Consider the following 109,680-nt stretch of genomic DNA (forward strand, 5'->3'; position numbering starts at 1 on the left):
CGGGCAGTCCCTAGGAACCTATTCATATTTTCCTTGACGGAGGACTTTAATCAGTACATAACGTGAACATGTGTTCGCCAGCCGCGCGCACCGCGGCCCATCCGGCGCTCCGCCCGAGAGCGAAGCTGCGCCCGCGAACGCATTAGCTGCAATTCCGAGGGAGACCCGCGCATGGTCCAACGCCGCAACACGTCCATGGTCCTGTCCGACGCCGTCGGGGAACCATTCGTCAGCGCGGAGGAAGCGTGGTTCTGGTCGGTCCAGGCGCAGGACGCCAAGGCCGCCGGCGCCCGCATCGCCGCCGGGCGGGGGCTGGTCCAGCGCCCGTGCGAGCCCGGCGACGTGCTGTGCGCGGTGGACCGGCTGTACCGCCGTCGCCTGCTGATCCGCGACCATCTGCATGTGCTGGTCCATTACGGGCGCCGGCTGATGGCGCCGGACCCGGCGCGCTACCGCGAGCAGCGCGCCCACACGCTGTGGCGGGAGGCGTTCGACCGGCTCCGTCCCGTGCTGCGCGAGAAGGGGATCGTCCAATGAGCACGCCGATGCCGCAGCCCTGCCGGATGGTCCCCGGCCGGCCGGGAGCGGACGCGCCGCGCGCCTGGGTGGTCTTCCGGGGCGAGGCGGAGCTGTGGTGGCTGCGCCTGCTGAAGCCGGGATTCCGCCACTGCTTCGCGCTGCTCCACGACGGGCGCCGCTGGGTGATCGTCGATCCGCTCTCGCCCTTCACCGACGTGTCGGTCCTCGACCTGCCCGCGGCCTTCGACCTGCCGGGCTGGTACCGCGGGTTGGGGATGGCGGTGACCCCGGCGCCGCTGCGGCGCGGCCTGACCCGGGCGGCCCCCTGGGGACCCTTCACCTGCGTGGAGGCGGTCAAGCGCCTGCTGGGGCTCCACGCGCCGGGGGTCCTGACGCCCTGGCAGCTCTACCGGCGGCTGACGCGGCCCGCCGCCGCATCCTGATCCGTGCCGCCGCGTCCCATCACGAACGAGGAATCCCTGTCCATGGCGAACCTGTTCAAAGCGCCGCGGCCGACGGCGCCACCCGCGCCCGCCCCGGAGCCCGCCTCGGTCCCCGTCCCCCAACCCGTGCCGACGCCCGCCCCGGAGCCCATCCCCGTGCCGCCCCCGGCACCGCCGCCCGCGGAGGCACCGGCGCCGGCGCCCGTCACGACGCCCTGGTGGAACACGGTCCCGGACCCGCTTCCCGAACCCGCCGCCCCGGTGGTGGAGGCGCCCGCCGCCACGCCGCCGCCCGCCGCCGCTCCGGCCACCCCGGCCACCGAGGAGGAGAAGGACCCGGCCAAGGCCGCCGAGGCGCTGATCCAGCGGCGCAACCGCGGACGGGCGGGGACGGTCCAGACCTCCTGGCGGGGAGCGCTCGACGTCGGTCCGCTGGTGCCGCTGCGCAAGCGCCTGCTGGGGGAGTGAGACCATGCCCGAGATCACGCCCGACACCGCTCGGGAGCGCCGCAAAGCCGGCGGCCCCCCGTCGCCGAACGCGCCGGAGCGGCTGCTCGAACGCTACCGGGCGGCGCGGGAGCGCCGGTCGGTCTGGGAAAGCCACTGGCAGGACTGCTACGACCACGCCCTTCCCAACGGCCAGCCCTTCCGCGGCGGCGGCACGCCCGGCGAGCGGCGGGTGGACCGGCTGTTCGACGGAACCGCGCCGGACGCGGTGGAGCAGCTCGCCGCCAGCCTGCTGGCCGAGCTGACCCCGCCCTGGTCGCGCTGGTTCGGGCTGCAGCCCGGCCCGTCGCTGCCGGACGGCGAGCGCGACCGCGTGGCCCCGATGCTCGACCGCGCCGCCGGCATCCTGCAGGCGCATGTCGACCGCTCCAACTTCGCCGTGGAGATCCATCAGGCCTTCCTCGACCTCGTGACGGTGGGCACCGCCTGCCTGCTGATGGAGGAAGCCCCGCCCGGCGGCGCCTCCAGCCTGCGCTTCGCCGCGGTGCCGCTGGCCGAGGCGGTGCTGGAGGAGGGGGCGGACGGGCGGCTGGACGGCACCTTCCGGCGCAGCGAGGCGACGCTGGCCCAGATCGAGCGGCGCTTTTCCGGCGTGACCATCCCGGACGCGGTGCGGGAACGCGGCGCCGCGGAGCCGGACAGCCGCTTTCCGCTGGTCGAGGCGGTGCTGCCGGACGGGCTGGCCTACCGCTGGACGGTGGTCCTGGACAGCGGGCTGGCCGATCCGGCCACGCTGGCCGAGGGGCGCTTCGCGCAATCGCCCTTCATCAACTTCCGCTGGCTGAAGGCCCCGGGGGAAACCTATGGCCGGTCGCCGGTCATGAAGGCGCTGCCCGACATCAAGACCGCCAACAAGGTGGTCGAGCTGGTGCTGAAGAACGCCTCCGTCGCCGTCACCGGCATCTGGCAGGCCGACGACGACGGGGTGCTGAACCCCGCCACCATCCGGCTGGTGCCGGGGACGATCATCCCCAAGGCGGTGGGGTCGGCCGGGCTGACGCCGCTCGCCAATCCCGGGCGGTTCGACGTGTCGCAGCTCGTGCTCGACGATCTGCGGGCGCGCATCCGCCACGCGCTGCTCGCCGACCGGCTGGGGCCGCTGGACCAGCCGCGCATGACCGCGACCGAGGTCGTCGAACGCTCCGCCGAGATGGCGCGGCTGCTCGGCGCGACCTACGGGCGTCTGCAGGCGGAGCTGCTGACCCCGCTGGTGCTGCGCGCCGTCGGCATCCTGCGCCGCCGCGGCGAGATCCCCGACATCGCGGTCGACGGGCGCACGGTCGCTCTGCAGCACCGCTCCCCGCTGGCCCAGGCGCAGGCGCAGCGGGACGTGCAGGCGACGCTGCGCTGGCTGGACACCGCCCGCCAGCTCGGCCCGGAGGCGCTGTCCGCGGTGGACGTCGCGGCGACCGCGCGCTGGCTGGGCGAGGCCTTCGGAGTGCCCGCCAAGCTGGTGCGGGCGGAGGCGCCCCATGGCTGATCCGGCCGGCCGGACCCGCAGCGGCTGGGACTGGCTGGAGGGTGTGCCGCCCGCCGAGGCCGTTCCGGCCGGCGACCCGGCGCCCAGCTTCGCCCGCTGCTTCGCCGGGCCGGATGGCACCCGGGTGCTGGCGACGCTGAGGGCGATGACCGTGGACCGCACGCTCGGCCCCGACGCCTCCGACGCCGCGCTGCGCGATCTGGAGGGCCAGCGCCGTCTCGTCGCCCTGATCCTCGCCCTGACCGCCCGCGGGCAGGGCGCCTGAGTCGTTCATCGATCCTGTGTCTTTCATCGATAAGGAGCAAGCCATGGCCGACAACCTGCTGACCTCGCCCGTTCCCGGCGCCCCGCCCGCGGTGCCCGAAAAGTTCCGCGACCCGGAGACCGGGGCGGTGCGCGTGGAGGCGCTTCTGAAGTCCTATCTGGAGCTGGAGCGCAAGCTGTCCGCCCCCGCCTCGCCTCCCGGCGGCGGCGAGGGGGCGGGCCTGCTGAAGGCGCCGGGCGTGCCGGACGGGCCGGAGGGCTATTGCATCGCCTGCGACCACGGCCTGTTCGAGCCGGACCCGGCGGTCAACGGCCGCCTGCACGGCGCCGGCTTCACGGCGGAGCAGGCGCAGCTCGTCTACGACCTTGCCGCCGAGCGGCTGGTCCCGCTGATCCAGGAGCTGGCCGCCGAGTTCCAGGCGGAGCGCGAGGTCGAACGGCTGTCCGCCCAGTTCGGCGGAGCCGAGCGCTGGCGGGAGGTCTCGCGCCAGCTCCACGCCTGGGCGGTGAAGAACCTGCCGCCCGCCGCGGTGGAGGGCCTGTCGACGACCTATGAGGGTGTGATGGCGCTTCACCGGATGATGACCGGCGGCGAGCCCGCCGCCCTGTCCATGCCGGCCGGCGCGCCGTCCGCCGGCGGGGAGGCGGAACTGCAGGCGCTGATGCGTGATCCCCGCTATTGGCGGGACCGCGATCCGACGGTGGTGTCGCGGGTGACCGACGGGTTCCAGCGCCTCTATCCGACCGGCTGACCGGCCGCCGGACCGCCGGCGCGGCCTTGCGGAAGGACCCGCGAAGCCGCGCCGGCTGGGCGAAATGTCGCAGCCGGTTTGAAAAGGACGACGGGGGACCAATGCGGTCAACTTGGACGTTGCGTGTTTGAAATAAAAAAGCGACGCTTTCGCGCAGAATGACAACCGCCCGGAAGCAGCCGGGCGTGACGATTGCCGCCGGGACCGTGATGACGCTGCGCCGCAAGATCCGCTGGCTGACCTGGGTCGGCCTGATCGGCTGCCTGATGGCGGCCATACCGGCGCTTTACCTGCTGCGCAGCGGATTGATCTCGGAACGGGAACGGCTGACCCACGCGCTGGTCGGGTCGGCGCACGCCATGCTTGGCGAGATCAACGCGTCCATCGAGGCGGGCGCCCTGGCGCGGGACGAGGGGCAGGGACAGGCGCGGCTGGCGCTGCGGGCGCTGGGGCGCGATCCCTTCCATGTCAGCGTCTTCACCGACGGGCGCGTGCCGGAGGGGTGGATGGACGAGGGCCATGCGGTCCGCGCCAGCCAGACCTTCGAGCCCTGGGGCTGGGCCATCGCGGCGGCCAGCGGGACCGACGACCTCGACCGCGAATTCGCCATGGAGGCCCTGGCCTTCGTCCTGTTCATCGCCGTTCTTCTGGTGCTGAGCTGGCCGCTGTCGGTGTTCCTGTCGCAGCATGTGCTGGGTCCCATCGAGGCGCTGTCGGAGCGGATGGAGCGGCTGACCGAAGGGCAGACCGGCATCGACATCCCCGGCCGCGACCGCAAGGACGAATTCGGCGCCATGGCCCGCGCCATGGAGTACTTCCGGCAGGCCGCCGAGGCGCTGATCGTGCGCGACGAGCGGCTGTACGGCATCATGAGCAACATCGGCGAAGCCATCGTGCTGGTGGGCGAGGACGGGCTGGTCGAAGAGCACAACCCGGCGGCCGTCGCGCTGTTCGGGGTGCCCGCGGAGCGGCTCGACGGCCATCGCTTCGCCGACCTGTTCGCGGAGGAGGACCGCGAGCGCGTCGCCCGGCTGCTCGGTCCGGGTGCGCCGGCCGGCGATGCCGCGGCGGGGGTGGGGACCGGCGGCCGCACCGAGCGCGCCGAGGAGCTGGTGATCGAGCGGGCGGACGGGCGGATCGACGCCTCGCTCTCCCTGTCCTGCCTGGACGTGCAGGGGCGGCGCAGCTACGTCTGCGCGCTGGCCGACATGACCGAGCGGCTGCGCCACGAGCGGGAGCTGCTGCGGCTGGCCACGCGCGACCGGCTGACCGGCCTGCCGAACCGCGCCCTCATCGAATCGCTGCTCGACACCTCGATCGAGCGGGCGCGGCGTCACGGCCGCCGCTTCGCGGTGCTGTGCCTGGACCTGTCGCGCTTCAAGCTGATCACCGACACGCTGGGCCACCACGCCGGGGACCTGCTGCTGCAGGAGGTCGCCTCGCGGATCGTCGTCACGGTGCGGGCCAGCGACACGGTGGGGCGCATCGGCACCGACGATTTCGCGGTGATCCTCGACGAGGTGGGCGAGGCGAAGGAGGCGGAGATCGCCGCCCAGCGCATCCTGGCCGCCTTCGACGAGCCGGTGCTGCTGATGGGGACGGAGCATTACGTCCGCCCGTCGATCGGCATCGCCCTGTTCCCCGACCACGCCGACAGCGCGCAGGAGCTGATCCGCTCCGCCGACACGGCGCTCTACGCGGCCAAGCGGGCCGGCGGCAGGCGCCACGCCTTCTTCCGCAAGGAGCTGGCCGACCAGGCGCACCGCCATCTGGCACTGGACCGCGACCTGCGGGCGGCGCTGGCGCGCGGGGAGTTCCAGCTCCACTACCAGCCCAAGGTGTCGCTGGTCGACCAGTCGCTGGAGGGGTTCGAGGCGCTTCTGCGCTGGGACAAGCCCGGCTTCGGCATGATCCCGCCCGGCGAATTCATCCCGGTCGCCGAGGACACCGGCTTCATCGTGCCGCTCGGCGACTGGGTGCTGGACGAGGCCTGCCGCCAGCTGCGCGACTGGATCGACCGCGGCCTGGAGCCGGTTCCGGTGGCCGTCAACATCTCGCCGCGCCACCTGCGCCAGCGCTCCGCCGAGGATTTCCGCCGCATCATCGACCGCCACCGCCTGTCGCCCGATCTGGTCGAGCTGGAGATCACCGAGGGCGCGGTGATGCAGGACATGGACCACGCCCTGTCGGTGCTGGCGGCGCTGAAGGCGATGGGCATCCGCGTGGCGGTGGACGATTTCGGCACCGGCCATTCCTCGCTGAGCTATCTGAAGCGGCTGCCGGTGACGACGCTGAAGATCGACCGCTCCTTCGTGAACGGCGTGCCGAGCGCGCGGGAGGACAACGGCATCGTCTCCACCATCATCGCCATGGCCGACATGCTGGGGCTCGACGTGGTGGCGGAGGGCGTGGAGAAGCAGGAGCAGGCCAATTTCCTGCGCCACCACAACTGCACCCTGGTCCAGGGCTGGCTGACGGGTCGCCCGGTCCCCGCCGGGCAGGCCGCCGATCTGCTGGCCATGCGCCTGCGCCGGACGGCGTGACGACGGGAAGGGCCGGGGGCCGTCGCCCCCGGACCGTCCCGTCCTGCTCCAGACGTCAGCGCAGCGCGCCCTTGACGTCCTCGTACTTGTCCTTCTGCCAGGACTCCAGGCCCTTGAGCTCGCTCTCCGTCATGTTGACGGTCAGGCGCTTGCCCTTCATGTGCAGCCGCTCCAGCGGCAGGACGACGTCCTTGTCGCTGATGTCGGCGACGTGGTCGACGTCGATCACCGCGTAGGTCTGGCCGCCCTTGCGGACGATGCCCTCGATCTCGGCGATGTCCTTGCCGTCGCTGCCGTAGACGTCCTTGCCCTTGAGCTGGGCCGCGGTCATCTTCGCGACCGCCGGGTCGAGCGAGCCGTGGGTGGCCGCGACCTGCCCGGTCGCCTTGTTGTTCGGAACCTCCTTGGCGGTGGTGCCGGACATGCTTTCGGCCAGGGCCGGCGTGGCCAGCAGAAGCGCCGCGACGCCGCAGGCGGTGATGATCGTCTTCATGAAGCGTATTCCTTTTTTATGCCGTGTTTTCGGGCCGTTGAGGCCAACCATTCAACAGCGTGGCTCCGGGGGATATTCCGCGCTCCAAGGGGGTAACGCGGCAAGCGAGGAGCGCTTGAATAAGGAAAATATTCTTGACATGAAAGGGCGAATGTCCTAGAAACGGTCTTGCCAACGCCCCTCGTGCGTCCCCTCACACGACGGGCCGCAGCATCCCGAACCTCCCCTCCACGCCTGTCCTGAAAAAGGCTGGCCGGACAACCGAAAGGCCCGGCCAGCCTCTTTCTTTTTTCGCGCTTCGCCCGCGGCCGGGCGCGCGTCCCCTCATCCTGTTCCGGGATCGGGCGCGCCTGACAACCGGGTGGCGGAATGCTTCCCGCCGGACGGGACCCCGCAGAACGCGAAAGGAATACAATCCAATGTCCACCTCGGTCGCTCAGGCTTTCGTCAAGCAGTTCGAACGCGAAGTGCACGACGCCTACCAGCGCATGGGCTCCAAGCTGCGCAACACGGTGCGCACCAAGAACAACGTCCAGGGCGCCTCCACCGTCTTCCAGAAGGTCGGCAAGGGCACCGCGTCGACCAAGGCGCGCCACGGCGCCGTCCCGGTGATGAACCTGGACCACACGCCGGTCGAATGCACCCTCTACGACTTCTACGCCGGCGACTGGGTCGACCGGCTGGACGAGCTGAAGACCAACATCGACGAGCGGCAGATCATCGCCAGCGCCGGCGCCTACGCGCTGGGCCGCAAGACCGACGAACTCATCCTCGGCGAGTTGAACCGGTCCACCAACTTCGCGGGCGGCGCCGGGGACGGCATGACCAAGGCGAAGGTGCTGACGGCCTTCGAGAAGCTGGGCGAGTCCGACGTGCCGGACGACGGGCAGCGCTACGCCGTCGTCGGCTGGAAGCAGTGGAGCCAGCTTCTGGGCATCGACGAGTTCGCCAGCACCGAATATGTCGGCGCCGACGAGTTGCCCTGGCGCGGCACGCAGGCCAAGCGCTGGCTGGGCACGCTGTGGATGCCCCATTCCGGCCTGAAGGCCGAGGGCGGGGTGCGGCTGTGCCACTGGTACCACAAGACGGCCGTCGGCCACGCCTCCGGCGCCGACGTGAAGACGGACATCTCGTGGCACGGGGATAGGGCCGCGCACTTCGTCAACAACATGATGTCGCAGGGCGCCGGCCTGATCGACGCGGCGGGCGTCGTGACCATGCGCTGTCTGGAAGCCTGACCCCGGACACCTGACGCTCCCCGCCGACGACCGATCTGGAGTTTTCCCCATGCCCTATCTTCCGAAGGACCTGAGCGTCCTCGCCTACGCCAACGGCTTCACCCTGTGGCACTACACGACGCCGGACGCCGCCACGCTGGTGGACAACAGCGGCTATTTCAACGGCGCGTCCGACCTGCTGCGCAGCGGCGACATGATCCTGGCCAACACCGGCACCGGCGGGACGCCCGCTGCCGGCGTCTTCGTCGTCGCCGCCAACGCGGCGGGGGTGGTGGACGTCGCCAATCTGTCGCCCTTCGGCGCGTCCAACACCGACTGACGACCCCCTTCCCACCCACATTCTGGAGGCAGCATCATGACCGTTTCGTCCGGTTGTTCCTGGCTGGTTCCCACCGGCGCCGTTTTCGCGTTCGGCGGCGCCAGCGCCCCCGACGGCTATCTGTTCTGCGACGGCAGCCTGCTCGACGAGGCCAGCCACCCCGCCCTTGCGGCGATCCTGGGCCGGGCGTTCAGCGGCGCCTCCGACGCCGCCGGCACCTTTCGTGTCCCGGACCTGCGCGGCCGCGTGCCCGCCGGCCTGGACGGCATGGGCGGCACCGCGGCCAACCGCGTGACCTCCGCCGGAGCCGGCATCGACGGCACGACCCTCGGTGCGGCGGGCGGCGAGCAGGTCCACACCCTGACCATCGAGGAGATGCCGAACCACAGCCACGAGGTGTGGTGGTTCAAGATGGGAAACAACTTCGCGGGCGGCAACGGCGCCATTCCCCAGCGTCAGCAATCCTCGGGCGTCGGCGGCGGCCAGCCGCACAACACCATGCAGCCGACCCTGATCCTGAATTACGTCATCAAGGCCTGATCACGGCTCACGCCAAGCCGGGGCGTTCAAGCGCCCCGGCATCCTTCCTCTGTTTCGAAGGATCGAACCCATGGCATTGACGGCCATCGGGCTGTGCAGCCGCGCGCTCCTCAAGATCGGGGCGACGGCGATCACCGCCTTCGACGAGGGCACCGCCGAGGCGGAGGTCGCGGCGGGCCTCTACGAACCGGCGCGCGACGCGCTGCTTTCCGCCAACGCCTGGAGCTTCGCCACCCGGCAGGCCCGGCTGGCGCGGCTGGCCGACGACCCGGTCGCCGATTACGGCGCGGCCTTCCAGCTTCCCGCCGATTTCCTGCGCGCGCTCGGCGCCGGGGCGGGCGGGCGGGGCCGCGGGCTGGACTACCGCATCGCCGGGCGCGCGCTGCACGCGGCGTCCGACGCGGTGGTGCTGACCTATGTCGGGCGCCCGGCGGAAGAGGACTTCCCCGCCTTCTTCGACCAGGCGCTGATCGCCCGGCTGGCCGCGGAATTCTGCATTCCGCTGACCGAGAGCACGAGCCGGGCGGAGCTGCTGCAGCGGCTGGCCGAGAGCGAGTTCCGCCGCGCCCGCCAGATCGACGCCCTGCAGGACAGCCAGCCGGGCTTCGAGGATTTCACCCTGATCGACGCGAGGGGCTGATGGCGCGGATCCGTCAGGTGAAGACCAATTTCACGGCGGGGGAGATCTCCCGCCGGCTGCTCGGGCGCGGCGACCTGCGCGCCTACGACAATGGGGCGCTGGCCCTGCGCAACCTGTTCATCCACCCGACCGGCGGGGTGACGCGCCGCTCCGGCCTCGCCTTCGTCGATCCCGCCCGCGGCGACGGGCGGCTGGTCGCCTTCGAGTTCAACACGGAGCAGACCTATCTGCTGGTCTTTTCCGACGGCCGGATCGACGTCTACGGCAACGACGCGCCCATCGCCAGCGTCGCGGCTCCCTGGACCGCCGCCCAGCTTCCCCAGATCACCTGGACGCAGAGCGCCGACACGCTGCTGGTCTGCCACCCGGACGTGCCGCCGCGCAAGCTGACCCGGAGCGGCGCCGACGCCTGGGCGCTGACTGGCTGGAGCTACGTCGCGGAGGGGGAGCGGGTGGCGATGCCCTTCTACCGCTTCGCCGATCCCGCCGTGACGCTGACCCCGTCGGGCACCGACGGGCTGGTGACGGTGACCGCCTCCGCCCCGGTCTTCGATCCGAAGCAGGAGGGCACGCGCCTGCGCATTCAGGGCAAACAGCTCCGCGTCGAAGGGGTGGTGTCGGCGACGCAGGTCACCGCGACGGCGCTGGAGACGCTGGCCGGAACCGCCGCGACGACGGCCTGGGACGAGCAGTCCTTCTCGCCGCTGCGCGGCTGGCCGGTGTCGGCGGCCTTCCATCAGGACCGGCTGGTCATCGGCGGGTCGCGCGACCTGCCCAACCGGCTGTGGCTGTCGCGCTCCGCCGACCTGTGGAACTTCGACCTCGGCTCCGGGCAGGACGACGAGGCCATCGAGTTCGGCATCCTGTCCGATCAGGTCAACGCGGTGCGCGCCGTCTTCTCCGGGCGGCATCTCCAGGTCTTCACCTCCGGTGCCGAATACATGGTGTCGGGCGACCCGCTGACGCCGCAGAACATCCAGGTCCACCGGCAGACGCGCATCGGCTCGCCCGTCGACCGCTCCGTGCCGCCGCGCGACGTGGACGGGGCCACCCTGTTCGTGTCGCGCAACGGGCGGGAGATCCGCGAATTCCTCTACACCGACACCGAGGCCGCCTATCAGGCCAACGATCTGGCGCTGCTCGCCCGGCATCTGGTGGTGAAGCCGTGCGACCAGGATTATGACCAGGGCCGCCGCCTGATGTTCGTGGTGATGGAGGACGGCGCGCTGTGCGCCCTGACCGTCTACCGGCTGGAACAGGTGACCGCCTGGACCCGGCTGGAGACCGACGGGGCGGTGCGCTCCGTCGCGGTGGTCGGGGACGAGGTCTACGCGCTGGTCGACCGCGCCGGGCGGTGGAGCGTGGAGCGCTTCGACGACGCCCTGAACCTCGACGCCGCCCTGGTCGGCGACCACGACTCCCCGACCGCGGTGTGGAGCGGGCTGGACCATCTGGAGGGGCGGACCGTCGCGGTGGTCGCCGACGGGACGGTGCGCGCCTCCGCCGCCGTCGCCGCCGGCAAAATCGTGCTCGACCCGCCGGCACGCCATGTCGAGGCCGGGCTGCCCTACAGCCACCGCATCGACCCGCTGCCGGTCAGTCTGATCGGGCAGGCGGGCGGGACGGACGCGGTGCGGCTGGTCTCCGTCGGCTTCCGGCTGGAGGAGACGGCGGCGCTCCACGCCGATCTGGGGCGCGGGCTGCAGGAGCTGCCGCTGCACCGGACGGGGCCGCAGCCGGCGGGCGGCGTTCCGGCGCTGGTCTCCGGCGACCGCAAGCTGCGGGCGCTGGGCTGGCGGCGCGACAGCGACCGGCCGCTGTGGAGCATCCGGCAGGACGCGCCGCTGCCCTTCACGCTTTTGTCCGTAACCATGGAACTGAGGGTGAACGACTGATGGGCGGAATCACGACCCTGGCCACGACGGCGCTGCCGCTGGCCAACGCCGTCGCCGACACGGTGGACCGCGTTTCCGGCACCTCGGACAGCGCGCGCCGGCAGCAGGCCGCCGACGAGCGCCGCTACGCCCAGCAGGCGGAGCAGCAGCGCCTGCAATGGCAGCGCGAGGACGAACTGCGCCGCCAGGACCAGGAGCTTCAGCGCCGGAAGGAGGAGCAGGCCCGCGCCGAGGCGGAACGGCAGCGCGCCCGCGAGATGGACTGGTTGGCGCAGAGCCAGAATCTGGCCGCCGGGCAGCTCCGCGCCGGGCAGGCCGCCACGCTGGCCGACAAGGAGGGGGACGCCCGCACGCGGCTGGCCCAGATCTCCGCCGCCGCGCAGTCCGACGAGCGGCGGCGGGTGGACGCCCTGCGCCGCACCGTGGCGCGCACCCGCGCGACGCTCGGCTCCAACGGGGTCAGCGCGGCGGATGGGTCCGGCGAGGCGATCCTGCTCGGCGTCGTCAAGGACAGCGCCGCGGAGCGCGGGGAGGCCGAAGGCGCCGACCGGCTGAAGCGCGAGGCCATCCAGCAGGAGGTGGACAGCGTGCGCCGCCGCAACCTGCTGGAACAGGCGCAGCTCGCCGAGCGCCAGCGGCTGGAGTTCATGAGCCGCTTTTATTGATACCTCCCGGTCCATCCACGCAGCAGGAGGGGCGCCCCCATGCCCAGCGCATTCGACGTTCCGCGCGGCAACCCGCGCGTCCAGTATCTTGCCGACGGCGTGCAGACCGACTTCGTCTTTCCATTTCCGATTTTCGAGGATGGCGACCTCCAGGTCTTCCTGGGCGCGGCGCGGCAGACCACCGGCTACGCGGTGAGCGGCGCCGGGGAAACGGCGGGCGGCACGGTGGCCTTCGCAACACCGCCGGAAGCGGGGACGCCCGTTCTGCTGCGCCGCCGCCTGCCCATCGAGCGGATCAGCGACTTCCTGGAGAGCGGGCCGCTTCCGGCCGCCAGCCTGAACCGCGAGTTCGACCAGCTCACCGCGGCGCTCCAGCAGGTGGCCGGCGACCAGGAGCTGATGCTGCGCTACACCGACACCGATCTGCCGGCCTCCAACCGGCTGCCGGAGCGGGCGGTGCGGGCCGGCCAGCTCCTCGCCTTCGACTCCGCGGGCAACCCAACCGCCCGCAAGCCGGTGGACGAGGAGGCGCTGTCCACCTTCGTCGCTCCCGGCGCCGGCGCGGTGCGCCGTCCCGTGCGGGAGAAGCTGGCCGACGCCCTGTCGGTGAAGGATTTCGGCGCGGTCGGCGACGGAATCGTGGACGACACGCGGGCGATCCAGGCCGCGCTGACCAGCGCGGACGCCGTCCATGTGCCGCCGGGCACCTACCGGATCACCGACACGCTGACGGTGGGCTACGGCCAGACCCTGCACGGGGCGGGGCAGAGGTCGGTCATCGCCGGAGCCTCGGCGGGGTTCGACCTGATCCATCTGCCGGACGGCTACGCCACGGTGAGCGGCCTGCGGCTGGAGCGGGGCGACGCCGCGGTGAAGCTGTTCGGGCGGGACGGCCCCTGCGTGCACAACACACTGAGCGACCTGACCATCTGGGACCCGCGGGTCGGGCTGCTGTTCGACGGTTACACCGACCCCAATTGGCCCTGCTACTGGAACATGGTGTCGCGCGTGCTGGTGGCCCGCCCGTCGCTGCACGGGGTGTGGCTGACCCGGACGGGGGAGGGCGACACGCCCAACGCCAACCGCTTCTCCATGGTGCGCGTCTATTCCCTGTCGGCGCCCATCGCCGGCTGCGGCTTCTTCGTGGAGCAGGGCAAGTACAACAACAGCTTCCAGGACTGCGAGGCCAACCTGTCGACCATGGCGCTGGCCTGCTTCCGCGTCGGCGCCAACACCGACAAGACGCTGATCCTGAACTTCTACGCGGAATCCCTGGGCGGCGTGCCCAACGTGCAGCTCGACGCCGGGTCGGTCGAGACGGCCATCGTCAATCTGCTGTCGATGTCCGCCGGGCCGGCGATTTATGACAAATCCGGCGGTCGCTACACGGCGGTGAACGCCGGCTATCCGGAAAAGAACCGGCTGGCGCGCAGCCGCGTTTCCGAACTGGTCGTCGAGGCCCTGCGCTACGACACCGAATATGTGGAGCCGCCGGCCGGCGGGGTGATCGCGCTGGATCTCACCAGCTCCGTCTATCTGGCCAGCGCCTACAGCGGCGACGTGGAGCTTCGGTTGCCGGCGGCCGGGGCGGCCAACGGCCATGCCGTGACGGTGAAGCGGACCGACGCCTCCACCCACCGCCTGATCCTCACCGAGGAGGGCGGGCCGGGGCCGGACGGGCGGACGGCGGCGCTGGGCAACCGCTACGACTTCGTGACCGTGGTGTCGAACGGGGCGGGCTGGTGGGTGGTGGCCGGCAACAACCGGCCGGGCAACGCCCATTTCCACGACCAGCCGGGCCTGTTCGAGCCGGACCTGACCCAGGCGCTGTATCTGGTCAGCGCCTTCAACGGCGCGGTCACGGTGCGGCTGCCGCCGCCGGGGGCGCTGCACGCGGTCGGGCGCACGGTGACGGTCAAGAAGGCCGACGTGTCGGGCAACCCGGTCACCGTCACCGTGCTGGGCGGCGGCGGGCCGGACAACGCCCCGGTGACCCTGGGCGCCACCGGCAGCGCGGTCACGGCCATGTCCAACGGCGCCGGCTGGCACATTCTGGGACGGGTGGCGTGATGGAGGCGGCGGAAACGCGCAAGAAGGGCTTCTTCGCCTTCGTCCAGGACTGGAACCGGCAATCGGAGCTGACCACCCCCCGCCACCATCTGCAGATCGCGGCGTGGCTGGAGCGGCAGTCGGCCGGCGTCGAAGCGCTTGGCGTCGCAACGCTTGGCGTCGGGCCGCGCCTGCTGCTGATGGCCTTCCGCGGGGCGGGCAAGTCGTCCATCGTCGGGCTGTTCGCCGCCTGGATGCTCTACCAGGACCCCAACCGGCGGCTGCTCGTCCTGGCGGCGGACCTCAAGCTGGCCAAGAAGATGGTGCGCAACGTCAAGCGCATCATCGAGCGCCACCCCGACACCCGCGGCCTGAAGCCGCCGGCGAAGGAGCGCGACCAGTGGGCCGCCGACCAGTTCACCGTCATGCGGGCGCTGGAGCTGCGCGACCCCTCCATGATGGCGGCGGGTGTGGACGGCAACATCACGGGCAGCCGCGCCGACGTGGTGATCTGCGACGACGTCGAGGTGCCGCGCACCTCCGGCAGTCCGGGCAAGCGCGCCGACCTGCGCGAAAAGCTGGCGGAGATCGACTATCTGCTGGTGCCGGGCGGGGTGCAGCTCTATGTCGGGACGCCGCACAGCTACTACTCCATCTACGCGGAGGAGCCGCGGACGGAGGCGGGGGAGACGCGCCCCTTCCTGGACGGCTTCGCCCGGCTGGTCCTGCCGGTCTACACCGACGGCCCGGACGGACGGCGCCGCTACGCCTGGCCCCAGCGCTTCGGCGAGGCCCACGTCAACCGCATCCGCAAGTCGACAGGCCCCAACAAGTTCACCAGCCAGATGCTGCTGCAGCCGGTCAACGAGGCAGAGGGCTTCCTCGACCCCGACCGGCTGGGCCGCTACGACGGCGAACTGGAGTACCGGGAGTCGGCGGGGCGGGCGGTGCTGACGCTGAACGGCCTGCGTATGGCCTCGGCCTCCTGCTGGTGGGACCCGGCCTTCGCGCGCCCGGCGGCGGAGGGCGGCAAGCCGGGCGATTCCAGCGTCGTCGCCGCCGTGTTCGGCGGGTCGGACGGGCGTTTCTACCTGCACCGCCTGCTCTACCTGTCGGTGGACCCCGGCGATCCGGACACCGAGGCGGAGCAGCAATGCCTCCAGGTCGCCCGCTTCCTGGAGCGGCACCATCTGCCGGCGGTGCATGTGGAGATCAACGGCATCGGGCGCTTCCTGCCCGGCCTGCTGCGCAAGGCGCTGCGCGCGGAGAAGGTCGGCGCCGCCGTGGTCGAGGAGGCGAGCCGCCGCGCCAAGGCGCTGCGCATCCGCGAGGCGTTCGACGCCCTGCTGGCCGACCGCCGGCTGCTCGCCCACGCCACGGTGTGGGAGACGCCCTTCATCCGCGAGATGCGCGAATGGTCGCCGGACGGACGCTACGCGGGCCGCGACGACGGGCTGGACGCGGTGTCCGGGGCGCTGTCCTGCGAGCCCTTCCGCTTCGACCGCCAGCCGTCGCCGGGCCGCAAGCCGGACTGGCGCGCCGCTGCGGCGGCGCCCCCGGTGGAGGCGTGGGACGTGTGACCGTTCCCGCGGCGTCCCCTGGCTCGACGGGCCGCCTTCCCTGACCGGAGGGCGGCCCTTTCTTTTTGCCTTTTTCCTTTGGAGAACGGAGATGCAGGAGTCCATCGACCTGTCCTGGTGGATCACGGCGGTCGAACTGCCGGTGATGGGCGGGCTGTTCTGGCTGATCGCCCGGCTGCGCCGCGACGCCGAATCCGCGCTGGAGACGGTGCGGGCGCGCGCCGAGACCGCCCAGGCGCAGGTGCGCGAGAGTCTGGCCGCCTACAAGCTGGAGGTCGCCAAGACCTACGTCTCGGTCGCGATGCTGAAGGATGTGGAGCGGCGGCTGACCGACCATCTGCTGCGCATCGAGACCAAGCTGGAGAACGGCTGCGCGCCGTTCGCCCCGCCCTACGGCGACGGAGGCCGCCGATGAGGGCGCGTATCCTCAAGCCGGAACCCGGCCCGGCCGTCCCGCCGCCGGAAACGCCCGCCGGCGCCTCCGGCCAGGCCGTCGACACACTCGCCCGCACCCTGTGGGGGGAGGCGCGCGGCGACTCCGTGCGGGCCATGGAGGCGGTGGCGGCGGTGGTGATGAACCGCGTCGGCCGTGCGCGCGACCATGGCGGCTGGTGGTGGGGCAACGACGTGGCCGGCGTCTGCCGGTTGCCGGGACAATTCGCCTGCTGGGACCCCGACGCGCCGGGGCGGCTGGGGCTGCTGTCGGTGAGCGCGTCGGACCCGGTCTTCGCCGCCGCCCAGCGGATCGCCCGCCGCGCCGTGGCCGGCCTGCTCGACGACCCAACCGGCGGTGCGACCCATCTGCACCGGGCGGGCGGAAACCCGCAATGGGCGCAAGGGCGCAGCGTCTGTGCCGAGATCGGCGGCTTCCAGTTCTACAACGACGTCGAATGACGCCCCGGTGACGCGCCGGCGTTTCCCCGCCGCGTCCCGGCGGGCCGGACATCCGGGTCCGGACCGCCGCCGCGGAAGGAGACTGTGGAACGGACCGGTCAGGCGGCTTCCTTGATCATCGCCAGATAGATCTTCCAGGCCGTCTCGACCGAGACGCCGCCGGCGCGCGACCCGGCGGCCAGCATCGCCGCCGAGGGCTTCAGCGGAACGGGCGTGCTGCTGGGCTCGACGGCGGCGGCCAGGGGGGCGTTGTCCACGCTGGACACGATCACCCCATGGATGTGCGAATCGAGCGCGTGTTCCACCGGGTGCCGTTCCTTCACAACATTCATCGCAATCGCGTTCATGGGGCATCTCCTTGCTTGCCCATCTCTCAGCAAACCCGATGCCAACTCCGATAAGTTGCCGCCGGAGCGGCGGACGCCCTGGAGAATCCTTGATTCTGCGGCTTTTCCGTGTGGTCGGCGGGGTGCGATGCGGCGAAACGGCGAATTTTCCTTCTGCAAAATGCCGGGGGATTCCCGAGGCCGCGTTTGCAAATTGCGAAGCAAACAGCGCAACGACCGATTCTGAAGTTATCAACGCGCCGCCGGCCGTCCCGAATTTGCCACGGCTGGCTTTGGCGGGCGGCTTTGCGGTAAGGTCGCCGTGCCATGACTGAACGGATCATTTTTCATATGTGCCGCGCCGCGGAGTGGGAGCGGGCGCTCGCCGCCGGGGCCTACCACGGCTCGTCGCAGGATGCGGCGGACGGCTTCATCCACTTCTCCACCGGCGCCCAGGTCGAGGAAAGTGCCGCCAAGCACCGCGCCGGGCAGGATGGCCTCGTCCTGCTGACCGTGGACGGCGCCGCGCTGGGCGACGCGCTCCGCTGGGAACCGTCGCGCGGCGGCCAGCTCTTCCCCCATCTCTACGGCCCGCTGCCGCCCGCGGCGGTGCTGCGCGCCGACCCGCTGCCGCTGGGGCCGGACGGCCGCCACGTCTTTCCGGCGGCCTTCAAGGACACCGCACCGTGATCGACCTCTTTCCCATCGTCGGCCCCGTCCTGCGCAGCTTCGATCCGGAGACGGCGCACGGGCTGACCATCAAGGCCCTGTCGAGCGGGCTGATGCCGCCGGTGCGGGAAAAGGACGATCCCATCCTGCGGACCACGGTGATGGGGCTGGAATTCGCCAACCCGGTCGGCCTCGCCGCCGGCTTCGACAAGAACGCCGAAGTGGTGGACGCCATGCTCCGGCTGGGCTTCGGCTTCGTCGAGGCGGGCAGCGTCACCCCCCGCCCGCAGCCCGGCAACCCGAAGCCGCGCCTGTTCCGCGCGCCGGAGCAGGGGGCCGTCATCAACCGCATGGGCTTCAACAACGAGGGGCTGGAGCCCTTCGCCCAAAGGCTGGAGCGACGCCTGTCCGGCGGGCGCAAGGCGCCGGGCCTCGTCGGCGCCAACCTCGGCAAGAACAAGGACACGGTGGAGGCGGCGGACGACTACGTCCTCGGCGTGACCCGGGTGGCGGCTCTGGCCGACTATCTGGTCGTCAACGTGTCCTCCCCCAACACGCCGGGCCTGCGCGCGCTCCAGGGGCGCGACCCGCTGCGCACCCTGCTGGGCCGCGTTCTGGACGCCCGGTCGGCCTGCCGGCTGGCCAAGGCGCCGCCCGTCCTGCTGAAGATCGCCCCGGACCTGACCGACGAGGACAAGGCGGACATCGCCGCGGTCGCGCTCGAGTCGGGCATCGACGGGCTGATCGTGTCCAACACCACCATCGCCCGGCCGGCGGACATCCCCGAGCCGCTGCGCGCGGAGGCCGGCGGCCTGTCCGGCAAGCCGCTGTTCGCGCCCTCGACCGCCGTCCTGCGCGAGATGTACGGGCTGACCGGCGGCAAGCTGCCGCTGGTCGGGGTGGGCGGCATCGCGTCGGGCGCCGACGCCTACGCCAAGATCCGCGCCGGCGCCTCGCTGGTGCAGCTCTATTCCGCGCTGGTCTATGCCGGGCCGGCGCTGGTGCTGGCGATCCGGCGCGACCTCGCCGCCCTGCTGCGCCGCGACGGCTTCGCCTCGTTGAGCGACGCGGTGGGGGCGGATCACCGCTGAGCGGGCGCATGGCGGCCCTGGCGGCCTTCCTGCACGGGCTGGCCGTCGCCGCGGCGGCGGTCTCGGTCGCGGTCTCGGTCGCGCTCGGTCTGCCGGAACTGCAGCCCGGCACCGACCCGGCGATGGGCTGGATCGGCGGCGGGCTGGTGCTTCTGGCGGGTGGCGCACTGGACCTGCACCGCCGGCTGGCCCGCCGGCAGCGCGACACCCTGCACCGCCTGGACCGCCTCCAGAAGAGCGTGGACGCGCTGGCCGAACGGCTGGAGCGGCGGATCGCGCCCGTTGCGGAAACCGGCGACGCCGGTCCCTCCGCCGCCGCCCACGAGGCCGTCCTCCAGGAGGTCAGGCTCCTGCACGCGCTGGTCGCCCGGCTCGGCGACTCCCGGCCGTCGGCAGGGCGCGAGCCGCCGCCGGCATCCCGCCTGGCCCGGCCGGCGCCGCGCGACGGCGTGCCGGCATCCCAGGCGCCGCCGATGGACGAGGCCGCGGTTCTGGAAGCGGTGCGCGAGGCGCTGGCCGCCGACCGGATCGACATCCACCTCCAGCCCATCGTCAGCCTGCCCCAGCGCAAGCACCGCTTCTTCGAGGTGTTCTCGCGCGTGCGGGCCGCCGACGGGGCGCTGATCCTGCCCGACCGGTATCTGGAGATCGCCGAGCGCGCGGGGCTCATGGCCACCATCGACAACCTGCTGCTGGTCCGCTGCATCCAGCTGATCCGCGAGACGGAGCGGCGCCAGCACGCCATCGGCTTCTTCTGCAACATGTCCGCCGCCACGCTCAGCGACGCGGCCTTCATGCGGCAGTTCCTGGATCTGATGCAGCGCAACCAGACGCTGGTGCCCAAGCTGGCCTTCGAGTTGAGCCAGCAGGACCTGCGGGCGGGCGGGGCGGTCACGATGGGCATCCTGTCGCAGCTCGCCCGCATCGGCTTCCGCTTTTCCATGGACCGGGTGACCGACCTGGACATCGACGTGGACACGCTGCTGCGCCACGAGATCCGCTGTGTGAAGCTGGATTGCGGTCTGCTGCTCGACCCCGTCCTGGCGCCGCGCATCGAGGAGTTGCGCCGCCGCCTGGACGGCACGGGAATCGACCTCATCGCCGAGAGGATCGAGACGGAGGCGCAGCTCGACGCGATCCTGAGCCGCGGCATCGATTTCGGCCAGGGCTACCTGTTCGGCGAGCCGCGCCCGGCGCGCAAACCGCCGTGAAATAATTTTGCAAGGAAATTCGCCGTTCGGGTGGCGAATTCAGGCCGGAAATGCCCCCGGCGCCCTTGACAGAAAGCCCGCCCGCATTAGAGATTTCGCCTCCCGGCATCCGCCGGGTGCGATGCAAACAGTCAAATGGTGACTTCGGTGACGTCCAACATCGCCATCACGCTGCCCGACGGCAGCGTGCGGGAGTTCGACCGGCCGGTGACGGGGCTTGAGATTGCCCAGTCCATCGGGCCGCGCCTTGCCAAGGATGCGCTTGCCGTCAAGCTCGACGGCGAGGTGAAGGACCTCACCACCACCGTCACCACCAACGCCAAGATCGAGATCGTCACGCGCAGTCATCCCGACGCGCTGGAGGTCATCCGTCACGACGCCGCCCACGTCCTCGCCGACGCCGTGCAGAAGCTCTATCCGGGCACGCAGGTGACCATCGGTCCGGCGATCGCCAACGGCTTCTATTACGACTTCGCGCGCGAGGAGCCCTTCACGCCCGACGATCTGCAGAAGATCGAGGCGAAGATGCGCGAGATCGTCGCCAAGGACGTTCCCATCGTGCGCGAGGTCTGGACCCGCGACGATGCGGTCGCCTACTTCAAGAAGCTCGGCGAGCATTACAAGGCCGAGCTGATCGAAGCGATCCCGGCGGACCAGGACATCAGCATCTACCGCCAGGACGACTGGCTGGACCTGTGCCGCGGCCCGCACGCCCCGACCACCGGCAAGGTCGGCAACGGCTTCAAGCTGATGAAGGTGGCCGGCGCCTACTGGCGCGGCGACAGCCGCAACCCGATGCTCCAGCGCATCTACGGCACCGCCTGGCGCGACGAGAAGGAGCTGAAGGCCTACCTGCACCAGCTCGAGGAGGCGGAGAAGCGCGACCACCGCCGGCTGGGCAAGGAGCTGGACCTGTTCCACGTGCAGGAGGAGGCCGTCGGCTCGGTCTTCTGGCATCCGAAGGGCTGGACGCTGTTCCGCACGCTGGAGACCTACATCCGCACCAAGCTGAGCCAGGCGGACTACGTCGAGGTCAAGACGCCGCAGCTCATCGACAGCTCGCTGTTCAAGGCGTCGGGCCACTGGGACATGTATGGCGACAACATGTTCAAGGTCTCGGCCGACGACGGCGAGAAGATGCTCGGCATCAAGCCGATGAACTGCCCGGGCCACGTGCAGATCTTCAAGCACGGTCTGCGCTCCTACCGTGATCTGCCGATCCGCATGGCGGAGTTCGGGTCCTGTCACCGCAACGAGCCGTCGGGCGCGCTGCACGGCATCCTGCGCGTGCGCGCCTTCACCCAGGACGACGCCCACATCTTCTGCACGGAAGATCAGGTGGCGAGCGAGGCGGCGGAGTATTTCAAGCTGCAGCTCGGCGTCTACCGCGATCTGGGCTTCGACAAGATCGCCGTGAAGCTGGCGCTGCGCCCCGACGTGCGCACCGGTTCCGACGACCTGTGGGACCGCGCGGAGGGCGCGCTGCGCCAGGCGCTCGACGCCGCCGGGCTGGAGTATGAGGACCTGCCGGGCGAGGGCGCCTTCTACGGCCCGAAGGTGGAGTTCCACCTGACCGACGCCATCGGGCGCACCTGGCAGTGCGGCACGCTCCAGTACGATCCGAACCTTCCCGAGCGGCTGGACGCCTCCTACATCGGCGAGGACGGCGCCCGCCACCGTCCGGTCATGCTGCACCGGGCCATCCTGGGCTCGCTGGAGCGCTTCATCGGCATGCTGATCGAGCATTACGCCGGCAAGTTCCCGATGTGGCTCGCCCCGGTGCAGGCGGTGGTCTGCACCATCACCAACGAGGCCGACGGTTACGGGCAGGAGGTCCTCAGCCTGCTCAAGCGCCGTGGCATCCGCGCCGAACTCGACACCCGGAACGAGAAGATCAACCTGAAGGTCCGCGAACACAGCCTTCAGAAGGTTCCCGTCCTGGTGGTTGTGGGCAAGCGCGAGGCGGAGGAGCGGACGGTCGCTCTCCGTACCCTCGGTGGTAAGGATCAGGAAGTTCTTGCCCTCGACGCCGCGCTCAATAAACTGGTTGAGGAGGCGAGGTCCCCCGCGGGTGCCGCCGCCTTCGATTCGCCGTTCTAACCGACCGCACCGTTCGGGCGGGCCTTCCTCCGGGAGGTCGCGCCCCGGTGGGTTTCCAGTCATGGAGAAGCGTCCATAGCCAGGATACCGTCAGAAGCCGCTCCGACCCGCGATGGACCGCGGGTGAACCGGGAGATCACGGCTCGCTCCATCCGTCTCGTCGGCGCCGATGGCGAGATGGTGGGCGTCGTTTCGCTGCGCGATGCGCTGCTGGCCGCTGAGGATGCGGGTCTCGACCTTGTCGAGATCGCCCCCCAGGCGGAGCCTCCTGTCTGCAAGATCCTCGACTATGGCAAGTACAAGTACGAGGCGCAGAAGAAGGCCGCCGAGGCGCGCAAGAAGCAGAAGATCATCGAGGTGAAGGAGATCAAGCTCCGACCCAACATCGATGACAACGACTACGACGTGAAGATGCGCTCGGCCCGCCGTTTCCTTGAGGAAGGCGACAAGGTCAAGGTGACCATGCGCTTCCGCGGGCGTGAGATGGCGCACCAGGATCTTGGCATGAACGTGCTGGTCCGCGTGCGCGACGAGTTGGACGAACTGGCGAAGGTCGAGCAGATGCCGAAGCTCGAAGGCCGCCAGATGGTCATGGTCCTGGCGCCGAGATAGGGCGCCGAGGTGACCCTTCGGCGCGACGGCCCGGTTGCCGTCCGCAGAGCACACGCGTCCCCAAAAAGGCCCGCCGGTTCCGGCGGGCTTTTTTGTTGCCGGCCGTTCCGGCGGCGCGGCGGCGTTGCAGCCGGGGGCCGCAATTACGGGGTAGCGGCATTGTGCAAGCGGGGCGGCGCGCCGACGTGAGGCTCGTTCCGCCTCCAACATCCGGCCGATGCCCCGACCCTCCCTGTTCCGCCGCGCCGCCCTGGCTCTGACGCTCGCGCTGCCGCTGCTGTCCGGCCTGTCCGCGCCGCCCTCCGCCCAGGCGATGGAGCTGTTCGGGGACGAGTTCCGCACCGTCGACGACGTGCTGGCCTACAACCGCGGCCACGGCGTGCGCTTCCTCGACCGGCAGGGCCGCTTCATCGGCTCCATCGGCGAGACGTACGGCGACACGCTGACCCTGGAGAAGATGCCGAAGCACCTGATCCAGGCGCTGATCGCCAAGGAGGACCGGCGTTACCTGGAGCATGACGGCATCGACTTCCAGGGTCTGGCCCGCGCGCTGGCCGTGGCGGTGACCTCCGGCCGCTTCAGCCAGGGCGGCAGCACGCTGACCCAGCAGACGATGAAGCTGATCTTCCTCAACCGCTACAACCGCTGGTCCCGCAAGGCGTACGAGCTGTACAGCGCCAGCGACTTCGAGGAACAGCTCGGCAAGAAGAACGTCCTGTACCTGTACCTCAACCGCGCCTATTTCGGCTTCGGCGCGTACGGGGTGGACGCCGCGGCCCGCGTCTTCTTCGGCAAGCCGGCGGGCAAGCTGTCGCTGAAGGAATCGGCGATGCTCATCGGCGCGCTGCCCGCCCCGTCCCGCCTGAATCCCTTCGCCGACCTGGAGAAGGCGGAGGCCAAGGCCGCGCTGGTGCTCGACGCCATGGCCGACGCCGGCTTCATCACCGAGCGCACGGCGGAGCAGACCAAGCGCCAGCGTCCCATGCTGGCCGCAGCCAACAAGGCGGCGGTGCTGTCCACCGGCCATTTCCGCGAGACGGCCAAGGCCCGCTTCGACCGCTTCGCCGCCGACCGCTACGGCGGCGACCTGCCGGGACCGACCTTCACCGCGCGCACCACGCTCGACCGCGATCTCCAGGCCGCCGCCCTGCGCAGCGTGGAGACCACCCTGAAACGCCACGCCAAGAGCCTGGGCGACGCCGAGGTCGCCCTGGTCGCGCTGGACGGCGACGGGGCGATCCTGGCGATGATCGGCGGGCGCGACGCGGCGGCGCGGCGCGACCATTTCAACCGCGCGCTCCAGGCCCGCCGGCAGCCCGGATCGGCCTTCAAGCTGTTCGTCTTCCTGGCGGCTCTGGAGCGCGGCCTGACCCCGGACTCGCGCGTCGACGGCTCGCGCATGGAGTTCACGGACGGGCGGGCCATCCGCAACTTCGACAACCGCTACCCGTCCTCGCTGACGCTGGCCGACGCCTTCGCCTATTCCACCAACACGGCCTCGGCCCGGCTGACCCGCGGCCATGCCGAGGAGGTCGCCGCCGCCGCCCGCCGTCTCGGCGTCGAGTCGCCGCTGGAGCCGGATCTCGGCCTCGCGCTGGGAGTCAGCGAGGTGTCGTTGCTGGAGATCACCCAGGCCTACGCGGCGGTCGCCAACGGCGGCAGCAAGGTCAACGGCCATCTGTTCCAGCGCATCGGCGACCCCGCCGGGCGCACGATCTACAGCTACACCCCGCCGAGTGCGGACCGGGTGATCGACCCGCAGACCGCCGCCACCCTGAAATCCATGCTGTCCGCGGTCACGCGGGACGGCACCGGCAAGACGGCCCGTTTGCCGGCGGCCCTCGCCAAGCGGGGGGCGGGGGGCAAGACCGGCACCACCAACGATTACCGGGACGCCTGGTTCATCGGCTTCGCCGACGGCGTGGCCGGGCGCGGGCTGACCGTCGGAGTGTGGGTCGGCAACGACGGCAACACGCCGATGAAGGGGGTGACCGGCGGCTCCGTCCCGGCGGAGATCTGGCGCCGTTTCATGGTCGAGGCGGCGCGGGTGAAAGGCTAGCGGCCCTTTGCCCCGGCGAGCAGGGACGCGCCGACGAAGCCCAGCGCCCGCCCGTTCCGTCCGACCTCGTACCAAGACCCGAAGGCGGCCATCACGGTGACCGTTTCCCCCTTCTCCAGGACGTCCGCCACCTTGGCGTCGCAGAAGGGGGCGACGCGCAAATTCGCGGCGGCGCGGACGCGCACCCGTGTCCCCGCGGCGATGGCCGGGCGGCGCGCGTCGGCGCCGCGCTCCTCGGCGATGGAGCCGGGCAGGGCGCAGCCGCGGTCCTCCTTCGACGCCTTGGCGTAGCCGCCCTTGAAGCGGTTGGTCGGCAAGCGGTTGGTCGGCAAGCGGTTGGTCGGCAAGCGGTTCGTCGGCGCGCTTTCCGCGACCGTCGCGGGGGCCGGGCCGGCTGGTTTGCGGGCGGGCAGGGGGACGGCACGCATGTCGGCGGAGGTCGGCGCCAGGGGCTCCGCCGCCGGAGCAGAGGCGGTGGCGTCCGGCTCCGCTGCGGTCGCCGGCGGTGGTGGTGCGGGGGCGGTCAGCACCGGCACCGGACGCAACGGCGCCAAGCCCTGCGGCGCGGCCGTCCCCGCCGCTCCCAGCGGAGTCAGCCTCGGCAGCGCGGCGGTCGGCGGCGGGCGCGGCGTGAAAACCGGTTCGGCCTCGTCGGCCTGCGCCGGAGGGCCGTCGAACAAAGCCAGCAGACCGAGAAGGGGAAGGACGAACCGGCGCATCCGCCGCCTCAATCCACGGCGACGCGGGCGATGAGCGCCGGCAGGGTCTGGCAGCGGAACAGCCCGTCCAGGGTCTGCTGCTCGGTCAGGCGCAGCGACAGGGCGCAGCCGTAGGCGTTCACCGTCAGGGTGGTCTGCGCCAGCGCGCCGACGGCGGCGGAGGGCTTGGCGATGCTGTAGCCGGGAGCGCCGAGCCGTCCGGCGAGCGCGCCGCTGACCGGGTTGAAGGAATCGATCTCCAGCGTCAGCGGACCCAGGTTGTTCAGCACCGTTTCGGAATGCGGGTCCTCCTTCGTCGCGTAGAGCTGCACCGGCACCGCCTTGCGGCGGGCGATCCAGTCCTTCAGCGCCAGATTGCCCAGCACGGGGTCGCGGCTCTGCAGCGCCGCCTCCAGGACGATCTGGCGCAGCGCCGGGTCGTTGCCGCCCAGCGCCGCCTCGCAGGCGGCGATCCGCGCCGGGCGGTCGGCACCCACGATCCGGGCGCGCAGGTCGGCGATCCGCGCCGCCCGGGCCTCCTCCTGCCGCCGTTCGGCGGCGGCGCGCTCCTCCTCCGCCTTGGTCGCGGCGGCCTGCCGGGCGAGCAGATCCTCCTCGCGGCGCCGCCGAGCGTCCGCCTCGGCGCCACGGGCCTCGGCGTCGCGGGCGATCTGGTCGCGCAAACGGTTGGCCTCGGCGGAACCGGCCAGCACCGGGCGGCCGGGAAGCTCCTCCAGAGGCTGGCCGATGTCCTCCAGCACCTCCGGATTGCGCAGCTCGATGCGCGCGCTCCAGCCGTTGGGGCCGAGCGTGGCGAGCGCCGTGGCGGCGAGCGTCTTTTCAAGCCCGGCCTCGGCGACGGGGCGGATGAAGGTCACGGCCCCGTCGCGGCTTTCCACCGCGTAGGTCGGCTTGGCGAGGCGCAGCTTGGCCGCGATCCGGACGGCGGCGCGCGAGTCGGCGGGTTTCGCGGCGCCCTTGCCGTCGGGGGCGGGGGCGGCGATCGGCTCCGCCGTCATCTCCTCGACGGTCCAGAGGGGCGGGACGAGCCGCGACACCTCGGCGCGGATGCGGTCGATCGGCGGGTCGGACGCGCGGGCGGCCGGAACGGGAGCCAACACGGGCGCCAGCCCGGCCATCAGCGTCACCGCGATCCCCCATGCCGCCGGTCGCACCATCGCTCGTTCTCCACCGGAAATGACCACTACAGCTTGTGCCGGTTCGTCCAGGCACTGGTACAGCGAAGCCGCCGGCGAAGGGAAGCGGCTTTTGCCCGGGCCGGCGCCGCGCGGGGGCTGGAACGGTGAAACGCCGTCCGGGATCGCGACCCTCGGTCGAAATTGGCTTTGTGCCCACACGCTGCTTGCAATATCATCATACAAGTGAATGTATATTCGCCGGAAACGCGAGCGCCTTTCCGCAACGGCAGGGGACCAAGGGCACGATATGGCGGGCAGACAGGGGAACAAGGAAGGGCCGGTCCTGGTCTGTCGCAATGTCAAGGTTTCCGGCCGACGCACCAGTCTTCGGATGGAGCCCTATATTTGGGACTCCTTGAAGGAGATCTGCGAGCGTGAAGGTCTGACGCTCAACGACATCTGCACCCAGATCGATCAGCGGCGCGGCGAAGCGAATCTGACCGCCTCCATCCGCGTCTTCATCGTCAGCTATTTCCGCAACGCCATCGGAAACCGCGGCTTTTCCGAAGACGGGCCGTCGAGCATCCTGCGCAAGGCCATGGACGACGCCATCCCGCCCTTCGACTGAGAGGCGGGACGGCGGTCGCCCCCGCTCACCAGCGCAGGCTGGGGAGGGCGTAGGTCGGCTGGTGGCCGGACGCCGCGGCGGCGGCGGCCAGCTTGGCCGGATCGACGGCGTCGCCCCAGGCGCCGCCCAGTTCTTCCCGATGAATGCCGAAGGTGACCAGCGCCACGTCGATCCCGGCGGCGTTGGCCCCGGCCACGTCGGTGCGCAGGCTGTCGCCCACCGCCAGGATGCGCCGCTTGTCCTCGATCCCCATCAGCGACAGGCAACGGTCGTAGACCGGGGCGTGCGGCTTGCCGTGCCAGAACACGTCGCCGCCCAGTTCCTCGTAACGCAGGGCCAGCGTGCCGGCGCAGATGACCATCTCCTCGCCGACCATCACGATCAGGTCGGGGTTGGCGCAGACCATCGGCAGGTTGCGGCGGCGGCAGGCCTGCAGCGCCGGTTCGTAGACCGACAGCGCTTCCCCGAAGTCGACGATGCCGGTGTTCACCACGAAATCAGCCTCGTCCGGCGACGCGACCAGCGTGTAGTCCAGCCCCTCATACACGTCCATGTCGCGGTCCGGGCCGATGTGGTAGAGGCGCCGGCCCAGAGCGGCGTGCCACGGGTCGTCGCGGTCGCGCAGCGCATCGTAGGCGGCCTCGCCCGAGGTCATGACATGGTGGTAGCGCTCGCGCCCGATGCCCATGCCGTCCAGCTTGGCGATGACGCCGCCGGTGCGGCGCGGCGCGTTGGACAGCAGGCAGATCACCTTGCCGGCCGCGCGCAGCCGGTCCAGGCATTCCGGCACGCCGGGATAGGGCCGCTCGCCGTCGTGCAGGACGCCCCAAAGGTCGAGGATGACCCCGTCGTAACGGTCGATGACGGGGGCGATGCCGGAAAGCTGGACGATGTCGGTCATGAGGTCCGGTGGTGTGTCGGGCGGGAGGAGTGGGTGGCGGCTCAGCGGCCTTGCGGGGCGCGTTTGGGCTCGTCGAGAAGCTCCGCATAGACGGCCAGCGTGTCGGCGCACATGCGCTGCTTGGTGTAGCGCTCGGCGACGAAGGCGCGGGCGCGGGCGCCGATGGCGTCGCGCTGCTCCATCGTCAGCGACAGCGCCTCGTCCAGCGCCTTGGCCAGCGCCTCGGGGTCGGCGGGCGGCACCACCCAGGCGGTCTCGCCGGGAATCACGGTCTCCTGGTAGGCGCCGATGGCGGAGACGATCACCGGGCGGCCCATGGCCTGGGCCTCGACGATCACCCGCCCGAAGGCTTCCGGCTCCTGCGAGGCGGAGACGACGACGGTGGACAGCCGGTAGGCGGCGGCCATGTCGTTGCAATGGTCGGTCATCTTCACCACGCCCTCCAGCCCGGCGCGGCGCACCTGCTCCTCCAGCTCCTGCCGATATCCGGTGCGGCCCTGGTCGGAGCCGACGAGCAGGGCGCAGACGTCCTTGCGCCCCAGCTTGGCCAGCGCGTCGATCAGCACCGTCTGGCCTTTCCAGCGGGTCAGGCGGCCGGGCAGCAGGATCACCGGCTTGTCGTCGGGCAGCCGCCACTTCTGGGCGAGCTGGACCATGCGGGCGGAGCTGACCCGCTCCGGCGCGAAGGACAGCGGGTCGATGCCGCGGTGGATGGTGCGGATGACCGCCGGATCGACCGCGTAATTCTCCAGGATGTGGCGGCGGATGAAGCCGGAGATGGCGATGATCCGCTCGCCCCGCGCCATCACCGAATTGTACCAGCGCTTCAGCCCGTTCTTGTAATTGTACGGGGCGTGGAAGGTGGTCATGTAGCGCGCACCGGTCCTCTGGCAGGCCAGCCAGGCGCTCCAGGCCGGGGCGCGGGAGCGGGCGTGGACGATGTCCACGCCGTTCTCCCGGATGATGGCCTCCAGCGTGCGCGCGTTGCGGCGGATGACCAGCGGGTTCTTGGAGGCCAGCGGCAGGGTGATGTGACGGATGCCGGCGCGGTCCAGCTCCGCCGCCATCGGCCCGCCTTCGGACGCCACCAGCGGCAGCGCCCCGGCCTGGGCCAACGCCATCGCCACGTCGATGCAGCCGCGCTCGGCCCCGCCGGTGACCAGCGCCGGCAGCACCTGGAGAACCACGGGCCGGCGGCCGGCGGACGCGAAGGCACCCTTCGCGAAGGCGTCGGCCGGGTTGCGCGGGTCCTCGCCGGTGCTAAGCTGGGATTCGACGTCCATAGTCACAGATTCCTAAAGTCCTGGCCCACAGAGGTGTCCGATATGACCGAACCCGCAGCCGGCCCCGTCCCGTCGCCGGGCGGCGCGCACCATAGCCTGAAGCGCGGCGCCGCGACCATAGCCTATCGTCACACCCCCGGGCGCGACCCGGAAGGGCTGGCCCCCGGCGTGATGTTCCTCGGCGGTTTCATGTCGGACATGACCGGCACCAAGGCGCTGGCCCTGGAGGCCTGGGCGGCGGGCGAGGGGCTGTCCTTCACCCGCTTCGACTACCAGGGGCACGGCGCCTCCAGCGGGCGGTTCGACGAGGGGACCATCGGGCTGTGGGCCGACGACGCGCTGGCCGTCCTGGACCGCGTCACGGTGGGGCCGCAGATCCTCGTCGGCTCCTCGATGGGCGGCTGGATGATGCTGCTGACCGCGCTGCGCCGTCCGGAGCGGGTGGCCGGTCTGGTCGGCATCGCCGCCGCCCCCGACTTTACCGAGGACCTGATGTGGGACCTCTTCGACGAGTCCGTCCGCCGCGAGATCCTGGAGACGGGCCGCTGGCTGCGCCCGTCCGACTATGGCCCGGAACCGCAGCCGATCACCCGCGCGCTGATCGAGGACGGGCGCAACCACCTGCTGCTGCGCCAGCCGATCGCCTTCGACAAGCCGGTGCGCCTGCTGCACGGCATGGCCGACCCGGATGTGCCCTGGCAGGTCAGCCTGACCCTGGCCGATCGCCTGGCCAGCGCGGACGTGCGGGTGACGCTTGTGAAGGACGGCGACCACCGGCTGTCGCGTGACCAGGACATCGACCTGCTGTGCCGCACGGTGGCCGATCTGGTTCACAGCCTGGGCTGAGGGGCGAGAGGCGTCGATCCGTCAGGCGGATCATCCGGAAGACGGTGCAAGATTTTTCCAAAAAAGTGATTTCAGGGGCTTGCGCGCCGCCTTCGGGCTGGATATAAACGCGGCCTCTGCGGAGGGGTGGCCGAGTGGTCGAAGGCGCACGCCTGGAAAGTGTGTATACCCCAAAAGGGTATCGAGGGTTCGAATCCCTCTCCCTCCGCCAGTTTTTCTCTACCTGTCTAAGTGTTTGATTTTCCTGGGAAGTTGTCCCAGGGAAATAGGCGGGTAGGGTACACGGATAGGGTACACGTTTGCCCCTCCTTCAAGCCGTCAGCGGCTGTCTAAACAGCTTCCAAATTCGCCTCCATAGCGACTCGCTGAGAGGCTTCTGCGCTTCCCGGCTACATGGGTAGCTCCCCAATCCTCAGACCGAACCCAGCGACTCTACAACGGGCTTCCTGAGGCCCTTGCCAGGGCTGAAAGGCGAACCCCTCGCCTCGCCCCCCATCGGAAGCTGAGGCAACCGCAGATGCAAAGTGGCACGATTGCCGCAGGAGTCCCTAACTTCCCTACATGGAACCAAAGCCCTCCCGCCCTTTCTGAATGGTCACTTCAAGAATACCGACTTTTGGGCCGTGTTGTGGTTTGATGGTCCGGCCCTTCCAAACGGAGAGGCCCCCTAAGTTTTTCTATAACGTCCCTGACGGGGGCGGGGGTTCAGTGTCACGCTTATTGAAGGTCCCCGTACCTTGTTCCAAAAGGTATACCGGAGGTACTGGGGGAGTGGCGCGTATAGGCTCTGAGGGCTTCTGAGGGAGCGCCTAGGCCCCTTCTTTTATTGCGCATTCATCGCCCATATAGCAATAATCCCTCTGGGCATCGCTAATTGAAGAGGGTCGCCCATAGCGCCCTCCACAGGCCCGCAAGGCGCGTTTGCGGCCTTCAGCTACCGACCGTAGCGTAAACACCCAAGAGGCCATTCAAGGCGCGGGAAATAGGCCCCAGCGTTGACGTTCGGCCCCATCGCCACCTTTTAGTATCGTCGCCGCGGTCCAATGTATAGGCCAGTATCAATATGGTTGTGAATGCTGCCGCTTTGATACAACCATAGAATACCACCACCCTGAGAGAAGCGAGGCGGCCGAAGGAACAGAGGGAACCAATAGACCGGAGATCGGACAACCATCCACCCTAATACCACCACCCTGAGAGAAGGGGGAAAGGGGGTCTATAGAGTACTATGGATACATTAGGATAGCCAACCACATATAATAATATTATAACTGTAGATGATCCTTAGAGCCTTGGGTCCTTTAGTATCTACAGAAGCTACATTCCAGACAATACCTATCATCCAGCTTCAGCTTCAAAGAGCGAGACTATGGGATGGTTTCTATAAATGTGTTCGAATATAATTTTTACGTAGAGCAATCGGAAATATGGATATGAAAAATACTAAAGCATATGGGAAGGGAGGAAAGCCAATCTTCCTTCGCCTAGGAGGCTGTGAGCGCGAAGCCTGGAATAAGGCTCTCAAGATAGCAGAGGAGGCAGCAGGTAAGCGCCTCAGCTACAGTGTGTTCGCCTATACTCTTGCTGAGAGTTTCCTTAGGAATGCCGAAGGCATAGGCTACCACCACCATGTTTGACTCGTTTCCTCTTCCCCCAGAGCCGTCCGAGGACAAGCTGCGGACCCTCTCCAACGTTGATTGGCTCAGACAGGCGGGGGCGGCGCTGATGAACGCTCCTGATATGCCGCTCATGCAGGCCCCAATGCCCCAGCGGGTTCCATGGAATAACTCGACAGGTTGGAAGCCCGGCCCACCGATAGGGGCCGATACCCTTCAGTGGCTACAGGCACGCTACCCCGGCTTCCCGGCCCTTGCGTTATCTGGGGGTGCCCAAGCGCCTTATCGGTTCTAACCACCGTCCGCCTTGTGGAAATCGACGGTGCCCCGTGGTTCGTGGCCGCGGACGTGTGCCGCGTTCTGGGGCTTCAGGTTGCCAACGTCTCCGCTCATCTGAAGCGCCTTGGCGACGATGAAAAGCGCGTCATTCCCAACCCCGAACTGTCCCTTACCGGAATTAAGGGACAACGGGCCGCCCGGCTTTGTGCCGTCTCTGAGTCTGGCCTTTACAAGCTGACCATGCGTTCCGACAAGCCGGAAGCCAAGCGGTTCCAAGATTGGGTGTCGCGGGACGTGCTGCCCGCGATCCGAAAGGACGGTGGGTACATCGCGGGGCAGGAAATGGTTGAAGCCCCTTATTGCGATGCCTGACACACCGACCATGAATGCTCTGATTACCGTTTCCGCCGTTGAAGGTGAGCCCCGCGTTCTGGATACCGATCTTGCGGCGGCCCTGGGCCTTGAGCGGCACCGTGATATCCGCGCTGTGATCCACGACAATCGGGCCGAACTGGAAGGCTTTGGGAGTTTGCGGGTGGTAACCGCAAACCCCGGTCCCCTTGGCGGACGCCCCGGCAAAGCCTTCTATCTGAACGAAGAACAAGCCTTGTTGGTCGCCATGTTCTCCCGCACCGAGCGGGCCAAAGAGGTTCGGGCCGCCTTGGTCCGTGTGTTCGCCGCTTGGCGGAAGGGTGAGCTTGTGGCCGCCAACCCGGCCCCGGCCCTCCCGAACTTCGCCAATCCCGCCGAGGCCGCCCGAGCATGGGCTGCTGAGTACGAACAGAAGCAGCTTGCCCAGGCCCAGCTTATCGAGGTGCAGGCCGAAAGCGCCGCGAAGAGTGCGGTTATCGGGAAATGCAGCCATGTATTAATCGACATGTAGGGATAGTTGCCAACTGTAGAGTGATTAATTTACATTAACTTTATATTCAATTTGACCTATGAGTTGTCACCTTGATACGTAGGGTCGTGCCGTATCCTCTGAGGTTTTGTAATGACTATGAAGGTTGAATGCTCAATTAGTAGCCGTGGCGCTCTCCTTTCCCTGCCGATGGTTGAGGTCGACTGGCGGCGTTTGTCTGAGGGCAATTGGCTGTATCTACGCTTTTGGCGGTGGGCGCGGGTATGGGATAGCCGCGAGGGCGGTTGGCTTTCCCGTTGGGAGCGTCTTTCTTCGGCTGAGATCGCTTAACCTATTACGACCGTGAGGCAGCCAACTGCCAGCCCTGCACCCCTCTATTGATTAGGAGTGGCGTAGGCGCTGGCTGTAAGCGTTTGAGGCGGCGCCACGATTGCTATGCTTACCTGTGATAATGCTTCCCATTGCTCTCAGAACAGGCTTAGAACGCCTTGACAGAGCAAGCTAGCGTTGCTGATCTGTCGGAAGCAGACGGAGGTTATTATGTTGGGTTTCCTCTACCGCCTTGGGGCGGCCTTGATAGGACTCGCCGGGTTAGGTATAGCCGCCATGGCTTGGAGCGATCTCAGCCGAGAGCCCGATAACCTTGATAAGTTTTTAAAGATCGTAGGCGGTGATTTCGTCGCCGCTGTCTTTCTAATATTGCTTTGGCGTTGGGTATGTTTGGGTGGAAAGTCTCGCCAGTCCGTGCAAGACGTGGCGCAAGAGCGAAAAGAGCCTTCGTTCTAAGTCACTAACCCGCCTAGGCAATTGATTTAAATTCACAAATGGTTGGTCTGGGTCAGTCAAACGTGTGCTGGTGGGTGGGGGTGCCTGTGTATGGTAGGCATATACAGAGACTTAACGCTGGTGACCCAGGCGCTAGTTATGGCTGACTCTCGCGTGCCATGTTATTGAAGCGTCCAATAGCATTGTTGATCTGGTTTAGTTTTTGTTCGATCTGCTCAAGATGCTTTGGAATGCGCTGAATGCTAACGGCGGCATTGCGAGTGTCATCACTATCAATAGTGGTTCCGAAGAAGTCTTCGACGCAAATGGAAAAAGCGTTGCGGTGTTTGCTGCCTGTTGCGTCGCGGAAAGATACATGGCCTTGGTAAATCTTGTCGCCGTGCCTGCCAACGCTGTGGTGTGCTGAGTCAATCACCTTGGCAAAGCTTTGCCCTGGGCGAAGGGCGGTGATTGTGGTTCTATCGTTATTCTCCCCAAAGCCAATGATTTTTCCGTCATCGTCGGTCATGGGATCACTCCAAGTGAGTTGAGCATCATAGGCGATGCCTCCGCCTTGGTTTTCCATCCGAAATATCACCAATCCCTGACGGCTCGTGAAGTCAAGGTAGCAGGTGACATCTGGCCTTCTCTTGTCTCGCTCGATTTCTAGAACAGACATTGCTGTCCATGCTGAAATTATAGAGGTAATTACAGCGAAGCTTGCCGCTAGCACTGCCCAAGTGTCGGGGGTTTGATAGCCAAGGACAACGAAAGCCCCGATTACCGCTATCAGCGCACCGGTACCAGCGAGGACCATCAATACTCGTGACGCAATACCGCCGGGGGTTGCCATGTGGTTGCTCCCTTATCCCAGTTCGTTGGTGTATTCACTTTACTCATTATGTTTTGGCTGTAAAGAAGGACTCCTATTGCTAGTGAGCGCGGTGTGGATGGGCGTGGGGGTGCATATGGCTGTGCGGCGGTGTGGCGTCCCGTTTCGGTATACCCAAGCGAGTCGCCTCAGTGAGACAGCCACGCCCAGGCTTTCCGTGTCTTATTTGGGTTGCTTTCTATTCCGATACACCGTATCAAGAGAGGGTCTAGAGGCAAACGAGACACTGAGGGGGCATCGTGGCGGTCTACGGTTATGCGCGGGTCAGCACCTCCGATCAGGATTTGACCGTTCAGGAAGAGGCCCTTCGGAGCGCGGGCTGCGATGTGATCCGTACGGAGAAGGTCAGCGGCACGAGCCGGAACGGACGGGCCGAACTGGAAACCCTTCTTCAGTTCCTCCGCGCTGGCGATACGCTCATGGTCACCCGCATAGACCGGCTTGCCCGCTCCATTGGCGATCTTCAGGACATCGTGCGGGAACTGAGGGCCAAGGGCGTTTCGCTGAAGGCTACCGAACAGCCCATTGATACCAGTACCGCAGCCGGGAAAGCCTTCCTCGATATGCTGGGCGTGTTTGCCGAGTTCGAAACCAACATCCGCCGCGAACGTCAGTTGGAGGGCATCGCCAAGGCTAAGGCTGAAGGTGTCTACAAGGGCCGCAAGCCGTCCATCAATACGGAAGAGGTGCTGTCCCTGAAGGCCCAGGGGGTCGGAGCGTCGGAGATAGCCAAGCGACTCGGGATCGGTCGAGCCAGCGTCTACCGCATCCTTGGCGCGGATGCCTGAACCGGGGAGGAAGAGGGCGGTAGGAGTCCCAGGGATGTTAGAGACTCCGCCCACCCTCCGGTCCCTCAGGAAAAGGCGCTCCACGAATTACCGCTAAACAGCCGTTGACTGGTTGATGATCCAATCCTGTGAGGCGTGAATAGCCAGTGGAATTTACGCTGATTATGTCCTGCCGCCCAGGATTTCACCGCTTCACGCTCGTTAAAATCCCCTCGCCCAATACCACCACCCTGAGAGAACAACAACTCTGAGGGTTTACCCACTATGAAAACCAAAGTTTGCAGGGATTGCGGTGAAACGCTCCCGATCAGTGATTTCTATTTCCGTCAGGCTAATGATCGACACGAAGCCCGGTGTAAAAGCTGCTACAGGATCAAAATGAGAACATGGAGAAGGAGCAATTCTCCTAGCATAGCCAACGACAACACGCCGCGAATAGCCAACGACAATATTTTGCTCTCTCGTCGGGTTGCGAGAATACCGATGATTGGACTGTCATATGGAAAGGTGACTGTTATTGCGGAGGCCGGTTCTGACAAGTGCGGAAATCGGCTTGTCGAGGCCCGTTGTGAGTGCGGTGCCACGGAGATAAGACAAGCGGCATCCATACGCCAGCCTGGATATACGTGTTTCAATCCATGCCCTGAGAAACCGGAGGTTTTGTCGAGCCACCCTTTGTACCCGACCTATAGCGGAATGCTTCAGAGGTGCGAAAATCCGAAGAACACGAGTTGGGAATATTATGGGGGACGGGGAATAACCGTCTGTGAGCGGTGGCGCAATTCGTTCCAGGCGTTTCGAGAAGACATGGGCGAGCGTCCCGAAGGCTTCACGATTGACCGTATCGACGTAGACGGCAACTATTCTCCTGAGAATTGCCGTTGGGCTGACTGGCCTACACAGATGAAGAACCGCCGCCCAAGGGCTGTACGAGGATAGTCGGTTTCCCCTGGTCACCTTCCTCCGCCTGTCATGAGCGATCTACGGGCGGGGAAGGTGTGGGGCTTACGCTACATCGACTCCATGATCCCAGGAGGGAACACAGCGCGTTCAATGGCCGACTTCAGGTCCACGTAGGTTCCCTTGGAGTATCCGCCGAAAGCAATGTCCCCACGTTCATGACCGACTATCAGCTTTGCCGTTGATAGAGGCACCTCGCCCGCTTCCAACGCTTCCAAAAGGTTCTTGCGTGTGGAGTGGAATACTGTCTGTGGCGTGTCCACTCCCAACTTTCGCCGCTCTCTGGTGAATTTCTTCGATACGTTCCATGACCGCTTGTTGTCTGGTCCGCCCGGTGTGATGTCCGGGAAAAGCCAACCGTCAGCATTGCCCTTGGCGCTGGCGGCTTCCTGCTTCAGCGTGACCACAAGAGGTTCGATAGCGGAATGGACAGGGATCATACGGACGGCGTTTTCGGTCTTCCCCTCCGTAATGGAAAGCCACCAACTTCCTTCCCGCTCCACCACATCCCCAGCCTGAAGAGAACAGAGTTCATCCAGGCGGGCACCCGTGAACAGGCCCAGGCGGAACAGGGCATCCAAGGGCCGCTTCTTCAGGCCGGAAAGGAGGGTCTTGATCTCATCGGCATTGTAAGCCCGCCGATTATCTTCCCTGTTCGCCCGTTTTCCCCTGACCCGCAGAACCTGTCCCTGCCATGGGTTTGCGTCTGTCATGCCCTTCTGTTCGAGCCAGCGCCACCACATAGACAAGGATGATATGTGCCGGTTGGCTGTCTTAGCCGCCACATCGGGGAATGCCTCGCTCACGTAGCTACCAGCAAGGCGCTTGGTCACGTCCGACACCAATAGGACGCGCTTCTTTGTTGCCCATTCAAGGAAGCGGCTTGTGTCGGAGTCGTATTGTCGGGCCGTCTGCTTGGTAATGGTGCGGCTAGCTTCAGGAAGCCACAAGTCTCTTGTTTCGGACAGAAGCGGCGAATTGCTTGTGGCAATCTTATAGAAATCCTTAGCCGCCTCGATCCCCTGGGCCTTCTCTATCTTCTCAGCATGGCTTTCGATGGCGATTTCTATGCCCTGCTGTTCGGTGTGTCCATGGTCATTGTCCTGGGCGCTGGCATCGGAGTTGATCCACACGTCACGCCAGATGAGGGCGGCGGCAACGGCGCTTCCATCCTCCCCCTTACCGATGGCGTCAAGCTCCGCCTTGATCTGGGCAACAGCGACAAGGCGTAGGCGTTGGGCTTCAGCCAAGTCCCGTGTCTTCAGCGACCGTACGACATGGGTGTTCCCTACAGCCTCCCTCAGCCGTGGTGGGACCGTAACGCGCACATACCAAGTCTGTCTCCGCTGCACCAAATACCGAGTGTCCAACGCCCGCTCCCAAGCTCATAGGGTACACGTATGGGGTACACGTTGGACCTTAAGAAGCCATGAATATCAAGGGTTTCATAGGCTTAGAGGGTGAATGGTGGAGTGTCCCTCTCCCTCCGCCAGTTTTTCTCAGCACGCTGCTGAGTGGAGCCGGTCTCTAGACCAAGCCGGCCCGGCCGATTTCATCGGATGTCATCCACGCCATTCCCGCTGCGTCGGCCTTCCTTGCGGAAGGCCCCGGCGGGTCTTGCGTGGACTATTGCCGTTTGTTCGTCCGTTGCCGTGAGGCCAGGATCTCATCGACGGTGACCGGGCGGAAATTCCACACATCCACACCGACGTCGAATTGCCGGGGCATGCCCTTCAGCTGGCCGTGGCTGTGGCCGTGCAGGTTCAGGGCGCCCTTGTACATGCCGTTCCAGGTGCGGAAGGCGTAATGGCAGAGCACCAGCCGCCGCTCGCCCAGCAGGAGTTCCGCGTAGGGCTGCACGCTTGCCCAGCCGGGCAGAGCCAGGGTGGCGGGGCCGTCGTTGTTGCCGGTGATCAGGTGCTTGGTGCCGTGCAGGCGTTCCAGGAGCGCCGCCATGACGTCCGGTTTGCGGTGCAGGGCGAAGTCGCCGAGGTGCCAGACGGTGTCGTCCGGGCCGACCGTGGCGTTCCAGTTGGCCGCCATGGCCTCGTCCATCGCCGCGACCGAGGCGAAGGGACGGCGGAAGCGGCTGATCGCGCCGGCGTGGCCGAAATGCGTGTCGCTGGTGAAGAAGACCGCCATCGGGAGGCCTCAACACAGCGGCGGCGCGGAGGGTTCCCCGCGCCGTCGTCCGCCGCCGTCCGTCAACCGTGCTTGTGCCCGTCCGCCGACGGATCGAGCAGCCGGTGCAGATGCACGATGAAGTAGCGGGTGTGGGCGTCGTCGATGGTCATCCCGGTCGCGCCGCGCCACGCCTTGTACGCCTCGTCGTAGTTGGGGAAGATGCCGACGATGTGGACCTTCGTCGGGTCGACGAACTGGTCGGAATCGGGGCGGACGAGTTCGCCGCCGAAGACGAGGTGGAGAAGCTGTTTGTCGGGCATGACGCGGGCATCCTTTTTGGGATGGGGTTGGGATGGGGCTGGGACGTGATCGGACCGGATTTTAGAGTACGTCATATCCGTCGTCCGCCCGCTTCTTCAAGTGCAATGACAGTGCTGTGACGTTCGGTTACCCCCCGATTGTCGCTTTTTTCCCGAAAGCTGGGCAAAAGGCGCCGCCTTGGGGCATAGTCTAAGGAAGAACAGAAGAAGCGAGGGGCGATTCATGGTTGTTGGTAATACCACAAATCGGACGAAGGCCCGGCGCGAGGTGGCGGTCTGGGACTTGCCGACCCGCCTGTTTCATTGGAGCCTGGTCCTTCTGGTGACGGTCGCGGTGGTCTCCGCCAAGACCGACCGCATGACCATCCACATGCTGGCGGGGGAGGCGATCCTGGCGCTCCTGCTGTTCCGGCTGGTCTGGGGGCTGATCGGCAGCCAGACCGCGCGCTTCAGCCACTTCGTGAAGGGGCCGCGCGCCGTCCTCGCCTACGCCTGCGGGATGGTCCGCGCCGGGCGCGGCGGCCGGGAGCCGGCGCCGGTCGTCGGGCACAACCCCATGGGCGGGCTGATGGTGCTGGCGCTGCTGGGCGCTTTGACGCTCCAGGCGGTGGCCGGTCTCTTCACCACCGACGACATCCTGGTGGACGGGCCGCTGGTGGCGCAGGCGTCGGGGAGCGTGGTGGCGGGCTTCAGCACGCTGCACCGCATCCTGGCCGACGGAATCCTGATCCTGATCGGCGTGCATGTGCTGGCCGTGCTGGCCTATCTGGTCGTGAAGCGGGACAATCTGATCCGCCCGATGGTCACGGGGCGGAAGGCGATCCCGGCGGATGCGCCGGTCGAATCGCCCAAGCGCCGCCCGGCCGCTCTGGCCCTGGCGGTTCTGGCCGCGGCGGCCGGCCTGGTGGCGGCGGTGGTGCAGGCGGGCTGAAGTCTCGTCGCAAGGCTCCTTCCCCGCGACCGGCGGGGAAGGGGCTGTCTGCGAACCGGCCGGATCAGTCGGCGCGGTAGCGCTCGTGGCAGGCCTTGCAGGCGCCGCCCACCGCGGCGAACTGCTTGGCGGTGGCGGCCTTGTCGCCGGAGGCGGCGGCGGCTTCCAGCCCCTTGGCGGCCGCCTCGTAGGCCTGGGCCTTGGCGGTGAAGTCGGCGTTGTTCGCCCAAATGTCGGCCTTGGCCTTGGTGTCGCCCTTGTCGCTGCCCGCCGGGAACAGGGTGGGGATCTGGGCGGCGAAGGCGCTCATGCGCTGGGCGGCCGGGCCGACCTGGGCGACCTTGTCGCTCCCCAGAAGGTCCTTGATCTCGGCCATCGCGTTCTTGCTGGTCTGGAAACCGTCCTTGCGCGCCTTGATCGAATCCTGGGCCATCGCCGTGCCGCCGACGAGAAGCAGGGCGGCCGTGGCGGCCAGCGTGACGCGGGTGAGCATTCAGATCCTCCGGATGATGGGTTTGATGAGAAAGAGGTACGATACCCCGTCCGCGGCGCGGGCTGTCAAGCCGGGCCTGTGCGGTGCAGCGGACGGGTTTCGCGCCGCACGGCGCGTCCGCCTGCCGGGAATCCGCCCCGCTCGGGGAGTGATCGGCTTGCAAGAGCAATAAGGCGGAAGTAAGGTCCCGCGTCGCGTTCGCGCGGTCATACCAAGTTCTCACCCCAACCTTCCGCCACCTTCGTCATAGGGGCCAGTACGCCATGTCGATCATCGCGTCCCGTCTGTCGCGCATCAAGCCCTCGCCGACCATCGCCGTCACCCAGAAAGCCCGCGAGCTTGCGGCGGCCGGTCGCGACGTCATCGGCCTCGGCGCCGGCGAGCCGGACTTCGACACCCCCGACAACATCAAGGACGCCGCCATCAAGGCCATCCAGGCCGGCGACACCAAGTACACCGCCGTGGACGGCACGCCCGCGCTGAAGAAGGCGATCTGCGCCAAGTTCGAGCGCGAGAACGGCCTGACCTACGCCCCCGACCAGATCACGGTCGGTGTCGGCGGCAAGCAGGTGCTGTACAACGCCCTGATGGCGACGCTGAACCCCGGCGACGAGGTCATCATCCCGGCCCCCTACTGGGTGTCCTACCCGGACATGGTGGAGCTGGCCGAAGGCACGCCGGTCTTCGTCTCCTGCCCGGCCGAGCAGGGCTTCAAGCTGCAGCCCGCCGACCTGGAGAAGGCGATCACGCCGAAGACCAAGTGGCTGATCCTGAACTCCCCGTCCAACCCGTCGGGCGCCGCCTACACGCGCGCCGAGATGAAGGCCCTGACCGACGTGCTGGTGAAGCACCCGCAGGTCTGGGTGATGACCGACGACATGTATGAGCACCTGCTCTACGACGGCATCGAGTTCGTGACCCCGGCCCAGGTCGAGCCGGCGCTGTACGACCGCACGCTGACCGTCAACGGCGTGTCGAAGTCCTACGCCATGACCGGCTGGCGCATCGGCTACGCCGGCGGCCCGAAGGCGCTGATCAAGGCGATGGGCGTGATCCAGAGCCAGTCGACCTCCAACCCGACCTCGATCGCCCAGGCCGCCGCCGTCGAGGCGCTGAACGGTCCGCAGGACTTCATCAAGGAGCGCGCGGCCGTGTTCGCCCAGCGCCGCGATCTGGTGGTGTCGATGCTGAACCAGGCCAAGGGCATCTCCTGCCCGAAGCCGGAAGGCGCCTTCTACGTCTACCCGTCCTGCGCCGGCACCATCGGCAAGACGACGCCGGACGGCAAGGTGATCGAGACCGACGAGGACTTCGTCACCTACCTGCTGGAGTCGGAAGGCGTCGCGGTCGTCCAGGGTTCGGCCTTCGGCCTCGCCCCGCATTTCCGCATCTCCTACGCGACCAGCACCGAGGCCCTGGAAGAGGCCTGCAAGCGCATCCAGCGCGCCTGCGGCAATCTGAAGGACTGATCTCCGGCATCTGCGACCGGTGAAAAAGGAAGAGGGGGCCGGAAGGCCCCCTCTTTTCGTTTGTGCGCTTTTGCTTTACGCGCCGCGGTCGACGCCCGCGGCCTGCAGGGCCGGCGCGGCGTCCTTGGCCGACACCAGCCGCAGGACCACGGCGCCCGCCGTCGCCGACAGGATCGAGCCGGCGAAGACACCCACCTTCACCGCGTCGCCCAGCTCCGGCGAGGTCGGGAAGGCCAGCGCGCCGATGAACAGGCTCATGGTGAAGCCGATGCCGCACAGCAGGGCGACGCCGTAGAGCTGCGCGGTGTTGGCCCCCGCCGGCATGTTCGCGAAGCCCAGCCGGATGGTCAGCCAGGCGGTGCCGAAGACCCCCACCATCTTGCCGAGGAACAGGCCGAGCGCGATGCCCAGCGGCAGCGAACCGGTGAGGATCGAGGCGTCCATCCCGGCGAAGGACACGCCCGCGTTGGCGAAGCCGAAGACCGGAACGATCAGGAAGGCGACCCAGGGGTGGACGCCGTGCTCCAGCCGCAGCAGCGGCGCGTGCGGGTCCGCCGCCGCTCCGGCGGCGGGACGCAGCGGGATGGTCAGGGCCAGGGTCACGCCGGCCAGCGTCGCGTGCACGCCCGACAGCAGGACCGCGCCCCACAGGCCCGCGCCCAGGACCAGATAGGGCAGGAGGCTGCGCACGCCGAAGCGGTTCAGCCCGATCAGCCCGGCCAGGAGCAGAGCCGCCACGCCGAGCGCCGGCAGGGACAGGTCGGCGGTGTAGAACAGGGCGATGATGATGACGGCGCCCAGGTCGTCGATGATCGCCAGGGCGGTCAGGAAGATCTTGAGCGAGACCGGAACGCGCGGCCCGAGCAGAGACAGCACGCCGAGCGCGAAGGCGATGTCGGTCGCCGCCGGGATCGCCCAGCCGTTGACCGTGGCCGGGTTGCCGGCGTTGAAGGCCAGATAGACCAGCGCCGGCACCAGCATGCCGCCCGCCGCGGCGACGCCCGGCAGGATGCGGCAGGACCAGGTGGAGAGCTGGCCGTCGAGCATCTCCCGCTTGATCTCCAGCCCGACCAGCAGGAAGAAGATCGCCATCAGACCGTCGTTGATCCAATGGCCGATGCTGAGTCCCAGAACGTAGGTGTGGAGCGTGTCGAAGTAAGCGGTGGAGAGGGGGGAGTTCGCCACCACCAGGGCCAGCGCCGCGGCGACCATCAGCAGGATGCCGCCCGACGCCTCGTTGCTCATGAAGTCCCGGATGAAAGCAGCCGGGCGCCGGCCGGCGGGTTGCCTGTGAGCATCCATGGCGCTTGTTTCCTTTCCTGGTTGGCCGGAAGTGCGGAGTTGTTGCGGAGTCCGTGAGGAAGCAATTTGTGAAAAGAATGTGGCGTCATGGCGGCTTCGCCATGACGCCAACGCAGTTTCCTATTGGCTGCGCATCATTTTCAGCCGCGCGTCGTCACATGAGGAATTTCGTGATGAGGACGTAGAGCGTCAAGCCGACCAGGCTGATCGTTCCGCCCCAGGCCCAGGCGAACTGGAACTTGCTCGGCAGCAGATCACGCTCGAAATCGCTGGTGAAGTTGTCCTTGACCGCCTTGATGGTCAGCCAGAACAGGACCGGCGAGAAGACCAGGGCCATCACGGAGGCGAGCTGGACCACGAAGATCGGCTCGGGCAGGCCATAGACCACCGCGATGCCGGCGACCAGCCACACCACCTGCATGCCGCGGTAGAGCAGCTTGCGGATCGCCGCGGTGTCCCAGTCGCGCTTCAGACGGACCACGCATTCCTCGAACAGGCGGGCCTGGCCGTCGAAGTAGGTGAAGACGGTGGAGAACAGCGCGGCCACGCCGCCGGCGATGATGACCGGGAAGATCCACGCGCCGAAGGTGTCGGTGTAGATGCTGGCGATGGTCACGCCCATCTCCGAGCCCTTTGGCACCAGACCCTGCGGGTGCAGCACCACGGCGCCGACGATCAGGAAGATCATGCCCGACAGCATCGAGATGACGTAGCTGATGTTCATGTCGCGCTTGAACAGGATCAGGCTGTTCTTCATGTAGTTGGGGTCCATGTGCACGGTGTGCCCCTGGGCCCGCATCTCGTTGACCTTGACCATGCCGGCCTTCTTGTCGACGGCCCAGTTCGACTGCATGGGCGCGACTTCCAGCGTGGTCGGGAAATAGCCGAACATGGCGCCGAACAGCATCATCGAGCCGATCGGCGGCAGGGTCGGCAGCAGGCGCGACAGATACTCGCCCGGCGGCGGGGCCTGGAGCGCGAAGGCCACGAAGCAGGACACGGCGAAGACGATGATGAGAATCTTGCAGATGCCTTCGACCGCCTTGTAGCTGCCCATCCACAGGATGCCGACGGTCAGCAGCAGGATGGCCACCGCCCAGAGCTGCATCGACATGAAGGGGAAGGCGGCCCACATCAGCGCCGCGCAGCCGAGCGCGCGGCCGGCGATGCCCACGGTGTTGGCGAAGCCCTGGAAGATCATGAACCACAGCGGCCAGGTGCCGACGCGGTGGTAGGCGTTGATGATGGATTCGCCCTTCACCATCGTGTAGCGGTGGGCGAACTCGAAGGCGCAGTATTTGATGATGTAGGCGGCCAGGATCACCCACAGCAGATCGTAGCCGTACAGAGCGCCGGCGGTCGGCGCGTGCATGATGTGGCTGGCGCCGATGCCGGTCATCGCCGCGGCGATGCCGGGCCCCATGGCCTTCCAGGTGTCCATGAAGCCGGTGCCGGGGGCTTCCAAGCGGATGACCTTCTTGGCGCTTCCATCCGCGGCGGTGCCGCCGTAAAGGCCATCGGCGTCGATGGCCGCACTGTTCGTCGAGCTGACGCTCATTCCCGTTCCTCCCTAGGATTGGCCTGTCGATTGGCGTCGGGCCGTTCGAGAAATTTTCGGCCCGGTTCCGTCCGGCTCCTTTTCCGATCCGTGCTTTTCTGCAGGGGCTGGTTTCCTGCACGCCATAGTTTGGTATGCCAAATATCAGCGAGGCGTAGGAAAAAAAATCTGGAAGATCGGGGCGTTTTTCAGACACAGAAAAAAAGTGGAAACTCGGGACTAAAACCACCTCTACCCACATCGGCTATGATCATTCCGTGAATCATGAAAAGGAATTCATGGTCAAATTGGCTGGTTGCGCAGGGTAAAGGATGCATCCATATGCCGATGGACTCAGCGAGCTTGGGCCGCCCGCTGCGTCGCCTCCCCAAAGGCTGTCCCTGTTGAGTCAGGGACAGCCTTTTCTCGTGTCAGTATTATGAAGACCAAATTTTTTTGAAATTTCCCGGGATGAAATCTGATGGTCGCGCTCGCCAGATCGCGCGGTGGCGATGGCGCAGGAGACGCATCAGCTAGGTTTTTAATCCAGTGGCGTAGTGAATTTTAAACCCGGACGGCTCGGCGCGAAGGATCCGCGCCGGTTCCTGTGGTTTGCCGCCCTGTGAAAAAAGCGCGGGTCCCGCGGAACTGAAAGCATCTATGCTGAAGGGTAAGGCGAGCGGGAAGCCGTGCAACGCGCGCCGGCCAATCTGTTGTCGGGGTGTTGCCTCAGAGGATTGCGCTGCCCGAAGCCGGCGCGCCGACCAGTTTCTGCGGGAGCCTCCATGGTTCTGGATCCGATCACACTCGCCGTGGCGCTGTGCCTTGCCACCTTCGCCGCAACCGGCATCGCGACCCTGCTGACAGCGGTGTGGGGAAGCCATCGGGACCCGGGCGCCCTCATCGCTCCCGTGCGGCCCTGGGGGCGGCCAGCCAACATGAACCGGCCTCCGCGCGGGACCCGCCGTCATCTGTGGATCGCGACGGAGACGTCGGATTGACGCCGTATCGGTGTGACGGCGTCGTAAGACAACAAACGCGCGGATTTACAAGACGCTGGAATCAGAAAGGGCCGCGACTGGATCGCGGCCCTTTCGTCGTCCGGTGTCGTCCGGATGTCCGCAAGGCATGCTCACAGGACGCCGTACAGACGGGACTTTTCGCACCAGGCGTTCATGAAGGACTTGAAGGCCTGCAGGAAAGTCGAACCCTTCGTGCCGTTCTGGTTGGCATGCAGATGGGTCACAGTCGCGTAGGTCATGATCATCTCCGTCGTTCGATGAAGACACTGTATCTTGGTATACCAAATACCAGAAGCGCAATCGATGCATCGCTCTCTTGCCCTCATCACATGGCGGGTTATGAAAGACTTACTTATTGTTTGGCGCGCTGATTTATTGTTGAGCTGATTTTCTTTTGCCGGTCTTTCGCCCGCAAGGCCGCTGCGCGCCGTCCGGCCATGAAAAAGGGGCCGGAGGACGCCCCCGGCCCCGCGCACTTCCCCACGCCGCCGGCTACTGCGCGGCCAGCGTCTCCTTGCGGATCTCCACCGCCTTGTCGGCGGCCTTGCCGGTCAGTTCCTGCAGCCGCTCGAAGCTCCAGGTGAAGGTGCCGACGCCGAGCGACAGGGAGCGCAGCTCGACGATCAGGTCGTGCATCTCGGCCTGCGGCAGATAGGCCTTCACCTCGTCCCAACCCTGCCAGCCGGGGCGCGCGTCGTAGCCGAGGATCTGCCCGCGCCGTCCGCTGACCAGCCGCTGCACCTTCGAGGTGAAGTCGCTGGGCACGGCGATGGAGACGGTCAGGATCGGCTCCAGCAGCACCGGCTCGCAGGCCGGAAGCGCCTCGGTCATCGCCTGCCGCGCCACCGTCTTGAAGGCCATTTCGGAGCTGTCCACGGCGTGGAACTGGCCGCCGGTCAGCTTCACCGCGAAATCGACCACGGGGAAGCCCAGCGGCCCGCGCACCGCGTAGTCGCGCACGCCGGTCTCCACCGCCGGGATGAACTGGCGCGGCACCACGCCGCCGACGATGCCGTCCTCGAACTGGAAGCCGGTGCCGCGGGGCAGTGGCTTGACCTCCACATGGATGTCGGCGAACTGGCCGTGGCCGCCGGTCTGCCGCTTGTAGCGGGCGTGGTGGGACGTGCCCTTGCGGATCGACTCGCGGTAGGGAACCTGCGGCGGCACGCCCTTGACCGTGACGTTGAACTTGTTGCGCAGACGGTCCATGGCGATCTGGAGATGGATGTCGCCCTGGCCCCACAGCACCAGCTCGCCGGTGTCGGTGGACTGGTCCAGGCGCAGCGACGGGTCCTCCTCGACCAGCTTCTGGATGGCCGCGGTCAGCTTCACCTCGTCGTTGCGGTTCTGGGCGTGCAGGGCGAGGCCGAAGACGGGCGGCGGCAGCTCCGGCCACAGCGCCGACCGTCCGGCGTTGCCCTTGTCGGTCAGCAGGTCGCCGGTCGCCGCCTTGTCGAGTCGGCCGAGCGCCACCACCTCGCCGGTCGCCGCCTGGGACAGCTTCTCCTGATTGTGGCCCATCATGCGGAAGACGCCGGACACCCGCTCCCCGCCCAGCGTCATGCCGTCGTTGACCGTGCCCCGCCAGACCCGGACGAGGCTGATCTTGCCGGCGTGCGAACCGTTCAGCGTCTTGAAGACCTGGGCGGCCACCGTGGCGTCCGCCGGGATGCCGGCGCGCTCCGCCGTGGTGGCGACGTCGGGCCCCTCGTGGCGCAGCGCCTTCAGCAGGCGGCGGATGCCGTTGTCGTTCTCCGCCGAGCCGAAGAAGACCGGGACGATCAGGTCGTCGGCCAGTTCGCGGGCCAGCCGGTCGTAGACCTCCTGCGTGTCGGGAGCGACGTCCTCCAGCAGCTTTTCCAGAAGCGCGTCGTCGTAGTCGGCCACCGCCTCCAGCATCTCCTGCCGGGCCTCGTGCTCGCGGTCCTTCAGGCTGTCGGGGATCTGGACGAGGTTGGACGGCTTGTGCGGGTTGAAGTGCCAGGCGCGCTCGCTGACCAGATCGACGAAGCCGGTGATCTTCCCGCCCTCGCGGATCGGCACCTCGCGCAGCACCAGCTTGCGCGCCGACACCGCCTGATAGGCCTGCACCACGTCGCGCACCCTGAGGTCGCCCAGGCTGTCCACCTTGTTGATGAACAGCAGGTGGGGGATGCGGTTGTCGTCGAGGAACTTGAACAGGGGGGCGAGCAGCACGGCCTTTTCCGGAGCCGCCTCGGCCACGATCACGGCGACGTCCGCCACCATCAGGGCGCTCTGCGTCTCGCAGGCCAGCTCCACCGAGCCGGGGCAGTCGAGCACGCTCCAGCGCTCGCCCAGGAACTCGAAGGAGGCGACGTTGACCTCGACGCTCATCTGCCGGGCCTTGGCCTCGGGGGAGCTGTCGCCGACCGCGTTGCCGTCGCGGACGCTGCCCTTGCGCGTGGTCGCCCCGGCGGCGGAGAGCAGGCTTTCCAGAAGCGATGTCTTGCCGCTGAGATAGGGGCCGACCAGCGCGGCGCAGCGGGCCGTCCGGATCTGAGTATGGGGCATGCACACCTCCCGTATGGCGTCTTCCCGTGTGGGCATCGGCCGGAACGCCGGGTGGCCTGGGTGGGCCGGGTGGGACGCTGTGGCCGGAAGCACCGGCGGCGCGCGTGGCCCTGACAGGGTGCCGGACTGGTCCGGTGCTTTGAAAACAGTGCCTTTTCAAGGTTATGGTCCACCCGTGGCGGGGGACCTGTCGATGGAAAAAAGGGGCGGCATGACGTCACGCCGCCCCGGTGGGGTGTCTCATCCTGGCGGGCCGTCGGCGTAGGGTGCCAGGGCCGCCGCGACCACCCGGTGGACGGGCGTCGGCACCCCCAGCTCCGACCCCAATTGGACCACCGCCCCGGACAGCCAGGGCAGTTCCAGCCGCCCGCCCCGCGTCAGATCGTTCAGCATGGAGGAGGTCATGGCGGCGGGCAGGCCGTCCAGCAGCGCCTCGACGCGGGCGACGATGCCGGTGCCCAGATCGACGTCGCGGGCGCGGGCGAGCCGGGCGACCTCCGCCACCGCGTCGAGGAACAGGGCGCGGCTCTCCGGAACGCGGCGGATCACCCCGGCGGGCTGGCGGGTCAGGGCGGTGACTCCGCTGAAGGGCGCCAGGAAGGCGAACTTCTCCCACTGCGCGCGCAGGATCGCCGCGGACAGCACCGCCTCGAACCCGGCCGCCTCGGCCAGCGCGTGGAAGGCGGTCAGCCGGGGCGAGGGGCGCCCGTCCAGCTCCCCGTAGGTCAGGCGGGCCAGGGTTCCGGTGTGGCGGATCACGCCGGGGGCGGCGATGGTGGCGCCGATGTGGGCGACGCCGCCCGCCACATGCTCCCGCCCGAGGATCCGGCACAGCGTGTCCATGCCGGTGACGCCGTTCTGCACGGTGACGACCACGGTGCCCGGCTTCACCAGGGGGCGGCAGGCCTCCGCCGCGCGGTCGGTGTCCCACAGCTTGACCGCGAACAGCACGAGGTCGACCGGCCCGATCTCCACCGGGTCGTCGGTCGCGCTGACGTCGGTCAGGTGCAGGGGGGCGGCCTCGCTCTCGACGCGCAGACCGTCGCGGCGGATGGCCTCCAGATGCGGGCCGCGGGCGATGAAATGCACCTCGGCTCCGCGGGTCGCCGCGAGGCGCGCGCCGAAATAGCCGCCGACCGCGCCCGCCCCCATGATTGCGATGCGCATGCGATGCTCCTCCCAAATGCGGTCCGGGCCGGCGCGCTCCGTTGGATGGGGCCGGGGAATCGGCGGAGGCCGGGCGGGCCTTTGGTGCCGGACTCTGGGGTGACAGTGTGGCGCGCGCGGGACTTTGCGGCAATAGGCCGCAGGATTGCGGATTGCCGGAGGGCGACTTTCTTTCGACAGTGGGCGGACCGATCGGCGCCCCTCTCCGCAAGACATTTCCGCATTGGCCGGTCCGGGGGATTTGCCATGGGATCTGCCATCAGCGCCTTCGTCCGCATGCCGCCGTTCCGAGCCCTGTGGGTCCTTCTGGCCGCGCTTCTGGTCGCCGGGGTCCATCCCCCGGGTGCCCTTGCCCAGCCCGGCGATCCGGAGCGCGAGCAGGTCCGCGCGATCGCGCTGAAGGCGGCGGAGCTGATCGCCGCGCGGGGCCTGGAGGCGGCGGCGGCGGTGCTCAACCGCGAGGGCGAGTTCCGGCACGGCGCGCTCTACGTCACCGTCATCGACTTCGCCGGGGTGTGGAAGGTCTATCCGCCCCGGCCCGCCGGGGTCGGGATCAGCGTGATCAACGTCAAGGACCCGGACGGCCGCGACATCGTCCGCGACATCCTGTCGGTGGCGCGGGACGCCGGCGAGGGCTGGGTGGAATACCGCTGGCTGAACCCGGCCAGCAACCGGATCGAGCCGAAGACCACCTTCGTGAAGCGGGTGCCGGGCCAGGAGCTGGTCGCCTATGCCGGCCTGTACCATTGACGCCGCCCGGCCGCGTGTTCGGGGCGCTTGATACGGCCGCTGTTGCGGCGCACATCTTGACCCGCACCGGGCGCGCCCAAGCTTGTCGGGGTGGCCTTCACGGCAGGCCGGGGCATGCGGGTCGCGCAGGGCTGCTTTTTAGAATGTTTCTAAAGTAGGGTCTTTACCCGGGGCGCAGCGGGGCGTAGCCTCGATTGCAGCCAAGAATGGAAGACAACCCCTCGGAGGATTGAGAAACCATGCAGATCGACATCGGGATCGCGGAAGCCGACCGCAAGGCCATCGCCGAAGGCCTGAACAACGTGCTCGCCGACACCTTCGCCCTGTATCTGAAGACGCATTCCTTCCACTGGAACGTCACGGGGCCGATGTTCAACACGCTCCACACCATGTTCATGACCCAGTACACGGAGCTGTGGACCGCCCTGGACGAGGTGGCGGAGCGCATCCGCGCCCTCGGCTATCCGGCGCCGGGCAGCTTCACGCAGTTCACCAAGCTCGCCTCGATCAAGGAGGAGCAGGGCGTCCCGAACGCGCAGGAGATGCTGCGCCAGCTCGTCGAGGGGCATGAGGCCGTCGCCCGCACCGCCCGCAAGGTCTTCCCGACCGCCGAGGAGGCCAACGACCAGCCGACCGCGGACCTGCTGACCCAGCGCCTGCAGATCCACGAGAAGACCGCCTGGATGCTGCGCTCCATGCTGGAGTAGTCGGCAAGGCCCAGCGGCTTGCGATTCGACGGGACGCCGTCCTTCGGGGCGGCGCCCCGTCCTTTTAACGCGCGAGGAAACAACCGGGCGGGGCCGCGCGTTCTCCCTGGATGTCCGATGGACGCGGGAGAGGGCGCCATGGCCTCCTACAATGACGACCGAGCGCGGGGAGCCGACCGGGCGGCGACGGGCGGCGGGCAGGATGCCCTGCTGCTGGCCGCAAGGCTGCTGATCGGGGCGATCTTCGTGCAGAGCGGCTTCGGCAAGCTGATGGACCTCGGCGGCTTCGCCGGGAGCCTGGCGGGGCAGGGTCTGCCCATGCCGATGCTGCTGGCGGCGCTGGGCGGTGCGGTGGAGTGCTTCGGCGGGCTGGCCGTGGTGCTGGGGGCCTGGACGCGGCTGGCCGCGGCGGCGGTGGTCCTCTTCACCATCATGGCGACGCTGATCGCCCACCGCTACTGGGCCTACCCGCCGGAGGCCCAGGGGATGCAGCGCATCCAGTTCATGAAGAACCTCGCCATCATCGGCGGCTTCCTCGCGCTGATCGCCGCCGGGGCCGGGCGGTTCAGCGTCGATGGGCTGATGAACCGGCGGTAGCAGGGGGGCGGTCGCCCGGCCCCCTTCGCTCTCCCTTGCCGCCTTACCAGTTCGCCTTACCAGTTGCCCGCCGGGCTCGGCTCGCCCGCGTGGTGGGCCAGCCAGCGCTCGGCCTCCAGGGCGGCCATGCAGCCCATGCCGGCGGCGGTGACGGCCTGGCGGTACACCTTGTCCTTCACGTCGCCCGCGGCGAAGACGCCCGGCACGTTGGTGGCCGTCGAGTCGGGGGCGGTGACGATGTAGCCCTCGGAGTCGGTCTCCACCTTGCCCTGGAAGACGGCGGTGGCCGGGACATGGCCGATGGCGACGAAGACGCCGGCCACCGGGATCACCCGCTCCTCGCCCGACTTCACGTTCTTCACGCGCACGCCGGTGACGCCGCGCGGGTTGCCCAGGGAGCCGTCGCCCTCGCCGACGATCTCCTCGACCACGCTGTCCCAGACCACTTCGATCTTGGGGTTGCGGAACAGCCGGTCCTGCATGATCCGCTCGGCGCGGAAGCTGTCGCGGCGGTGGATGACCGTCACCTTGGAGGCGTGGTTGGTGAGGTACAGCGCCTCCTCCACCGCGGAGTTGCCGCCGCCGATCACCGCGACCTCCTTGCCGCGGAAGAAGAAGCCGTCGCAGGTGGCGCAGGCCGACACGCCGAAGCCGCGGTAGATCTCCTCGCTGGAGATGCCCAGCCAGCGCGCCTGCGCGCCGGTCGCGATGACGACGCTGTCGGCGGTGTAGGTGTCGCCCGAGTCGCCCTTGCAGACGAAGGGGCGCTGGCTGAAGTCGACGTCGGTGATCAGGTCGAAGACCATCTTGGTCCCGACATGCTCCGCCTGCTTCTGCATCTGCTCCATCAGCCACGGCCCCTGGATGGGGTCGGCGAAGCCGGGATAATTCTCGACGTCGGTGGTGATCATGAGCTGGCCGCCCGGCTGCATGCCCTGCACCATCAGCGGCTGCAGGTTGGCGCGCGCCGCGTAGATGGCCGCGGTGTAGCCGGCAGGGCCGGCGCCGATGATGAGAACCTTGGTGTGGTGGGTGCTGGGCATCGCTCTGTCCGTCACGATCTGGTCTGGTGCGGACCATAGGGCCGCGCCGAACATATGGTCCAGATCCGGCGCGCTGTCATCGGAAAGCCTGCCATGCCGGCCCCTCATGGGGCCGATGTTTCACCCCGGCCGCCTGGGGGACGCCCTTCAATAGCGGGTCGGCGCCGCAGCTTTGCGGTTTTTCAGCCAGGCGCCGACGCGGTGGCGCCACTGCTCGTGCCAGATGTAGACGCTGTTGCGGACCCAGTTCATCTGCACGGCGCGGCGCCGTCCCTCGAAGGAATGGTGCCCGTGCCACGAGGTGTCGGAGCGGCGGAAGCACAGCAGCGTGCCCTCGTCCGGCGGCACCTCGGCGGCGTAATCCTCCAGGTTGGGGCTGCGCAGCACGCGCAGGCGCCCTCCCGACGCCTCCCAGGGCGGGTTCATGTAGATCAGGACGGTGACGATCTTGCTGGCCGAATCGGGGTGGATCTTGCCGTCGGTCGCCCGGCACATGCCGCGGGCGGTGAACATGGTCGGGTAGCGCGACAGGTCCACCCCGAACTTCTCCGAGAAGGCCCGGCAGACCGCCTCGCCGCGCAGCTCCTCGATCAGGGCGTCGAAGGCCGGACCCTGCGGGAAGACGCCCAGGGGGATGGAGCCGGGCTTGTCCACCTTGGGGTAGTCGCGGTGCAGCGCCTCCAGATGCTCCCGCTTCACGAAGCCGGGGACGCAGAGGAAGTCGAACGGCTCGTGATGCAGCGGGGTGGCGCGGAAGCGGTCCAGATCCAGCATGGAGGCGGGCATGGACATGGGGCGGTCTCCAGACGGCAACTCAGACGACGGCAACGGGGGGCGGCAACGGGGGGCGGCAATTCAGACGGCGGCGGTTCAGGCCACGGGCGTGTCGGGGAAGGCCAGCTCGTGGCGGGCGCGCCATTCCGGGCCGACATAGTTCACGATGATCGACTTGCGGACGCCGCGGATCGGGCGCGGGGCGAAGCCATGCCACGTGTTCGTTCCGGGAACGAAGACCAAACCCCCGTTGAAGGCGTAGGGCGCGCGGGTGACGACGGTGCGGGTGGCGTCCAGCACGTCGGTGCCCCAGTCGGCGCAGTCCGGCCCCTTGGAGAGATAGATCAGCATCGTGAACTTCTTGACGCCGATGTCGGTGTGCGGCTCCAGCCAGAAGCCGTCGGTGTCCTGGCAGTATTCGATGCGCAACGAGGTGCCGGCCAGAGCGACGCCGCAGGTCCGCTCGATCGCCTCGGTCACCGCCCGCCGCTGGAAGGCCGTGGCGACCGCGTCGCAGACGGGGTGTTCGGCCCGGCTGCGGGCGCAGAAATAGCTGCGGGTGGCGTTGTTGGTGTCGCGCTTGCCCATGGTGTCGCCGACCGGTGGCGGTGCCCAGGGCAGGGCGGCGATGCCGTCCGCGGCCTCGTCGGTGAGCGCGCGCGACAGCAGCCAGTGGCGATAGGGCTCATCCTTGATCGGGGCGTTGTCCAGGCAGCGGATGAAGGCGTCCTGGACCGCGTCAGGCGAAACCATGCGAAAAAATCCAATGCGTCCCGTCGGTAAAAGGGAATTACCACGGGGTGAAACACGCATTAAATGAAATAACGTTCATGAACCGTTTGACAGGAATCCCTCCTGACGAGCGCAAGCAAACAACACTGATCGGGGTATCGCGGGGAAGCGCGGTGCCCCGGATTTCAGGCACCGTGCTTGGCGCGGTGGGCCAGAAGACGGTGTCGCAACTCTTCGGCGACTTGCCGGGTGTCGTCCAACGTTGGGTAGGTCCAGTGCTCCAGGGCGCCGGTGAAGGGCCGGGTGATGCCTTCCCTGTAGAGTTCCTCGTGGAAGCTGCGGAACTTGGCCGAGCCGCCCTCCAGCTCGATCACGTAGACCGGCTTTCCGGTGGAGCAGGCTTCCGAGGTCATGGACACGCTGTCGCAGGTCACCACCACGGCGTCGGCCAGACCGAGATAGGCGAAGTAGGGGTTCTCGCCGGTGCCGTCCCACACCTCCGCCGGCAGGCCGTTCAGGCGGGCGCGCAGGATCGCCTCGTTGTCGGCGCCGGTGCGGCGCGACGGCGTGACCATCAGCCCGGCCCCCTTGCTGCGGGCCAGCTCCGACAGCTTTTCCGCGACGTCGCCCATGATGGTCGGGGTCAGGGCGTAGACGCCGTTGGTGCCGCCGATCAGCACGGCGACGCGCGGGTGCGGCAGGTCGGCGAGCCGGGGGGCGTGGCGCTGCGCGGCCTCGGCCAGCAGCTTGGGCGTCACGCGGTGCAGGGCGCCGCGGGTGGCCATGACGTTGGGGCCGCGCAGCCGGTCGTGGCGGGGCACCACGACGAGGCCGAAATGGCGCGGGTTGATCTGCGGATCCTGGATGTAGACGGTGAAGGTCCGGCCGCGCGACTGCTTGCTGGCGGCCAGCAGCGGCGCGATGGCCTGGCGCCCCGACCCGATCATCAGGTCGGGCCAGGGCGCGCGGATGGGGTCGCCCTCCGGCCCGGCGGCGAAGCGGTTGCCCAGCCGCAGGAAGGGGCTGAGCTGGCGCCACGGGCTGCGCAGCCGCACCCGCTTCACGACGGGGGTGAGGCCCAGCGCCTCGGCGAGGCCGATGCACTGGTTTTCCATGCCGGGCTTGCCGTCCGAGACGACCCAACAGGTGAGGGAACCGGGAAGGGAGGACTGCATCGTCACACGAATGGTTTTGAGGGTGCGGCGGGTTGTCGCGCCCTGGTGGGCGTCGGAGCTGGATACATCGATAGAAAGTTTTTCCACCGACGCCGATACGGGTTTCTTGCTTGGCGTGGATGGCTGCGCCGTGTAATATCCTTTCTTCAAATCACCCCCGGAGCGACCGAGCAAACCATGCGGCGGGTCAAACTCGACCGAATTGACCGGCGGATTTTGCGCGACCTGCAAAATGACGGCCGGATGACCAACGTAGAACTCGCGAGGCGTGCCGGCATCTCTGCCCCTCCGTGTTTGCGGCGTGTCCGCGCCTTGGAAGAGGCGGGCTTCATCCGCGGCTATCACGCCGACATCAACCCCGACGCGCTCGGGTTCGGTGTCACCGTGTTCGCCCAGGTCGGCCTGTCCAGCCAAGCTGAAGTGGACCTAAAGAAATTCGAGGAACTCGTCAACTCCTGGCCCATGGTGCGCGAGTGCAACATGCTGGCCGGCGAGTATGATTTCCTGCTGAAGATCGTTGCGGAGGACTGGGACGACTACCAGCGCTTCCTGACCACGAAGCTGACGGCGGCGCCCAACGTGGCGCACGTCAAGTCGGCCCTGTCGATCCGCACGTCGAAGCACACGCCCGGTGTGCCGATCGACGTCGACTCGCCGGACATCCCCGACTCCCTGGAGGATGACGACGACGAGGACGAGGACGAGTCCTCGACCCGCGTGGCGCGCCGCTGACGCGGCGCCGCACCGACGCATAGCCTTTCACGGACAGCCGGCCCCACACCCCGCGCACGGGATGTGGGGCCGGCTGTTCGCGTTTCGGGAAGGGGCGTCCCCGCGCAATCTTGTGACGCCGAGCATTTCGAAAAATGGATTCCTGCCCGTCTTCGCACGTGCGATGCTTCCACACGGCGAAGGTGCTAAACTTGCGCGCAACCGACTTCGCCGCTTTTGTCCGTGACCGGGAGACGATGATGGCCTCAGCCCGCCGCCGTGCCCTTCCGCCGCGCCTTTTCCTGACGACACTGGCCCTCGCCGCCGCCCTGGCCGTGCCGCCCCTGCTCGGTTCCCCGCCGGCCGCGGCGGCGACGCCGGGCGTCCATGCGGAGGAGATCGTCCGCTTCCCCTCGCTCGACGCCGATCTGACCAGCGGCGCCCCGACGGCCCTGACCGGGCGCTTCCTGCGACCAAAGGCCGACGGCCCCTATCCCACGGTCGTCCTTCTGCACGGCTGCAGCGGCCTCTACGCCAAGACCGGGCGGGTGGCGTCACGGCACATCGACTGGGCTCTGACGCTGCGCGAGCAGGGCTACGCGGTGCTGATGGTGGACAGCTTCGGCCCGCGCGGCGTGGCGGAGGTCTGCACGGTGAAGGACCGCCCCGTCCGCGCGACGGAGGAGCGCAAGCGCGACGCCTGGGCGGCGCTGGCCTATCTGCGCGCGCGCAGCGACGTCGACAGCGAGCGGATCGCCCTGATGGGCTGGTCGCAGGGGGCCGGCACGGTGCTGGCCGCCTACGGGCCGGGCGGGCAGGGGAACGGTTTCCGCGCCGCCATCGCCTTCTACCCCGGCTGCCGGACGCCGCTGAGCGACGCCGACTGGCAGCCGGAGGGCCCGCTTCTGATGCTGCTGGGCGGCAGGGACGAATGGACTCCGGCGGAGCGCTGCCTCGAGCTGGCGAGCCGCGAACCGGTGAAGGAGCGCACCGAGGTGGTGGTCTATCCCGACGCCCATCACGGCTTCGACTCCCCCCATTCACCGCTGCGCAAGCGCCACAATCTGGCGACGGCCCCGGCGGGCGAGGCGACGGTCGGCACCGACGAGTCCGCCCGCAGGGACGCCATCGAGCGGGTCAGCGCCTTCCTGGCGGAGCGGCTGCGGGGGTAGGGGCGCCCGCGGGGGTTAGGGTCACGGGTGAAAAGGAAACGCCCCGCACCGGCTGTCGGTGCGGGGCGTTTCGGTTCGCGGTCGGTGGCGGGGCCTTGTCCTGCGAACCGGCCCCTGAAGCTTGAACCCGCGCTTACTTGAACGCGACGGTGACGATCTCGTAGACCTTGGAGCCGCCGGGGGTGGACACCTCCACGCTGTCGCCGACCGACTTGTTGATCAGCGCGCGGGCCAACGGCGCCTGGATGGACAGCATGCCGTTCTTGATGTCGCTCTCGTCCTGGCCGACGATCTGGTAGGTGATCTCCTCGTCGGTGTCCTCGTCCGCGAGCGTGACGGTGGCGCCGAACTTCACCGAACTGCCGGACAGCTTCGTCGGGTCGATGACCTCGGCGCGGCTGATCTTGTCCTCCAGCTCGGCGACGCGGCCCTCGATGAAGCTCTGGCGTTCACGCGCGGCGGTGTATTCGGCGTTTTCCGACAGGTCCCCGTGCTCACGCGCCTCGGCGATCGCCTTGATGACGTTGGGCCGTTCGACAGTCTTGAGGTGCTTCAACTCCTCTTGCAGGCGGTTGTATCCCGCCGCAGTCATTGGAACTTTTTCCATCGTTCAATCCATCACCATGCCGACGCAGCGCCCTGGGAAAGCTACGGCGCGGCGGAGGAGGTCCGCCGCGCCGTAAACCGTCCTAATAGGAACCGCTAAGGTACGACTGCAACGGCGCGACTTCAAGGCTGCCGTTCCGGAGTGCGGCAATCGCTTCCACCGCCGCGCGTGCACCGGCCATGGTGGTGTAGTAAGGCAGGTTGTAGGTCAGCGCCGTGCGCCGCAGGCTGAAGCTGTCGGACAGGGCCTGCGCGCCGTCCGTGGTGTTGATGACCAGATGCACCTCGCCGTTGATCATAGCGTCGACGATGTGCGGTTGGCCCTCCACCACCTTGTTGATCGACTCCGCCGGGACGCCGGCCTGGCGCAGCGCCGCCGCGGTGCCGGTGGTCGCCAGGACGCGGAAGCCCATGGCGTGCAGCTTCTGCCCGATCTGCACGGCCGAGGGCTTGTCGCGCTCCTTCACCGAGATGAAGACGGTGCCCTGGACCGGCAGGGTGACGCCGGCGCCGAGCTGCGACTTGGCGAAGGCCAGCGCGAAGTTGTGGTCGAGGCCCATCACCTCGCCCGTCGACTTCATCTCCGGGCCGAGCACGATGTCCACGCCGGGGAAGCGGGCGAAGGGGAACACGGCCTCCTTCACGGCGGTGTGCGGCGGGGTCGGGCCGTTCAGCGTGAAGTCGGCCAGCTTTTCGCCGGCCATGACGCGGGCGGCGACCTTGGCGATGGCGGTACCGGTGGCCTTGGCGACGAAGGGCACCGTGCGGCTGGCGCGCGGGTTGACCTCCAGGATGTAGACCGTGCCGTCCTTGACCGCGAACTGGACGTTCATCAGGCCGACGACGTGCAGGGCGCGGGCCAGCGCCTCGCCCTGGCGGCCGATCTCGGCGATGGTCTCGGCGGGCAGCGAGTAGGGCGGCAGGGCGCAGGCCGAGTCGCCGGAATGGATGCCGGCCTCCTCGATGTGCTCCATGATGCCGGCGATGTAGACCTGGCCGGTGGCGTCGGCCACCACGTCCACGTCGACCTCGATGGCGTCCTGCAGGTAGCTGTCGATCAGCACCGGGTTCTTGCCCGACACCTTCACCGCGTTGCCCATGTAGCGCTTGAGCCCGGCCATGTCGTGGACGATCTCCATGGCGCGGCCGCCCAGCACGTAGGACGGGCGGATGACGACGGGGAAACCGATCCGCGCCGCGACCGTCTCCGCCTCCTCCAGCGACCGGGCGAGGCCGTTGGCCGGCTGGAGCAGGTTGAGCTGGTGCAGCAGCTTCTGGAAGCGCTCGCGGTCCTCGGCGAGGTCGATGGCGTCCGGCGAGGTGCCGAGGATCGGGATGCCGGCCTTCTCCAGCGCGTCGGCCAGCTTCAGCGGGGTCTGGCCGCCGAACTGCACGATGCAGCCCAGCACCGTGCCCTTGCGCTGCTCGACGCGGACCAGCTCGATCACGTCCTCGGCGGTCAGCGGCTCGAAATACAGGCGGTCGGCGGTGTCGTAGTCGGTGGACACCGTCTCCGGGTTGCAGTTGACCATGATGGTCTCGATGCCGGCCTCGCGCAGCGCGTAGACGGCGTGGACGCAGCAATAGTCAAACTCGATGCCCTGGCCGATGCGGTTCGGCCCGCCGCCCAGGATGACGACCTTCTTCCTCTCGGTCGGGTCCGATTCGCACTCGGCGGCACCCGTGCCGTCGGTCTCGTAGGTCGAGTACATGTAGGGCGTGCGCGAGGCGAACTCGGCGGCGCAGGTGTCGATCCGCTTGAAGACCGGCGTGACTCCGGCGGCGCGGCGGGCCTCGGCGACCTCGGCCTCGCTCTTGCCGGCCAGCTCGGCCAGACGGGCGTCGGAGAAGCCCATCTGCTTCAGCGCCTGCCAGCCGGCCTTGTCGGCGGGCAGGCCGCCGCTGCGGATCGCCTGCTCGCGGTCCACGATGGCCTTGATCTGCTCCAGGAACCACGGGTCGTACTTGGAGACCTGCTGGACCTCGGCGACGGTGAAGCCGTGGCGGAAGGCCTGGGCGATGACCAGCAGGCGGTCCGGCGTCGGGCGGGCCAGAGCGCCGCGGATGGCCGCGGCGTCCGGCGTGTCGCTGTCGCCGATGCGCACCTCGTTGAAGCCGGTCAGGCCGGTCTCCATGGAGCGCAGCGCCTTCTGCACCGACTCCTGGAAGGTGCGGCCGATCGACATGGCCTCGCCCACCGACTTCATCGAGGTGGTCAGCAGCGGCTCGGTGCCGGCGAACTTCTCGAAGGTGAAGCGGGGCATCTTGGTGACGACGTAGTCGATCGTCGGCTCGAAGCTGGCCGGGGTGGTGCCGGTGATGTCGTTGGTCAGCTCGTCCAGCGTGTAGCCGATGGCCAGCTTCGCGGCGATCTTGGCGATCGGGAAGCCGGTGGCCTTCGACGCCAGCGCGGAGGAGCGCGACACGCGCGGGTTCATCTCGATGACGATCAGGCGGCCGTTCGCCGGGTTCACCGCGAACTGGACGTTGGAGCCGCCGGTCTCCACCCCGATCTCGCGCAGCACCGCGATCGAGGCGTTGCGCATGATCTGGTATTCCTTGTCCGTCAGCGTCAGCGACGGGGCGACGGTGATCGAATCGCCGGTGTGGACGCCCATCGGGTCGATGTTCTCGATGGCGCAGACGATGATGCAGTTGTCCGCCTTGTCGCGGACGACCTCCATCTCGTACTCCTTCCAGCCCAGCACCGATTCCTCGATCAGCACCTCGCCGACCGGGCTGGCGCGCAGGCCGCCGCGCACGATGTCCTCGAACTCGGCGCGGTTGTAGGCGATGCCGCCGCCGGTGCCGGCCAGCGTGAAGCTGGGGCGGATGATCGCCGGCAGGCCGACGAACTCCAGCGCCTCGGTCGCCTCCTGCATGTTGCGCACGAGGCGCGAGCGCGGCGATTCCAGGCCCAGCTTGTCCATGGCGTCGCGGAACAGGATGCGGTCCTCGGCCTTGGCGATGACGTCGCGCTTCGCGCCGATCATCTCCACGCCCAGCCGCTCCAGCGTGCCGTCGTCGGACAGGGCCATGGCGGTGTTCAGCGCGGTCTGGCCGCCCATGGTCGGCAGCAGGGCGTCGGGGCGCTCCTTCTCCAGGATCTTCGCCACCACGGCCGGGGTGATCGGCTCGATGTAGGTGGCGTCGGCCAGACCCGGATCGGTCATGATGGTGGCCGGGTTGGAGTTGACCAGGATGACGCGGAAGCCTTCCTCGCGCAGCGCCTTGCACGCCTGGACGCCGGAGTAATCGAACTCGCAAGCCTGGCCGATGACGATCGGCCCCGCGCCGATGATGCAGATGGATTTGATATCAGTGCGCTTGGGCATGGGTCCGCTTCTCGACGTTCGTGCAGCAAAAGCCCCCTCGCGCCATTGGCCCCTTTCGGGGCGCGGGTGTGAGGGGGCACGGATCAATATGTCGTTGCGAGGCCCCTTTATAGGGAACAAGGCGGCGCGGGGGAAGGGGTGGGATGATGCGCGGGCCACATGTCTGAAACATCGCCAGCGGGCGGCGAGGCAAGGCTTGAACCTGCGCCGAAAGGGCGTCATCAATCGGGGTGCGCCGGAAACCCGGCGCTTTCCGACATCGACCAGCGGGAGAAGCCCGCACACCTTGACCTGATTGCCGCCGGAGTTCGCGCCCCACGATGACCCACGCTTTCGCCAAGGACAGCCGCGCCTGCGCCGCCTGCGTTTCGTGGGGGGGCGACCGCGCCCTGTCGGACGACAACACGCTCGTCCACGTCGACCGCTACAGCGCGGAGGGGGAGTGCCGGACGGCGACCAGCCAGGATTACCGGAAGGTCACGCGCTCCTACCACACCTGCGCGACCTGGGCGCCGCTGCCGATGCTGAAGAAGCATGGCGGGCGGCCGGAGCGCCAGCCGGTCTTCGCCAGCCGCCCCACCCCCGCTCCCGCGCCGAAGCCGGTCCCGGAGGCCGTGGCCGCGGCGCCGGTGCGCGTGGTCACGGCCGCCGCCCCCGCCGTTCCGCCGCCGCCGCCCGCGCCGCCGGTCTGCCGGTCGGAGCCGCTCGACCTCGAGCAGATTCCGCAGATCGCCAGCCTGCTCTACGTCCATTGGCGCCGCGTCCGCCGCGGGCGCGCGATGCCGGAGGCGCGCGACATCGACACCGCGCAGATCCGCGAATGCGTGCCGCGCCTGTGCCTGATGGAGCCGTTGCGCGGCGGCGAGGATTTCCTCTACCGCGCCTGCGGGCGGGCGGTGCAGCGCCGGATCGGCCAGCGCGCGGTGCCGCGCCCGGTCAGCGACTGCCACCCCGCCGAGGCGGCGGCGCGCTTCAACGCCGACCTGCGCGCCTGCCTGGAGTCAGGGGAACCGCGCGGCCTTCTGGTGCGCGACGACCCGATGCTGCCGGGGGCGCGCTTCGTCGAACTGCTGCTGCCGCTGTCCGACGAGGACGGCCGCCCGGCCCGCGTGCTGGCTTTCCGGCACGTGCCGGGGGGCTGACGGAGGCGGCGGTGCCCTGGAGCGCGCAACCCCCGCCGGAATCCCCGCCGGAGTCTCCGATGCCGGCGCCCGGCGGTTCCAAGCCGGGCGCCGGCGCCGACATGGTGGGGGTCTGGCCGTCCGCGGTGTGGATCGTCGTCGGCACGCTCTTCTATATGGAGAACCCGCAGAGTTTCGCCGGCTGGAAGGGCGCGCTCTATTATGTGGTCGGCACCGCCGCCGTGGCTCTGGTGATCGGGCTGGTCAGCCTGAACCTGCGCCGCGCCGTTGCCGGCATGCTGGCCGAGGTGTTTCCCCATCGCGACCGCTTCACCGACCTCGTCAGCCTGATGCTGCGGCTGATGCTGGCCACCGCGGAGGGCATGCTGGTGGCCCTGTTCGCACGCTGGACGCTGGGCGCGCTTGGGTAGGGATTTGTGGGGGGTAGGGTGATCCTTCGCCAACCAATCGGCGCTACACTGGGCGTCCCGGGACCGGTCGTCCTGGGGGGAGGGTCTTCATGCAGAACCTGTCCGCCTACTGGTCGCCGGCCGAGCTGGCCGTCAACGGTGTCATCCTGCTGCATCTGGTCGGGGCTCTGGGGCTCGGCATCCTGATGGGGTACGAGCGCTCCTTCCACGGGCGGGCGGCGGGGATGCGGACCTACGCGCTGGTCTGCCTCGCCGCGACGGCGCTGACCGTCGTCAACGCCTATCCCGGCCTGTGGTACGGCGGCATCGGGAGCGGAGCCGGCGGGGGCGGCGACCCGACGCGGGTCGTCCAGGGCATCGTGACCGGCATCGGCTTCCTCGGCGCCGGGGTCATCATGCGGGAGGGCTTCTCCATCCGCGGCCTGTCCACCGCGGCGTCGATCTGGACGGCGGCGGCGATCGGGGTGACCATCGGGCTGGGCTTTTACGCCGCGGCCATCGGCGCGGCCTTTCTGGTCATCCTGGTGATGAGCGCCTTCCGCCGGCTGGAAGCGGTGCTGCCCCACCACACGGTGGTCCAGGTAATGCTGGTCTTCGAGCGCGACCAGGCGCCCCCGGCGGAGATGCTCCGCGTCAAGGCGCTGGAGCACGGCTACGAGATCGTGTCCTGGGCCTTCCACCTGCGCAACGGCAGCGGCCATCTGGAGTACCAGCTCACGCTCCAGGCCAACGGCACGCCGGACCCGATGGAGCTGATCGACAAGCTCGCCCGCACCAGCCGGGTGGTCGAATTCCGCCTGTCGCCGTCGCGGATGTGACGCTGCGAGGCTTCTTACTTGTCCAAGAGGAAATAGGCGAAGTCGATGCTGGGCGCGGCCAGCCCGAACTGCGTCAGCAGGGTGTGCGCCTGCCCGCGGTGATGGGTCTGGTGGTTGAAGACATGGGCCAGCACCGCGGAGAAAGGCATGGTGAAGGCCTGCCCGGCCAGCGAGTGGTAGTGGAGGTCCGTGGCGAAGCGCGCCTCCTCCTGTTCGGCCACGACGCGGACGATGCGCTCGTCCTCCGCCTCGCGGGCGGCGCGAAGCTCGTCGAAGCCGTCATACAGGATCTCGTCCAGGGCGACGGGCGTCGGGCCAGCCCCCTCGATGCGGCGCAGCCACACCCGGTCGGCCACCAGGATGTGGTTCAGCGTGCCCCGCACCGAGCGGAAGAAGGCGCTGCGGTCCTCGCGGTACTGGGCGTCCGACAGCTCGGCCGCCACCGTGTAGAGGCGGCGGTTGGCCCAGCGGTTGTAGCGCGCGAACCGTTCGAAATGCGCCTTCATCGCCTTTCTCCCTTCCCTAGACCCCGGCGCGCTTGGCCGACAGGCCGGCGGGGGACAGCAGCACCTCGCGCTTGCCCTGGTGGTTGGCTTGGCCGACCACCCGTTCCGTCTCCATCCGCTCGACCAGACGGGCGGCGCGGTTGTAGCCGATCTGGAGCTGGCGCTGGATGAAGCTGACCGACACCTTGCCCTCGCGCACCACGAGGTTGACGGCCTGCATGTAGAGGTCGTCGCCGGAATTGCCGCCGCCGCTCTCGTCGTCCTCGTCGGCGACCGCCTCATCCTCTTCCTCGGTGATGGCGGTGACGTAGTTGGGGGCGCCCTGCGACTTGATGAACTGCACGATCTCCTCGACCTCCGAATCGGAGACGAAGGGGCCGTGGACGCGGGTGATGCGGCCGCCGCCGGCCATGTAGAGCATGTCGCCCTGGCCGAGCAGCTGCTCGGCCCCGGCCTCGCCGAGGATGGTGCGGCTGTCGATCTTGGAGGTGACCTGGAAGCTGATGCGGGTCGGGAAGTTGGCCTTGATGGTGCCGGTGATGACGTCCACCGACGGGCGCTGCGTCGCCATGATCAGGTGGATGCCGGCGGCCCGCGCCATCTGGGCGAGGCGCTGGATCGCCGCCTCGATCTCCTTGCCGGCCACCAGCATCAGGTCGGCCATCTCGTCCACGATGACCACGATGTAGGGGAGCGGCGTCGGCTCCTGCGGGGTCAGGTCGAAGACGGTCTCGGCCTCGCCGGGGACATGGCGGCGGGGCATCGGCTCGCCGTTGGCGATCATCTCGGCGATGCGGGCGTTGTAGCCCTCGATGTTGCGCACGCCGAGCTTTGACATCGCCTCGTAGCGGCTCTCCATCTCGCGCACGGCCCAGCGCAGCGCGATCACCGCCTTCTTCGGGTCGGTCACCACCGGGGTCAGCAGATGCGGGATGCCGTCATAGACGGACAGCTCCAGCATCTTCGGGTCCACCATGATGAAGCGGCAGCGCTCCGGCGGCAGCCGGTAGAGCAGCGACAGGATCATCGTGTTTATGGCGACCGACTTGCCCGAGCCGGTGGTGCCGGCGACCAGCAGGTGCGGCATGCGGGCGAGGTCGGCGACCACCGGCTCGCCGCTGATGTCCTTGCCCAGCGCGATGGCGAGATGGGCCTGCGATTCGGCGAAGGCCGTGTGGTCGAACATCTCGCGCAGATAGACCATCTCGCGCACCGGGTTCGGCAGCTCCACGCCGATGACGCTGCGGCCCGGCACGATGGCGATGCGGGCGGTGACCACGCTCATCGAGCGGGCGATGTCGTCGGTCAGGTTGATGACCGTGGCCGACTTGGTGCCCGGCGCCGGCTCGAACTCGTAGAGCGTGACGACGGGGCCGGGGCGCACATCCATGATCTCGCCGCGGACGCGGAAGTTCCGCAGCACCGTCTCCAGCATCCGCGCGTTGCGGGCCAGGACGGTTTCGTCATGCTGCTGAGGCGGGCGCGGCGGCGGGTTCTGGAGAAGCGCGGTGCCGGGCAGGGCGTAGGGATCGTCCTCGCCGACGGACGGCGCGGCCTCGTCGGATTCGGGATCGTCGTCGTCGTTGTCGAGGGCGACGGTGTCGCCGACGCCCTCCACGTCGTCCTCATAGGCCGCGTCGTCCCCGTAGGCCAAGGCGTCGTCCTCGGCGTCCTCCGCCTCCGCGTCCTCGGGCAGATCCTCGGCGTCGGGAATGAGGACGTCCTCCACCTCGTCCGGGGCGTCCACCGCCGCGTCCGACGCCGGGGGCGGGACGGCGGTTTCCGCGGGGCGCGCCTCATAGGCCCATTCGACGCCGGACAGGAAGGCGAAGCCGGCGACCACCGCCAGCGCCTCGTCGGCGAGGTTGGTCGAATAGACCGTGCCGGCGCGCGGGGTGCCGGGGAGCACCTCGACGTCCCACAGCCGCCGCCCGTCCGGGCGCGCGTTGGGGATCAGGTTGAAGGGGCGGCCGTTCAGCGCGCACCACAGATTGAACTCGTCGGCGGTGACGACTCCCGACTGGGTCACGGGCGCGGTCAGGTGGGGCGTGCGCGGCGTCATGCCGGGGCTCCCGGTTTCTGTGCGGTGGAAAAGGACTCGCCGTCTTCGGCGTCGTCGTCGGGGGTATCGTCGGCTTCGGTTCCGGTCTCGATCCCGGTGTCCGCGGTTCCGTCCGTATCGTCGTCGATGCCGACGCCCTCGTCGGCAAGGGACTCGGATTCGCTGTCCACCATGTCGCCTGCGGTGTCGTCCGCCGCCGGCCCGTCATCATCCGGCCCGTCATCATCCGGACCGTCGATCACCGCCTCCGGCTCATCCTCCGCCGCTCCGGGGGTGGGCACGGCACGGGGCGGTTCATCGGGCGGCGGTTCGTTGGGCGACTGCTCGGCGGGCGGCTGCTCGTAGGCGGCGACCAGGATCTTGTCGATGGTCTCGCCGTCGCTGGACATCGGCAGCGCCAGCCGCTCCCAGGTCCGCATGACGCCGCTGAAGTCGGCGGTGTAGACACGGGCGACCGGCAGCCGTTCACGCAGGAGCGCGGCGTATTCGGGGCGCAGGATGGCCCGCTGCTCCTCCGGCAGATCGTCCAGCGTGGCGCCCAGGCGCGAGTGCCCGAAGGCCGCCGCGAGCGACTGGCCGTAATAGGAATAGACGAAGTCGTCGTCGCCGATGACCTCGAAAATCACAATATTATCCTTCCACGGGCGCAGGTCGGCCGGGGCGATGGTGCTGGACACCGGCGGTTTCCCGCCGATGCATTTGGTGAGCCAGAAGTCAAGCAGGCCGCTCAGGTGCGGCGTCGCCAGCTCGGTTCTTTCCTTGATCATGGATTGGGCGCGGAATGTCTCGGGCGGCGCCCCGCGGGGCTACCCCCTGGAGCTTTCATGGACCGCCGGAACCATACCCGGAAGGGACGGGCAGGCGCAACCGCAAGGGACCGCCCCGTTCAAGCCGGCTTAACCCTGTCGCCCGGATGCCGCAGTGGCGGCGCGGGACGGTGTGTTTTATCACAGGAGGCACGGAGACGGGCGCAACCGGACCCGCGCCCGGAACTCCGTGTCTCCGTGCTTCACTCCGGAACGGTCATCCCGTCACGCCGCGCAGGTCACCCCGGTGCCGCCCAGCCCGCAATAGCCCGCGGGATTCTTGGACAGATACTGCTGGTGATAGTCCTCGGCGTAGTAGAAGGGCGGGGCCTCGCGCAGCTCCGTCGTCACCGGGCCGAAGCCGGCCTGTTCCAGGCGGGCCTGGTAGGACTCGCGGCTGGCCTCGGCGGCGGCGCGCTGGGCGTCCGTGTGGGTGTAGATGGCCGAGCGGTACTGGGTGCCGACGTCGTTGCCCTGGCGCATGCCCTGGGTCGGGTCGTGCGCCTCCCAGAAGACGCGCAGCAGCTCCTCGAACCCGACCTTGGACGGGTCGTAGACGACGCGCACCACCTCGGTGTGGCCGGTGCGGCCGGAGCAGACCTCCTCGTAGGTCGGGTTGGGCGTGTGGCCGCCCTGGTAGCCGACCATGGTCGTCCAGACGCCCGGCACCTTCCAGAACTTGCGCTCCGCCCCCCAGAAGCAGCCGAGCCCGAAATCGGCGACCTCCAGCCCCTCCGGATAGGGTGGGGTCAGCGGGTTGCCGTTGACATGGTGGCGCGGCGGCACGGGAACCGGCGTGTCGCGTCCGGGCAGGGCCTCCTCCGCGCTGGGCAGCGCCAGGGGCTTGCGCATGAACATTCCGAGCATCTCGGCCTCTCCGATGGCGTAGGAGTTGGGGATGGGGATTTGGGGATTATGTCGGGTCGCCCCGCCCCGGAGGCAAGTCGCCGCCTTTGCGCGGGAGCCTTCCGCGGCCCCGCCTGTTTACCCTTCGGAATGTTCAGTCCAAGGTGGAACCGCGGGGAGAGAACGATGACGATCGACGACGCCACCCTCCAGCGCCTGATCGAGAAGGGGCGCAAGCATGGCAACCGGCTCAGCGTCGAGCAGCTCGGCCAGGACGTGCCGGTGGAGACGATGACCCCGGAGGAGGTCGCCGTGGTGGTGGAGCGGCTGGAGGCCGCGGGAATCGACGTGGAGTTGACCGACGCACGGCTGAAGCGTCCACGCGGCGGCGGCGACTACGAGCGCGGGGCCGGGGTGGTCACCATCGCCAGCCCGGCGGCCCCCGCCGTCTCCGCCCCCGGCGCCCGCCCGTCCGAACATGGCTGGGCCGACGAGGGGCTCGGCCACGCCCACGGCGGGCATCACGGCTCCCGCCGGGCGCCGACCTGGGACCGCGACGGCGTGGACATGCTGCCCATCGTCTCGGTCCTGGTCGTGGCGCTGGTGCTGATCATCGCCCTGGGCGGCTGATCGGCCCAACCGTCAGCCCGGCTTGGCCAGCGCGTGGATGAGGATGGCCGCGGTCGCCGCGACGTTCAGCGACTGGACGCGGCCGGTGCCGGGCAGGGTCAGGATGTCCTCGCAGGCGGCGAGGGTGGCGGGGGGAAGCCCGTCCTCCTCGTTGCCCAGCACGACGGCGGCGGGCCGCCCGCCCGCGGCGAGGACCGCCGGGTCGGTGACCACCGCCCGGCCGCGCCCCAGCGCCGTCCCGGCCACCCGGTGGGACTCGCGCAGCCGCTTCAGAACCGTCGGCAGGTTGGTTGCCCGGTACAGCTCCACCCACTCGAAGCCGCCCTCGGCCACCCGGTAGGCGGATTCCGACGGCAGGGCCTGTCCGGGATGGTCCGACACCACGACGCGCCGCAGGCCGAAGAAGGCGGCGGTGCGCAGGATGGCGCCCAGATTGTGCGGGTTGCCGACCCCGTCCAGGATCAGCAGCGGCTGCCCGTCCGCCGCCCAGCGCTTCGCCGCCTCGACGTCGAAGGCGGGCACCGGGCGCGGCGCGATCAGCGCGACCACCCCGCCGTGCAGCACCGTCCCGGCGACCTTCGCCAGCTCGTCGGCCTCCACCATGCGGTAGGGCCTGCGCGCCGCCGCCATCGCCTTGCAGAAATCACCGGTCTTCGCCTTCAGCCGCTCCTCGAAGAACAGCCGCTCCACCCGCGCCGCGTCGTGGGCGAACAGGGCGGAGACGGCGGACAGGCCGGCGACGCGGAACAGCTTTCCCGGTTCCTCCCGCACCTCCTCCCGGCGAACGTCGTTGCCGGCGCGGGCCGGACCCGGACGGGAGCGGCGGGCAGGGGACGGGACGGGCGGACGGCCGCGCGGGGTCGTCGGCTTCGGCATGATGGACTCGGGGGCTTTGGGGGAACGGGCCGGCATTCTGGACCAACCCGCTCCCGGACGCAAAGCCCTCAGTGGTTTCCGTTCTTGCTCCGCGCGTAGCCGGCGTAAGCCGCCGCCGCAGCGGCCGCGACCCCGGCGACGAGCAGCGGCGACACCCAGCCGGGCGGCGGGGTGCGGAAGCCGCCGGTGACGCCGCGGCCGCGCTCGACCGGGCTGAACAGGTTGCCGTCGCTCGGCGCGGCGGGCGGGGTCCGGCTGAAATGGCGGTGGGCGCCGTGGCCGGCGATCTTCTCCATCAAGCGCGGCGCCACCGCGTGCCCCAGCCGGGTCAGCGGCGTCATCGCCCCGACCATCGCCTGGGCGCGCGGGCGCAGGGCGAGGGACAGCACGGTGTCCGCCACGTCCTGCGGGTCGCCGTAGAAGGGGCTCTCCGCGTCCAGCTGGTGCCCGGTGTAGTTGGCGCCGTGCGACATGCCCGGCGTGTCGGTGAAGAAGGGATAGACGCCGCAGACATGGACTCCCGGCGCGTCGACCAGCTCCGCCCGCAGGCTTTCCAGAAGCCCTTCCAGCCCGAACTTGCTGGCGGCGTAGGCGGCGGCGTAGGGGGCGGGCGCCCAGGCCCCGACCGACACCGTGTTGATGAGCACCCCGTGGCCCTGCCGGCGGAACAGCGGCAGCACGGCGTGGGCGGCGTACAAGGGACCGAACAGGTTGGTCTCGACGACGCGGCGGTGCGCCTCCAGCGGGGTGTCCTCGAACCGCCCGACGGCGCCGACCCCGGCGTTGCTCACCCAGACGTCGATGCGCCCGTGCAACTGCATCGCCCGGTTGGCCAGCCGAAGGACCGCCTGGGCGTCGGTGACGTCGGTGGGCACCACCTCGGCCTCGCCGCCCAGTTCCCGGCATTCCTCGGCGACCTCGCCGAGCAGGGCCTCCCGCCGGGCGGCCAGCACCAGCCGGGCGCCCTCCCGCGCGAAGGTCAGGGCGGTGGCCCGCCCGATCCCGCTCGACGCTCCGGTCACGACCACCACGGCCCCGCGCACGCTGTCCATCCATCCTCTCCCGTCAATGCCTCGATGCGGCATCAACAGGACAGGGCGGCCCGGCGTCGCGGTGCTGTGGTCGGGTTGCCGTGGATCAGATCAGCTTGATCGCCAGGAAGCCGCCGATCAGGGCGACGGCGAAGGCGGTGGTGACCAGCGTCAGGCGCTTCTCGATGAAGGCGCGCACCGGCTCGCCGAACCAGTAGAGCAGGGCGGCGACCAGATAGAAGCGGATGGCCCGCGACAGGATCGAGGCGCCGATGAACACCCAGATGTTCAGCTTCGCCACACCTGCGGTGATGGTCAGCAGCTTGTAGGGGATGGGCGTCATGCCCTTGATGATGAGGATCTCCGCCCCGTATTCGACAAAGGTATGGCGCAGCGTCTCGAACTGGGCTTCCAGATGGTAGAAGTCGATGACCGCCTTGCCGATGGCCTCGTACAGGAAATAGCCGATCATGTAGCCGGCGACGCCCCCAACCACCGAGGCCAGCGTGCAGATCGTCGCGATCCGCCACGCGGCCTGCCGGTTGGCGAGCACCATCGGCACCATCAGGATGTCCGGCGGGATCGGAAAGAAGGAGCTTTCCGCGAAGGAAACCCCCGCCAGCCAGGTGGTGGCGTTCTTCGAGGCCGCCTTGGCCATCGTCCAGTCGTAGAGGCGCTTCAGCATGCCGGTCGCAGCCCGTGTTGTGCCGGTGAGGGAGCCCCTGTTTTAGCGGGGGACCGGGCCAGCGGCTACGACCAATTCGGGGCGGCCCCGGAAAGGCTACGCCATCGGCCTAGCGGGGGGCGGGCTTGCTCCCGGACCCGGCGGTGTCCGGCTCCGCCTTCTCGGGATCGGCGTGCGACACCGGATCGCAGTCGCCGTCGCGGGAACCGCCGGGATGGCCGCCCGGCATGCCGCGATAGCGGGTGTCCGGGTTGGACCCGCCGCCACCGCTCTGCTCGTCGCACAGCCGCCCGATGTCGGTCTTGTGAATGTCCTTGGGCTCGGCGCCTTTTTGTCCTGCGGTGTCGTCGACCATGGCCGTTCTCCGGCTGCGGGAATGGAAACCGGGCAACAGGCGAGCGCCGCCGCGGTTCCCGCCCCGCTTCCGTTCCGCCGGCGCTTACTTCGTCGCGGCTTCCAGATAGGCGATCAGGTCGGCCCGGTCCTCCGGCTTCGCCACCCCGGCGAAGGCCATGCGGCTGTCGGGGATGACCGCCTTGGGGTTGGCGAGGTACGGGTCGAGCGTCTTGGCGTCCCACGCGATGCCCGAGGACTTTAGGCCTTCGGAGTAGTTGGCGAAGCTGTCCACCGTGCCGGCCTTGCGCCCGAACAGCCCGTGCAGGGTCGGGCCGACGCGGTTCTTCCCCGCCTCCACCGTGTGGCAGGCCTTGCACTGGCGGAACAGCTTCTCGCCGTTCGCCGGATCGCCGTCGGCCAGGGCCGGGAGCGGCGCCGCGGCGAGAAGGACCAGGGCGGCCAAGGCTACAGGGGCAGCGGTGCGGGCGGCGGTGCGCATGGGTCGGGAGCCTCCTTCATCTCGCCGCGGCGGAAGGTCGCGGCGTCGAGGGAGACTTTACGGATCGCCGGAGTCCGGGCCATTGGACTTTGGAACAGCGGAATCCGCAGCCTCTTCAGACGCCGCCTCCGGCTTCAGCGCCTCGTCCAGCCAGACGAGATGCGGTGCCGCGGCGCGGCGGGCCTCCTCCTCCATGCGGCGGTAGCGGGCGATCACCTCCTGCCCGAAGGCGGTCAGGCCGGTCCCGCCGCCCTCCCGCCCGCCGACGTTGGTGCGCACCACCGGCTCGCGGAAGGCCGAGTTCATGGTCTCCACCAGGAACCACGCGCGGCGGAAGGACATGCCGAGCGCCCGCGCCGCCGCCGAGATCGAGCCGGTGCGGTCGATCTCCTCCAGCAGGGACACCTTGCCGGGGCCGATGGCGCCGGAGGGGTGGAGGAAGCGCAGCCGGATGTCGGTCGTCATGTCCTGAAGTCTCGCCGGGAAACGGATGGATCTCCGCCCAAGGTATCATCGGACGGGCATCGGTCAGTCCCGAATCTGGGGGCGCCGCGTCTGCAACCAAAGTCGAATTTACCGGCCTTCCCCGAAACCGCGATAACGGCGGGGCGCTGTGACGGATACCGATCATCGGTCGAACGGACACAGGGCACACAACCCCGCCAAACGTCATTCCACGACTTTCAGTTCGGGCAATCCGCTTCGGGAGGAAACCGCCGTGATCCATCAGGCCCTGGAAACGCTCAGCAAGCAGGTCGCCATCCGGCCGCGCTACGACAACTTCATCGGCGGCCAGTGGGTGGCGCCGACGAAGGGCCAGTACTTCACCAACCTGACCCCGATCACCGGCAAGACGCTGTGCGAGGTCGCCCGCTCCACCGCGGAGGACATCGAAAAGGCGCTGGACGCCGCCCACAAGGCCAAGGACGCCTGGGGCCGCACCTCCCCGGCGGAGCGCGCGCGCATCCTGAACAAGATCGCCGACCGCATGGAGGAGCGTCTGGACGTCCTGGCGCTGGCCGAGACGCTGGACAACGGCAAGCCGATCCGCGAGACGACCCACGCCGACCTGCCGCTCGCCATCGACCATTTCCGCTACTTCGCCGGCTGCGTCCGCGCCCAGGAAGGCACCATCGCGGAGATCGACCACACCACCTACGCCTATCACTTCCACGAGCCGCTGGGCGTCGTCGGCCAGATCATCCCGTGGAATTTCCCGCTGCTGATGGCCGTGTGGAAGCTGGCCCCGGCGCTGGCCGCCGGCAATTGCGTCGTGCTGAAGCCCGCCGAGCAGACCCCGATGGCCATCATGGTGCTGATGGAGATCATCGGCGACCTGCTGCCCGACGGCGTCCTCAACGTCGTCAACGGTTTCGGCATCGAGGCCGGCAAGCCGCTGGCCCAGAGCCCGCGCATCGCCAAGATCGCCTTCACCGGCGAGACGACGACCGGCCGCCTGATCATGCAGTACGCGGCGGAGAACATCATTCCGGTCACGCTGGAGCTGGGCGGCAAGTCGCCGAACATCTTCTTCAACGACGTGATGGCCGACGACGACGAGTTCCTGGACAAGGCGCTGGAAGGCTTCGCCATGTTCGCGCTGAACCAGGGCGAGGTCTGCACCTGCCCGTCGCGCGTCCTGGTGCAGGAGAAGATCTACGACAAGTTCATGGAGAAGGCCGTCGCCCGCGTCGCCGCCGTCAAGCAGGGCAGCCCGCTCGACCCCGCGACGATGATCGGCGCCCAGGCGTCCATCGACCAGCTCGAGAAGATCCTCTCCTACATCGACATCGGCAAGGCCGAGGGCGCCAAGGTGCTGATCGGCGGCGAACGCGCCCACCTGGGCGGCGAGCTGGAGAGCGGCTACTACGTCCAGCCGACGGTCTTCGAAGGCCACAACAAGATGCGCATCTTCCAGGAGGAGATCTTCGGGCCGGTGGTGTCCGTGACCACCTTCAAGACCGAGGAGGAGGCGCTCGCCATCGCCAACGACACGCTCTACGGCCTGGGCGCCGGCGTGTGGAGCCGCGACGGCAACCGCGCCTTCCGCATGGGCCGGGCCATCCAGGCCGGCCGCGTGTGGACCAACTGCTACCACCTCTACCCGGCCCACGCGGCCTTCGGCGGCTACAAGCAGTCGGGCATCGGACGCGAGACCCACAAGATGATGCTCGACCACTACCAGCAGACCAAGAACTTGCTGGTCAGCTACAGCCCGAAGGCCCTGGGCTTCTTCTAAGCGTCCTGTCTCCTCCCTGACGACTTTCTGGGCCGGCGGCCATTCGGCCTCCGGCCCTTTTTCTCATCCGACGCGCTATTCATTCGGGAGTGTCCGCCCATGGTCGAACGAGTCGTCGCCACACCGGCGGCCCTGGCGCTGATCGAAAAGCTGCGCGGGCTCTACGGGCCGCTGTTCTTCCACCAGTCCGGCGGCTGCTGCGACGGCAGCGCGCCGATGTGCTTCATGGACGGGGAGTTCCGCCCCGGCGGGCAGGACGTCCGGCTGGGCGAGATCGGCGGCTGTCCCTTCTACATGGGGGCGGCGCAGTTCGAATACTGGTCGCACACCCAGCTCATCATCGATGTGGTGCCGGGCCGCGGCGCCAGTTTCTCGCTGGAGGCGCCGGAGGGCGTGCGCTTCCTCACCCGGTCCCGCCTGTTCTCCGATGGCGAGGTGGCGGCGCTGCGTTCCGATCCCGGCGATATGACAAGAAAAGCATAGCGCTGTTTCGTGGAATGCGGTATTCAGAATTCGACTTTGGGACTTTCCCAGTCGGCACGGCCTCCGGGCGGTCTGATCCGTGTTCAGACCGGCTCCCCCGCGTGGTGGTGCATATGGAACCGAACTCAGGCGCCTTCCGCGACGGCGGAAGGCGCCTTTTTCGTTGGATGGGAGAGACGCGGCCCGGCGGACCTCAGCCGCGCTTCCAGGTCGTGCCCTGCGGGCCGTCCTCCAGGACGATGCCCAGCTCGGCCAGCTCCTTGCGGATGCGGTCGGCCTCCGCGTAGTTCTTGGCCTTGCGGGCGGCCAGACGGTCCTCGATGCGCTGCTGGATGTCGGCGTCGGACAGGGCGGCGGCCCCCTTCGGCGCCCAGCGGAACCACGCCTCCGGGTCCTGCTGGAGCAGGCCCAGCGCCTCGCCGGCGGCGCGCAGCGCGCCCTTGGCGGCGGCCTTCCCGTTATCGCCCGTCGCCTTGTTCACCGCCGAGGCCAGCTCGTGCAGGTGGGAAATGGCGAGTGGGCTGTTGAGGTCGTCCTCCAGAGCGGCCAAGACGTCGAACGGCAGTTCGGCGTCCGCCGCGGCGGGCTCGCCGCGCAGCGCCTGGTACCAGCGGTCGAGCGTCGCCTTGGACTGCTTCAGCCCCTCGCGGGTGAAGTCCAGCGGCTGGCGGTAGTGGGCGCTCATCAGCGTCAGGCGGATGGCCTCCCCGGGGAATTCGTCCAGCAGCTCGTGCACGGTGAAGAAGTTGCCCAGCGACTTGGACATCTTCTCGCCTTCGACCGTCACGAAGCCGTTGTGGACCCAGTAGCGGGCCAGCGGCTCGCCGCCGTGGGCGCAGCGGCTCTGGGCGATCTCGTTCTCATGGTGCGGGAAGATCAGGTCCAGCCCGCCGCCGTGGATGTCGAAGGTGACGCCCAGATGCTCCTTGGCCATGGCCGAGCATTCGATGTGCCAGCCGGGCCGGCCGCGGCCCCACGGGCTGTCCCAGCCGGGCTGGTCGGCGGCGCTCGGCTTCCACAGCACGAAGTCGGAGGAGTCGCGCTTGTAGGGGGCGACCTCGACGCGGGCGCCGGCGATCATCTCGTCCAGCGAGCGGCGGGAGAGCTGCCCGTACTCCGCCATCGACGGCACGGAGAACAGCACATGGCCCTCCGCGGCGTAGGCGTGGCCGCGCTCGATCAGCAGCCCGATCAGCGCGATCATGTGCGAGATGTGGTGCGTGGCGCGCGGCTCGATGGTCGGGCGCAGCGCGTTCAGCGCGTCCATGTCGGCGTGGTAGAGATCGGCGGTGCGCTTGGTCAGCGCCTCGATCGGCTCCCCGCTGTCGCGCGAGCGGTCGATGATCTTGTCGTCCACGTCGGTGATGTTGCGGACGTAGGTCACCGCCGGGTACAGCCGCCGCAGCAGCCGGAACAGCAGGTCGAACACCACCACCGGGCGGGCGTTGCCGATGTGCGCGGTGTCGTAGACCGTGGGTCCACACACATACATGCCCACCCGGTCCGGACTCATCGGCTCGAAGCGTTCCTTGCGGCGGGTCAGCGTGTTGTAGAGGTCCAGCGGCACGGCGCCATGTCTCCTGTATGGGGTCTTCGCGATTTTACGCGGTCTCTCCCGCGAGGCGTTTTTGCGCGCGGGTTCGGCCGATCAGGGGTAGCAGGTTCTTCAATTCCGGTCCATGGTCCCGCCCGGTGAGGGCGCGGCGCAGGGGGAGGAACAAATCCTTGCCCTTCCGACCCGTCTTCGCCTTCACCGCACCCGTCCAGGTGCCCCAGGTGGAGAGGTCCCACGGCTCCTCCGGGAGCAGGGCCGCCGCCTCGGCGAGGAAGGCGGGATCGTCCGCCGCCGGGGCGACCGGGGCGTGGGTCACCGCCCACCAGTCGCGGGCCTCGGCGACGCGCGACAGGTTGGGGCGCACCGCCTCCCAGAAGGCGGCGTCGGCATCATCCAGGCCGAGCGCGGCCAGCTCCCCGGCGACCCGCTCGAAGGGCAGCAGGTGGAGGATGCGGGCGTTCAGCCGCAGCAGATCCTCCGGGTCGAACTTCGGGGTGGCGCGGGACACCTTGGCGATGTCGAACTCGGCCACCAGCTCGTCCAGCGTCAGCCGCGGCTCGATGGCGTCGGAGGTGCCGAGCTTGGCGAGCAGGCTGGCCAGCGCCATCGGCTCGATCCCCTCCTCCTCGCGCAAGGACGCTACCGACAGGCTGCCCAGCCGCTTGGACAGTCCCTGTCCCGCCGCGTCGGTCAGCAGCGGCAGATGGGCGAAGACCGGCACCGCACCACCAACCGCCTCGAAGATCTGGATCTGCACGGCCGTGTTGGCGACGTGGTCCTCGCCCCGGATGACGTGGGTGATGGAGAGGTCGGCGTCGTCCACCACGCTGGTCAGCGTGTAGAGCGGCCGCCCATCCTCGCGGATCAGCACGGGATCGCTGAGCGCCGCACCTTCGAAATGCACCGGCCCGCGCACGAGGTCGGTCCATTCCACCGGGCTGTGCTCCAGCTTGAAGCGCCAGTGCGGCTTGCGCCCCTCCGACTCCAGGCGGGCGCGGTCGGCGTCGGTCAGGCGGAGCGCCGCGCGGTCGTAGATCGGCGGGCGGCCCTGCGAGACGAGGCTGGCGCGCTTGAGGTTCAGCTCCTCCGGCGTCTCGTAGCAGGGGTAGAGCCGCCCGCTGGCCTTCAGCGCCGCCGCCACCTCGTCGTAGCGGCCGTAGCGGTCGCTCTCCCGCGCGAAGCGGTCCCAGGCCAGGCCGAGCCAGGTGAGGTCCCGCTCGATCCCCTCCGCGTATTCCGGCTTGGACCGCTCCTCGTCCGTGTCGTCGAGGCGCAGCAGGAAAGTGCCGCCCGCCTTGCGCGCGAACAGCCAGTTGACGAGCGCGAGGCGCACATTGCCGACATGGAGGAGACCGGTCGGGCTGGGGGCGAAGCGGACGGCGACGGACATGCGGGCATCATTCGAAAGTCGGGACAAGGCGGCAGTCGTAGCACGCCGCGCGCCGGTCCGAAAGACGCCCATCAGGCGCCAGGGCGGGCGCCAAGGGGGCGCTGCGGGGCCTATCGCTTTCGGCGGCCGGTCCCTGTGCCACCCCTCCACAATTTCCGGCGCACATGGATTGTTTCGAATGAAACAATTCTTGCGCGGAGCGGTGCCGGAGGCGATGCTGTCCCCCTGTGCGGGTTTTCGGCCCGCGAAACCAATTGGAACGGGAGAGCGGCCATGAAGCTGGCCGAAGCCCTGCTGCGCGCGCTGAAGGATCGCGGCGCACAGGCCATGTTCGGGATTCCGGGCGACTTCGCCTTGCCCTTCTTCAAGGTGGCGGAGGAAACGCAGATCCTGCCGCTCCACACGCTGAGCCACGAGCCGGCGGTGGGCTTCGCGGCGGACGCGGCGGCGCGTTACAGCTCGACGCTGGGGGTGGCGGCGGTCACCTACGGGGCGGGCGCCTTCAACATGGTGAACGCGGTGGCCGGCGCCTACGCCGAGAAGTCGCCGGTCGTCGTCATCTCCGGCGCGCCGGGCACGACGGAGGGCAACGCCGGCCTGCTGCTGCACCACCAGGGCCGCACGCTGGACACGCAGTTCCAGGTGTTCAAGGAGATCACCGTCGCCCAGGCCCGGCTGGACGACCCGGCCAAGGCCCCGGCGGAGATTGCCCGCGTGCTGGGGGCCGCCCGCGCCCTGTCGCGTCCGGTCTATCTGGAAATTCCTCGCAACATGGTCAACGCCGAGGTCGAGCCGGTGGGCGACGACCCCGTCTGGCCGGTGGACGGCGACGCGCTGGCCGCCTGCGCCGACGAGGTGCTGGCGGCGATGCGCGCAGCCGCATCGCCGGTGCTGATGGTCTGCGTCGAGGTTCGCCGCTACGGGCTGGAGGCCAAGGTGGCGGAGCTGGCGCAGCGGCTGGGCGTGCCGGTGGTCACCACCTTCATGGGGCGCGGCCTGCTGGCCGACGCGCCGACCCCGCCGCTCGGCACCTACATCGGCGTCGCCGGCGACGCGGAGATCACCCGGCTGGTCGAGGAGTCGGACGGGCTGTTCCTGCTCGGTGCCATCCTCAGCGACACCAACTTCGCGGTGTCCCAGCGCAAGATCGACCTGCGCAAGACCATCCACGCCTTCGACCGGGCGGTGACGCTGGGCTATCACACCTACGCCGACATCCCGCTGGACGGGCTGGTCGACGCGCTGCTGGAGCGGCTGCCGCCGTCCGACCGGACGACGCGCGGCAAGGAGCCCCACGCCTACCCCACCGGCCTCCAGGCGGACGGCGAGCCGATCGCCCCGATGGACATCGCCCGCGCCGTCAACGACCGGGTCCGCGCCGGGCAGGAGCCGCTGCTGATCGCGGCCGACATGGGCGACTGCCTGTTCACCGCCATGGACATGATCGACGCCGGGCTGATGGCGCCGGGCTATTACGCGGGCATGGGCTTCGGCGTGCCGGCGGGCATCGGGGCGCAGTGCGTGTCGGGCGGCAAGCGCATCCTGACCGTGGTCGGCGACGGCGCCTTCCAGATGACCGGCTGGGAGCTTGGCAACTGCCGACGGCTGGGCATCGATCCCATCGTGATCCTGTTCAACAACGCCAGTTGGGAGATGCTGCGCACCTTCCAGCCCGAATCGGCCTTCAACGACCTGGACGACTGGCGCTTCGCCGACATGGCGGCGGGCATGGGCGGCGACGGTGTGCGCGTGCGCACGCGGGCGGAGCTGAAGGCGGCGCTGGACAAGGCCTTCGCCACGCGCGGGCGCTTCCAGCTGATCGAGGCGATGATCCCCCGCGGCGTGCTGTCCGACACGCTGGCCCGCTTCGTCCAGGGGCAGAAGCGCCTGCACGCCGCGCCACGGGAATAGGGGCGGGGAGCAGGGTCCGGGAGCCGGGCCTGGGAGTAGGCGGGGGCTTGGCCGTGGGGTAGGGTTGGCGACAACCCTCCCCACCGGGGAGGGACATCGGAACCAAGGAGGACTCACCCCATGGCGGACAAGCCGTTGCGGATCGCGGTCGTGCTCTCGGGCTGCGGCGTCTATGACGGGACGGAGATTCACGAGGCGGTGTGCACCCTGCTGGCGATCAGCCGCGCCGGGGCGGAGGCCGTGTGCTTCGCCCCCAACGTCCCGCAGGCCCACGTCGTCGACCATCTGACCGGCGGGGAGGCGGCGGAGACCCGCAACGTGCTGGCCGAATCCGCCCGCATCGCCCGCGGCAAGGTCGCCGACCTCGCGACCTTCGACGCGGCGGCGGTGGACGCGCTGATCTTCCCCGGCGGCTTCGGCGCGGCCAAGAACCTGTGCGACTTCGCTTTCAAGGGCGCGGACTGCACGGTCAACCCGGACGTCGAGACGGCCGTGCGCGCCATGCGCGACGCCGGCAAGCCGATTGGCGCCCTGTGCATCGCCCCGGCCATCCTGGCCAAGCTGCTCGGCACGGAGGGGGTGGAACTCACCATCGGCTCCGACGCCGGGACCGCCGCCGCGCTGGAAAGCCTGGGGGCGAAACACAGCGTCACCGGCCACGGCGAGATCGTGACCGACCGGCGCCTGAAGGTCGTCACCTCCCCCTGCTACATGCTCGACGCCAGCCTCGCGCAGATCGCCGAAGGCGCCGAGAACACCGTCCGCGCGCTGATCGGACTGGCCCGCTAAGCTGTTGTCGCGCTTGCGCTAAGGAGCGGGTGCCGAAGCGGGATACCCCCTTCGGCACCGGCGCCGTGCAACAATTCGTTAACCATAAAAGCCCACCCTGTCCCTGCTTTCGGGCAGACTTTATTCAGGGACGAGGACGGCGATGACCTGCATTGTTGGCTTGGTGGACGGCGATCGTGTGTGGATGGGCGGTGACAGCGCGGGCGTGAACGGCCTGGACATCACCGTGCGCGCGGACACCAAGGTGTTCCGCAACGCCGACATGCTGATCGGCTTCACCAGCAGCTTCCGCATGGGCCAGCTTCTGCATTACCGGTTGGAGCCGCCGCACCGCGACCCCGAGGCCGACGTCTTCCGCTACATGGTCGTCGATTTCGTGGACGCCGTGCGCGGCTGCCTGAAGGATGGCGGCTACGCCCACCGCTCCAACGACGTGGAGACCGGCGGCACCTTCATGGTCGGCTATGAGGGGCGCCTCTTCTCCATCCAGTCCGACTATCAGGTGGGCGAGGCGGTGCGCGGCTATCACGCCATCGGCTGCGGGTCCGACTACGCGCTGGGCTCGCTCGCCTCCACGGCCGGGCTGCCGGCGGAGGAGCGGGTGCTGAAGGCGCTGGAATGCGCCGAGCTGTTCAGTGGCGGCGTGCGCGCGCCCTTCACCATCCAGTCGATGGTTCGCCGGCCGCATCTGGCGCTGACCGAAGCGGCGTAAAGCCACAATAAAATTCAGGACTTGCCGCGCCGTTTTCGCCATCCGGCAAGACGGCGCGAAGTCATGCCCGCGTTGCGGCAAACTGTGCTATAGGGACGGCGCTCCGTCCGCCAGAGATGGAGAAGAAAAAGACCATAAATACAGTGGGTGCTAGAGAATGGTGGACCAAACTGTTGGTGATGCGGATCGTTTGATTGGCGAAGAGTCGCGCGACGACTCGGGCCGGGTGCATGGCCTGCCGGCTTACTGCAATTCGCCTTACTTCGTGTTTCCGGCGCTGATCCTTCTGCTGATCATGCCGCTGTCGATCATTTTCCACCCGTCCTGGATCGTTCCGCTGGCCGAGCTGTACGCGGTCGGCATGATGGTGACGATCATCCGCCTGACGCGCTGAGGCGTCGGGTCTTCCGCCACCCCGGTCCTCCGCTCCCGCTTTCCAGGGACGGGCCGGGGTGGAGGCCCTTGGGGCGCCCCGTTGCCCCCGCACCGTTTCCCCGCTACCCCAGAAGCCCCGTCATCACCGCGCGAAGCTGCGCCGGCCGCACCGGCTTGTTCAGCACGTGGCAGCCCCTGGCCTGCGCCTCCTCCACCACCTCGGCGGTGCGGTTGGCGGTGATCAGGACCGACGGCAGGTCCGCCCCGCAGCGCTCGCGCACCCGCGCGATCTCGGTGAAGCCGATCACCCCGTCGTCCAGGTGGTAGTCGGCGAACAGCACGTCCGGCGCCACCGCTCCCAGCCCGGCCAGGGCCTCGTCGCCCGACGCCGCGGTGGCGACGCTGCACCCCCAACCCTCCAGAAGCGCGCGCATCCCGGCCAGCACCGCCGGCTCGTTGTCGATCACCAGAACCCGCGTGCCGGCCAGCCGGTTCGAGGATGTGCGCACCGGCGCCTCCAGCGCGCGTACCGGGCGGGCGTAGCGCCCGAAGGGCACCGTCACCGCGAAGACCGACCCCCGCCCCGGCTGCGAGCGCACGGTGATCGGGTGGTCGAGCATCCGCGCCACCCGCTCCACAATGGCGAGGCCGAGGCCCATGCCGCGCACCCGCTCGTTGGCGCAGGGCGTGTCGAGGCGGCGGAACTCCTGGAAGATCTCGTCCAGCTTGTCGGCGGGCACGCCGGGGCCGGTGTCCCACACCTCGATCCGCAGGCCCTCGCGCGTCCGCCGGCAGCCGACCAGAACGCGTCCGGCCCCTCCCTTTTCCCCTCCTTCCGCCGCCCTCTTCGCCTGGGTGTAGCGCAGGGCGTTGGACAGGAAGTTCTGCAGGATGCGGCGGAGCAGCCGGATGTCGCTGCGCACCACGGCGTGGCTGGGAACGACGCTCAGCTCCAGCCCGCGCTCCTTCGCCACCGCCGCGTATTCGGTGGCCAGCGCGCCGAACAGGCTCTTGATCGGGAAATCGGCGATCTCCGGCCGCACCGCCCCGGCGTCCAGCTTGGAGATGTCGAGCAGCGCCGACAACAGGTCCTCGACCGACGCCAGGGCGACGTCGACGTTGTCGACCAGCCCGCGGTTGGGCTCCGGCTGCTCCAGGTCGCCCAGCGCCGAGACGAACAGCCGCGCCGCGTTCAGCGGTTGCAGCAGGTCGTGGCTGGCCGCCGCCAGGAAGCGGGTCTTGGACAGGTTGGCCTGCTCCGCCTCCGCCTTGGCGAGACGCAGCGCCTCCTCCGCCGCGATGCGCTCGGCGATCTCCTGCTGGAGCTGGCTGTTGAGCCGGGTCAGCTCGGCGGTGCGCTCGACGACGCGGCGCTCCAGGCTGTCCTTGGCGTCGGCCAGCGCCTCCGCCGCCATCCGCCGCTCGGTGATGTCGTGGATCAGGCCGAAATAGCCCAGCACCTCCGGCTTGCCGCCGCCGCGCCGCTCGCCGAAATGCGGGATGTAGGTGGCGACGGCGTAGCGCGGGGCGCCGTTCTCGCCGGGCAGTTCCAGGTCGAAGGTGACCTCCTCCCCGGCCAGCGCCCGCAGCACGTAGGAGCGTCGCACCTCGTAATAGAGGTCGCCCAGCGCCGCCCACATGGGCTGGCCCTCGATCTCCTCGCGCTTGCGGTTGAACCAGCCCTCATAGGCCTTGTTGACGAAGCGGAAGCGCTGCTCGGCGTCGACATAGGCGATCAGCGCTGGCACGGCGTCGGTGACCAGCCGGATGCGCTCCTCGCTGTCGCGCAGCGCCTGCTCGGCGCGCTTGCGCTCGGTGATGTCGGTGAAGGTCAGGACGAAGCCGCCGCCCGGCATGGGGTTGCGGCTGATTTCCAGCACCGTGTCGTCCAGCCAGGGCTGCTCGACGAGGCAGCTCGGCATCATCAGCGCCTTCAGCGACAGGCCGCGATCGCCGAGGGCGGCGTGGTGAAGCACGAAGTCGGCGAAGCCCGCCCCGCGTTCCGCCACCTTGGCGGGCAGGCGCAGCAGGCCGGTGAAGCGTTCGTTCCAGGCGACCAGCCGCTGGTCGCGGTCGTACACCCCGACCCCCTGGGCGATGTTGTCCAGCGTCGCCTGGAGGAGCGCCGACTTCTCGGCCAGCTCGCGTTCGCGGCGGCGGGTCTCATGCTCCTTGATGTCGGTGATGTCGGTGTAGACGCCGACCACCCCGCCGTCGCGGGTCCGCCGCTCGTTGACCTGGACCCAGCGCCCGTCGGCCAGCCGGTAGACGTAGGGACCCTTCAGCGCCCGGTGCTGGGCCAGCCGCTCCGACAGCCAGCGGTCGGGCCGCGGGTAGGCGTCGGCGATGGTGCGCGAGGAGGCCGCCAGCTCGGCGATCTCCTGGAAGCGGATGCCCGGCAGGATGCGGTCGCGGATCTCCGGCCACAGGGCCAGATACTTGCTGTTGCACAGGACCAGCCGGTCGTCGGCGTCGAAGATGGCGAAGCCCTCGTTGACCGACTCGATGGCCTCCGACAGGCGGCTGCGCATGGTGTCGGCCAGCTCCTTGGCGCGGGCCAGCGCGCGGTGGCTGTCCTCCAGCTCGCGCAGGGCGCGCTCCAGCTCCAGCGTGCGCTCGCGCACCTTCTGCTCCAGGACGATGGCGGTCTGGAACAGGGAGAAGGCGCCCCCCTGCACGTCCATCGACCGCTCCACCCGGTCCATCAGCACTTGGTTGATGCGGCGGAGCTTGGCGTTCTCGCGCTCCAGCGCCTCCAGCCGCTTGTCCTCGCCGGTGACCGGGAGGGGGGCGGGCGATGGATCGGCAGATGGGCGGGACGGTTCCCGCCAGTCGAAGATGAGCGTCATCGCGCACCTATCGCGACACCGGTGAAGGTCTGGTTGACGTGCATGGCGTTGTACTGTTCGCCGTAGGCGCAGAAGCCGACGACGTTGTGCCGCGCCAGCGCCGCCGACATGACGTGCTTGAGCTGCCGCTGCTCCAGCTCCAGCCGGCGCAGGATGCAGTCGCAGCCGAGCACGAGGTCCGGCGGCCCGCCGACCTCCGCGGCCAGCTTGCGCATCATCTCCTCAAGATTCTCCACCGGGTCGACGCCGCGCGCGACGGTCAGCACGATGCCCTCGTCGATGGCGCAGTAGAAGGTCAGGCTCTCGTCGTCGTTGACCTTCTGGATGGAGCGGACATGGTACTCGCCCCCCACCCGCACGACGACGGGATAGGCGGCGAAGATCAGGGGGGTCAGCGGCTCCCCCTCCAGCCCGACCATGCGGGCGTACTCGCGGCCCGCCGGCTCGGCGTTGATCTCGGTGACGATGCGGCGCTGCGGGTCGGCGCCGGTCACCACCATCTTGGCGTCGGACGCCACGAAATGCTCGGTCCGGAAGACCACGAAGCGGCGCGCCGTGGTGACCAGCATCAGCACGGCGGCGTTGGTGTGGAACCGTCCCTCGTGCAGGACGAAGGTGCGCTCGAAGCGCAGCTCGTCCCCGGCGGAGCCGCCGAACAGCGGGATGTCCATCAGCACGCTGTGCAGCGCGCTGACAACCATCTCCTCGGCCCGCGACATGCCGTCGATCATCAGGAAGGCGAAGCTGCCATGGTCGGGGAAGGCCTTGGCGCGGGCGGCCAAGGCGACGTCGCGCTGCTCCATCAGGCTGCGCAGGACGCGCGGCGCCTCGGCGATGGAGAAGCGGTCGAGGTCGTCGATGCGCTGGGTGGCGATGGTGAAGTCGGCGCGCGGGAAGCCGATGCCGACCAGCGACCCGGCGGCGTAGCCGAAGGGCGTGATCTCGCCCGCCGTGGTGCAGCCGACCACCGGCACCGGCCCGAACAGCTCGGCCAGGGCCGCCGCCAGCTCCACCCGGTCATAGTGCGCGGAGCAGAAGACCAGCACCATCTCCAGCCCGTCCGCGGCGGCGGGGTTGCGCCCGCACAGCCCCTCGAAGAGGTCCCGCGCGGCGGCGCGGGCGTCCTCCGCCATCGAGACGGCCCTTGGCAGGGGCGGGCTGGGCGGCGAGGAGCTGGGCGGCAAGGAGCTGGGCATGGGGCCGCTGGGCGGAGCATCGGAGAGGAGAGCGTCCGAGGCCGGATGGCTGGTCACAATGCGGGTCCCGAAAAGCATCGGCATGGCATCCAACACCCCAAGCCGCCACCCGATGCCGGAAGGCCGGCCGGGGAACGTGGGCGGATGACCTATAGGTTACTTCAGCGACGCCCGCCGGGCAAAGCCGGCGCGGAGGTGCGGGCATGCGACCATGGTCTAAGACGGCTTGGCCTTGCCGGCGTTCAGCCGGTCCGGCGCGCCATCGTCTCGCGGCCGCGCGCCGGGGTGCTTCGCTTCTTCGCCTCGCCCGGCGGGACGCCGTTCATCAGGAAGCGCAGCGTCGGCGAGCGGCGGACCAGCCCGTGATGGACCGCCAGCGGCACGAACAGGCCGACCGCGGTGATCGCGGCGAACTCCAGCAGGGGCGGGGCGGTGACGGCCAGCAGGGCGAAGCCCAGGGCCATGACCACCAGATGGTGCAGCAGGTAGATGGTGTAGGAGGCCTGCGACAGCGCCCGCACCCGGCGGCTTTCCGCCGAGAAGAAGGACTGCGTCAGGCCGAGGACGAAGCGGAAGGCCGACCAGGCGGCGACGGCGCGCAGCGCCTCGTCGAGGAAGCGGATCGGCATGGGCTTCTCCACGCCGACCATGCCGATGTGGACGGCGAAGCAGACCAGATAGGTCAGGGCCACGCCCCAGCTCGCCCTGGCGTAGCGCGCGGCCCCGCCCGGCCAATGGGCGATCAGCACCCCGACCGCGAAGAAGCCCGCCGAGACGACGATGCTCACCGCCGTCGAGTTGGTCGGCACCAGCGGCGTCACCAGCAGGTCGGAGATGTTGTCGAACCCCAGCACCCCCATCATGACGAGGCTGAGCAGGAGCGGCGGCAGCCAGTCCGGCGGGTCGGCCAGCCAGCGGGCCAGCCCCGGCGCGCGTTCGGCCATCCGCCGGTGCAGCGCGACCAGCAGCGGGTAGGTGAGGCAGAGCGCCAGGACGCTGACAAACAGCTCGACCAGGAACCACAGGTGATAGACGAGCCCGCCGCTCCAGAAGGCCGCGGGGATGGTCCGGGTGACGAACTCGCCGGCGGTCAGGCCGGGGTCGATGGCGCGGGTCTCCATCCATAACTGCGCGACGTTCAACGTCGCCGCCATGGCGACGAGCGGCACCAGCAGCCGCGAGGCCCGCGAGGTCAGCACCGCCCGCGGCCCGTGGCGGCGCAGGCTGTGGGCGATCAGCAGGCCGGAGATCAGGAAGAAGGCGGGCATGCGGAAGCTGTGGATGAAGTCCGCGAACAGCCCGATCCAGGCGATGCCGTCGGGCGAGTTCATCACCCAGTCGTAGCCCGGCGTGTAGATCAGCGCCGCGTGGTAGGGCACGCCGAGGATCATCAGCAGGCTGCGCGCCGCGTCCAGCGCGTGATCCCGTGTGCCGCCCACTCCAGTCGCCATAGCTGCCGCCGCCATCGCCCTCGCCTTTCGGGGTCTCTTTCGTTTCGCCTCCCCGAACGAACGCGCCAGGGCATCGTCCGGATGCGCTAGGGGCGGCGGCGCATTCGGGGAACCGAGATGGGGGTAAGACGTTTCCGCCGGTTGCGCCCCGTCCGCACCGGCGCGCGCCGAGGGTTCACGCCAGGGGTTCGAAGCTGTTACAAGACCGCTGCGGAGCGCTCGCATTCACGCGGGTGGCGCCGTCGTTCGCGCCCGTATTTCCGCGGGTGGCTTTTGGAGGATTCCGTCATGCTCTGGCTCGCCGCCTACATCGGCAGCGTACTCGCCATCAACTACGCCTTCAGCCTGGCGCCGCATCTCGACCTCGTGTGGTCATGCTGGGCCGGGTTGATCTTCGTCCTGCGCGACATGGTCCAGGTCCGCTACGGCCACTGGTCGCTGGCCGCCATGCTGGCCGCCACGGTGCTGTCCTTCCTGCTGGCCGACCCCTTCGTCGCGACGGCCAGCGTCACCGCCTTCGCGGTGTCGGAGCTGATCGACTGGGGCGTCTTCACCGTCACCCGCCGCCCGCTGCGCGACCGGCTGTGGATCAGCGCCGCCCTGTCGGTGCCGGTGGACACGGCGCTGTTCTTCGGCATGCTCGGCATCTGGGACCCGATGGTGTGGGCGGCCAGCCTCGCGTCCAAGCTGGCCGGCGTGTCGGCGGTGTGGATCCTGATGCGCGCCCGCTCGGCGCGGCCGGCGACGGCCTGACCCCGGAGGCGCCCGCACGGGTTTGGCAATCGCCGACTCGGCGGCCCGCCGGTTCGATCGCCGGCTTCCCCCGCGCGGACGGGGGACGCCGGCGTCGGCGATTGCCAAAACCTTTCCGGGCAGGCGCCCGCGGGCGTCAGACCGCCGAGGCCGCCGTCTCGGTGGTCGGGCGGGGACCGGTCGCCTCGTCGGGAATCTCGACCAGGAAGATGGCGCCGCGGCCCGGGCGCGACAGCACCCGCACCCGGTAGCCGAGCAGGCGGCTGAGCCGCGCCACCGTGGCGAGGCCGAGGCCGAGGCCCTTGCGCCGGTCGCGCTCCGGATTGCCGATCTGGTAGAAGTCCTCGAAGATGAGATGCAGCCGGTCCTGCGGAATGCCGGGGCCGGTGTCCTGCACCTTGATGGCGGTGAAGCCGCGCGCCTGCCGGCAGGTCACGCGGATGGTGCCGCTGTGCGTGTATTTCAGCGCGTTGTTCAGCAGGTTGCGCACGATCCGCTCCAGCATCGCCGGGTCGGTCGTCACGCGGGCGCCGCCGCAGGTGACGCGGAAGCCCAGGCCCTTGCCGGCGGCCTCCAGCCGGCCCTCCTCGCAGATGCGCTCCAGGAAGACGGACAGGTCCAGCTCGGACAGCTGCGGGCTGATCACCCCGGTCTCCAGCGTGGCGATGTCCATCAGCGAGTTGAGCAGGCGCTGCGTCGCCTCGAACCCGTCCCGGGCGGCGTCCACCAGCTTGCGCTGCCGGGGATTCTCCGTCTGTTCGCCGATCATGTGCAGATAGATGCCCAGCGTCTGGAGCGGCTGGCGCAGGTCGTGGCTGGCCGCGGCCAGGAATCGCGACTTGGCGGCGTTGGCCTGCTCCGCCTCCGCGCGCGCCAGCGCCAGCGCGTCGTAGCTGCGGCGCAGCTCGGCCATGCGGTCGCGGTCCTGCAGCACGGAGTTGACGGTGGCGACCAGGAGCAGCGTGATGATCAGGCCGGCGAACAGCACCCCCCGCGGCGTGGCGCTGGCCACGCTCTCCTCGAAGGCGTGGGTGCCGGACAGAACCAGCGTCCAGGGGCGCCCGAACACCTCGATGCGCAGGACGTCGCGGAAGGCGTCCCGGCTGGGCGCGGAATCGAACATCAGCGAGTCCGGCGTGGTCTCCGTCCCGTCATAGACGCGGATGTCCAGAAGCTGGGACCCGCCCTGGCCCATGATGCTGCGCATCAGGTCATGCGCGCGGAAGGGGCTGTAGACGAAGCCCAGCAGCGCCTCGCGCCGGTCGGCGGCGGTGGTCAGCGGCATGGTCTGGTCGTAGACCGGCACATAGATGAGGAAGCCCGGCTGCACGTCCTCGTCGGTTTCCTGGACCAGCCGCAGCCGCGCGGTCGCCGCGGCGGTGCCGGTGCCCCGGGCGCGCTCCATGGCGGTCTGGCGGGTCGGCTCGGCGTGCATGTCGAAGCCGAAGGCCCGCAGGTTGCGGCTGGCGAAGGGCTCAATGTAGACGATCGGGAAATATTCGGGCCGCTCCCCCTCCGGCGTCACGCGGTAGCTGTAGAAGCCGGCGGCGTGCAGCGACGCCTCGTGCTGCTCCCGGTCGTGGGCCTTCACGCGCTTGGCGTAGCCGATGCCCTGAATGCCGGGATAGCGGTCCTCCACATGCAGGCCGGTGACGTAGGCCCGCCATTCGGTGCGGCTGACCTGCCCGCCGCCGGCGTCCACCATCGCCACGGCGCCCTGGAGCATCTGTTCGTAGGTGTCGAGCCGCTCCGTGACGGCGCCCGCCAGATCGCCGGCCAGCGCGCGGAAGCGCGCCTCGGCCAGCCGGTGGTTCTGCTCGGTCAGCAGCAGCCAGGCGAGGCCGGTCAGCAGCAGCCCCAGCCCGAAGACCACCCAGCTTTCCCAGGACCGGAACAGCCGCCCGTCCGCGACGACGCGGCGGCGCTTCGGCCTGGGCGGTTCGGCGGGCGCCGGCGGTAAGGGAACGTCCATGCCGGCCGGCCCCGTCACGCCGTACCGGCGGGCTGCTCCCGCAGGACCTTGGTCAGCACCGCCTGGAGATGGGGCGGCAGCACCGGCTTCTGCAGGACGGTCAAGCCGCGGGCCCGGGCGTCGCGCAGCCCTTCGGTGGAGGTGTCGCCCGTGATGATGACGCCCGGCACCTCGGCCCCGGACTCCGCGCGGATGCGGTCGATGGCCTGCACCCCGGTGCGCCCCTCGCGCAGGCGGTAGTCGGCCAGGATGGCGTGGGGGGTTTCCCCGGCGGTGGACAGGCGGTCGACGGCCTCCCCCTCGCTTTCGGCGGTGACGACCCGATACCCCCACATCTCCAGCAGGAGGTTGAGGGCCTGCAGAACCGTCCGCTCGTCGTCGATCACCACGACGAGCTTGTCCTGGTCGTCGTCACCCGCGGGAGTCACAGTGTCCAATCCATCCGTTCAGAAGAGCCGGTGATCATACAGACCAACAGGCGTCCGGCCAGAAAAGAGTACCGCACCCGTGAGATGGGCGCCATGCAGAGGGGCGGCTGTGTAGCACAGACGATGGTTTATTCGGTCAGTACATTTGTCCTATTACCTCCATTGCGTGCCTATGGCCGGCGCGGCAAAGCCCCGCATTCCTGGCGGGTTCGATCAAAAGCATTGAGATGGCGAAGCGCATCGTCCATTCTTCCGGCCCTCCGGACAGTCCTATGACCTTCCTTCGGGCGACCAATTTCTTCGGGCGGCGGCAATGACGGGCGAACGCATCTATCTGTACGATACCACCCTGCGCGACGGGGCGCAGACCCAGGACGTGGATTTTTCCGTCGCCGACAAGATCGCCATCGCCCGCGATCTCGACCGGCTGGGAATCGACTATGTGGAAGGCGGCTGGCCCGGCGCCAACCCGACCGACGACCAGTTCTTCGCCGAGGCGCCGGACCTCGCCCGCTCGACCTTCACCGCCTTCGGCATGACGCGCCGTCCCGGCCGCAGCACCGCGAACGACCCGCAGCTCGCCGCGCTGATCCAGTCCAAGGCGCGCGCCGTCTGCATCGTCGGCAAGACCTGGGACTTCCACGTCGACGTGGCGCTGGCCATCCCGCGCGAGGAAAACATCGAGCTGATCGCCGACAGCATCGCCGCGCTGAAGGCCGCCAAGGGCGAGGCGCTGTTCGACGCCGAGCATTTCTTCGACGGCTACAAGCGCAACCCGGCCTACGCCGCGTCCTGCATCAGGGCCGCCTACGAGGCCGGGGCGCGCTGGGTCGTGCTGTGCGACACCAACGGCGGCACGCTGCCGCACGAGATCGACGAGATCGTCCGGCAAGTGATCGATGAGCACGGCATTCCCGGCGACCGGCTGGGCATCCACTGCCACAACGACACCGAGAACGCCGTCGCCAACTCGCTGGCCGCGGTGCGGGCCGGGGTGCGGATGGTGCAGGGGACGATCAACGGGCTGGGCGAGCGCTGCGGCAACGCCAACCTCGTGTCGCTGATCCCGTCGCTGATGCTGAAGATGGGCTACGACGTCGGCATCAAGCCCGCCGACCTGCCGCTGCTGACCGAGATCAGCCGCAAGTTCGACGAGCGGCTGAACCGCGCGCCGAACCGCCACGCCCCTTACGTCGGCGCCAGCGCCTTCGCCCACAAGGGCGGGCTGCACGTCTCCGCCGTGGAGAAGGACCCGTCCTCCTACGAGCATGTCGAGCCGGAGGCGGTCGGCAACCGCCGGCAGATCGTCATGTCGGACCAGGCGGGCCGTTCCAACGTCATCGCGCGGCTGCGCGAGATGGGCATGGCCGTCGACCCGAAGGACGAGCGGCTGAACCGCCTGCTCGACCTCGTGAAGCAGCGCGACACCGAGGGCTACGCCTACGACACCGCCGAGGCCAGCTTCGAGCTTCTGGTCCGCCGGGAACTGGGCGAGGTGCCCGACTATTTCACCCTGAAGCGCTTCCACGTGACCGACGAGCGCCGCTACAACGCCAAGGGCGAGCTGGTGGTCGAGTCCGAGGCGGTGGTGCGGGTGAAGATCGGCGGCACAGAGTATCACGAGGTGGCGTCGGGCAACGGCCCGGTCAACGCGCTGGACACCGCGATGCGCAAGGCGCTGGAGCCGCTGTACCCGCTGCTCGACGGGGTGAAGCTGTCCGACTACCGCGTGCGCATCCTGGCCGCCAAGGACGGCACCGGCGCCATGCCGCGCGTGCTGATCCGCTCGCGCAACGGCGACGGGGCGGAATGGTCCACGCTGGGCGTCTCCACCAACATCATCGAGGCGTCGATGGAGGCGCTGGTGGACAGTTACACATTCAAGCTGTTTAAAGGCGGCGCAACACCGCGAAGCTGAGACCAAAGTTCAGATCATGACCTCCGGCAAAGACCCCAACCGGCCCTCCGTCCTGGGCGGCCCGACCATCATCCTCGTGCAGCCCCAGCTCGGCGAGAACATCGGCGCCTGCGCGCGGGCCATGCTCAACTGCGGCCTGACCGAGCTGCGTCTGGTGAAGCCGCGCGACGGCTGGCCGAACGAGAAGGCGGTGGCCGCGGCGTCGGGCGCCGACCTGGTGCTGGACGGGGCGAAGCTCTACGAGACGACGGCGGAGGCCGTGGCCGACCTGAACGTGGTCTTCGCCACCACCGTCCGCACCCGCGGGATGATCCAGGAGTTCGTCACCCCGCGCGTCGCGGCGACCGAGCTGCGCGCCCATGTCGACTCCGGGCACAAGACCGGCGTGCTGTTCGGGCCGGAGCGCACGGGGCTGGTCAACGATGACCTGACGCTGGCTTCAACGCTGATCACCGTTCCGCTCAACCCCGCCTTCTCCTCGCTCAACCTGGCGCAGGCGGTGCTGCTGATCGGCTACGAGTGGTTCCAGACCGGCGAGATCCCGCCCGACCGCGTTCTGCACACCGGCCAGACCCGCCCGGCGACCAAGGCGGAGCTTCTGAACTTCTTCGAGCATCTGGAGGGCGACCTCGACCGGACCGGCTTCTTCACCTCGCCGGAGAAGCGCCCCTCGATGGTCCGCACGCTGCGCAACGCGCTGGAGCGGATGCAGATGACCGAGCAGGAGGTCCGCACCTTCCACGGCGTCGTCGCGGCGCTGACCGGGCGGCGCAAGGGCGAAGCGTAACCTCTCCCGAACCTCTTCCCATCCGGGGCGGATCGCGGCCTATACTGCCCCATGGAATACACCTTGCAGCATATGGACGTTGGCCTCGTCCTGCTCGACGGCGACCGGCGCGTGGTGTCGGTCAACGCCGCCGTGGCCCGGATGCTGGGCCGCGACCGTCCGCTGCTGGGCGCCAGCCTGCACGACCTGCACCCGCCGGGCAGCCGCGCCAAGGTGGAGCTGCTTCTGGCCGCGGCGCATGACCCGGACTCCCCGGCGGCGGCCAGCTCGATGATGGTGGCCCTGCCGGGGCGGACCATCGTGGTGAAGGCCACCGCCCTGCCGTCGGGCGGCGGGGCCGCGCTGGCCCTGATGCTGTTCGAGGTGAACGGCAAGGCGCTTCCCGAGCCGCCGCCGCCCGCGGACACGGCGCCCGAACCGGTCACGCCGCTGGTGAAGCTGCCCATCACGACGCGCCAGGGCGTGGTTCTGATCGACCCCGCCGACGCGGTCTATGTGCAGGCCGACGGCCATTACACGCGGGTCCACACGGCGGACGGCGCCTTCTTCTGCTCGCTCTCCCTGTCGGAGCTGGAGGCGCGCCTCGACGGGCGGCAGTTCGTGCGGGCGCACCGCCGCTATCTGGTCAACCTGCGCCACGCCCAGGCCATCGACCGCAGTGACGGGCGGGCCGCCTTCGTCATGGCCGCTCCCGGCTCCCCCCGCGTGCCGGTCAGCCGCGGTCGGATCGAGCGGTTGAAGAAACTGCTGGCTCTCTAGCCCTTCCCCTTGCGCGCATCAGGGTTGTTCCGGCCGGGCTGTGACTTCCGGGGGCGGTTGATCCGCCTCAATCCTCCGGCGCCGCCGCAGGCGTAGAACAAGGCCATGGCCGGCGCCCGCATCGGGTGGGCGCCACGATGACGAGGAGATACGGCCATGGCCTTCCAGGACGACGACCGCGCCTATGTGGACCAGCTCGTGGTGGAGTATTATGGCGACCGCCTGACCGGCATGGCGCCGGAGCGTCTCGCCGCCCTTCACGCTCTGTTCGGCGAGGTGATGTGGCACGAGGGGATCGAGGCGTTGACCCCGCAGCGGCTGAACACGCTGCTTGAGTTCGCCGAGGACGAGCTGTCGCACGCCGCCTGAGCAGGTGGGGCGCGAACCGTTCGCGCAGAACACCCGCCGTTCACGCCGTCCGCCCGCCGTTCGTGCAGCGGGTCTTGTTCCGGGACCCGCCTTCCGCGATGAGGAATGTCGAGACATCCTCCTTTGTGGGAATCACGACCGTGGACGCAACCGACACTCCCGACCGCTACGTCTCCTTCAAGGGCATCGACTGCGAGGGCAATTCCCGCCGCATCATCGAGCGCCTGTACATGCACATCAACGACCCGGCCAAGACCAACGCCTTCTGGGAACGCTTCCGGGCGAAGCTGGCGGTCGCCGACGATCCGCTGAAACGGCAGGCGGACGGGCTGTGCCTGCTCTGCGCCAATGTCTATTACATCTCCGACCTCTTCGAGGAACACGAGGACGAGGAAGGGCTGGCCATGCTGCGGCAACTCGAGGACGAGTGCTGCTGAGTCTTCGTTCCGGCCTCCTGGTCTGACGACTCTTGGTTTGATCCGACTCATGGTTTGACAAGGCGCGCCGAATCCGTATAGTGCGCGCCTTCACTCCTGGGAAAGCGGGCGTGCCTCTTGTTTGCGCCCCGTCCGCGGCCTGTTCCGCGGAACTACCGGGACAAAACCAACTCGTGTTCCATCGAGGACCAAAATGGCCAAGCGTCAACAGTCCAAGTACAAGATCGACCGCCGCCTCGGCGTCAACCTCTGGGGCCGCGGCAAGTCGCCGATCAACAAGCGTGAGTATGGCCCGGGCCAGCACGGCCAGCGCCGCAAGAAGCCGTCCGACTACGGCCTGCAGCTCATGGCGAAGCAGAAGCTGAAGGGCTACTACGGCAACATCGGCGAGAAGCAGTTCCGCCGCATCTACGCCGAGGCCGTGCGCCGCAAGGGCGACACCGGCGAGAACCTGGTGGGCCTGCTGGAGCGCCGCCTGGACGCGGTGGTCTACCGCATGAAGTTCGCGCCGACCCCGTTCGCCGCGCGCCAGATCATCAACCATGGCCACATCCTGGTCAACGGCCGCCGCCTGAACATCCCGTCGGCCCAGATCAAGGAAGGCGACACCATCGAGGTGCGCGCCAAGTCCAAGCAGATGGCCCTCATCCTCGAGGCCTCCGCCTCGGGTGAGCGCGACACCCCGGACTACCTGGAAGTCGACTCCGGCGCCCTGAAGGGCCGCTTCGTCCGCGTCCCGCTGCTGGCCGACATTCCGTATCCGGTCCAGATGGAACCGAACCTGGTCGTCGAGTTCTACTCGCGCTGACCGCTCGGCCCAGCCGACACAAGAAAGGCCGCGCCTCCGGGCGCGGCCTTTTTTCGTTTGGGATGGGCGGTCCTGGCGGCTGGTGCTACTGTCGTGGAGCACCGGGCGATGGAGACGGCAATGCACATCTCGCGGCTGGCCGCCGACAACAGGGCGCTGATTCCCCAGGACGTCCGCGACGCCTTGGGATTGAAGGAAGGCGACCCGATCCTGTTTTCCGTGAAGGACGGGCAGGCGGTGATCCGTAAGGCGCCCGTCGTCGATGCCGTTTATCTGAAAGCGCTGGAAGGCGGTCTGTCGGAATGGGCCTCGCCCGAGGACGACGAGGCGTTCGATGATCTTTGACCGCTGGTCCGTGGTGGCTCTACCCTTTCCTTTCACGGACCTCGGTACAGCCAAGCGACGGCCCGCGCTGGTTCTCTCATCGGCGGATTTCCAGCGGGCTCATGGTCACATCCTGTGTGGCATGGTCACGAGCGCTGCGCACAGCGCGTGGCCTTCGGATGTCGAACTGGCCGCTTATGCCGAGGCTGGTCTGAAGAAACCCTGCAAGTTCCGCTGCAAGCTTTCCACGCTTCAGGATGATCTGGTGCTCTATGGGCTCGGCATGCTGGCGGTTTTCACAGAAAAAAGCCTGAATCCTTGCGGGTCCCGGCCTTGAGGTGCGGGGATCGGGGCCCCCCGCGCGGGGGAGAGGGATCAGGCGTCGCCGTTTCCAGCGCCGGATAGTCGGTGTAGCCGTGGGCGTCGCTGCCGTAGTGGAAATGCCTAAGAGAGCATGCAAAGGCTTTCAAATGTGTCCTTAATCTTTGTAAAATTCATCGTCTGAAACTTGTTCAATTTCAACAACGCTTTTGCTTCCATGTATTCTGACTTCACGGATAACCGGGTACGATCCGTGACACCATTCTTCAAAACTGCTTCTGAATAGAATATTGGTATCCTTCTTTATCCGGGCCCACGCGGAAAATTGTCCACCGCACTCCCCCTGTGCAGTCCAGATTTCAGGAGAAGGTCTGACGGTGATCTGATAGGCGCCGCTGCTAAGGGTGCAGGTTCTTTCTGCGGTGGTTGCATGCATGAACCCATCATCTTTGTTCTCAACGTACAAAGTCCATGGGTCCCAATCGTCAGGTCCAAGTTCTTGGATCAATTTATCGCCTTCGGAGTTCCATGCTCCAACATACTTTAAGGACAGGGTATCATTTGCTTTATCGCAAGTGTACTTGACGGCGATTTGAAAATAATCGGCTTTTGCATTGGCGGCAAAAATGATAAAGGCAAATAAAAATACCAGATGTTTCATTTTATCGCATCCTGGCAATTTTCCCAAACTCAATATAAAAAAATGGTTATAAAAAGTCAATTTAATTTATGGAAATCACTTGGTTTAATGACCGGAACGAAAAACAACGAGTATTCGTGAGGAGAAGGATTGAAAAAAGCCGGAACCCTTGCGGGTCCCGGCCTTGAGGTGCGGGGATCGGGGGCAATCCCCGCGGGGGAGAGGGATCAGGCGTCGGCCGTTTCCAGCGCCGGATAGTCGGTGTAGCCGCGGGCGTCGCCGCCGTAGTAGCTGGCCTTGTCCGGCGTGTTCAGCGCGGCGTTGCGGCGGAAGCGCTCCGGCAGGTCCGGGTTGGCGATGAAGGGCTCGCCGAAGCTCACCGCGTCCGCCGCGCCGGCGGCGATGGCCGCCTCGGCCTGCTCCTTGCTGTAACCGCCGTTGATGATGAAGGGGCCCTTGAAGATCCGGCGTAGCTCCGCCGCGAGGTGCGGGGCGCCCTCCGGCGGCGCCATGTGGTGGCCCGGCTGGCCTTCGATGACGTGCAGGAAGGCGAGGCCGAAGGGGTTCAGCGCCTCGGTGACGTGGGTGTAGAGCGCCCGCGGGTCGCTGTCCGCCATGTCGTTGAAGGTGCCGGTCGGGGACAGCCGGACGCCGACCCGGCCGGGGCCGACGGCGGTGGCCACCGCGTCCACGATCTCCAGAAGGAAGCGTGCCCGGTTCTCCACGCCGCCGCCGTAGCGGTCGGTGCGCTTGTTGGTGCGATCGCGCAGGAACTGGTCGATCAGGTAGCCGTTGGCGCCGTGGATCTCAACCCCGTCCAGCCCGGCGTCGAACACCGCGCGCTTGGCGGCGTCGGCGAAGGCCTTGACCAGCCCGGGGATCTCGTCGGTCTCCAGGGCGCGCGGGGTGGGGAAGGGCACCAGGCCCTTGCTGGTGTAGGACTGGCCGGCGGCGGCGATCGCCGAGGGGGCGACCGGCAGGGCGCCGTTCGGCTGGAATTCCGTGTGGGAGATGCGGCCGACGTGCCAGAGCTGCGCGGCGATCAGCCCGCCCTTGGCGTGGACCTCTTCCGCGATGCACCGCCAGGCGAGCGTCTGCGCGTCGGTGTGGATGCCCGGCGTGCTGGGGTAGCCCTGGCCGGTGGCCGAGACCTGCGTCGCCTCGGTGATGATGAGGCCGGCGGAGGCGCGCTGCCCGTAATACTCGGCCATCAGCGACGTCGGGACGTTGCCCTCGCCCGCGCGGCTGCGGGTCATCGGCGCCATGATGACGCGGTTCGGCAGTTCCATGGAGCCAAGACGCAGCGGCGTGAACAGATCGGCGGTGGTCATGATGCGGTTGCCCTCTCGATGTGGCATCGGGTCCCAAGTTGGGGTGTCCCAAAGCGGGGTCCGGGGTTCCGCGGGTTGGGCGGCGCCCGGTATGTATGTGCGTACATACTTGCCAGCGCCATCCGGGCTTGTCAAGTATGCACGTGCATACCTATTATCATTTCAGCCGCCACTTCGATCGGCGGCCAGTGAGAGGGCCTGCATCGTGGACAAGACCGACACCCCGGCCACCGCCCCGGCGATCGACGACGGCTGTTGCGCCGGCGGGGCCGCCGGGACCGATATGCCCGCGCGTAAGCGCGACCGCGAGGCGACCAAGGGCGTCCTGCTCGACGCGGCCAAGATGGTGTTCGCCGAGCGCGGCTTCGACGCTGCGACCACGCGCGACATCGCCGGCCGGGCGGGCGTGAACGAGCAGCTGATCCAGCGCTATTTCTCGGGCAAGGCCGGCCTGCTGCTGGCCGTCGTCGAGCGCTACGGGCGCGAGGAGGGCAGCGGCTGCGCCATGCCGCCGCCCGGCGACGATCTGGAGGAGGATCTGGCGGCCTTCCTGCTGCACCAGCTCCGCCACGCCTGGAAGTGCCGCGATTTCACGCGGGTGATGCTGGCGCGCGCGCTGGTCGATCCGGACATCGCGAACGAGATGGCGCGCACCCTGTCGGAAAGCCGCATCCCCTGCCTGCTCAGCCGGCTGGAGATCTTCCGCGCGCGCGGGGCGATCGCGGCGGACGCCGACCTCGCCCACGTCGCGGCGGGGATCGCCACGCTCAGCTTCGGGCTGGGCTTCCTTGATCAGGTGGTGTTCGGGCGCTGCCCGGACCGCGTCAACGAGGTGGTGCGGACGCTCGCCCACACCATGGCCCACGGTCTCGCGCCGCGGGCCTGAGGCCCGTCAGTCGGCGCGGCAGGCGGCGGCGCGGGCCTGCTCGGCCCGGTTCTGTTCTGCCCTGGCCTCGGCGCGGGCGGCGCGGTGGGTGAACAGCGCGTCCGCCGAATAGAGCGCCAGCGCCACCCAGATGCACACGAAGGCCAGGAGGTGGGAAGTGGTGAAGGCCTCCCCATAGACCGCGACGCCGAGCAGCAGCTGCCCGGTCGGGCTGATGTATTGCAGGATGCCGATGGTCGACAGCTTCAGCCGGGCGGCGCCGACCATGAACAGCACCAGCGGGATGGCCGTCACCGGGCCGGTCAGGATGATCAGCAGGTCGGTGCCCAGCCCGTGCACGCCGAAATTCCCAAGCCCGTGGGCGCTCAGCCACAGCAGATAGGCGATGGCCGGCGGCACCAGCAGCACCGTTTCCACCAGCAGCCCGATCACCGGGTCGATGGCCGCCTTCTTGCGGACCAGCGCGTAGACACCGAAGGTCAAGGCCAGCGACAGCGCCACCCAGGGAACCTCGCCGTAGGACAGGACGAGGCTCAGCACGCCCGCCGCCGCGATCACGACCGCCACGCCCTGCCGCTTCGACAGCCGCTCCTGAAGGAAGGCCATGCCCAGCAGCACGTTGATGATCGGGTTGATGTAGTAGCCGAGGCTGGACTGCACCAAATGGCCGTTGTTCACGGCCCAGATGAAGATGGTCCAGTTGCTGCCGATCAGCGCCGTCGTCACCAGGAAGATGCCCAGCCGCCGCCAGCTTCCGACCCCGCGCAGGATGCCGGACAGGCCGCGCGTCGGCACCAGCCACAAGCCGACCAGCACAACGGTCCACAGCACCCGGTGGGCGACGACCTCCACCGCCCCGACGTTGCCGAGCTGCTTGAAGAAGATCGGCGCCAGCCCCCCCCAGATCAGGAAGGCGGTCAGGGCGGCGGCGAAGCCCAGGGTGGCGGGGTTGCGCCCGTCGGCCTGCGGCAAGGAGGGGGAGGGAGTCTGGGCCATGACTCCCCTTTACCATGCCCAAGAAATGGGCGATAGGAACGCCCCCTCATGCCCGCACTGCGCGCCGGGAATGCCGCATTTCCCGCAGGGGTTTTCCTGGTCAGCCCCCTCCGCCGCCTGCGGTCCCGCTTCCGCTGGGCACGCTGTTCCGGGGCATCGCGCCGGACGATCCCGACGATCCCCGGCCGATCGGGACGTTGGTGCCGACGCCCTCGTTGCGGACCAGCGCGCGGGCCTCGCGCAGCCGGTCCACGCAGCCGTCCGGATCGCCCTTGCCGGCGGCCGACCGCGCCTCGCCCAGCAGGCCGCGCAGCCGGTCCTTCTGCTCGCCGGTCAGGGCGGTGTGGTTTCGCCCGCCGGCCACCACCTTGTCGCCCAGAAACAGGTCGGAGAAGCGGGACACCTCGTCCCGGCAGGCGGTCAGCCGCTCCTGCTTCGGGACCGTTCCGTCCTGGCCCTGCGCCAGGGTGGGGAGGGTGATCAGAGCCAGCAGCGCCGCCGCTGGAAACACGCGCTTGTCCATGACCGGGTCTCCTTGTCCATGCCGAGTCCGTGCCGTCACCTCCGCGGATTCGCCGATGGAAAAACAGAGTCGGCCCGGCGCCTGTTCCGCCAAAGCAAAAGGGCCCCGCCGTGGCGGAGCCCTTTGTCACATCCCGTCGACGGGGATGGCCGATCAGGCGTTGGCGCCCGTTGCGACGCCCTTGTCGGCCAGCAGCGACTGCAGCTCGCCCGACTCGTACATCTCGCGCACGATGTCGCAGCCGCCGACCAGCTCGCCCTTGACGTAGAGCTGCGGGAAGGTCGGCCAGTTCGAGTAGTCCTTCAGCCCCTGGCGCAGGCCCGGGTCCTCCAGGATGTTGATGCCCTTGAACTTCACGCCGACGGTGCTGAGCACCTGGACGACGGCGGCGGAGAAGCCGCACTGCGGGAAGACGGGCGTGCCCTTCATGTACAGCACGACATCGTTGCCCTTGATGTCCTGCTCGATGCGATCCTTGACGTTCTGGTCAACCATGTCTCTCGGCCTTCTTACGATGTCATCGTGTCGTGGGGGGATGCCGTCCTACGCGCCTTCCGGCACGGCGGTGGTCAGGGCCAGGGCGTGCAGCTCCCCGCCCATCTTGCCCTGGAGGGCGGCGTAGACCATCTGGTGCTGCTGCACGCGCGACTTGCCCTTGAAGGCGGCGGAGGTGACCAGCGCGGCGTAATGGTCGCCGTCGCCGCGCAGGTCGGCGATCTCCACCGTCGCGTCCGGGATGCCTTCCCTGATGAGCTTTTCGATCACCGCGGCTTCCATCGCCATGGCCGTCATCCTGTTCCGTCAAACCCTGCCCATGCGGGCGCTGCCCGTATAATTAGGCGGAGCGGCCGGGTTTGTCACCGGAGAAGCGACAACATTCCGCGGTGCGAAGGGTTTGGTGGTGCTTGCCCCCTCAAGCCTTGCCCCCTCCCTAGCCCTCCCCCGCTTCGCAGGGGAGGGGACTGATCTCCCTCTCCTGCGAAGCGGGGGAGGGAAGGGGCCCGCGGCGCAGCCGTGGGAAGGGCGGGGGCAAGACTCCGCCCCAAAACGAAAAGGCCGGGCGATCACCCGGCCTTCCGTTTCTCAAACCCTCAATCGCGTCCGATCACTCGGCGGCGGCCATGTAGCCGGGCAGCCAGGCCTCGTTGGCCTTCTTCAGGCGGGCGATGGTGATCGCCTCGCCGCCACGGCCGGTCAGGGCGGTGCCGTTCGTCTTGCCGAGCACGCTCACCGGCACGCCGGCGGCCTTGGCCTTCTCCTGCACCGCGGCGGCCTTGTCGGCGCGGACGGCCAGGACGTAGCGGCCCTGGTCCTCGCCGAACAGGGTGCCGGCGTCCGCACCGTCGAGGCCCGACAGATTGGCGCCGATGCCGCCGGCCATGGCCATCTCGGCCACGGTGACCAGCAGGCCGCCGTCCTGGATGTCGTGGCTCGACACCACCAGACCCTCGGCGATCAGGCCGCGGACGAACTCGCCGTTGCGGCGCTCCACCGCCAGATCGACCGGGGGCGGCGGGCCGTCCTCGCGGCCCAGGATCTCCCGCAGGTAGAGCGACTGGCCGAGATGGCCGGTGCCCTCGCCGACGAGCAGGATGGTGTCGCCCTCGTTCCGGAAGGCGATGCCGACGGCGATCATGGCGTCCGGCAGCAGGCCCACGGCGCCGATGGCCGGGGTCGGCAGGATCGCCTCGCCGTTGGTCTCGTTGTAGAGCGAGACGTTGCCCGACACGACCGGGAAGTCCAGCGCGCGGCAGGCGTCGGCCATGCCCTGGATGGCGCCGACGAACTGGCCCATGATCCGCGGCTTCTCGGGGTTGCCGAAGTTCATGTTGTCGGTGACGGCCAGCGGCAGGGCGCCGACGGCGGACAGGTTGCGGTAGGCCTCGGCCACCGCCTGGGCGCCGCCGCGCACCGGGTCGGCGAGGCAGTAGCGCGGGGTGCAGTCGGTGGTGACGGCGATGCCCTTGCTCTGGCCGGGCAGCCGCACCACGCCCGCGTCGGCCTGACCGGACATGAAGCGGGTGTCGCCGTTCACGAGGCTGTCATACTGCTCCCAGATCCAGCGCTTGGACGCCTGATCGGGGCAGGACATGATTTTTTCCAGGATGTCGCCCAGCGACTTGTCGGCCGGCAGGGCGCGCACAGCGTCCTCCAGCTCCGCGGCGGCCGGGGTCGGCTCCCACGGGCGGTCGTAGAGCGGTGAGGCGTTGGACACCGGCGCGATCGGCATGTCGCACCAGGTCTGGCCGTGCATCTTGATGACCAGCTTGCCGGTGTCGGTCAGCGTGCCGATCACGGCGAAGTCGAGTTCCCACTTGTCGAAGATCGCCTTGGCGACCTCCTCGCGGCCCGGCTTCAGGATGATCAGCATGCGCTCCTGGCTTTCGGAGAGCATGATCTCGTAGGGGGTCATCCCCTCCTCGCGCATCGGCACGTCGTCGAGCACCAGCTCGATGCCGAGTCCGCCCTTGCCGGCCATCTCGACCGAGGAGGAGGTGAGGCCGGCCGCGCCCATGTCCTGGATGGCGACGATGGCGTCCGTCTCCATCAGCTCCAGGCAGGCTTCGATCAGCAGCTTCTCGGTGAAGGGGTCGCCGACCTGCACGGTCGGGCGCTTCTCCTCCGAATCCTCGCTGAACTCGGCCGACGCCATGGTCGCGCCGTGGATGCCGTCGCGGCCCGTCTTGGAGCCGACATACACCACCGGGTTGCCGACGCCGGCGGCGGCCGAATAGAAGATCCGGTCGGCCTTGGCCACGCCCACGGTCATCGCGTTGACCAGGATGTTGCCGTTGTAGGCCGGGTGGAAGTTGGTCTCGCCGCCGATCGTCGGCACGCCGACGCAGTTGCCGTAATGGGCGATGCCGGCCACCACGCCCGACACCAGATGGCGGGTCTTGGGATGCTCGGGCGCGCCGAAGCGCAGCGCGTTCATGTTCGCGATGGGCCGCGCGCCCATGGTGAACACGTCGCGCAGGATGCCGCCCACGCCCGTCGCCGCGCCCTGGAAGGGCTCGATGTAGGACGGGTGGTTGTGGCTCTCCATCTTGAAGATGATGGCGTCGCCGTCGCCGGCATCGACCACGCCGGCGTTCTCGCCGGGGCCGCAGATGACCTGCGGGCCGGTGGTCGGCAGCGTCATCAGCCACTTCTTCGACGACTTGTAGGAGCAATGCTCCGACCACATCACCGAGATGATGCCCAGTTCCGTGTAGGTCGGCTTGCGCCCCAGGATCTCCAGGGCGTTGTTGTATTCCCCTTCGGACAGGCCGAACTCGCGGGCCATCTCCAGGGAGACATCGGGCTGCTGCGCGGTGGTCACGACAGGGCCTCCACCAGACCGTCGAACATGGGCTTGCCGTCGGTGTTGCCATGGAAGGCGGACACCGCGTCCTCGGGGTGCGGCATCAGGCCGAGCACGGTGCGCTTGGCGTTGAAGATGCCGGCGATGTTGTCCAGCGAACCGTTCGGGTTCCAGTCGTTCCGGTTCCAGCGCGGGTCGGCGCTGCCCTCGTCGCTGACGTAGCGGAAGGCCACCTGGCCCTCGCCGTCCAGACGCTTCACCGTCTCGGCGTCGGTCCAGTAGTTGCCGTCGCCGTGCGCCACCGGATAGCGGACGATCTGGCCCTTGCGGTACTTGGCCGTGAAGGGGCTGTCCGTGTTCTCCACCCGCAGGTGCACCGTGCGGCAGATGAACTTCAGCTTGGCGTTGCGCATCAGCGCGCCGGGCAGCAGCCCCGCCTCGGTGATGATCTGGAAGCCGTTGCAGATGCCGAGCACCCGCACGCCCTGATCGGCCCGCGCCTTGACCTCGCGCATGATCGGCGAGTGCGCCGCCATGGCGCCGGAGCGCAGATAGTCGCCATAGGAGAAGCCGCCCGGCACGAGGATGAGATCGACCTTGGGCAGTTCGGTGTCGCGGTGCCAGACCAGATGCGGCTTGGTTCCGCTGGCGGCCTCCAGCGCGGCGACGGCGTCGCGTTCGCGGTTGGAGCCGGGGAAAACGATGACGGCGGCCTTCATGGGGCTTGGAAAATCCGGCGTCGTGGGGGGAACGGTTCGAGGCCGGACACTAAAGGCCCCGCCCCGCCAAAGCAAGGGCAAGGACCCATCCCGCAAAGCGAAACCCCTCTCCCGCCCCGGGAGAGGGAGGGGCCCGCCGCTTGCGGCGGGAGGGTGAGGGTGCCGTCAAGGATCAGTGCCTTGATCCTCGCAGGACCCTCACCCGGCGCCTTCGGCGCCACCCTCTCCCGGGGCGGGAGAGGGATTGGCGGACGTCATGGCCTGCTCGCGCAGCCAATCGGGAAAGGCCGGCGCCTCGGTGTGGCCGCGCTGGCGGCTTTCCAGCAGGTAATAATGTCCGGACACCACCCCCTCGGCCCCCAGCGGCGCGGTCAGCCGCCCGGTCTCCAGCGGGCGTTCCACGAACAGCCGCGGCACGATGGCGACGCCCAGCCCGTCTTCCGCCGCCTGGATGGCGAAGTAGGTGTGGTCCACCTCCATCCGGCTGCGGAAGGCGTCCAGCTCCAGCCCGTGCGCCGTGCTCCAGGCCGGCAGCAGGTCGGCGCGGGCGCGGATGGTGATGACCGTCCGGCGGGTCAGGTCGGCGGGGCCGCGCAGCGTCTCCAACCCCGGCAGGGACGGGCTGCACACCGGCACGCAATGCTCGCGCATCAGCGGCAGCGGCTTCAGCCCGGCGAAATGGGCGGGGTCGCGGCGGATGGCGTAGTCGAAGGGCCGGCTGGTGTCGATCGGGCCGGGGGCGGTGGACAGCGACACCGCCAGCTCCGGGAAGCGCTGCTGGAACAGGGGCAGGCGCGGCAGCAGCCAGTGCATGGCGAAGGTTGGGATGCAGTCCACCCGCAGCGTCCGCCGCCCGTCGCCGTCGAGCAGCGTGTCGGTCGCCTGCTGGATCTCGGTGAACAGATCGGCGATGCGGGTGAAGTAGCGCGCCCCGGCCTCGGTCAGCCGGACCTGCCGCTGGCTGCGGTCGAACAGGGGAATGCCGAGGAAGAATTCCAGGCTGCGGATCTGGCGGCTGACCGCGCCGGGGGTGACGTTCAGCTCCTCCGCGGCGAGGCGGAAGCTGGAATGGCGGGCGGCGGCGACGAAGGCCCGCAGGGCGTTCAGCGGCGGAAAGCGGGAGGACATCCGTTGAGTTTTTCTCACCGGTCGGCGGAAGACAAGTCGTTTGTCGGTTTCCTACCGGCTGGCTAGGGTGCCTGCCGCTTTCCGTCGTCTCCTGGTCCGTCATGTCGCACATCACCCGCCGGCTGGTCTGGTTCCTCGGCGTCTCGCAGCTCCTGTGCTGGGGCATCTCCTATTACCTGATCGCCATCTTCGGGAATCCCATGGCCGCCGATCTGGGCCTGAGCCTGCCGGTGGCCTTCGGCGGATTCACGGCGGCGCTGCTGGTCATGGGGGTAGTGTCGGGCAGCGTCGGGCGGGCCATCGACCGCTGGGGCGGGCGCCCGGTGATGGTCGTCGGCTCGCTGCTGACGGCGGCGGGCTGCCTGGGGCTGGCCTCCTCGACGGGGCTGTTGAGCTACTACGCCTCCTGGCTGGTGCTGGGGCTGGCGATGCGGGCGAGCCTGTACGAGGCGGCCTTCGCCGCCCTGGCCCGGCTGGGCGGCCCGCTGGCGCGGGTGCCGATCTCGCAGATCACGCTGCTGGGCGGGCTGGCCTCGACGGTGCTGTGGCCGGTGGGGCAGGCGATGGCCGACGCCTGGGGCTGGCGCGGCGCGCTGGTCGCCTACGCGGTCATCGCGCTTCTGACCATCCCGCTGCACGCCGCCATCCCGTCCGACCGCTACGTGCGGCCGGCGGCGCCCGCCGGAACGGAGCCCTCCGGTCCCATGGACCCGCGGCGGCGGACCTGGGTGGCGCCGCTGTTCTACATGGTGATGACCACGGCGGTGGGGGTGCTGACCTCGGCGATGTCGGCGCACATGATCGGCATCCTGGTCGGGCTGGGGGCGGCGCCCGCGGCGGCGGTGTGGATTTCCACGGTGCGCGGCGTCGGCCAGTCCTCGGCCCGGCTGTGCGAGGTGATGTCCGGCGGCCGCCTGCATCCCGCCTCCCTGGCGCTGATCGCCTGCGGCCTGCCGCTGCCCGGTTTCATCATCGGCCTGTGGAGCGGCGAGACGCTGGCCGCGGGCGTCGCCTTCTCGCTGCTGTTCGGGGCGGGGGCCGGGCTGGCGACCATCGTGCGCGGCACGCTGCCGCTGGTGCTGTTCGACCCGCAGAGCTACGGCCGGACGGTCGGGCGGCTGCTCGTGCCGAGCTTCTACGCCGCCGCCCTGGCGCCCATGGGCTACGCGGTGATCATCGAGCGGTCGGGGGAGACGGCGGCGCTTCTGCTCTCCGCCGTCCTGGCGCTGGTGGCGGTGGGCGCTGCGGGCGTGCTGTGGGCGACCGCCCGCCGCTGAGGGATCCGTCTCCGCCGTTCAGTCTCCGCCGTTCAGGCGCTTGCTCCAATCCTCGACGCCCTGCGTCAGCCGGCGCTCGGCCAGCGTGCGCCAGGTCTGGGCGAGCACGGGCAGGGAGGCCATCTCGGCCAGCGCCTCGCGGTTCTGCGTGTCCACGTAGAGGAGGTGCAGCAGCCGGGCGAGCGTCCATTGCGGGTAGGGCCGCTCCACCAGGGCCAGCCGGTCGCCGGGGCCGATCACGCCGGGTTCCGGCACGCGATAGTACCAGCCGGTGCGCCCGGTGGTCTGGACGCGCTTGGCCATGTCGGGCACGGCGAAGCGGTGGTTCAGCTTCCAGCAGGGCTGGCGGGCCTGGGCGACCTCCAGGAGGGCGGTGCCGGCGCGGAAGCGGTCGCCGACGCAGACGTCGGCCTCGGTCAGGCCGAGCGTCGCGATGTTCTCGCCGAAGGCGCCGGGCTGGCCGAGCAGCGGCACCTCCCCGCCCAGCTCGTCCCGCCACGCCGGGTGGTGGTCCAGCGGGTAGTGGTGGATGGCCTTGTCCGGCCCGCCATGGACGCGGCGGTCGGCCTGCTCGTCGTCCAGGAAACCCTCGGGGCCGACCGCGCGCGGGCCGTCCACCGGGGACTTGGCGATGGCGCTGGTCCGCCCCGGCGGTCCGAAGGCGGCGACCTTGCCGACGAGGACGGCGGTAATGGTGGTTTCGGTCACGGTTTCTTCTTTCCTTTGGCCGTCTTCAGGGCTCTGGCCTGTTCCTGCAGGGCCACGTAATGGTGCCAGACGAGCTGAGCGGCGAGGCTGCGGTGCGGGCGCCAGGGCTCGGCGACGGCGAGGAGCTGCGCCTGGGTCGGCTTCTCCGCCCAGCCCTTCAGCCGCTGCACGCCGAGCTGGATGGCGAGGTCGCCGACCGGCCAGATGTCCGGCCGGCCGAGCGCCATCATCAGGTAAATCTCGGCGGTCCAGCGCCCGATGCCCTTCAGCGCGACCAGGGCGGCGATGGCCTCCTCGTCGTCCATTTGGTGAATGGCGTCGAAGTCCAGCCGCCCGTCCGCGACCGTCTGGGCCAGCCCGCGGGCGTAGCCGATCTTCTGGCGCGACAGGCCGCAGGCCCGCAGGTCCTCGTCGGGCAGGGCCAGGATGGCGTCGGGCGTCACCACCCCGACCATGGCTTGCAGCTTGGCCCACAGCGCCGCGGCGACCGTGGTGGAGAGCTGCTGCTCGATGATCAGGCAGAGCAGGCCGGAGAAGCCGTCCGGGCGGCGGAAGTCGCGCACCGTCGGGCCGCCGACGCGCAGGGATTCGGCGAAGATGGGATCGAGCGCGGAGAGATGGTCGATGGACATGGTCGAACGAAAATGGGGGATGCGCAGCGGTTGCGCATCCCCCATTTTCCGACAGGCAGGATTGAGCGGAGGCGGCCTCAGGCCACCAACTCTCAGGCCACCAGCTCGATCGCGTAGTCCTCGATCACGGTGTTGGCCAGCAGCTTGGTGCACATGGCCTCGACCTCCTTGCGGGCGGCGGCCTCGTCGGTGCTCTTCAGCTGAAGCTCGATGACCTTGCCGGCGCGGACGTCCTCGACGCCGTCGAAGCCCAGCGTGTGCAGCGCGTGCGCGATGGCCTTGCCCTGGGGGTCGAGAACGCCGCGCTTGAGGGTGACGTGAACCTTCGCCTTCATCGGATGTCCGCTCGCTTGATGGTGCTGATGGGTTGGGGAAAACGGATTATTGGACGGTCTTGGGACCCTTGACGTCCACCGGGCCGCCTTCGGGCAGGATGCCGAGGCGCCGGGCGACCTCCTGGTAGGCCTCCTCGACCTGACCGAGGTCCTGGCGGAAGCGGTCCTTGTCCAGCTTCTCGTTGGTCTTGATGTCCCACAGGCGGCAGTTGTCGGGGCTGATCTCGTCGGCCAGCACGATGCGCATCTCCTCGTTCTCCCACAGCCGGCCGAACTCCAGCTTGAAGTCCACCAGCCGCAGGCCGATGCCGAGGAAGAGGCCCGACAGATAGTCGTTCACACGGAGCGACAGCGCCACCATGTCGTCGAGGTCCTGCGGAGCCGCCCAGCCGAAGGCCGTGATGTGCTCCTCGGTGACCATGGGATTGTTCAGCTCGTCGGACTTGTAATAATACTCGATGATCGAGCGCGGCAGCGGGGTCCCCTCGGGGATGCCGAAGCGCTTGGACAGCGAGCCGGCGGCGGTGTTGCGCACGACCAGCTCGATGGGGATGATCTCGACCTCGCGAACCAGCTGCTCGCGCATGTTCAGGCGGCGCACGAAGTGCGTCGGCACGCCGATTTCCGACAAACGGCTCATCAGGTATTCGGAGATGCGGTTGTTCAGCACCCCCTTGCCGGTGATGATGCCCTTCTTCTGGTTGTTGAAGGCGGTCGCGTCGTCCTTGAAGTACTGCACCAGCGTGCCCGGCTCCGGACCTTCGAACAGGACCTTCGCCTTGCCTTCGTAGATGCGCCGACGTCGTGTCATGAGAGATCGTCCAAAAACGTGTAGCCTGGGCCGATGGGGGACCGGTCCAGGGGATATGCACGAGTGATATAGCAAGCTGGCCCAGGGAACACAATGCGCGGGGTCCGCGTCCACACCTACCCTAAGGAGACCGGCCCGAAGGAGACGGGCTGCCACGGCGCCTCGTGCGGCCGGCCGGCGGCGAAGTGCCAGACCGGGTCGAGGTCCGGGCGCTCCACGGCGGGCAGGGCGATCAGCGCGCTCGACACCGTGCCGAAGCCGGTGGGCAGCAGGAAGTTCATCGCCCCGCGCTCGCCGCGCTCGCCGTCGTCCCAGATGCGGCTCGCCAGCAGCTCCGGCCAGCCGCCCCACCGGTCCTTCGCCTCTCCCCGCTCCGGGTCGGGCGGTGCCGCGTGCTGGAAGAGGGGCAGATACTGGGCCTGCCGCGGGTCCTCCGCCACGTCGTCCAGGTCGCTGGCGGTGACCATGTGCACGCCCTCGGGGATTTCGATCACCTCCGGGCGGTTGCGCGGGGAAGGGCCGCGGTGGACCAGCAGCCGGGCGTCGCGGTTGTCGGCGATCAGCAGGTTGAAGGGGCGGTAGGCCCGCGTGTCGAGCTGCGCCATGGCCTCCGCCGCCTCCGCCGCGTCGGCGAAGTCCAGCGCGTCCAGCACCAGCTCGCCGCGGGAGCGCTTTCCGGCCTCCGGCCCCAGCGTGCCCATGCGGTTCAGCACGGCGGCCACGACGCCCTCGTCGTTCATGCCCAACCAGGAGCCGCCGGCCAGCTCGTCCAGCCCGGCGACGACGTTGGGGCGGTCGGGCCAGTGGCGCGCCGGCGCCTTCCAGGGCCGCCCGGCCATCTCGTCGCGGTTGGCGCCCAGGATCAGGGGCCA

Annotated in this window: 110 protein-coding genes and 1 tRNA gene (1 of these 111 running past the window's edge); 58 read left to right on the forward strand and 53 right to left on the reverse strand. The window is 68.7% G+C overall.

The features are described 5' to 3' along the window. Positions 1-171 precede the first annotated feature (171 nt). The 7 genes from ABVN73_RS01560 (at position 172) to ABVN73_RS01590 (ending at position 6,508) form a co-directional block, all read left to right on the forward strand. Positions 172-537 (forward strand): hypothetical protein, encoded by a 366-nt coding sequence (locus tag ABVN73_RS01560; RefSeq protein WP_353858629.1) that lies wholly within the window; start codon positions 172-174, stop codon positions 535-537. Further along, positions 534-962 (forward strand): hypothetical protein, encoded by a 429-nt coding sequence (locus ABVN73_RS01565; protein WP_353858630.1) that lies wholly within the window; start codon positions 534-536, stop codon positions 960-962. The genes ABVN73_RS01560 and ABVN73_RS01565 overlap by 4 nt, the downstream gene beginning before the upstream one ends. Before the next feature lie 42 nt (positions 963-1,004). Beyond that, positions 1,005-1,430 (forward strand): hypothetical protein, encoded by a 426-nt coding sequence (locus tag ABVN73_RS01570; RefSeq protein ID WP_353858631.1) that lies wholly within the window; start codon positions 1,005-1,007, stop codon positions 1,428-1,430. Between the two features lie 4 nt (positions 1,431-1,434). After that, positions 1,435-2,949, forward strand: coding sequence for a portal protein (locus tag ABVN73_RS01575; RefSeq protein WP_353858632.1), 1,515 nt, complete (start codon positions 1,435-1,437; stop codon positions 2,947-2,949). Further along, complete coding sequence (locus ABVN73_RS01580) at positions 2,942-3,214, forward strand: hypothetical protein (protein ID WP_353858633.1); 273 nt, start codon at positions 2,942-2,944, stop codon at positions 3,212-3,214. Before ABVN73_RS01575 ends, ABVN73_RS01580 begins: the two co-directional genes overlap by 8 nt. 43 nt (positions 3,215-3,257) lie before the next feature. Further along, positions 3,258-3,965, forward strand: a complete 708-nt coding sequence (locus ABVN73_RS01585; RefSeq protein ID WP_353858634.1) for a hypothetical protein — start codon at positions 3,258-3,260, stop codon at positions 3,963-3,965. A gap of 185 nt (positions 3,966-4,150) precedes the next feature. Next, the gene (locus tag ABVN73_RS01590) at positions 4,151-6,508 is read left to right on the forward strand and encodes an EAL domain-containing protein (RefSeq protein ID WP_353858635.1); all 2,358 of its coding nucleotides are present in this window, start codon (positions 4,151-4,153) and stop codon (positions 6,506-6,508) included. 55 nt (positions 6,509-6,563) lie between these two features. Here the strand turns inward: ABVN73_RS01590 and ABVN73_RS01595 are convergent, their stop codons facing one another. Further along, positions 6,564-7,001, reverse strand: coding sequence for a PRC-barrel domain-containing protein (locus ABVN73_RS01595; RefSeq protein WP_353858636.1), 438 nt, complete (start codon positions 6,999-7,001; stop codon positions 6,564-6,566). A 419-nt stretch (positions 7,002-7,420) separates the two neighbouring features. Between ABVN73_RS01595 and ABVN73_RS01600 the strand changes: the two genes are divergently transcribed. The 10 genes from ABVN73_RS01600 to ABVN73_RS01645 all read left to right on the forward strand — a co-directional run bounded on the left by ABVN73_RS01600 (position 7,421) and on the right by ABVN73_RS01645 (position 16,821). Continuing rightward, positions 7,421-8,239, forward strand: a complete 819-nt coding sequence (locus ABVN73_RS01600) for a phage capsid protein (protein ID WP_353858637.1) — start codon at positions 7,421-7,423, stop codon at positions 8,237-8,239. 49 nt (positions 8,240-8,288) lie between these two features. Beyond that, positions 8,289-8,558, forward strand: a complete 270-nt coding sequence (locus ABVN73_RS01605; RefSeq protein WP_353858638.1) for a hypothetical protein — start codon at positions 8,289-8,291, stop codon at positions 8,556-8,558. A gap of 36 nt (positions 8,559-8,594) precedes the next feature. After that, entirely contained in the window at positions 8,595-9,098 is a 504-nt protein-coding gene (locus tag ABVN73_RS01610; RefSeq protein WP_353858639.1) for a tail fiber protein, read from the forward strand. A 70-nt stretch (positions 9,099-9,168) separates the two neighbouring features. Further along, complete coding sequence (locus tag ABVN73_RS01615) at positions 9,169-9,738, forward strand: hypothetical protein (protein ID WP_353858640.1); 570 nt, start codon at positions 9,169-9,171, stop codon at positions 9,736-9,738. Further along, complete coding sequence (locus tag ABVN73_RS01620) at positions 9,738-11,633, forward strand: hypothetical protein (protein ID WP_353858641.1); 1,896 nt, start codon at positions 9,738-9,740, stop codon at positions 11,631-11,633. Before ABVN73_RS01615 ends, ABVN73_RS01620 begins: the two co-directional genes overlap by 1 nt. After that, positions 11,633-12,298, forward strand: coding sequence for a hypothetical protein (locus ABVN73_RS01625; protein ID WP_353858642.1), 666 nt, complete (start codon positions 11,633-11,635; stop codon positions 12,296-12,298). The genes ABVN73_RS01620 and ABVN73_RS01625 overlap by 1 nt, the downstream gene beginning before the upstream one ends. 39 nt (positions 12,299-12,337) lie before the next feature. After that, entirely contained in the window at positions 12,338-14,368 is a 2,031-nt protein-coding gene (locus ABVN73_RS01630) for a glycosyl hydrolase family 28-related protein (RefSeq protein WP_353858643.1), read from the forward strand. Further along, entirely contained in the window at positions 14,368-15,927 is a 1,560-nt protein-coding gene (gene terL / locus ABVN73_RS01635) for a phage terminase large subunit (RefSeq protein ID WP_353858644.1), read from the forward strand. Before ABVN73_RS01630 ends, terL begins: the two co-directional genes overlap by 1 nt. A 91-nt stretch (positions 15,928-16,018) precedes the next feature. Beyond that, positions 16,019-16,342, forward strand: a complete 324-nt coding sequence (locus ABVN73_RS01640) for a hypothetical protein (protein ID WP_353858645.1) — start codon at positions 16,019-16,021, stop codon at positions 16,340-16,342. Continuing rightward, a complete protein-coding gene (locus ABVN73_RS01645; RefSeq protein ID WP_353858646.1) occupies positions 16,339-16,821 on the forward strand; it encodes a cell wall hydrolase in 483 nt (160 codons plus the stop codon). Before ABVN73_RS01640 ends, ABVN73_RS01645 begins: the two co-directional genes overlap by 4 nt. 98 nt (positions 16,822-16,919) lie before the next feature. On the opposite strand, the gene ABVN73_RS01650 is transcribed toward ABVN73_RS01645, so the two are convergent. Continuing rightward, positions 16,920-17,168, reverse strand: coding sequence for a hypothetical protein (locus ABVN73_RS01650; RefSeq protein WP_353858647.1), 249 nt, complete (start codon positions 17,166-17,168; stop codon positions 16,920-16,922). Between the two features lie 306 nt (positions 17,169-17,474). Between ABVN73_RS01650 and ABVN73_RS01655 the strand changes: the two genes are divergently transcribed. From ABVN73_RS01655 to ABVN73_RS01680, 6 genes are all read left to right on the forward strand, one after another. Then, positions 17,475-17,837, forward strand: a complete 363-nt coding sequence (locus tag ABVN73_RS01655) for a DUF952 domain-containing protein (RefSeq protein ID WP_353858648.1) — start codon at positions 17,475-17,477, stop codon at positions 17,835-17,837. Then, the gene (locus tag ABVN73_RS01660; protein WP_353858649.1) at positions 17,834-18,907 is read left to right on the forward strand and encodes a quinone-dependent dihydroorotate dehydrogenase; all 1,074 of its coding nucleotides are present in this window, start codon (positions 17,834-17,836) and stop codon (positions 18,905-18,907) included. Before ABVN73_RS01655 ends, ABVN73_RS01660 begins: the two co-directional genes overlap by 4 nt. A gap of 8 nt (positions 18,908-18,915) precedes the next feature. Next, a complete protein-coding gene (locus ABVN73_RS01665) occupies positions 18,916-20,118 on the forward strand; it encodes an EAL domain-containing protein (protein WP_353858650.1) in 1,203 nt (400 codons plus the stop codon). A 135-nt stretch (positions 20,119-20,253) separates the two neighbouring features. Next, positions 20,254-22,218: a threonine--tRNA ligase gene (gene thrS, locus ABVN73_RS01670; protein WP_353858651.1), complete on the forward strand. Its 1,965-nt coding sequence runs from the start codon at positions 20,254-20,256 to the stop codon at positions 22,216-22,218. An 84-nt stretch (positions 22,219-22,302) separates the two neighbouring features. Further along, the gene (infC, locus tag ABVN73_RS01675) at positions 22,303-22,830 is read left to right on the forward strand and encodes a translation initiation factor IF-3 (protein WP_035675720.1); all 528 of its coding nucleotides are present in this window, start codon (positions 22,303-22,305) and stop codon (positions 22,828-22,830) included. A 217-nt stretch (positions 22,831-23,047) separates the two neighbouring features. After that, on the forward strand, positions 23,048-24,889 hold the full coding sequence (locus tag ABVN73_RS01680) for a transglycosylase domain-containing protein (RefSeq protein WP_353858652.1): 1,842 nt from the start codon (positions 23,048-23,050) through the stop codon (positions 24,887-24,889). On the opposite strand, the gene ABVN73_RS01685 is transcribed toward ABVN73_RS01680, so the two are convergent. Next, on the reverse strand, positions 24,886-25,608 hold the full coding sequence (locus tag ABVN73_RS01685; protein ID WP_353858653.1) for a hypothetical protein: 723 nt from the start codon (positions 25,606-25,608) through the stop codon (positions 24,886-24,888). The genes ABVN73_RS01680 and ABVN73_RS01685 overlap by 4 nt on opposite strands. 8 nt (positions 25,609-25,616) lie before the next feature. Continuing rightward, the gene (locus ABVN73_RS01690; RefSeq protein WP_353858654.1) at positions 25,617-26,765 is read right to left on the reverse strand and encodes a hypothetical protein; all 1,149 of its coding nucleotides are present in this window, start codon (positions 26,763-26,765) and stop codon (positions 25,617-25,619) included. Between the two features lie 268 nt (positions 26,766-27,033). Between ABVN73_RS01690 and ABVN73_RS01695 the strand changes: the two genes are divergently transcribed. Next, positions 27,034-27,354 (forward strand): ribbon-helix-helix domain-containing protein, encoded by a 321-nt coding sequence (locus ABVN73_RS01695; protein ID WP_094303087.1) that lies wholly within the window; start codon positions 27,034-27,036, stop codon positions 27,352-27,354. A gap of 25 nt (positions 27,355-27,379) precedes the next feature. Here the strand turns inward: ABVN73_RS01695 and ABVN73_RS01700 are convergent, their stop codons facing one another. Both ABVN73_RS01700 and ABVN73_RS01705 read right to left on the reverse strand, forming a co-directional pair. Then, a complete protein-coding gene (locus tag ABVN73_RS01700) occupies positions 27,380-28,255 on the reverse strand; it encodes a TIGR01459 family HAD-type hydrolase (protein ID WP_353858655.1) in 876 nt (291 codons plus the stop codon). Positions 28,256-28,296: 41 nt separating this feature from the next. Further along, entirely contained in the window at positions 28,297-29,538 is a 1,242-nt protein-coding gene (locus tag ABVN73_RS01705) for a glycosyltransferase family 4 protein (protein ID WP_353858656.1), read from the reverse strand. A 42-nt stretch (positions 29,539-29,580) separates the two neighbouring features. Between ABVN73_RS01705 and ABVN73_RS01710 the strand changes: the two genes are divergently transcribed. From ABVN73_RS01710 to ABVN73_RS01725, 4 genes are all read left to right on the forward strand, one after another. Then, the gene (locus tag ABVN73_RS01710) at positions 29,581-30,384 is read left to right on the forward strand and encodes an alpha/beta hydrolase (RefSeq protein ID WP_353858657.1); all 804 of its coding nucleotides are present in this window, start codon (positions 29,581-29,583) and stop codon (positions 30,382-30,384) included. A gap of 120 nt (positions 30,385-30,504) precedes the next feature. Next, positions 30,505-30,595 (forward strand) — tRNA-Ser (locus tag ABVN73_RS01715). A gap of 1,714 nt (positions 30,596-32,309) precedes the next feature. Then, positions 32,310-32,651, forward strand: a complete 342-nt coding sequence (locus ABVN73_RS01720) for a BRO family protein (RefSeq protein WP_353858658.1) — start codon at positions 32,310-32,312, stop codon at positions 32,649-32,651. A 10-nt stretch (positions 32,652-32,661) separates the two neighbouring features. Continuing rightward, positions 32,662-33,162, forward strand: a complete 501-nt coding sequence (locus ABVN73_RS01725; protein WP_353858659.1) for a hypothetical protein — start codon at positions 32,662-32,664, stop codon at positions 33,160-33,162. A 901-nt stretch (positions 33,163-34,063) separates the two neighbouring features. Here the strand turns inward: ABVN73_RS01725 and ABVN73_RS01730 are convergent. Then, positions 34,064-34,759: a hypothetical protein gene (locus ABVN73_RS01730; RefSeq protein ID WP_353858660.1), complete on the reverse strand. Its 696-nt coding sequence runs from the start codon at positions 34,757-34,759 to the stop codon at positions 34,064-34,066. Between the two features lie 278 nt (positions 34,760-35,037). Between ABVN73_RS01730 and ABVN73_RS01735 the strand changes: the two genes are divergently transcribed. Beyond that, complete coding sequence (locus ABVN73_RS01735) at positions 35,038-35,586, forward strand: recombinase family protein (RefSeq protein ID WP_353858661.1); 549 nt, start codon at positions 35,038-35,040, stop codon at positions 35,584-35,586. A 1,010-nt stretch (positions 35,587-36,596) separates the two neighbouring features. Here ABVN73_RS01735 and ABVN73_RS01740 read toward each other — a convergent pair. The 3 genes from ABVN73_RS01740 to ABVN73_RS01750 all read right to left on the reverse strand — a co-directional run bounded on the left by ABVN73_RS01740 (position 36,597) and on the right by ABVN73_RS01750 (position 38,990). Further along, entirely contained in the window at positions 36,597-37,898 is a 1,302-nt protein-coding gene (locus ABVN73_RS01740; protein WP_353859445.1) for a DUF6538 domain-containing protein, read from the reverse strand. A gap of 274 nt (positions 37,899-38,172) precedes the next feature. Next, positions 38,173-38,688, reverse strand: coding sequence for a metallophosphoesterase family protein (locus tag ABVN73_RS01745; RefSeq protein ID WP_353858662.1), 516 nt, complete (start codon positions 38,686-38,688; stop codon positions 38,173-38,175). A 62-nt stretch (positions 38,689-38,750) separates the two neighbouring features. Further along, positions 38,751-38,990 (reverse strand): DUF4170 domain-containing protein, encoded by a 240-nt coding sequence (locus ABVN73_RS01750; protein ID WP_014241380.1) that lies wholly within the window; start codon positions 38,988-38,990, stop codon positions 38,751-38,753. 223 nt (positions 38,991-39,213) lie between these two features. Here ABVN73_RS01750 and ABVN73_RS01755 point away from each other — a divergent pair, with 223 nt between their 5' ends. Continuing rightward, entirely contained in the window at positions 39,214-39,921 is a 708-nt protein-coding gene (locus ABVN73_RS01755; protein WP_353858663.1) for a cytochrome b/b6 domain-containing protein, read from the forward strand. Between the two features lie 64 nt (positions 39,922-39,985). On the opposite strand, the gene ABVN73_RS01760 is transcribed toward ABVN73_RS01755, so the two are convergent. Continuing rightward, a complete protein-coding gene (locus ABVN73_RS01760) occupies positions 39,986-40,414 on the reverse strand; it encodes a cytochrome c (protein ID WP_038529411.1) in 429 nt (142 codons plus the stop codon). Positions 40,415-40,677: 263 nt separating this feature from the next. Between ABVN73_RS01760 and ABVN73_RS01765 the strand changes: the two genes are divergently transcribed. Beyond that, the gene (locus tag ABVN73_RS01765) at positions 40,678-41,883 is read left to right on the forward strand and encodes a pyridoxal phosphate-dependent aminotransferase (RefSeq protein ID WP_353858664.1); all 1,206 of its coding nucleotides are present in this window, start codon (positions 40,678-40,680) and stop codon (positions 41,881-41,883) included. Positions 41,884-41,958: 75 nt separating this feature from the next. Here ABVN73_RS01765 and nhaA read toward each other — a convergent pair whose 3' ends face one another. Further along, positions 41,959-43,185 (reverse strand): Na+/H+ antiporter NhaA, encoded by a 1,227-nt coding sequence (gene nhaA / locus ABVN73_RS01770; RefSeq protein ID WP_353858665.1) that lies wholly within the window; start codon positions 43,183-43,185, stop codon positions 41,959-41,961. Positions 43,186-43,339: 154 nt separating this feature from the next. Further along, positions 43,340-44,743: an Nramp family divalent metal transporter gene (locus ABVN73_RS01775; protein ID WP_353858666.1), complete on the reverse strand. Its 1,404-nt coding sequence runs from the start codon at positions 44,741-44,743 to the stop codon at positions 43,340-43,342. Between the two features lie 764 nt (positions 44,744-45,507). On the opposite strand from ABVN73_RS01775, the gene ABVN73_RS01780 reads away from it, so the two are divergent. After that, complete coding sequence (locus ABVN73_RS01780) at positions 45,508-45,723, forward strand: hypothetical protein (protein ID WP_109072405.1); 216 nt, start codon at positions 45,508-45,510, stop codon at positions 45,721-45,723. A gap of 131 nt (positions 45,724-45,854) precedes the next feature. On the opposite strand, the gene ABVN73_RS01785 is transcribed toward ABVN73_RS01780, so the two are convergent. The 3 genes from ABVN73_RS01785 to ABVN73_RS01795 form a co-directional block, all read right to left on the reverse strand. Then, on the reverse strand, positions 45,855-45,983 hold the full coding sequence (locus ABVN73_RS01785; RefSeq protein WP_256380059.1) for a hypothetical protein: 129 nt from the start codon (positions 45,981-45,983) through the stop codon (positions 45,855-45,857). 253 nt (positions 45,984-46,236) lie between these two features. Further along, entirely contained in the window at positions 46,237-48,276 is a 2,040-nt protein-coding gene (locus ABVN73_RS01790) for an elongation factor G (RefSeq protein ID WP_353858667.1), read from the reverse strand. Positions 48,277-48,516: 240 nt separating this feature from the next. Then, positions 48,517-49,443, reverse strand: a complete 927-nt coding sequence (locus ABVN73_RS01795; RefSeq protein WP_353858668.1) for a 2-dehydropantoate 2-reductase — start codon at positions 49,441-49,443, stop codon at positions 48,517-48,519. Between the two features lie 246 nt (positions 49,444-49,689). Between ABVN73_RS01795 and ABVN73_RS01800 the strand changes: the two genes are divergently transcribed. The 3 genes from ABVN73_RS01800 (at position 49,690) to ABVN73_RS01810 (ending at position 51,497) form a co-directional block, all read left to right on the forward strand. After that, positions 49,690-50,193, forward strand: coding sequence for a cache domain-containing protein (locus ABVN73_RS01800; protein WP_353858669.1), 504 nt, complete (start codon positions 49,690-49,692; stop codon positions 50,191-50,193). Between the two features lie 239 nt (positions 50,194-50,432). Continuing rightward, entirely contained in the window at positions 50,433-50,900 is a 468-nt protein-coding gene (locus ABVN73_RS01805) for a Dps family protein (RefSeq protein WP_353858670.1), read from the forward strand. A gap of 138 nt (positions 50,901-51,038) precedes the next feature. Next, positions 51,039-51,497 carry a DoxX family protein gene (locus tag ABVN73_RS01810; protein ID WP_353858671.1) on the forward strand — a complete coding sequence of 153 codons (459 nt, stop codon included), beginning with the start codon at positions 51,039-51,041 and terminating at the stop codon, positions 51,495-51,497. Positions 51,498-51,553: 56 nt separating this feature from the next. Here the strand turns inward: ABVN73_RS01810 and trxB are convergent, their stop codons facing one another. From trxB to ABVN73_RS01830, 4 genes are all read right to left on the reverse strand, one after another. After that, a complete protein-coding gene (gene trxB, locus ABVN73_RS01815) occupies positions 51,554-52,540 on the reverse strand; it encodes a thioredoxin-disulfide reductase (RefSeq protein ID WP_353858672.1) in 987 nt (328 codons plus the stop codon). 147 nt (positions 52,541-52,687) lie between these two features. Continuing rightward, on the reverse strand, positions 52,688-53,332 hold the full coding sequence (locus ABVN73_RS01820) for a 2OG-Fe(II) oxygenase (protein ID WP_353858673.1): 645 nt from the start codon (positions 53,330-53,332) through the stop codon (positions 52,688-52,690). A gap of 78 nt (positions 53,333-53,410) precedes the next feature. Continuing rightward, entirely contained in the window at positions 53,411-54,067 is a 657-nt protein-coding gene (locus tag ABVN73_RS01825) for a 2OG-Fe(II) oxygenase (protein WP_353858674.1), read from the reverse strand. 164 nt (positions 54,068-54,231) lie between these two features. Next, a complete protein-coding gene (locus ABVN73_RS01830) occupies positions 54,232-55,161 on the reverse strand; it encodes a mitochondrial fission ELM1 family protein (RefSeq protein WP_353858675.1) in 930 nt (309 codons plus the stop codon). 237 nt (positions 55,162-55,398) lie between these two features. Between ABVN73_RS01830 and ABVN73_RS01835 the strand changes: the two genes are divergently transcribed. After that, positions 55,399-55,953 carry an Lrp/AsnC family transcriptional regulator gene (locus ABVN73_RS01835; protein ID WP_353858676.1) on the forward strand — a complete coding sequence of 185 codons (555 nt, stop codon included), beginning with the start codon at positions 55,399-55,401 and terminating at the stop codon, positions 55,951-55,953. 191 nt (positions 55,954-56,144) lie between these two features. Further along, positions 56,145-57,104 carry a dienelactone hydrolase family protein gene (locus ABVN73_RS01840; protein WP_353858677.1) on the forward strand — a complete coding sequence of 320 codons (960 nt, stop codon included), beginning with the start codon at positions 56,145-56,147 and terminating at the stop codon, positions 57,102-57,104. A gap of 133 nt (positions 57,105-57,237) precedes the next feature. On the opposite strand, the gene greA is transcribed toward ABVN73_RS01840, so the two are convergent. Next, entirely contained in the window at positions 57,238-57,711 is a 474-nt protein-coding gene (gene greA / locus ABVN73_RS01845; protein WP_079285121.1) for a transcription elongation factor GreA, read from the reverse strand. A gap of 82 nt (positions 57,712-57,793) precedes the next feature. Further along, positions 57,794-61,045 (reverse strand): carbamoyl-phosphate synthase large subunit, encoded by a 3,252-nt coding sequence (gene carB, locus ABVN73_RS01850; RefSeq protein ID WP_353858678.1) that lies wholly within the window; start codon positions 61,043-61,045, stop codon positions 57,794-57,796. 320 nt (positions 61,046-61,365) lie between these two features. On the opposite strand from carB, the gene ABVN73_RS01855 reads away from it, so the two are divergent. The 3 genes from ABVN73_RS01855 (at position 61,366) to ABVN73_RS01865 (ending at position 63,415) form a co-directional block, all read left to right on the forward strand. Then, positions 61,366-62,187 (forward strand): hypothetical protein, encoded by an 822-nt coding sequence (locus ABVN73_RS01855; RefSeq protein ID WP_353858679.1) that lies wholly within the window; start codon positions 61,366-61,368, stop codon positions 62,185-62,187. A gap of 59 nt (positions 62,188-62,246) precedes the next feature. Then, on the forward strand, positions 62,247-62,597 hold the full coding sequence (locus tag ABVN73_RS01860) for a hypothetical protein (RefSeq protein ID WP_353858680.1): 351 nt from the start codon (positions 62,247-62,249) through the stop codon (positions 62,595-62,597). 89 nt (positions 62,598-62,686) lie between these two features. Further along, positions 62,687-63,415, forward strand: a complete 729-nt coding sequence (locus tag ABVN73_RS01865) for an MgtC/SapB family protein (RefSeq protein WP_353858681.1) — start codon at positions 62,687-62,689, stop codon at positions 63,413-63,415. 14 nt (positions 63,416-63,429) lie between these two features. Here the strand turns inward: ABVN73_RS01865 and ABVN73_RS01870 are convergent, their stop codons facing one another. The 4 genes from ABVN73_RS01870 to msrA form a co-directional block, all read right to left on the reverse strand. After that, positions 63,430-63,921 carry a DinB family protein gene (locus ABVN73_RS01870; protein WP_353858682.1) on the reverse strand — a complete coding sequence of 164 codons (492 nt, stop codon included), beginning with the start codon at positions 63,919-63,921 and terminating at the stop codon, positions 63,430-63,432. A 16-nt stretch (positions 63,922-63,937) separates the two neighbouring features. After that, the gene (locus tag ABVN73_RS01875; RefSeq protein ID WP_353858683.1) at positions 63,938-65,983 is read right to left on the reverse strand and encodes a DNA translocase FtsK; all 2,046 of its coding nucleotides are present in this window, start codon (positions 65,981-65,983) and stop codon (positions 63,938-63,940) included. Then, entirely contained in the window at positions 65,980-66,750 is a 771-nt protein-coding gene (locus tag ABVN73_RS01880) for a PAS domain-containing protein (RefSeq protein ID WP_353858684.1), read from the reverse strand. The genes ABVN73_RS01875 and ABVN73_RS01880 overlap by 4 nt, the downstream gene beginning before the upstream one ends. Positions 66,751-67,014: 264 nt before the next feature. Next, on the reverse strand, positions 67,015-67,656 hold the full coding sequence (msrA, locus tag ABVN73_RS01885; RefSeq protein WP_353858685.1) for a peptide-methionine (S)-S-oxide reductase MsrA: 642 nt from the start codon (positions 67,654-67,656) through the stop codon (positions 67,015-67,017). 165 nt (positions 67,657-67,821) lie between these two features. Here msrA and ABVN73_RS01890 point away from each other — a divergent pair, with 165 nt between their 5' ends. Then, entirely contained in the window at positions 67,822-68,265 is a 444-nt protein-coding gene (locus ABVN73_RS01890; protein ID WP_353858686.1) for an RNA polymerase sigma factor region1.1 domain-containing protein, read from the forward strand. A 12-nt stretch (positions 68,266-68,277) separates the two neighbouring features. Here ABVN73_RS01890 and ABVN73_RS01895 read toward each other — a convergent pair whose 3' ends face one another. The 6 genes from ABVN73_RS01895 to ABVN73_RS01920 form a co-directional block, all read right to left on the reverse strand. Then, positions 68,278-69,141 (reverse strand): RNA methyltransferase, encoded by an 864-nt coding sequence (locus ABVN73_RS01895; protein ID WP_353858687.1) that lies wholly within the window; start codon positions 69,139-69,141, stop codon positions 68,278-68,280. 68 nt (positions 69,142-69,209) lie between these two features. Continuing rightward, complete coding sequence (locus ABVN73_RS01900) at positions 69,210-70,193, reverse strand: SDR family oxidoreductase (RefSeq protein ID WP_353858688.1); 984 nt, start codon at positions 70,191-70,193, stop codon at positions 69,210-69,212. An 85-nt stretch (positions 70,194-70,278) separates the two neighbouring features. Further along, on the reverse strand, positions 70,279-70,857 hold the full coding sequence (locus ABVN73_RS01905) for a YqaA family protein (RefSeq protein ID WP_014241343.1): 579 nt from the start codon (positions 70,855-70,857) through the stop codon (positions 70,279-70,281). A 109-nt stretch (positions 70,858-70,966) separates the two neighbouring features. Continuing rightward, positions 70,967-71,212, reverse strand: a complete 246-nt coding sequence (locus ABVN73_RS01910) for a hypothetical protein (RefSeq protein WP_353858689.1) — start codon at positions 71,210-71,212, stop codon at positions 70,967-70,969. Positions 71,213-71,296: 84 nt separating this feature from the next. Beyond that, the gene (locus tag ABVN73_RS01915; protein WP_353858690.1) at positions 71,297-71,692 is read right to left on the reverse strand and encodes a cytochrome c family protein; all 396 of its coding nucleotides are present in this window, start codon (positions 71,690-71,692) and stop codon (positions 71,297-71,299) included. Between the two features lie 57 nt (positions 71,693-71,749). Beyond that, complete coding sequence (locus ABVN73_RS01920; protein ID WP_353858691.1) at positions 71,750-72,157, reverse strand: LysR family transcriptional regulator; 408 nt, start codon at positions 72,155-72,157, stop codon at positions 71,750-71,752. Between the two features lie 253 nt (positions 72,158-72,410). Between ABVN73_RS01920 and adh the strand changes: the two genes are divergently transcribed. Beyond that, positions 72,411-73,931: an aldehyde dehydrogenase gene (gene adh, locus ABVN73_RS01925; protein ID WP_353858692.1), complete on the forward strand. Its 1,521-nt coding sequence runs from the start codon at positions 72,411-72,413 to the stop codon at positions 73,929-73,931. Between the two features lie 99 nt (positions 73,932-74,030). Then, complete coding sequence (locus ABVN73_RS01930; protein ID WP_353858693.1) at positions 74,031-74,414, forward strand: DUF779 domain-containing protein; 384 nt, start codon at positions 74,031-74,033, stop codon at positions 74,412-74,414. A 193-nt stretch (positions 74,415-74,607) separates the two neighbouring features. On the opposite strand, the gene cysS is transcribed toward ABVN73_RS01930, so the two are convergent. After that, positions 74,608-75,981 (reverse strand): cysteine--tRNA ligase, encoded by a 1,374-nt coding sequence (gene cysS / locus ABVN73_RS01935; RefSeq protein WP_353858694.1) that lies wholly within the window; start codon positions 75,979-75,981, stop codon positions 74,608-74,610. Between the two features lie 34 nt (positions 75,982-76,015). Then, positions 76,016-77,359 (reverse strand): glutamate--tRNA ligase, encoded by a 1,344-nt coding sequence (gltX, locus tag ABVN73_RS01940; protein WP_353858695.1) that lies wholly within the window; start codon positions 77,357-77,359, stop codon positions 76,016-76,018. A gap of 273 nt (positions 77,360-77,632) precedes the next feature. Between gltX and ipdC the strand changes: the two genes are divergently transcribed. The 4 genes from ipdC to ABVN73_RS01960 all read left to right on the forward strand — a co-directional run bounded on the left by ipdC (position 77,633) and on the right by ABVN73_RS01960 (position 81,165). Next, on the forward strand, positions 77,633-79,270 hold the full coding sequence (gene ipdC / locus ABVN73_RS01945) for an indolepyruvate/phenylpyruvate decarboxylase (RefSeq protein ID WP_353858696.1): 1,638 nt from the start codon (positions 77,633-77,635) through the stop codon (positions 79,268-79,270). 120 nt (positions 79,271-79,390) lie between these two features. Beyond that, entirely contained in the window at positions 79,391-80,059 is a 669-nt protein-coding gene (gene elbB, locus ABVN73_RS01950; protein ID WP_353858697.1) for an isoprenoid biosynthesis glyoxalase ElbB, read from the forward strand. A 142-nt stretch (positions 80,060-80,201) separates the two neighbouring features. Continuing rightward, positions 80,202-80,771, forward strand: a complete 570-nt coding sequence (locus ABVN73_RS01955) for a hypothetical protein (protein WP_109070023.1) — start codon at positions 80,202-80,204, stop codon at positions 80,769-80,771. 157 nt (positions 80,772-80,928) lie between these two features. Continuing rightward, entirely contained in the window at positions 80,929-81,165 is a 237-nt protein-coding gene (locus ABVN73_RS01960; RefSeq protein WP_353858698.1) for a hypothetical protein, read from the forward strand. 103 nt (positions 81,166-81,268) lie between these two features. Here ABVN73_RS01960 and ABVN73_RS01965 read toward each other — a convergent pair whose 3' ends face one another. The 3 genes from ABVN73_RS01965 to ABVN73_RS01975 form a co-directional block, all read right to left on the reverse strand. Next, the gene (locus ABVN73_RS01965; protein WP_353858699.1) at positions 81,269-83,995 is read right to left on the reverse strand and encodes a NahK/ErcS family hybrid sensor histidine kinase/response regulator; all 2,727 of its coding nucleotides are present in this window, start codon (positions 83,993-83,995) and stop codon (positions 81,269-81,271) included. Next, positions 83,992-85,128, reverse strand: coding sequence for a nitric oxide-sensing protein NosP (gene nosP / locus ABVN73_RS01970; RefSeq protein ID WP_353858700.1), 1,137 nt, complete (start codon positions 85,126-85,128; stop codon positions 83,992-83,994). Before nosP ends, ABVN73_RS01965 begins: the two co-directional genes overlap by 4 nt. 305 nt (positions 85,129-85,433) lie before the next feature. Continuing rightward, positions 85,434-86,642: an acyltransferase family protein gene (locus ABVN73_RS01975; protein ID WP_353858701.1), complete on the reverse strand. Its 1,209-nt coding sequence runs from the start codon at positions 86,640-86,642 to the stop codon at positions 85,434-85,436. A 288-nt stretch (positions 86,643-86,930) separates the two neighbouring features. On the opposite strand from ABVN73_RS01975, the gene ABVN73_RS01980 reads away from it, so the two are divergent. Further along, positions 86,931-87,395, forward strand: a complete 465-nt coding sequence (locus ABVN73_RS01980) for a preQ0 transporter (RefSeq protein WP_353858702.1) — start codon at positions 86,931-86,933, stop codon at positions 87,393-87,395. Positions 87,396-87,531: 136 nt separating this feature from the next. Here the strand turns inward: ABVN73_RS01980 and ABVN73_RS01985 are convergent, their stop codons facing one another. Both ABVN73_RS01985 and ABVN73_RS01990 read right to left on the reverse strand, forming a co-directional pair. Next, a complete protein-coding gene (locus tag ABVN73_RS01985) occupies positions 87,532-89,367 on the reverse strand; it encodes a CHASE domain-containing protein (protein ID WP_353858703.1) in 1,836 nt (611 codons plus the stop codon). Positions 89,368-89,381: 14 nt separating this feature from the next. After that, on the reverse strand, positions 89,382-89,795 hold the full coding sequence (locus ABVN73_RS01990) for a response regulator (RefSeq protein WP_353858704.1): 414 nt from the start codon (positions 89,793-89,795) through the stop codon (positions 89,382-89,384). A 313-nt stretch (positions 89,796-90,108) separates the two neighbouring features. Here ABVN73_RS01990 and cimA point away from each other — a divergent pair, with 313 nt between their 5' ends. The 8 genes from cimA (at position 90,109) to ABVN73_RS02030 (ending at position 95,534) form a co-directional block, all read left to right on the forward strand. Then, entirely contained in the window at positions 90,109-91,713 is a 1,605-nt protein-coding gene (cimA, locus tag ABVN73_RS01995; RefSeq protein WP_353858705.1) for a citramalate synthase, read from the forward strand. Positions 91,714-91,729: 16 nt separating this feature from the next. After that, a complete protein-coding gene (locus ABVN73_RS02000; RefSeq protein WP_353858706.1) occupies positions 91,730-92,500 on the forward strand; it encodes an RNA methyltransferase in 771 nt (256 codons plus the stop codon). A 72-nt stretch (positions 92,501-92,572) separates the two neighbouring features. Next, complete coding sequence (locus ABVN73_RS02005; RefSeq protein ID WP_353858707.1) at positions 92,573-93,259, forward strand: PAS domain-containing transcriptional regulator; 687 nt, start codon at positions 92,573-92,575, stop codon at positions 93,257-93,259. 156 nt (positions 93,260-93,415) lie between these two features. After that, entirely contained in the window at positions 93,416-93,628 is a 213-nt protein-coding gene (locus ABVN73_RS02010; RefSeq protein ID WP_353858708.1) for a hypothetical protein, read from the forward strand. A gap of 140 nt (positions 93,629-93,768) precedes the next feature. After that, positions 93,769-94,065: a N(2)-fixation sustaining protein CowN gene (gene cowN / locus ABVN73_RS02015; protein WP_353858709.1), complete on the forward strand. Its 297-nt coding sequence runs from the start codon at positions 93,769-93,771 to the stop codon at positions 94,063-94,065. Positions 94,066-94,258: 193 nt separating this feature from the next. Then, entirely contained in the window at positions 94,259-94,873 is a 615-nt protein-coding gene (rpsD, locus tag ABVN73_RS02020) for a 30S ribosomal protein S4 (RefSeq protein WP_353858710.1), read from the forward strand. Between the two features lie 108 nt (positions 94,874-94,981). Then, positions 94,982-95,218: an AbrB/MazE/SpoVT family DNA-binding domain-containing protein gene (locus tag ABVN73_RS02025; protein WP_353858711.1), complete on the forward strand. Its 237-nt coding sequence runs from the start codon at positions 94,982-94,984 to the stop codon at positions 95,216-95,218. After that, on the forward strand, positions 95,208-95,534 hold the full coding sequence (locus ABVN73_RS02030) for a type II toxin-antitoxin system PemK/MazF family toxin (protein WP_353858712.1): 327 nt from the start codon (positions 95,208-95,210) through the stop codon (positions 95,532-95,534). The genes ABVN73_RS02025 and ABVN73_RS02030 overlap by 11 nt, the downstream gene beginning before the upstream one ends. A gap of 141 nt (positions 95,535-95,675) precedes the next feature. Here the strand turns inward: ABVN73_RS02030 and ABVN73_RS02035 are convergent, their stop codons facing one another. After that, complete coding sequence (locus tag ABVN73_RS02035) at positions 95,676-96,179, reverse strand: hypothetical protein (protein WP_353858713.1); 504 nt, start codon at positions 96,177-96,179, stop codon at positions 95,676-95,678. A 206-nt stretch (positions 96,180-96,385) separates the two neighbouring features. After that, entirely contained in the window at positions 96,386-97,489 is a 1,104-nt protein-coding gene (locus tag ABVN73_RS02040) for an alkene reductase (RefSeq protein WP_353858714.1), read from the reverse strand. A gap of 205 nt (positions 97,490-97,694) precedes the next feature. Between ABVN73_RS02040 and ABVN73_RS02045 the strand changes: the two genes are divergently transcribed. Further along, on the forward strand, positions 97,695-98,375 hold the full coding sequence (locus ABVN73_RS02045) for a TetR/AcrR family transcriptional regulator (RefSeq protein WP_353858715.1): 681 nt from the start codon (positions 97,695-97,697) through the stop codon (positions 98,373-98,375). Positions 98,376-98,381: 6 nt separating this feature from the next. Here the strand turns inward: ABVN73_RS02045 and rarD are convergent, their stop codons facing one another. The 7 genes from rarD to ABVN73_RS02080 form a co-directional block, all read right to left on the reverse strand. Next, positions 98,382-99,371, reverse strand: a complete 990-nt coding sequence (gene rarD, locus ABVN73_RS02050; protein WP_353858716.1) for an EamA family transporter RarD — start codon at positions 99,369-99,371, stop codon at positions 98,382-98,384. A 100-nt stretch (positions 99,372-99,471) separates the two neighbouring features. Continuing rightward, the gene (locus ABVN73_RS02055) at positions 99,472-99,894 is read right to left on the reverse strand and encodes a hypothetical protein (protein WP_353858717.1); all 423 of its coding nucleotides are present in this window, start codon (positions 99,892-99,894) and stop codon (positions 99,472-99,474) included. A 153-nt stretch (positions 99,895-100,047) separates the two neighbouring features. Next, entirely contained in the window at positions 100,048-100,389 is a 342-nt protein-coding gene (gene grxD, locus ABVN73_RS02060) for a Grx4 family monothiol glutaredoxin (RefSeq protein ID WP_014239508.1), read from the reverse strand. Between the two features lie 48 nt (positions 100,390-100,437). After that, entirely contained in the window at positions 100,438-100,677 is a 240-nt protein-coding gene (locus ABVN73_RS02065; protein ID WP_188260931.1) for a BolA family transcriptional regulator, read from the reverse strand. A gap of 322 nt (positions 100,678-100,999) precedes the next feature. Then, positions 101,000-103,180, reverse strand: a complete 2,181-nt coding sequence (gene purL, locus ABVN73_RS02070; RefSeq protein WP_353859446.1) for a phosphoribosylformylglycinamidine synthase subunit PurL — start codon at positions 103,178-103,180, stop codon at positions 101,000-101,002. A 32-nt stretch (positions 103,181-103,212) separates the two neighbouring features. Beyond that, on the reverse strand, positions 103,213-103,917 hold the full coding sequence (purQ, locus tag ABVN73_RS02075; protein WP_353858718.1) for a phosphoribosylformylglycinamidine synthase subunit PurQ: 705 nt from the start codon (positions 103,915-103,917) through the stop codon (positions 103,213-103,215). 198 nt (positions 103,918-104,115) lie between these two features. Continuing rightward, complete coding sequence (locus ABVN73_RS02080) at positions 104,116-105,045, reverse strand: LysR substrate-binding domain-containing protein (protein WP_353858719.1); 930 nt, start codon at positions 105,043-105,045, stop codon at positions 104,116-104,118. A gap of 101 nt (positions 105,046-105,146) precedes the next feature. On the opposite strand from ABVN73_RS02080, the gene ABVN73_RS02085 reads away from it, so the two are divergent. Continuing rightward, on the forward strand, positions 105,147-106,322 hold the full coding sequence (locus ABVN73_RS02085; protein WP_353858720.1) for an MFS transporter: 1,176 nt from the start codon (positions 105,147-105,149) through the stop codon (positions 106,320-106,322). Between the two features lie 18 nt (positions 106,323-106,340). Here the strand turns inward: ABVN73_RS02085 and ABVN73_RS02090 are convergent, their stop codons facing one another. From ABVN73_RS02090 to ABVN73_RS02110, 5 genes are all read right to left on the reverse strand, one after another. After that, entirely contained in the window at positions 106,341-107,030 is a 690-nt protein-coding gene (locus ABVN73_RS02090) for an MOSC domain-containing protein (protein ID WP_353858721.1), read from the reverse strand. Continuing rightward, the gene (locus ABVN73_RS02095) at positions 107,027-107,662 is read right to left on the reverse strand and encodes a DNA-3-methyladenine glycosylase 2 family protein (protein ID WP_353858722.1); all 636 of its coding nucleotides are present in this window, start codon (positions 107,660-107,662) and stop codon (positions 107,027-107,029) included. Before ABVN73_RS02095 ends, ABVN73_RS02090 begins: the two co-directional genes overlap by 4 nt. 92 nt (positions 107,663-107,754) lie before the next feature. Next, entirely contained in the window at positions 107,755-107,997 is a 243-nt protein-coding gene (gene purS, locus ABVN73_RS02100; RefSeq protein ID WP_038529315.1) for a phosphoribosylformylglycinamidine synthase subunit PurS, read from the reverse strand. Positions 107,998-108,043: 46 nt separating this feature from the next. Then, positions 108,044-108,808 (reverse strand): phosphoribosylaminoimidazolesuccinocarboxamide synthase, encoded by a 765-nt coding sequence (purC, locus tag ABVN73_RS02105; RefSeq protein ID WP_014239519.1) that lies wholly within the window; start codon positions 108,806-108,808, stop codon positions 108,044-108,046. Between the two features lie 116 nt (positions 108,809-108,924). Beyond that, positions 108,925-109,680, reverse strand: the 3' portion of a protein-coding gene (locus ABVN73_RS02110) for an NRDE family protein (protein WP_353858723.1). It continues 39 nt past the right edge of the window; 756 of the gene's 795 nt are visible here — the last part of the coding sequence; its start codon lies beyond the right edge, outside the window; its stop codon occupies positions 108,925-108,927.

This window comes from Azospirillum formosense, from assembly GCF_040500525.1.
Taxonomy (GTDB): domain Bacteria; phylum Pseudomonadota; class Alphaproteobacteria; order Azospirillales; family Azospirillaceae; genus Azospirillum; species Azospirillum formosense_A.

Excerpts from the sequence above, each read along its gene's own strand:
- ABVN73_RS01745 (WP_353858662.1), bottom strand. The coding sequence starts at position 38,688 with ATGGCGGTCTTCTTCACCAGCGACACGCATTTCGGCCACGCCGGCGCG.
- ABVN73_RS01700 (WP_353858655.1), bottom strand. The coding sequence starts at position 28,255 with ATGACCGACATCGTCCAGCTTTCCGGCATCGCCCCCGTCATCGACCGT.
- ABVN73_RS01665 (WP_353858650.1), top strand. The coding sequence starts at position 18,916 with ATGGCGGCCCTGGCGGCCTTCCTGCACGGGCTGGCCGTCGCCGCGGCG.
- ABVN73_RS01780 (WP_109072405.1), top strand. The coding sequence starts at position 45,508 with ATGGTTCTGGATCCGATCACACTCGCCGTGGCGCTGTGCCTTGCCACC.
- ABVN73_RS01580 (WP_353858633.1), top strand. The coding sequence starts at position 2,942 with ATGGCTGATCCGGCCGGCCGGACCCGCAGCGGCTGGGACTGGCTGGAG.
- ABVN73_RS01755 (WP_353858663.1), top strand. The coding sequence starts at position 39,214 with ATGGTTGTTGGTAATACCACAAATCGGACGAAGGCCCGGCGCGAGGTG.
- ABVN73_RS02035 (WP_353858713.1), bottom strand. The coding sequence starts at position 96,179 with ATGAAACATCTGGTATTTTTATTTGCCTTTATCATTTTTGCCGCCAAT.
- ABVN73_RS01975 (WP_353858701.1), bottom strand. The coding sequence starts at position 86,642 with ATGGCGACTGGAGTGGGCGGCACACGGGATCACGCGCTGGACGCGGCG.
- rarD (WP_353858716.1), bottom strand. The coding sequence starts at position 99,371 with ATGGCCCAGACTCCCTCCCCCTCCTTGCCGCAGGCCGACGGGCGCAAC.
- ABVN73_RS01830 (WP_353858675.1), bottom strand. The coding sequence starts at position 55,161 with ATGGAAAACCAGTGCATCGGCCTCGCCGAGGCGCTGGGCCTCACCCCC.
- gltX (WP_353858695.1), bottom strand. The coding sequence starts at position 77,359 with ATGTCCGTCGCCGTCCGCTTCGCCCCCAGCCCGACCGGTCTCCTCCAT.
- ABVN73_RS01585 (WP_353858634.1), top strand. The coding sequence starts at position 3,258 with ATGGCCGACAACCTGCTGACCTCGCCCGTTCCCGGCGCCCCGCCCGCG.
- ABVN73_RS01575 (WP_353858632.1), top strand. The coding sequence starts at position 1,435 with ATGCCCGAGATCACGCCCGACACCGCTCGGGAGCGCCGCAAAGCCGGC.
- ABVN73_RS01965 (WP_353858699.1), bottom strand. The coding sequence starts at position 83,995 with ATGACGCTCATCTTCGACTGGCGGGAACCGTCCCGCCCATCTGCCGAT.
- ABVN73_RS01705 (WP_353858656.1), bottom strand. The coding sequence starts at position 29,538 with ATGGACGTCGAATCCCAGCTTAGCACCGGCGAGGACCCGCGCAACCCG.
- greA (WP_079285121.1), bottom strand. The coding sequence starts at position 57,711 with ATGGAAAAAGTTCCAATGACTGCGGCGGGATACAACCGCCTGCAAGAG.
- ABVN73_RS01905 (WP_014241343.1), bottom strand. The coding sequence starts at position 70,857 with ATGCTGAAGCGCCTCTACGACTGGACGATGGCCAAGGCGGCCTCGAAG.
- thrS (WP_353858651.1), top strand. The coding sequence starts at position 20,254 with ATGGTGACTTCGGTGACGTCCAACATCGCCATCACGCTGCCCGACGGC.
- grxD (WP_014239508.1), bottom strand. The coding sequence starts at position 100,389 with ATGGTTGACCAGAACGTCAAGGATCGCATCGAGCAGGACATCAAGGGC.
- ABVN73_RS01835 (WP_353858676.1), top strand. The coding sequence starts at position 55,399 with ATGCGGCGGGTCAAACTCGACCGAATTGACCGGCGGATTTTGCGCGAC.
- ABVN73_RS01760 (WP_038529411.1), bottom strand. The coding sequence starts at position 40,414 with ATGCTCACCCGCGTCACGCTGGCCGCCACGGCCGCCCTGCTTCTCGTC.
- purS (WP_038529315.1), bottom strand. The coding sequence starts at position 107,997 with ATGAAGGCGAAGGTTCACGTCACCCTCAAGCGCGGCGTTCTCGACCCC.
- ABVN73_RS01825 (WP_353858674.1), bottom strand. The coding sequence starts at position 54,067 with ATGGTTTCGCCTGACGCGGTCCAGGACGCCTTCATCCGCTGCCTGGAC.
- ABVN73_RS01605 (WP_353858638.1), top strand. The coding sequence starts at position 8,289 with ATGCCCTATCTTCCGAAGGACCTGAGCGTCCTCGCCTACGCCAACGGC.
- elbB (WP_353858697.1), top strand. The coding sequence starts at position 79,391 with ATGGCGGACAAGCCGTTGCGGATCGCGGTCGTGCTCTCGGGCTGCGGC.
- ABVN73_RS01890 (WP_353858686.1), top strand. The coding sequence starts at position 67,822 with ATGACGATCGACGACGCCACCCTCCAGCGCCTGATCGAGAAGGGGCGC.
- ABVN73_RS01875 (WP_353858683.1), bottom strand. The coding sequence starts at position 65,983 with ATGACGCCGCGCACGCCCCACCTGACCGCGCCCGTGACCCAGTCGGGA.
- ABVN73_RS02085 (WP_353858720.1), top strand. The coding sequence starts at position 105,147 with ATGTCGCACATCACCCGCCGGCTGGTCTGGTTCCTCGGCGTCTCGCAG.
- ABVN73_RS02055 (WP_353858717.1), bottom strand. The coding sequence starts at position 99,894 with ATGGACAAGCGCGTGTTTCCAGCGGCGGCGCTGCTGGCTCTGATCACC.
- ABVN73_RS02010 (WP_353858708.1), top strand. The coding sequence starts at position 93,416 with ATGGCCTTCCAGGACGACGACCGCGCCTATGTGGACCAGCTCGTGGTG.
- ABVN73_RS01785 (WP_256380059.1), bottom strand. The coding sequence starts at position 45,983 with ATGACCTACGCGACTGTGACCCATCTGCATGCCAACCAGAACGGCACG.
- purC (WP_014239519.1), bottom strand. The coding sequence starts at position 108,808 with ATGACACGACGTCGGCGCATCTACGAAGGCAAGGCGAAGGTCCTGTTC.
- ABVN73_RS01620 (WP_353858641.1), top strand. The coding sequence starts at position 9,738 with ATGGCGCGGATCCGTCAGGTGAAGACCAATTTCACGGCGGGGGAGATC.
- ABVN73_RS01695 (WP_094303087.1), top strand. The coding sequence starts at position 27,034 with ATGGCGGGCAGACAGGGGAACAAGGAAGGGCCGGTCCTGGTCTGTCGC.
- ABVN73_RS01880 (WP_353858684.1), bottom strand. The coding sequence starts at position 66,750 with ATGATCAAGGAAAGAACCGAGCTGGCGACGCCGCACCTGAGCGGCCTG.
- ABVN73_RS01600 (WP_353858637.1), top strand. The coding sequence starts at position 7,421 with ATGTCCACCTCGGTCGCTCAGGCTTTCGTCAAGCAGTTCGAACGCGAA.
- ABVN73_RS02030 (WP_353858712.1), top strand. The coding sequence starts at position 95,208 with ATGATCTTTGACCGCTGGTCCGTGGTGGCTCTACCCTTTCCTTTCACG.
- ABVN73_RS01750 (WP_014241380.1), bottom strand. The coding sequence starts at position 38,990 with ATGCCCGACAAACAGCTTCTCCACCTCGTCTTCGGCGGCGAACTCGTC.
- ABVN73_RS01610 (WP_353858639.1), top strand. The coding sequence starts at position 8,595 with ATGACCGTTTCGTCCGGTTGTTCCTGGCTGGTTCCCACCGGCGCCGTT.
- nosP (WP_353858700.1), bottom strand. The coding sequence starts at position 85,128 with ATGGCGGAGGACGCCCGCGCCGCCGCGCGGGACCTCTTCGAGGGGCTG.
- cimA (WP_353858705.1), top strand. The coding sequence starts at position 90,109 with ATGACGGGCGAACGCATCTATCTGTACGATACCACCCTGCGCGACGGG.
- ABVN73_RS02065 (WP_188260931.1), bottom strand. The coding sequence starts at position 100,677 with ATGGCGATGGAAGCCGCGGTGATCGAAAAGCTCATCAGGGAAGGCATC.
- ABVN73_RS01895 (WP_353858687.1), bottom strand. The coding sequence starts at position 69,141 with ATGCCGAAGCCGACGACCCCGCGCGGCCGTCCGCCCGTCCCGTCCCCT.
- ABVN73_RS01790 (WP_353858667.1), bottom strand. The coding sequence starts at position 48,276 with ATGCCCCATACTCAGATCCGGACGGCCCGCTGCGCCGCGCTGGTCGGC.
- ABVN73_RS01685 (WP_353858653.1), bottom strand. The coding sequence starts at position 25,608 with ATGCGCCGGTTCGTCCTTCCCCTTCTCGGTCTGCTGGCTTTGTTCGAC.
- ABVN73_RS01805 (WP_353858670.1), top strand. The coding sequence starts at position 50,433 with ATGCAGATCGACATCGGGATCGCGGAAGCCGACCGCAAGGCCATCGCC.
- ABVN73_RS01765 (WP_353858664.1), top strand. The coding sequence starts at position 40,678 with ATGTCGATCATCGCGTCCCGTCTGTCGCGCATCAAGCCCTCGCCGACC.
- ABVN73_RS01920 (WP_353858691.1), bottom strand. The coding sequence starts at position 72,157 with ATGACGACCGACATCCGGCTGCGCTTCCTCCACCCCTCCGGCGCCATC.
- ABVN73_RS01900 (WP_353858688.1), bottom strand. The coding sequence starts at position 70,193 with ATGGACAGCGTGCGCGGGGCCGTGGTGGTCGTGACCGGAGCGTCGAGC.
- carB (WP_353858678.1), bottom strand. The coding sequence starts at position 61,045 with ATGCCCAAGCGCACTGATATCAAATCCATCTGCATCATCGGCGCGGGG.
- ABVN73_RS02080 (WP_353858719.1), bottom strand. The coding sequence starts at position 105,045 with ATGTCCTCCCGCTTTCCGCCGCTGAACGCCCTGCGGGCCTTCGTCGCC.
- terL (WP_353858644.1), top strand. The coding sequence starts at position 14,368 with ATGGAGGCGGCGGAAACGCGCAAGAAGGGCTTCTTCGCCTTCGTCCAG.
- ABVN73_RS01710 (WP_353858657.1), top strand. The coding sequence starts at position 29,581 with ATGACCGAACCCGCAGCCGGCCCCGTCCCGTCGCCGGGCGGCGCGCAC.
- ABVN73_RS01570 (WP_353858631.1), top strand. The coding sequence starts at position 1,005 with ATGGCGAACCTGTTCAAAGCGCCGCGGCCGACGGCGCCACCCGCGCCC.
- ABVN73_RS01955 (WP_109070023.1), top strand. The coding sequence starts at position 80,202 with ATGACCTGCATTGTTGGCTTGGTGGACGGCGATCGTGTGTGGATGGGC.
- ABVN73_RS01595 (WP_353858636.1), bottom strand. The coding sequence starts at position 7,001 with ATGAAGACGATCATCACCGCCTGCGGCGTCGCGGCGCTTCTGCTGGCC.
- ABVN73_RS01625 (WP_353858642.1), top strand. The coding sequence starts at position 11,633 with ATGGGCGGAATCACGACCCTGGCCACGACGGCGCTGCCGCTGGCCAAC.
- ABVN73_RS02000 (WP_353858706.1), top strand. The coding sequence starts at position 91,730 with ATGACCTCCGGCAAAGACCCCAACCGGCCCTCCGTCCTGGGCGGCCCG.
- ABVN73_RS01690 (WP_353858654.1), bottom strand. The coding sequence starts at position 26,765 with ATGGTGCGACCGGCGGCATGGGGGATCGCGGTGACGCTGATGGCCGGG.
- ABVN73_RS01645 (WP_353858646.1), top strand. The coding sequence starts at position 16,339 with ATGAGGGCGCGTATCCTCAAGCCGGAACCCGGCCCGGCCGTCCCGCCG.
- ABVN73_RS01985 (WP_353858703.1), bottom strand. The coding sequence starts at position 89,367 with ATGGACGTTCCCTTACCGCCGGCGCCCGCCGAACCGCCCAGGCCGAAG.
- ABVN73_RS01650 (WP_353858647.1), bottom strand. The coding sequence starts at position 17,168 with ATGAACGCGATTGCGATGAATGTTGTGAAGGAACGGCACCCGGTGGAA.
- ABVN73_RS01930 (WP_353858693.1), top strand. The coding sequence starts at position 74,031 with ATGGTCGAACGAGTCGTCGCCACACCGGCGGCCCTGGCGCTGATCGAA.
- purL (WP_353859446.1), bottom strand. The coding sequence starts at position 103,180 with ATGGCCCGCGAGTTCGGCCTGTCCGAAGGGGAATACAACAACGCCCTG.
- ABVN73_RS01565 (WP_353858630.1), top strand. The coding sequence starts at position 534 with ATGAGCACGCCGATGCCGCAGCCCTGCCGGATGGTCCCCGGCCGGCCG.
- ABVN73_RS01960 (WP_353858698.1), top strand. The coding sequence starts at position 80,929 with ATGGTGGACCAAACTGTTGGTGATGCGGATCGTTTGATTGGCGAAGAG.
- ABVN73_RS01865 (WP_353858681.1), top strand. The coding sequence starts at position 62,687 with ATGCAGAACCTGTCCGCCTACTGGTCGCCGGCCGAGCTGGCCGTCAAC.
- ABVN73_RS01915 (WP_353858690.1), bottom strand. The coding sequence starts at position 71,692 with ATGCGCACCGCCGCCCGCACCGCTGCCCCTGTAGCCTTGGCCGCCCTG.
- ABVN73_RS02040 (WP_353858714.1), bottom strand. The coding sequence starts at position 97,489 with ATGACCACCGCCGATCTGTTCACGCCGCTGCGTCTTGGCTCCATGGAA.
- ABVN73_RS01615 (WP_353858640.1), top strand. The coding sequence starts at position 9,169 with ATGGCATTGACGGCCATCGGGCTGTGCAGCCGCGCGCTCCTCAAGATC.
- purQ (WP_353858718.1), bottom strand. The coding sequence starts at position 103,917 with ATGAAGGCCGCCGTCATCGTTTTCCCCGGCTCCAACCGCGAACGCGAC.
- ABVN73_RS01795 (WP_353858668.1), bottom strand. The coding sequence starts at position 49,443 with ATGCGCATCGCAATCATGGGGGCGGGCGCGGTCGGCGGCTATTTCGGC.
- ABVN73_RS01640 (WP_353858645.1), top strand. The coding sequence starts at position 16,019 with ATGCAGGAGTCCATCGACCTGTCCTGGTGGATCACGGCGGTCGAACTG.
- ABVN73_RS01725 (WP_353858659.1), top strand. The coding sequence starts at position 32,662 with ATGAATGCTCTGATTACCGTTTCCGCCGTTGAAGGTGAGCCCCGCGTT.
- msrA (WP_353858685.1), bottom strand. The coding sequence starts at position 67,656 with ATGCTCGGAATGTTCATGCGCAAGCCCCTGGCGCTGCCCAGCGCGGAG.
- ABVN73_RS01810 (WP_353858671.1), top strand. The coding sequence starts at position 51,039 with ATGGCCTCCTACAATGACGACCGAGCGCGGGGAGCCGACCGGGCGGCG.
- ipdC (WP_353858696.1), top strand. The coding sequence starts at position 77,633 with ATGAAGCTGGCCGAAGCCCTGCTGCGCGCGCTGAAGGATCGCGGCGCA.
- ABVN73_RS01560 (WP_353858629.1), top strand. The coding sequence starts at position 172 with ATGGTCCAACGCCGCAACACGTCCATGGTCCTGTCCGACGCCGTCGGG.
- nhaA (WP_353858665.1), bottom strand. The coding sequence starts at position 43,185 with ATGGATGCTCACAGGCAACCCGCCGGCCGGCGCCCGGCTGCTTTCATC.
- ABVN73_RS02025 (WP_353858711.1), top strand. The coding sequence starts at position 94,982 with ATGGAGACGGCAATGCACATCTCGCGGCTGGCCGCCGACAACAGGGCG.
- trxB (WP_353858672.1), bottom strand. The coding sequence starts at position 52,540 with ATGCCCAGCACCCACCACACCAAGGTTCTCATCATCGGCGCCGGCCCT.
- ABVN73_RS01820 (WP_353858673.1), bottom strand. The coding sequence starts at position 53,332 with ATGTCCATGCCCGCCTCCATGCTGGATCTGGACCGCTTCCGCGCCACC.
- ABVN73_RS02005 (WP_353858707.1), top strand. The coding sequence starts at position 92,573 with ATGGACGTTGGCCTCGTCCTGCTCGACGGCGACCGGCGCGTGGTGTCG.
- ABVN73_RS01855 (WP_353858679.1), top strand. The coding sequence starts at position 61,366 with ATGACCCACGCTTTCGCCAAGGACAGCCGCGCCTGCGCCGCCTGCGTT.
- ABVN73_RS01860 (WP_353858680.1), top strand. The coding sequence starts at position 62,247 with ATGCCGGCGCCCGGCGGTTCCAAGCCGGGCGCCGGCGCCGACATGGTG.
- rpsD (WP_353858710.1), top strand. The coding sequence starts at position 94,259 with ATGGCCAAGCGTCAACAGTCCAAGTACAAGATCGACCGCCGCCTCGGC.
- ABVN73_RS02095 (WP_353858722.1), bottom strand. The coding sequence starts at position 107,662 with ATGTCCATCGACCATCTCTCCGCGCTCGATCCCATCTTCGCCGAATCC.
- ABVN73_RS01870 (WP_353858682.1), bottom strand. The coding sequence starts at position 63,921 with ATGAAGGCGCATTTCGAACGGTTCGCGCGCTACAACCGCTGGGCCAAC.
- ABVN73_RS01730 (WP_353858660.1), bottom strand. The coding sequence starts at position 34,759 with ATGGCAACCCCCGGCGGTATTGCGTCACGAGTATTGATGGTCCTCGCT.
- ABVN73_RS01910 (WP_353858689.1), bottom strand. The coding sequence starts at position 71,212 with ATGGTCGACGACACCGCAGGACAAAAAGGCGCCGAGCCCAAGGACATT.
- ABVN73_RS01775 (WP_353858666.1), bottom strand. The coding sequence starts at position 44,743 with ATGAGCGTCAGCTCGACGAACAGTGCGGCCATCGACGCCGATGGCCTT.
- ABVN73_RS01655 (WP_353858648.1), top strand. The coding sequence starts at position 17,475 with ATGACTGAACGGATCATTTTTCATATGTGCCGCGCCGCGGAGTGGGAG.
- ABVN73_RS01800 (WP_353858669.1), top strand. The coding sequence starts at position 49,690 with ATGGGATCTGCCATCAGCGCCTTCGTCCGCATGCCGCCGTTCCGAGCC.
- ABVN73_RS01630 (WP_353858643.1), top strand. The coding sequence starts at position 12,338 with ATGCCCAGCGCATTCGACGTTCCGCGCGGCAACCCGCGCGTCCAGTAT.
- ABVN73_RS01680 (WP_353858652.1), top strand. The coding sequence starts at position 23,048 with ATGCCCCGACCCTCCCTGTTCCGCCGCGCCGCCCTGGCTCTGACGCTC.
- ABVN73_RS01980 (WP_353858702.1), top strand. The coding sequence starts at position 86,931 with ATGCTCTGGCTCGCCGCCTACATCGGCAGCGTACTCGCCATCAACTAC.